Origin of the sequence: Sulfurovum sp. (assembly GCA_026990595.1) — a bacterium.
Taxonomy (GTDB): domain Bacteria; phylum Campylobacterota; class Campylobacteria; order Campylobacterales; family Sulfurovaceae; genus Sulfurovum.
Genome location: JALXCZ010000011.1, coordinates 56,690 through 170,908 on the forward strand (window position 1 = coordinate 56,690; position 114,219 = coordinate 170,908).

125 protein-coding genes and 2 riboswitches (1 of these 127 running past the window's edge) are annotated in these 114,219 nt (G+C 40.0%); of the genes, 81 read left to right on the forward strand and 44 right to left on the reverse strand.

The annotated features are described in order from the left end of the window. The 35 genes from MVE01_RS03460 to MVE01_RS03630 form a co-directional block, all read left to right on the forward strand. Nucleotides 1-856 carry the final stretch of a biotin/lipoyl-containing protein gene (locus tag MVE01_RS03460; RefSeq protein WP_472560773.1) on the forward strand. 929 nt of this gene lie to the left of the window's left edge, so 856 of the gene's 1,785 nt are visible here — the last part of the coding sequence; the start codon falls outside the window, past its left edge; its stop codon occupies nucleotides 854-856. A 2-nt stretch (nucleotides 857-858) separates the two neighbouring features. Beyond that, nucleotides 859-2,190 (forward strand): sodium ion-translocating decarboxylase subunit beta, encoded by a 1,332-nt coding sequence (locus MVE01_RS03465; protein ID WP_472560774.1) that lies wholly within the window; start codon nucleotides 859-861, stop codon nucleotides 2,188-2,190. 97 nt (nucleotides 2,191-2,287) lie between these two features. Continuing rightward, nucleotides 2,288-3,877, forward strand: a complete 1,590-nt coding sequence (gene pckA, locus MVE01_RS03470) for a phosphoenolpyruvate carboxykinase (ATP) (RefSeq protein WP_472560775.1) — start codon at nucleotides 2,288-2,290, stop codon at nucleotides 3,875-3,877. Nucleotides 3,878-4,066: 189 nt separating this feature from the next. After that, nucleotides 4,067-4,708 carry a TetR/AcrR family transcriptional regulator gene (locus MVE01_RS03475; RefSeq protein WP_472560776.1) on the forward strand — a complete coding sequence of 214 codons (642 nt, stop codon included), beginning with the start codon at nucleotides 4,067-4,069 and terminating at the stop codon, nucleotides 4,706-4,708. Beyond that, entirely contained in the window at nucleotides 4,705-5,970 is a 1,266-nt protein-coding gene (locus MVE01_RS03480) for a TolC family protein (RefSeq protein WP_472560777.1), read from the forward strand. Before MVE01_RS03475 ends, MVE01_RS03480 begins: the two co-directional genes overlap by 4 nt. Further along, entirely contained in the window at nucleotides 5,967-6,980 is a 1,014-nt protein-coding gene (locus tag MVE01_RS03485) for an efflux RND transporter periplasmic adaptor subunit (protein ID WP_472560778.1), read from the forward strand. Before MVE01_RS03480 ends, MVE01_RS03485 begins: the two co-directional genes overlap by 4 nt. A 3-nt stretch (nucleotides 6,981-6,983) precedes the next feature. Then, a complete protein-coding gene (locus MVE01_RS03490) occupies nucleotides 6,984-10,091 on the forward strand; it encodes an efflux RND transporter permease subunit (protein WP_472560779.1) in 3,108 nt (1,035 codons plus the stop codon). A 9-nt stretch (nucleotides 10,092-10,100) separates the two neighbouring features. Further along, a complete protein-coding gene (locus tag MVE01_RS03495; RefSeq protein WP_472560780.1) occupies nucleotides 10,101-10,724 on the forward strand; it encodes a hypothetical protein in 624 nt (207 codons plus the stop codon). After that, nucleotides 10,724-11,473, forward strand: a complete 750-nt coding sequence (locus MVE01_RS03500) for a DUF4395 domain-containing protein (RefSeq protein WP_472560781.1) — start codon at nucleotides 10,724-10,726, stop codon at nucleotides 11,471-11,473. The genes MVE01_RS03495 and MVE01_RS03500 overlap by 1 nt, the downstream gene beginning before the upstream one ends. A 115-nt stretch (nucleotides 11,474-11,588) precedes the next feature. Continuing rightward, complete coding sequence (locus MVE01_RS03505) at nucleotides 11,589-12,536, forward strand: permease (RefSeq protein WP_472560782.1); 948 nt, start codon at nucleotides 11,589-11,591, stop codon at nucleotides 12,534-12,536. Between the two features lie 13 nt (nucleotides 12,537-12,549). After that, nucleotides 12,550-12,678: a hypothetical protein gene (locus MVE01_RS03510; protein ID WP_472560783.1), complete on the forward strand. Its 129-nt coding sequence runs from the start codon at nucleotides 12,550-12,552 to the stop codon at nucleotides 12,676-12,678. A gap of 76 nt (nucleotides 12,679-12,754) precedes the next feature. After that, nucleotides 12,755-13,003, forward strand: a complete 249-nt coding sequence (locus tag MVE01_RS03515; protein ID WP_472560896.1) for a thioredoxin family protein — start codon at nucleotides 12,755-12,757, stop codon at nucleotides 13,001-13,003. A 19-nt stretch (nucleotides 13,004-13,022) separates the two neighbouring features. Further along, nucleotides 13,023-13,712 (forward strand): formylmethanofuran dehydrogenase subunit E family protein, encoded by a 690-nt coding sequence (locus tag MVE01_RS03520; protein ID WP_472560784.1) that lies wholly within the window; start codon nucleotides 13,023-13,025, stop codon nucleotides 13,710-13,712. Continuing rightward, a complete protein-coding gene (locus tag MVE01_RS03525) occupies nucleotides 13,642-14,421 on the forward strand; it encodes a cytochrome c biogenesis CcdA family protein (protein WP_472560785.1) in 780 nt (259 codons plus the stop codon). The genes MVE01_RS03520 and MVE01_RS03525 overlap by 71 nt, the downstream gene beginning before the upstream one ends. A 161-nt stretch (nucleotides 14,422-14,582) precedes the next feature. Then, nucleotides 14,583-15,470 carry a cation diffusion facilitator family transporter gene (locus MVE01_RS03530; protein ID WP_472560786.1) on the forward strand — a complete coding sequence of 296 codons (888 nt, stop codon included), beginning with the start codon at nucleotides 14,583-14,585 and terminating at the stop codon, nucleotides 15,468-15,470. Nucleotides 15,471-15,479: 9 nt separating this feature from the next. Continuing rightward, on the forward strand, nucleotides 15,480-16,304 hold the full coding sequence (locus tag MVE01_RS03535; protein WP_472560787.1) for a c-type cytochrome: 825 nt from the start codon (nucleotides 15,480-15,482) through the stop codon (nucleotides 16,302-16,304). Nucleotides 16,305-16,315: 11 nt separating this feature from the next. Continuing rightward, nucleotides 16,316-16,705 (forward strand): rhodanese-like domain-containing protein, encoded by a 390-nt coding sequence (locus MVE01_RS03540; RefSeq protein WP_472560788.1) that lies wholly within the window; start codon nucleotides 16,316-16,318, stop codon nucleotides 16,703-16,705. A 3-nt stretch (nucleotides 16,706-16,708) separates the two neighbouring features. Then, a complete protein-coding gene (locus tag MVE01_RS03545) occupies nucleotides 16,709-17,671 on the forward strand; it encodes a twin-arginine translocation signal domain-containing protein (protein ID WP_472560789.1) in 963 nt (320 codons plus the stop codon). An 80-nt stretch (nucleotides 17,672-17,751) separates the two neighbouring features. Continuing rightward, nucleotides 17,752-18,114, forward strand: a complete 363-nt coding sequence (locus MVE01_RS03550) for a rhodanese-like domain-containing protein (protein ID WP_472560790.1) — start codon at nucleotides 17,752-17,754, stop codon at nucleotides 18,112-18,114. 2 nt (nucleotides 18,115-18,116) lie between these two features. After that, entirely contained in the window at nucleotides 18,117-18,869 is a 753-nt protein-coding gene (locus MVE01_RS03555) for a sulfite exporter TauE/SafE family protein (RefSeq protein WP_472560791.1), read from the forward strand. 13 nt (nucleotides 18,870-18,882) lie between these two features. Beyond that, nucleotides 18,883-19,116: a hypothetical protein gene (locus tag MVE01_RS03560; RefSeq protein WP_472560792.1), complete on the forward strand. Its 234-nt coding sequence runs from the start codon at nucleotides 18,883-18,885 to the stop codon at nucleotides 19,114-19,116. 68 nt (nucleotides 19,117-19,184) lie between these two features. Then, the gene (locus tag MVE01_RS03565) at nucleotides 19,185-20,432 is read left to right on the forward strand and encodes an alginate export family protein (RefSeq protein ID WP_472560793.1); all 1,248 of its coding nucleotides are present in this window, start codon (nucleotides 19,185-19,187) and stop codon (nucleotides 20,430-20,432) included. Nucleotides 20,433-20,465: 33 nt separating this feature from the next. After that, a complete protein-coding gene (locus tag MVE01_RS03570; protein WP_472560794.1) occupies nucleotides 20,466-20,789 on the forward strand; it encodes a DUF4282 domain-containing protein in 324 nt (107 codons plus the stop codon). Nucleotides 20,790-20,803: 14 nt separating this feature from the next. Continuing rightward, nucleotides 20,804-21,187 carry a thioredoxin family protein gene (locus tag MVE01_RS03575; RefSeq protein ID WP_472560795.1) on the forward strand — a complete coding sequence of 128 codons (384 nt, stop codon included), beginning with the start codon at nucleotides 20,804-20,806 and terminating at the stop codon, nucleotides 21,185-21,187. Further along, the gene (locus MVE01_RS03580; RefSeq protein WP_472560796.1) at nucleotides 21,184-21,501 is read left to right on the forward strand and encodes a thioredoxin domain-containing protein; all 318 of its coding nucleotides are present in this window, start codon (nucleotides 21,184-21,186) and stop codon (nucleotides 21,499-21,501) included. The genes MVE01_RS03575 and MVE01_RS03580 overlap by 4 nt, the downstream gene beginning before the upstream one ends. 1 nt (nucleotide 21,502) lies before the next feature. Next, nucleotides 21,503-22,081, forward strand: a complete 579-nt coding sequence (locus MVE01_RS03585) for an ion channel (protein ID WP_472560797.1) — start codon at nucleotides 21,503-21,505, stop codon at nucleotides 22,079-22,081. A gap of 83 nt (nucleotides 22,082-22,164) precedes the next feature. Next, nucleotides 22,165-23,430 carry a TolC family protein gene (locus tag MVE01_RS03590; RefSeq protein WP_472560897.1) on the forward strand — a complete coding sequence of 422 codons (1,266 nt, stop codon included), beginning with the start codon at nucleotides 22,165-22,167 and terminating at the stop codon, nucleotides 23,428-23,430. Next, nucleotides 23,430-24,569 (forward strand): efflux RND transporter periplasmic adaptor subunit, encoded by a 1,140-nt coding sequence (locus MVE01_RS03595; protein ID WP_472560798.1) that lies wholly within the window; start codon nucleotides 23,430-23,432, stop codon nucleotides 24,567-24,569. Before MVE01_RS03590 ends, MVE01_RS03595 begins: the two co-directional genes overlap by 1 nt. After that, nucleotides 24,569-25,714, forward strand: coding sequence for an ABC transporter permease (locus MVE01_RS03600; protein ID WP_472560799.1), 1,146 nt, complete (start codon nucleotides 24,569-24,571; stop codon nucleotides 25,712-25,714). Before MVE01_RS03595 ends, MVE01_RS03600 begins: the two co-directional genes overlap by 1 nt. Nucleotide 25,715: 1 nt before the next feature. Next, nucleotides 25,716-26,420: an ABC transporter ATP-binding protein gene (locus tag MVE01_RS03605; protein ID WP_472560800.1), complete on the forward strand. Its 705-nt coding sequence runs from the start codon at nucleotides 25,716-25,718 to the stop codon at nucleotides 26,418-26,420. 88 nt (nucleotides 26,421-26,508) lie between these two features. Next, nucleotides 26,509-26,688, forward strand: a complete 180-nt coding sequence (locus MVE01_RS03610) for a YgaP family membrane protein (RefSeq protein ID WP_472560801.1) — start codon at nucleotides 26,509-26,511, stop codon at nucleotides 26,686-26,688. 110 nt (nucleotides 26,689-26,798) lie between these two features. Further along, nucleotides 26,799-28,127: a magnesium transporter gene (gene mgtE / locus MVE01_RS03615; protein ID WP_472560802.1), complete on the forward strand. Its 1,329-nt coding sequence runs from the start codon at nucleotides 26,799-26,801 to the stop codon at nucleotides 28,125-28,127. Nucleotides 28,128-28,145: 18 nt separating this feature from the next. Then, a complete protein-coding gene (locus MVE01_RS03620) occupies nucleotides 28,146-29,198 on the forward strand; it encodes a CNNM domain-containing protein (protein ID WP_472560803.1) in 1,053 nt (350 codons plus the stop codon). A 418-nt stretch (nucleotides 29,199-29,616) separates the two neighbouring features. Further along, nucleotides 29,617-30,981 carry a DEAD/DEAH box helicase gene (locus MVE01_RS03625; protein WP_472560804.1) on the forward strand — a complete coding sequence of 455 codons (1,365 nt, stop codon included), beginning with the start codon at nucleotides 29,617-29,619 and terminating at the stop codon, nucleotides 30,979-30,981. 58 nt (nucleotides 30,982-31,039) lie between these two features. After that, complete coding sequence (locus MVE01_RS03630) at nucleotides 31,040-31,213, forward strand: hypothetical protein (protein WP_472560805.1); 174 nt, start codon at nucleotides 31,040-31,042, stop codon at nucleotides 31,211-31,213. Here MVE01_RS03630 and truD read toward each other — a convergent pair whose 3' ends face one another. The 7 genes from truD to MVE01_RS03665 all read right to left on the reverse strand — a co-directional run bounded on the left by truD (nucleotide 31,214) and on the right by MVE01_RS03665 (nucleotide 41,799). Next, nucleotides 31,214-32,308: a tRNA pseudouridine(13) synthase TruD gene (gene truD, locus MVE01_RS03635; protein ID WP_472560806.1), complete on the reverse strand. Its 1,095-nt coding sequence runs from the start codon at nucleotides 32,306-32,308 to the stop codon at nucleotides 31,214-31,216. Between the two features lie 48 nt (nucleotides 32,309-32,356). Beyond that, nucleotides 32,357-32,560 carry a dodecin family protein gene (locus tag MVE01_RS03640; RefSeq protein WP_472560807.1) on the reverse strand — a complete coding sequence of 68 codons (204 nt, stop codon included), beginning with the start codon at nucleotides 32,558-32,560 and terminating at the stop codon, nucleotides 32,357-32,359. Nucleotides 32,561-32,673: 113 nt separating this feature from the next. Continuing rightward, entirely contained in the window at nucleotides 32,674-34,407 is a 1,734-nt protein-coding gene (locus MVE01_RS03645) for a DUF2334 domain-containing protein (RefSeq protein WP_472560808.1), read from the reverse strand. Between the two features lie 79 nt (nucleotides 34,408-34,486). Next, a riboswitch (cyclic di-GMP riboswitch) is annotated at nucleotides 34,487-34,563 on the reverse strand. Between the two features lie 120 nt (nucleotides 34,564-34,683). After that, on the reverse strand, nucleotides 34,684-35,556 hold the full coding sequence (locus tag MVE01_RS03650; RefSeq protein WP_472560809.1) for a DUF4434 domain-containing protein: 873 nt from the start codon (nucleotides 35,554-35,556) through the stop codon (nucleotides 34,684-34,686). Between the two features lie 12 nt (nucleotides 35,557-35,568). Then, nucleotides 35,569-38,691, reverse strand: coding sequence for a tetratricopeptide repeat protein (locus tag MVE01_RS03655; RefSeq protein ID WP_472560810.1), 3,123 nt, complete (start codon nucleotides 38,689-38,691; stop codon nucleotides 35,569-35,571). Next, nucleotides 38,688-40,739 (reverse strand): glycosyl transferase family protein, encoded by a 2,052-nt coding sequence (locus tag MVE01_RS03660; RefSeq protein WP_472560811.1) that lies wholly within the window; start codon nucleotides 40,737-40,739, stop codon nucleotides 38,688-38,690. Before MVE01_RS03660 ends, MVE01_RS03655 begins: the two co-directional genes overlap by 4 nt. A gap of 48 nt (nucleotides 40,740-40,787) precedes the next feature. Continuing rightward, a riboswitch (cyclic di-GMP riboswitch) is annotated at nucleotides 40,788-40,864 on the reverse strand. A 149-nt stretch (nucleotides 40,865-41,013) separates the two neighbouring features. Then, nucleotides 41,014-41,799 carry a sulfite exporter TauE/SafE family protein gene (locus MVE01_RS03665; RefSeq protein WP_472560812.1) on the reverse strand — a complete coding sequence of 262 codons (786 nt, stop codon included), beginning with the start codon at nucleotides 41,797-41,799 and terminating at the stop codon, nucleotides 41,014-41,016. An 89-nt stretch (nucleotides 41,800-41,888) separates the two neighbouring features. Between MVE01_RS03665 and MVE01_RS03670 the strand changes: the two genes are divergently transcribed. The 3 genes from MVE01_RS03670 to MVE01_RS03680 are packed head-to-tail and all read left to right on the forward strand — an operon-like array spanning nucleotide 41,889 to nucleotide 42,810. Beyond that, the gene (locus tag MVE01_RS03670) at nucleotides 41,889-42,329 is read left to right on the forward strand and encodes a hypothetical protein (RefSeq protein ID WP_472560813.1); all 441 of its coding nucleotides are present in this window, start codon (nucleotides 41,889-41,891) and stop codon (nucleotides 42,327-42,329) included. A gap of 2 nt (nucleotides 42,330-42,331) precedes the next feature. After that, on the forward strand, nucleotides 42,332-42,610 hold the full coding sequence (locus MVE01_RS03675) for an acylphosphatase (protein ID WP_472560814.1): 279 nt from the start codon (nucleotides 42,332-42,334) through the stop codon (nucleotides 42,608-42,610). After that, entirely contained in the window at nucleotides 42,610-42,810 is a 201-nt protein-coding gene (locus MVE01_RS03680) for a hypothetical protein (protein WP_472560815.1), read from the forward strand. The genes MVE01_RS03675 and MVE01_RS03680 overlap by 1 nt, the downstream gene beginning before the upstream one ends. A 4-nt stretch (nucleotides 42,811-42,814) precedes the next feature. Here MVE01_RS03680 and msrA read toward each other — a convergent pair whose 3' ends face one another. Further along, the gene (gene msrA, locus MVE01_RS03685; RefSeq protein ID WP_472560816.1) at nucleotides 42,815-43,342 is read right to left on the reverse strand and encodes a peptide-methionine (S)-S-oxide reductase MsrA; all 528 of its coding nucleotides are present in this window, start codon (nucleotides 43,340-43,342) and stop codon (nucleotides 42,815-42,817) included. A 166-nt stretch (nucleotides 43,343-43,508) separates the two neighbouring features. On the opposite strand from msrA, the gene trxC reads away from it, so the two are divergent. The 7 genes from trxC (at nucleotide 43,509) to MVE01_RS03720 (ending at nucleotide 47,342) form a co-directional block, all read left to right on the forward strand. Continuing rightward, nucleotides 43,509-43,937 carry a thioredoxin TrxC gene (trxC, locus tag MVE01_RS03690; RefSeq protein WP_472560817.1) on the forward strand — a complete coding sequence of 143 codons (429 nt, stop codon included), beginning with the start codon at nucleotides 43,509-43,511 and terminating at the stop codon, nucleotides 43,935-43,937. A 13-nt stretch (nucleotides 43,938-43,950) separates the two neighbouring features. Continuing rightward, nucleotides 43,951-44,622 (forward strand): response regulator transcription factor, encoded by a 672-nt coding sequence (locus MVE01_RS03695; RefSeq protein WP_472560818.1) that lies wholly within the window; start codon nucleotides 43,951-43,953, stop codon nucleotides 44,620-44,622. After that, the gene (locus MVE01_RS03700; RefSeq protein ID WP_472560819.1) at nucleotides 44,576-45,784 is read left to right on the forward strand and encodes a sensor histidine kinase; all 1,209 of its coding nucleotides are present in this window, start codon (nucleotides 44,576-44,578) and stop codon (nucleotides 45,782-45,784) included. The genes MVE01_RS03695 and MVE01_RS03700 overlap by 47 nt, the downstream gene beginning before the upstream one ends. After that, the gene (locus MVE01_RS03705; protein ID WP_472560820.1) at nucleotides 45,781-46,116 is read left to right on the forward strand and encodes a hypothetical protein; all 336 of its coding nucleotides are present in this window, start codon (nucleotides 45,781-45,783) and stop codon (nucleotides 46,114-46,116) included. Before MVE01_RS03700 ends, MVE01_RS03705 begins: the two co-directional genes overlap by 4 nt. A gap of 65 nt (nucleotides 46,117-46,181) precedes the next feature. Then, a complete protein-coding gene (locus MVE01_RS03710; RefSeq protein WP_472560821.1) occupies nucleotides 46,182-46,502 on the forward strand; it encodes a hypothetical protein in 321 nt (106 codons plus the stop codon). Nucleotides 46,503-46,638: 136 nt separating this feature from the next. Continuing rightward, nucleotides 46,639-46,953, forward strand: coding sequence for a cytochrome C (locus tag MVE01_RS03715; RefSeq protein ID WP_472560822.1), 315 nt, complete (start codon nucleotides 46,639-46,641; stop codon nucleotides 46,951-46,953). Nucleotides 46,954-47,033: 80 nt separating this feature from the next. Further along, on the forward strand, nucleotides 47,034-47,342 hold the full coding sequence (locus tag MVE01_RS03720; RefSeq protein WP_472560823.1) for a c-type cytochrome: 309 nt from the start codon (nucleotides 47,034-47,036) through the stop codon (nucleotides 47,340-47,342). A gap of 79 nt (nucleotides 47,343-47,421) precedes the next feature. On the opposite strand, the gene MVE01_RS03725 is transcribed toward MVE01_RS03720, so the two are convergent. The 4 genes from MVE01_RS03725 to MVE01_RS03740 all read right to left on the reverse strand — a co-directional run bounded on the left by MVE01_RS03725 (nucleotide 47,422) and on the right by MVE01_RS03740 (nucleotide 53,241). Beyond that, on the reverse strand, nucleotides 47,422-47,745 hold the full coding sequence (locus MVE01_RS03725) for a hypothetical protein (RefSeq protein WP_472560824.1): 324 nt from the start codon (nucleotides 47,743-47,745) through the stop codon (nucleotides 47,422-47,424). 68 nt (nucleotides 47,746-47,813) lie between these two features. Then, nucleotides 47,814-50,930 carry an efflux RND transporter permease subunit gene (locus MVE01_RS03730; RefSeq protein ID WP_472560825.1) on the reverse strand — a complete coding sequence of 1,039 codons (3,117 nt, stop codon included), beginning with the start codon at nucleotides 50,928-50,930 and terminating at the stop codon, nucleotides 47,814-47,816. After that, nucleotides 50,930-52,048: an efflux RND transporter periplasmic adaptor subunit gene (locus MVE01_RS03735; RefSeq protein WP_472560826.1), complete on the reverse strand. Its 1,119-nt coding sequence runs from the start codon at nucleotides 52,046-52,048 to the stop codon at nucleotides 50,930-50,932. The genes MVE01_RS03730 and MVE01_RS03735 overlap by 1 nt, the downstream gene beginning before the upstream one ends. Further along, nucleotides 52,048-53,241 carry a TolC family protein gene (locus MVE01_RS03740; RefSeq protein ID WP_472560827.1) on the reverse strand — a complete coding sequence of 398 codons (1,194 nt, stop codon included), beginning with the start codon at nucleotides 53,239-53,241 and terminating at the stop codon, nucleotides 52,048-52,050. The genes MVE01_RS03735 and MVE01_RS03740 overlap by 1 nt, the downstream gene beginning before the upstream one ends. 123 nt (nucleotides 53,242-53,364) lie before the next feature. Between MVE01_RS03740 and MVE01_RS03745 the strand changes: the two genes are divergently transcribed. Further along, entirely contained in the window at nucleotides 53,365-54,735 is a 1,371-nt protein-coding gene (locus MVE01_RS03745) for a protein-disulfide reductase DsbD family protein (RefSeq protein WP_472560828.1), read from the forward strand. An 81-nt stretch (nucleotides 54,736-54,816) separates the two neighbouring features. Here MVE01_RS03745 and MVE01_RS03750 read toward each other — a convergent pair whose 3' ends face one another. The 3 genes from MVE01_RS03750 to MVE01_RS03760 are packed head-to-tail and all read right to left on the reverse strand — an operon-like array spanning nucleotide 54,817 to nucleotide 57,466. Further along, nucleotides 54,817-55,500, reverse strand: a complete 684-nt coding sequence (locus tag MVE01_RS03750) for a copper resistance protein B (RefSeq protein ID WP_472560829.1) — start codon at nucleotides 55,498-55,500, stop codon at nucleotides 54,817-54,819. A gap of 10 nt (nucleotides 55,501-55,510) precedes the next feature. After that, entirely contained in the window at nucleotides 55,511-57,250 is a 1,740-nt protein-coding gene (locus tag MVE01_RS03755; protein ID WP_472560830.1) for a copper resistance system multicopper oxidase, read from the reverse strand. Nucleotides 57,251-57,259: 9 nt separating this feature from the next. Continuing rightward, nucleotides 57,260-57,466 carry an SHOCT domain-containing protein gene (locus MVE01_RS03760; RefSeq protein ID WP_472560831.1) on the reverse strand — a complete coding sequence of 69 codons (207 nt, stop codon included), beginning with the start codon at nucleotides 57,464-57,466 and terminating at the stop codon, nucleotides 57,260-57,262. A gap of 146 nt (nucleotides 57,467-57,612) precedes the next feature. Between MVE01_RS03760 and MVE01_RS03765 the strand changes: the two genes are divergently transcribed. The 8 genes from MVE01_RS03765 (at nucleotide 57,613) to MVE01_RS03800 (ending at nucleotide 65,852) form a co-directional block, all read left to right on the forward strand. Continuing rightward, nucleotides 57,613-57,951, forward strand: coding sequence for a hypothetical protein (locus tag MVE01_RS03765; RefSeq protein WP_472560832.1), 339 nt, complete (start codon nucleotides 57,613-57,615; stop codon nucleotides 57,949-57,951). Between the two features lie 137 nt (nucleotides 57,952-58,088). Further along, nucleotides 58,089-60,440 carry a heavy metal translocating P-type ATPase gene (locus MVE01_RS03770; protein WP_472560833.1) on the forward strand — a complete coding sequence of 784 codons (2,352 nt, stop codon included), beginning with the start codon at nucleotides 58,089-58,091 and terminating at the stop codon, nucleotides 60,438-60,440. A 13-nt stretch (nucleotides 60,441-60,453) separates the two neighbouring features. Then, complete coding sequence (locus MVE01_RS03775) at nucleotides 60,454-61,107, forward strand: response regulator transcription factor (RefSeq protein ID WP_472560834.1); 654 nt, start codon at nucleotides 60,454-60,456, stop codon at nucleotides 61,105-61,107. Then, nucleotides 61,061-62,278 carry a sensor histidine kinase gene (locus MVE01_RS03780; protein WP_472560835.1) on the forward strand — a complete coding sequence of 406 codons (1,218 nt, stop codon included), beginning with the start codon at nucleotides 61,061-61,063 and terminating at the stop codon, nucleotides 62,276-62,278. The genes MVE01_RS03775 and MVE01_RS03780 overlap by 47 nt, the downstream gene beginning before the upstream one ends. Before the next feature lie 258 nt (nucleotides 62,279-62,536). Next, on the forward strand, nucleotides 62,537-62,995 hold the full coding sequence (locus MVE01_RS03785) for a DUF4395 domain-containing protein (RefSeq protein ID WP_472560836.1): 459 nt from the start codon (nucleotides 62,537-62,539) through the stop codon (nucleotides 62,993-62,995). Further along, nucleotides 62,976-63,389 (forward strand): RrF2 family transcriptional regulator, encoded by a 414-nt coding sequence (locus tag MVE01_RS03790; RefSeq protein WP_472560837.1) that lies wholly within the window; start codon nucleotides 62,976-62,978, stop codon nucleotides 63,387-63,389. The genes MVE01_RS03785 and MVE01_RS03790 overlap by 20 nt, the downstream gene beginning before the upstream one ends. An 8-nt stretch (nucleotides 63,390-63,397) precedes the next feature. Next, nucleotides 63,398-64,648 carry a trans-sulfuration enzyme family protein gene (locus MVE01_RS03795; protein WP_472560838.1) on the forward strand — a complete coding sequence of 417 codons (1,251 nt, stop codon included), beginning with the start codon at nucleotides 63,398-63,400 and terminating at the stop codon, nucleotides 64,646-64,648. Continuing rightward, nucleotides 64,638-65,852 carry a CAP domain-containing protein gene (locus MVE01_RS03800; protein ID WP_472560839.1) on the forward strand — a complete coding sequence of 405 codons (1,215 nt, stop codon included), beginning with the start codon at nucleotides 64,638-64,640 and terminating at the stop codon, nucleotides 65,850-65,852. The genes MVE01_RS03795 and MVE01_RS03800 overlap by 11 nt, the downstream gene beginning before the upstream one ends. Here the strand turns inward: MVE01_RS03800 and sppA are convergent. The 8 genes from sppA to MVE01_RS03840 all read right to left on the reverse strand — a co-directional run bounded on the left by sppA (nucleotide 65,844) and on the right by MVE01_RS03840 (nucleotide 72,072). Next, nucleotides 65,844-66,698: a signal peptide peptidase SppA gene (gene sppA, locus MVE01_RS03805; RefSeq protein WP_472560840.1), complete on the reverse strand. Its 855-nt coding sequence runs from the start codon at nucleotides 66,696-66,698 to the stop codon at nucleotides 65,844-65,846. The two genes, MVE01_RS03800 and sppA, sit on opposite strands and share 9 nt — an antisense overlap. Then, nucleotides 66,691-67,914 (reverse strand): aminofutalosine deaminase family hydrolase, encoded by a 1,224-nt coding sequence (gene mqnF, locus MVE01_RS03810; RefSeq protein WP_472560841.1) that lies wholly within the window; start codon nucleotides 67,912-67,914, stop codon nucleotides 66,691-66,693. The genes sppA and mqnF overlap by 8 nt, the downstream gene beginning before the upstream one ends. 53 nt (nucleotides 67,915-67,967) lie before the next feature. Next, on the reverse strand, nucleotides 67,968-68,453 hold the full coding sequence (locus MVE01_RS03815) for a pentapeptide repeat-containing protein (protein ID WP_472560842.1): 486 nt from the start codon (nucleotides 68,451-68,453) through the stop codon (nucleotides 67,968-67,970). Then, complete coding sequence (locus MVE01_RS03820) at nucleotides 68,450-68,830, reverse strand: thioredoxin family protein (protein ID WP_472560843.1); 381 nt, start codon at nucleotides 68,828-68,830, stop codon at nucleotides 68,450-68,452. The genes MVE01_RS03815 and MVE01_RS03820 overlap by 4 nt, the downstream gene beginning before the upstream one ends. A gap of 154 nt (nucleotides 68,831-68,984) precedes the next feature. Beyond that, complete coding sequence (locus MVE01_RS03825; RefSeq protein ID WP_472560844.1) at nucleotides 68,985-69,539, reverse strand: NAD(P)H-dependent oxidoreductase; 555 nt, start codon at nucleotides 69,537-69,539, stop codon at nucleotides 68,985-68,987. Nucleotides 69,540-69,627: 88 nt separating this feature from the next. Further along, the gene (locus MVE01_RS03830; RefSeq protein WP_472560845.1) at nucleotides 69,628-69,945 is read right to left on the reverse strand and encodes a hypothetical protein; all 318 of its coding nucleotides are present in this window, start codon (nucleotides 69,943-69,945) and stop codon (nucleotides 69,628-69,630) included. 35 nt (nucleotides 69,946-69,980) lie between these two features. Then, complete coding sequence (locus MVE01_RS03835) at nucleotides 69,981-71,729, reverse strand: GmrSD restriction endonuclease domain-containing protein (protein WP_472560846.1); 1,749 nt, start codon at nucleotides 71,727-71,729, stop codon at nucleotides 69,981-69,983. Nucleotides 71,730-71,847: 118 nt separating this feature from the next. Then, nucleotides 71,848-72,072 (reverse strand): hypothetical protein, encoded by a 225-nt coding sequence (locus tag MVE01_RS03840; protein ID WP_472560847.1) that lies wholly within the window; start codon nucleotides 72,070-72,072, stop codon nucleotides 71,848-71,850. Between the two features lie 250 nt (nucleotides 72,073-72,322). Here MVE01_RS03840 and aroQ point away from each other — a divergent pair, with 250 nt between their 5' ends. The 7 genes from aroQ to MVE01_RS03875 all read left to right on the forward strand — a co-directional run bounded on the left by aroQ (nucleotide 72,323) and on the right by MVE01_RS03875 (nucleotide 77,546). Then, entirely contained in the window at nucleotides 72,323-72,802 is a 480-nt protein-coding gene (gene aroQ / locus MVE01_RS03845; protein WP_472560848.1) for a type II 3-dehydroquinate dehydratase, read from the forward strand. Between the two features lie 122 nt (nucleotides 72,803-72,924). After that, complete coding sequence (locus tag MVE01_RS03850; protein WP_472560849.1) at nucleotides 72,925-73,944, forward strand: M24 family metallopeptidase; 1,020 nt, start codon at nucleotides 72,925-72,927, stop codon at nucleotides 73,942-73,944. A 34-nt stretch (nucleotides 73,945-73,978) separates the two neighbouring features. Beyond that, nucleotides 73,979-74,467, forward strand: coding sequence for a 2-amino-4-hydroxy-6-hydroxymethyldihydropteridine diphosphokinase (gene folK / locus MVE01_RS03855; RefSeq protein WP_472560850.1), 489 nt, complete (start codon nucleotides 73,979-73,981; stop codon nucleotides 74,465-74,467). Then, complete coding sequence (locus MVE01_RS03860) at nucleotides 74,467-75,546, forward strand: flagellar biosynthesis protein FlhF (protein WP_472560851.1); 1,080 nt, start codon at nucleotides 74,467-74,469, stop codon at nucleotides 75,544-75,546. Before folK ends, MVE01_RS03860 begins: the two co-directional genes overlap by 1 nt. After that, a complete protein-coding gene (locus MVE01_RS03865) occupies nucleotides 75,536-76,024 on the forward strand; it encodes a hypothetical protein (RefSeq protein WP_472560852.1) in 489 nt (162 codons plus the stop codon). The genes MVE01_RS03860 and MVE01_RS03865 overlap by 11 nt, the downstream gene beginning before the upstream one ends. Further along, complete coding sequence (gene mnmA / locus MVE01_RS03870; protein ID WP_472560853.1) at nucleotides 76,008-77,033, forward strand: tRNA 2-thiouridine(34) synthase MnmA; 1,026 nt, start codon at nucleotides 76,008-76,010, stop codon at nucleotides 77,031-77,033. Before MVE01_RS03865 ends, mnmA begins: the two co-directional genes overlap by 17 nt. Before the next feature lie 99 nt (nucleotides 77,034-77,132). Next, entirely contained in the window at nucleotides 77,133-77,546 is a 414-nt protein-coding gene (locus MVE01_RS03875) for a DUF255 domain-containing protein (protein WP_472560854.1), read from the forward strand. Nucleotides 77,547-77,565: 19 nt separating this feature from the next. On the opposite strand, the gene MVE01_RS03880 is transcribed toward MVE01_RS03875, so the two are convergent. Then, nucleotides 77,566-78,084 carry a DUF2062 domain-containing protein gene (locus MVE01_RS03880; protein WP_472560855.1) on the reverse strand — a complete coding sequence of 173 codons (519 nt, stop codon included), beginning with the start codon at nucleotides 78,082-78,084 and terminating at the stop codon, nucleotides 77,566-77,568. A 118-nt stretch (nucleotides 78,085-78,202) separates the two neighbouring features. Here MVE01_RS03880 and MVE01_RS03885 point away from each other — a divergent pair, with 118 nt between their 5' ends. The 8 genes from MVE01_RS03885 to MVE01_RS03920 all read left to right on the forward strand — a co-directional run bounded on the left by MVE01_RS03885 (nucleotide 78,203) and on the right by MVE01_RS03920 (nucleotide 85,984). Next, complete coding sequence (locus MVE01_RS03885; protein ID WP_472560856.1) at nucleotides 78,203-79,141, forward strand: ribose-phosphate pyrophosphokinase; 939 nt, start codon at nucleotides 78,203-78,205, stop codon at nucleotides 79,139-79,141. A 78-nt stretch (nucleotides 79,142-79,219) separates the two neighbouring features. After that, complete coding sequence (gene lepA / locus MVE01_RS03890) at nucleotides 79,220-81,031, forward strand: translation elongation factor 4 (protein ID WP_472560857.1); 1,812 nt, start codon at nucleotides 79,220-79,222, stop codon at nucleotides 81,029-81,031. A 1-nt stretch (nucleotide 81,032) separates the two neighbouring features. Further along, the gene (locus MVE01_RS03895) at nucleotides 81,033-81,494 is read left to right on the forward strand and encodes a hypothetical protein (RefSeq protein ID WP_472560858.1); all 462 of its coding nucleotides are present in this window, start codon (nucleotides 81,033-81,035) and stop codon (nucleotides 81,492-81,494) included. A gap of 79 nt (nucleotides 81,495-81,573) precedes the next feature. Then, on the forward strand, nucleotides 81,574-81,954 hold the full coding sequence (locus MVE01_RS03900) for a group III truncated hemoglobin (protein ID WP_472560859.1): 381 nt from the start codon (nucleotides 81,574-81,576) through the stop codon (nucleotides 81,952-81,954). Nucleotides 81,955-81,983: 29 nt separating this feature from the next. Next, on the forward strand, nucleotides 81,984-83,234 hold the full coding sequence (locus tag MVE01_RS03905; protein ID WP_472560860.1) for a vWA domain-containing protein: 1,251 nt from the start codon (nucleotides 81,984-81,986) through the stop codon (nucleotides 83,232-83,234). 315 nt (nucleotides 83,235-83,549) lie between these two features. Continuing rightward, the gene (locus tag MVE01_RS03910) at nucleotides 83,550-84,656 is read left to right on the forward strand and encodes a MotA/TolQ/ExbB proton channel family protein (protein WP_472560861.1); all 1,107 of its coding nucleotides are present in this window, start codon (nucleotides 83,550-83,552) and stop codon (nucleotides 84,654-84,656) included. A 4-nt stretch (nucleotides 84,657-84,660) separates the two neighbouring features. Continuing rightward, nucleotides 84,661-85,815, forward strand: a complete 1,155-nt coding sequence (locus MVE01_RS03915) for an OmpA family protein (protein WP_472560862.1) — start codon at nucleotides 84,661-84,663, stop codon at nucleotides 85,813-85,815. Further along, the gene (locus tag MVE01_RS03920) at nucleotides 85,805-85,984 is read left to right on the forward strand and encodes a hypothetical protein (protein WP_472560863.1); all 180 of its coding nucleotides are present in this window, start codon (nucleotides 85,805-85,807) and stop codon (nucleotides 85,982-85,984) included. Before MVE01_RS03915 ends, MVE01_RS03920 begins: the two co-directional genes overlap by 11 nt. 10 nt (nucleotides 85,985-85,994) lie before the next feature. Here the strand turns inward: MVE01_RS03920 and mltG are convergent, their stop codons facing one another. The 4 genes from mltG to MVE01_RS03940 all read right to left on the reverse strand — a co-directional run bounded on the left by mltG (nucleotide 85,995) and on the right by MVE01_RS03940 (nucleotide 88,278). Further along, entirely contained in the window at nucleotides 85,995-87,077 is a 1,083-nt protein-coding gene (gene mltG / locus MVE01_RS03925) for an endolytic transglycosylase MltG (RefSeq protein WP_472560864.1), read from the reverse strand. Between the two features lie 67 nt (nucleotides 87,078-87,144). Then, entirely contained in the window at nucleotides 87,145-87,588 is a 444-nt protein-coding gene (locus MVE01_RS03930; protein WP_472560865.1) for a YaiI/YqxD family protein, read from the reverse strand. Next, the gene (locus MVE01_RS03935; RefSeq protein WP_472560866.1) at nucleotides 87,585-87,779 is read right to left on the reverse strand and encodes a YwbE family protein; all 195 of its coding nucleotides are present in this window, start codon (nucleotides 87,777-87,779) and stop codon (nucleotides 87,585-87,587) included. Before MVE01_RS03935 ends, MVE01_RS03930 begins: the two co-directional genes overlap by 4 nt. 1 nt (nucleotide 87,780) lies before the next feature. Beyond that, a complete protein-coding gene (locus tag MVE01_RS03940) occupies nucleotides 87,781-88,278 on the reverse strand; it encodes a hypothetical protein (RefSeq protein WP_472560867.1) in 498 nt (165 codons plus the stop codon). A gap of 110 nt (nucleotides 88,279-88,388) precedes the next feature. On the opposite strand from MVE01_RS03940, the gene MVE01_RS03945 reads away from it, so the two are divergent. Together MVE01_RS03945 and MVE01_RS03950 are read left to right on the forward strand one after the other, a co-directional pair. Continuing rightward, on the forward strand, nucleotides 88,389-89,600 hold the full coding sequence (locus MVE01_RS03945) for a fatty acid desaturase family protein (protein WP_472560868.1): 1,212 nt from the start codon (nucleotides 88,389-88,391) through the stop codon (nucleotides 89,598-89,600). A 165-nt stretch (nucleotides 89,601-89,765) separates the two neighbouring features. Further along, complete coding sequence (locus MVE01_RS03950; protein WP_472560869.1) at nucleotides 89,766-90,227, forward strand: TrmH family RNA methyltransferase; 462 nt, start codon at nucleotides 89,766-89,768, stop codon at nucleotides 90,225-90,227. Between the two features lie 35 nt (nucleotides 90,228-90,262). Here MVE01_RS03950 and MVE01_RS03955 read toward each other — a convergent pair whose 3' ends face one another. From MVE01_RS03955 to MVE01_RS04025, 15 genes are all read right to left on the reverse strand, one after another. Then, nucleotides 90,263-90,502 carry a hypothetical protein gene (locus MVE01_RS03955; RefSeq protein WP_472560870.1) on the reverse strand — a complete coding sequence of 80 codons (240 nt, stop codon included), beginning with the start codon at nucleotides 90,500-90,502 and terminating at the stop codon, nucleotides 90,263-90,265. A 134-nt stretch (nucleotides 90,503-90,636) separates the two neighbouring features. Next, nucleotides 90,637-91,008 carry an HIT family protein gene (locus MVE01_RS03960; protein WP_472560871.1) on the reverse strand — a complete coding sequence of 124 codons (372 nt, stop codon included), beginning with the start codon at nucleotides 91,006-91,008 and terminating at the stop codon, nucleotides 90,637-90,639. Beyond that, nucleotides 91,008-91,463, reverse strand: coding sequence for a Sua5/YciO/YrdC/YwlC family protein (locus MVE01_RS03965; protein WP_472560872.1), 456 nt, complete (start codon nucleotides 91,461-91,463; stop codon nucleotides 91,008-91,010). Before MVE01_RS03965 ends, MVE01_RS03960 begins: the two co-directional genes overlap by 1 nt. Nucleotides 91,464-91,470: 7 nt before the next feature. Beyond that, entirely contained in the window at nucleotides 91,471-94,743 is a 3,273-nt protein-coding gene (carB, locus tag MVE01_RS03970; protein WP_472560873.1) for a carbamoyl-phosphate synthase large subunit, read from the reverse strand. A gap of 87 nt (nucleotides 94,744-94,830) precedes the next feature. Further along, on the reverse strand, nucleotides 94,831-95,943 hold the full coding sequence (gene mreC / locus MVE01_RS03975; protein WP_472560874.1) for a rod shape-determining protein MreC: 1,113 nt from the start codon (nucleotides 95,941-95,943) through the stop codon (nucleotides 94,831-94,833). Beyond that, a complete protein-coding gene (locus MVE01_RS03980) occupies nucleotides 95,933-96,967 on the reverse strand; it encodes a rod shape-determining protein (protein WP_472560875.1) in 1,035 nt (344 codons plus the stop codon). Before MVE01_RS03980 ends, mreC begins: the two co-directional genes overlap by 11 nt. A 27-nt stretch (nucleotides 96,968-96,994) precedes the next feature. Continuing rightward, on the reverse strand, nucleotides 96,995-98,218 hold the full coding sequence (clpX, locus tag MVE01_RS03985; protein ID WP_472560876.1) for an ATP-dependent Clp protease ATP-binding subunit ClpX: 1,224 nt from the start codon (nucleotides 98,216-98,218) through the stop codon (nucleotides 96,995-96,997). 19 nt (nucleotides 98,219-98,237) lie between these two features. Next, a complete protein-coding gene (gene lpxA / locus MVE01_RS03990) occupies nucleotides 98,238-99,017 on the reverse strand; it encodes an acyl-ACP--UDP-N-acetylglucosamine O-acyltransferase (RefSeq protein ID WP_472560877.1) in 780 nt (259 codons plus the stop codon). 13 nt (nucleotides 99,018-99,030) lie between these two features. After that, on the reverse strand, nucleotides 99,031-99,480 hold the full coding sequence (gene fabZ, locus MVE01_RS03995; RefSeq protein WP_472560878.1) for a 3-hydroxyacyl-ACP dehydratase FabZ: 450 nt from the start codon (nucleotides 99,478-99,480) through the stop codon (nucleotides 99,031-99,033). Between the two features lie 78 nt (nucleotides 99,481-99,558). Further along, nucleotides 99,559-100,638 carry an epoxyqueuosine reductase QueH gene (locus MVE01_RS04000; protein WP_472560879.1) on the reverse strand — a complete coding sequence of 360 codons (1,080 nt, stop codon included), beginning with the start codon at nucleotides 100,636-100,638 and terminating at the stop codon, nucleotides 99,559-99,561. Between the two features lie 101 nt (nucleotides 100,639-100,739). Beyond that, nucleotides 100,740-101,774, reverse strand: a complete 1,035-nt coding sequence (lpxB, locus tag MVE01_RS04005; RefSeq protein ID WP_472560880.1) for a lipid-A-disaccharide synthase — start codon at nucleotides 101,772-101,774, stop codon at nucleotides 100,740-100,742. A 45-nt stretch (nucleotides 101,775-101,819) separates the two neighbouring features. Continuing rightward, entirely contained in the window at nucleotides 101,820-102,302 is a 483-nt protein-coding gene (locus MVE01_RS04010) for a SixA phosphatase family protein (protein ID WP_472560881.1), read from the reverse strand. Then, nucleotides 102,295-102,837 carry a hypothetical protein gene (locus MVE01_RS04015; protein WP_472560882.1) on the reverse strand — a complete coding sequence of 181 codons (543 nt, stop codon included), beginning with the start codon at nucleotides 102,835-102,837 and terminating at the stop codon, nucleotides 102,295-102,297. Before MVE01_RS04015 ends, MVE01_RS04010 begins: the two co-directional genes overlap by 8 nt. Nucleotides 102,838-103,179: 342 nt before the next feature. Beyond that, the gene (locus tag MVE01_RS04020; RefSeq protein ID WP_472560883.1) at nucleotides 103,180-103,527 is read right to left on the reverse strand and encodes a hypothetical protein; all 348 of its coding nucleotides are present in this window, start codon (nucleotides 103,525-103,527) and stop codon (nucleotides 103,180-103,182) included. After that, nucleotides 103,524-104,903 carry a Na+/H+ antiporter NhaC family protein gene (locus MVE01_RS04025; protein ID WP_472560884.1) on the reverse strand — a complete coding sequence of 460 codons (1,380 nt, stop codon included), beginning with the start codon at nucleotides 104,901-104,903 and terminating at the stop codon, nucleotides 103,524-103,526. Before MVE01_RS04025 ends, MVE01_RS04020 begins: the two co-directional genes overlap by 4 nt. A gap of 18 nt (nucleotides 104,904-104,921) precedes the next feature. On the opposite strand from MVE01_RS04025, the gene MVE01_RS04030 reads away from it, so the two are divergent. After that, complete coding sequence (locus MVE01_RS04030; protein WP_472560885.1) at nucleotides 104,922-105,641, forward strand: L,D-transpeptidase family protein; 720 nt, start codon at nucleotides 104,922-104,924, stop codon at nucleotides 105,639-105,641. Here MVE01_RS04030 and MVE01_RS04035 read toward each other — a convergent pair. Then, a complete protein-coding gene (locus MVE01_RS04035; protein ID WP_472560886.1) occupies nucleotides 105,610-106,494 on the reverse strand; it encodes an energy transducer TonB in 885 nt (294 codons plus the stop codon). The two genes, MVE01_RS04030 and MVE01_RS04035, sit on opposite strands and share 32 nt — an antisense overlap. Before the next feature lie 96 nt (nucleotides 106,495-106,590). On the opposite strand from MVE01_RS04035, the gene hemL reads away from it, so the two are divergent. The 9 genes from hemL to MVE01_RS04080 form a co-directional block, all read left to right on the forward strand. Beyond that, a complete protein-coding gene (hemL, locus tag MVE01_RS04040) occupies nucleotides 106,591-107,883 on the forward strand; it encodes a glutamate-1-semialdehyde 2,1-aminomutase (RefSeq protein WP_472560887.1) in 1,293 nt (430 codons plus the stop codon). Nucleotides 107,884-107,893: 10 nt separating this feature from the next. Further along, nucleotides 107,894-108,283, forward strand: coding sequence for a VanZ family protein (locus MVE01_RS04045; RefSeq protein ID WP_472560888.1), 390 nt, complete (start codon nucleotides 107,894-107,896; stop codon nucleotides 108,281-108,283). 9 nt (nucleotides 108,284-108,292) lie between these two features. Continuing rightward, on the forward strand, nucleotides 108,293-108,598 hold the full coding sequence (locus MVE01_RS04050) for an AtpZ/AtpI family protein (RefSeq protein WP_472560889.1): 306 nt from the start codon (nucleotides 108,293-108,295) through the stop codon (nucleotides 108,596-108,598). Then, entirely contained in the window at nucleotides 108,585-109,127 is a 543-nt protein-coding gene (locus MVE01_RS04055; RefSeq protein ID WP_472560890.1) for a hypothetical protein, read from the forward strand. Before MVE01_RS04050 ends, MVE01_RS04055 begins: the two co-directional genes overlap by 14 nt. 27 nt (nucleotides 109,128-109,154) lie before the next feature. Continuing rightward, complete coding sequence (locus MVE01_RS04060; RefSeq protein ID WP_472560891.1) at nucleotides 109,155-109,868, forward strand: peptidoglycan recognition protein family protein; 714 nt, start codon at nucleotides 109,155-109,157, stop codon at nucleotides 109,866-109,868. Next, nucleotides 109,868-111,397: a sodium:solute symporter gene (locus MVE01_RS04065; protein ID WP_472560892.1), complete on the forward strand. Its 1,530-nt coding sequence runs from the start codon at nucleotides 109,868-109,870 to the stop codon at nucleotides 111,395-111,397. The genes MVE01_RS04060 and MVE01_RS04065 overlap by 1 nt, the downstream gene beginning before the upstream one ends. Next, nucleotides 111,397-112,557: an anhydro-N-acetylmuramic acid kinase gene (locus tag MVE01_RS04070; RefSeq protein ID WP_472560893.1), complete on the forward strand. Its 1,161-nt coding sequence runs from the start codon at nucleotides 111,397-111,399 to the stop codon at nucleotides 112,555-112,557. The genes MVE01_RS04065 and MVE01_RS04070 overlap by 1 nt, the downstream gene beginning before the upstream one ends. After that, entirely contained in the window at nucleotides 112,550-113,485 is a 936-nt protein-coding gene (locus tag MVE01_RS04075) for an aminoglycoside phosphotransferase family protein (protein WP_472560894.1), read from the forward strand. The genes MVE01_RS04070 and MVE01_RS04075 overlap by 8 nt, the downstream gene beginning before the upstream one ends. Before the next feature lie 304 nt (nucleotides 113,486-113,789). Next, a partial coding sequence (locus tag MVE01_RS04080) for a nucleotidyltransferase family protein (RefSeq protein ID WP_472560895.1) occupies nucleotides 113,790-114,219 on the forward strand: 430 nt, incomplete at its 3' end.

The following is a 114,219-nucleotide window of genomic DNA, read 5'->3' on the forward strand; positions in this document are numbered from 1 at the left end:
TGGAGCATTGACTGCGAATACTCAGATGATGAGAGATTCCGGAGACCTTGATAAATTTGATGAAGTGATCGCTGCGATGAAAGAAGTGGTTGAACGCGGTGGTTACGGAACTTCTGTAACACCTGTGAGCCAATTCTACTGGCAGCAGGCGTACGCGAATGTGATGTTTGGTCCGTGGAAACAGATCGCTCCTGGATATGGACGTATGGTACTTGGTTACTTCGGTAAAACACCGGTTGAAGCAGATAAAGAGATTATGGAGCTTGCGAGTCAAAAACTAAAACTTGATCCGACAAATGAAAATCCTTTGGATATCGCAGACAGAGATGAGACAAAATCTATTGCACATTGGACAAAAATACTGGAAGATGAAGGTCTTGAAACAACAGATGAAAATATCTTTATTGCAGGTGCATGTGACCAGAAAGGTATTGCGTTCTTGAAGGGTGAAGGTCCTCTTATGGTAAGAAAAGGTAAAAATAATAACAGTGGAGAAGCAGAAATGGCAGGAAATTATACAGTAGTAGTAGATGGTAAACAATACAGCGTACAGGTAGCAGAAGGTGAGGGTGATATTCAGATCGCACCTGCAGCAACAGCAGCAGCTCCTGTAGAAGCAGCGGCAGCACCAAGCGGTGCAGGCAGCATAGAGATCCATTCTCAAACACCGGGAAATGTTTGGAAGATCATAAAAAACCCGGGTGATTCAGTAGCAGAAGGAGAGGTGATCATGATCCTTGAAGCAATGAAGATGGAGATCGATATTGCAGCACCACAGGCAGGAAAGATAGCTTCTATTAACGTTAATGTCAATGATGCTGTTGCTGATGCACAACTGTTAGCCACAATGGAGTAAGTATGAAATTCAAACATCTTTTACTCTCAGTGTTGTTTGCCTTTACGGCACTCACATCAGCCGTGCAGGCAGGCGGGCATGAAGAACCTGCTGCTCAGGCACAGCATGAACAAAAAGTGTATGTTGAAAAATCAGTTTCGCAACTTTTAGGCAGTTTTTTTGAAACAACAGGATTGAATGCCATCATTAACCCTTCTCATGAAAAAATTGATGTTGCGGGAGAAAAAATAGATGGAGCATGGTACAAAAGCTATGGTACAGTGATCATGTTCATCATTATTTTCCTTCTTTTCTATCTTGCTGTAGCGAAAGGATTTGAACCGCTTCTGCTTTTACCTATTGCTTTTGGTGGTCTTCTTGCCAATATACCCATAGCACATATGACGGGTCCTCATGGTATGCTAGGTATTATTTATAATATGGGTATTGCCAATGAGTTCTTTCCTTTGCTTATCTTTATGGGTGTAGGAGCAATGACAGATTTCGGTCCGCTGCTTTCCAATCCTAAAACAGCACTGCTCGGTGGTGCTGCGCAGTTCGGTATCTTTGGGTCTTTGGTCGGAGCGGCCATGCTTTCCCAATATACAGGTATGGTGGACTTTACACTTAAACAATGTTCTGCGATCTCTATTATTGGTGGTGCAGATGGACCTACGTCTATTTTTATTGCAACGGCATTGGCTCCTGAGCTTTTGGGAACGATCGCGGTTGCAGCATATTCCTATATGGCATTGGTTCCGGTAATACAACCACCGATAATGAGAGCACTTACAACAAAAGAAGAGCGTCAGATCGTTATGAAAACAACCAGAAAGGTTAATCCTATTGAAAAATTGGTTTTTCCTTTGGTGATTATTATGATGATCGCATTGGTTCTTCCTGATGCTGCACCGCTTATGGGAGCCTTTGCCTTTGGTAACTTTGCCAAAGAGTCAGGAGTAGTTGATAGACTTTCCAATGAGATGCAAAACTCATTGATCAATATTGTAACCATTTTCCTCGGCTTGGGTGTTGGTTCCAAGTTACAGGCAGATTCATTCTTGGTTGCTGAGACTTTGGGGATTATGATCATTGGTCTTTTAGCATTTGCTGCAGGTACTGCTGCAGGTGTGCTGATGGCAAAAGTGATGAATAAGTTTTCCAAAGAGCCTATTAATCCGCTGATCGGAGCGGCAGGTGTTTCTGCGGTTCCGATGGCAGCAAGGGTTGCAAGTAAAGTTGGTTCAGAAGAAAAGCCTGGTAACATCTTACTTATGCATGCAATGGGACCTAATGTTGCCGGTGTTATCGGTTCAGCTGTTGCAGCAGGTATTCTGTTGTCGATCTTTAAATAGACTGTGCTCCCTTTTGGGAGTATAAATTAGAAAATACTAAACGGTTTTCTAATTTATGCTTTGGCATGAATAAAATTAAAGTACAAAAGAGGATACAATGAGTACCAAAACGCCCAACGGACTTGCTAAATTAGGATTAAAAGATATCGGTAATATCTATTATAATTTAAGTTATGACGAGTTGCAAGCGCATGAAGTAAACAGTGGGGAATGTAAGATCTCTACATCAGGCACAGCAATGTGTGATACAGGTATCTTCACAGGACGTAGTCCAAAAGATAAATATTTTGTCGATCAGGAGCCGTCCAACAAGCATATTGCCTGGGGTGATGTGAACAAGCCGATCAAAAAAGAGATATATGATGACCTTTTGGATATTACGCTGTCACAGCTTTCAGGGAAAAATCTTTATATTAATGATGTATATACTGGAGCATCTGAAGCAAGTAAACGTTCTATACGTTTTATTTCTGAAGTAGCATGGCAGGCACATTTTGTGAAAAATATGTTTATTCGTCCTACGGAGGAAGAATTAGAAACCTTTGAACCGGATTTTACTGTTTATAATGCATGTAAGACAGTGGATGAAAAATATAAAGAGCATGGACTCAACTCTGATGTATATGTAGTTTTTAATATTGAAGATAATATTTCTATTATCGGAGGTACCTGGTATGGTGGAGAGTTAAAAAAAGGTATCTTTTCCATGATGAACTATTGGTTGCCGCTTGAGGGAAAACTCTCTATGCACTGTTCTGCGAATGTAGGAAAAGAAGACGATGTTTGTCTTTTCTTTGGACTTTCCGGCACAGGGAAGACCACACTTTCGACTGACCCTAACAGAGCACTTATCGGAGATGATGAACATGGTTGGGATGACCATGGTGTCTTTAATTTTGAAGGTGGATGCTATGCCAAGGTAATCAATCTTGACCCTAAGTCAGAACCGGAGATCTATGGTGCTATCAGCAAAGGTGCCCTCTTGGAGAATGTTGTTGCAGATGAGACAGGAAAGGTAGACTATTCTGACAGTTCAAAAACAGAAAATACCCGTGTTTCCTACCCAATTGAACATATTAAAAATCATAAAGCTGATCTTCAGGCTGGACATCCTAAGAATATCATTTTCCTTTCTGCAGATGCTTTTGGTGTACTGCCTCCGGTAAGCAAACTGACCAAAGAACAGGCAATGTATTATTTCCTAAGCGGATATACAGCAAAAGTAGCAGGAACAGAGAGAGGGATCACCGAGCCGGTTGCAACTTTCTCGGCATGTTTTGGAGAAGCTTTTCTTCCACTTCACCCAACTGTCTATGCAGAGCTTCTTGGTAAAAAAATCGATGAACACGGGGTCAATGTTTATCTTGTTAACACGGGATGGACAGGTGGAGCTTACGGTGTAGGAAAACGTATGAGTATTAAAAATACCAGAGCATGTATTGACGGTATTCTGAGTGGAGCCATTTTAAACTCTGAATTTGATACATTAGATACTTTTAACCTTCAAATCCCTAAAACACTTGAAGGGGTAGACACTGAAGTACTCAATCCTAGAAATACATGGGAAAACAAAGTAGAATATGATGCCAATTTGGCAAAATTGGCTAAAATGTTCCAAGAGAATTTTCACCGTTATGATGACAAAGGCGGAGAGTTTGATTTTGCTTCGGCAGGACCACAACTCTAACTGATCTGCTGTGCCATGATTGTATGGTACAGTAGATTTTATTCTTATAGAACCCTCTGAATAACCTAGACATTCAAAGGGTTCTATTTTATCATTTTATTCTCCAAGCAATTCAAAATCTAATTTTTTATATTTTTTTAAGCCTAAGAAGCCTATAATTAACTAACCAGTTAATTAATTAGGAGTACTATGCCAAAAAAGATACACAAAAGAGATGCCCAAGTCTCAAAAGCATTGATCATTACCAATGCAATACAACTATTTTCCCAAAAGGGCTATGCCTCTGCCTCTATGGATGATTTGGCTAAGATGTGTGGGCTCAACAAAGCGATGGTCTTTTACTATTTCAAAAATAAAAAAGGACTTTATGAAGCGGTTATGACGCAAGTACTCGAAGAGATACAGCAGAAGATATTGAAGGAAAATGAAAAATATACCAAGCCAATTGAGGAGTTGGAGAGTTTTATCCGTACCTATGCTAAATTTGCCTGTTCTCATCCTTATCTTCCGGCATTGTTGCTTAAAGAACTCAGTGACAGTGGGGCAGTATTTCCCGAAATGCTTTTTACATCAATGCGTCAGCTTTTTGCACTTTTTAGTGATATTTTGAAACGTGGAGAAGAAAAAGGGTGTTTTCACGATACGATGCCTATGATACTCTACTTCATGGTGCTTGGCACACTCAATCTTATCGTAACGACCAAACCGTTAAGGGAAGAAGCAGCCCAAAAAGAGGATATCCTGCTTGATACCTGTGCAGAGTGTGATATAGACCAGATCGCAGATTATCTTATAGAGAAGATGAAACAGATGTTAAAGGAGAAGAAGTGAAATTGAAATGGAGTATAGTGTTACTGTGTATAGGGCAATTTACCTACGCTACAACAGTAACCACCTTGTTAAAAGGGGTAGATAAGAGACCACAGAGTATGATCGATGAGCTTGATGTACAACAGGCATCTTTAGGAATAAAAAAGATTACAGACAAATTGATGCCAACATTGGACGGATTTGCCGGATATGAGGTCTATAATCGTCCTTCTTCACTTCGCCCGGTACTTCCAAGTGAGATGAAAGATTCGAAAGCTGCACTTCCTTTTAGTAAGGATATTTCACGTGCAGGGCTTAAGTTCTCCTGGCCGATCTTTGTCAAATCACTTTATACTCTTAAAGAAAAAGCTACTTTAATGCAACTTGCCAGTAAAGATAAAAGAAGACTGAGCCGTATTCAAAGAGAAGCTCAGGTAGTTGGTGCTGTTGCCTATTTGCATTATATGGAAGCATTGCATCAGGCACTCAAAGTTAAAGAGCACTCCATAAGGGCAACCAGAAGAAAGGTAGCACTGATGGTTAAAGAGGGTAGAGTGGCACAGAGCCAATTACTTACACTTGATGCGAAGATCAATGATTTGAAAATGAATATTATTGGTATAGAGCAGCAAAAGAATATACTTAAGGCAACGATTGAAACACTGACAGGTATTTCATTAAGGCATAGTGTGATGCTGCATCAAAAAAGAACGGTTAAAAAAGGTGCTATTTTTGCTTTGGCACCACTTAAAAAAAGACTCAAAGCAGCACAAATGGGTGTCAAAGCTGCCAAAGAACGTTATTATCCAAGTATTGCAATGAAAGGTTCCTATACTCTCTCCAGAGCGGATGCCTACAATAATGATGAGTCGGTAAATACAAGGTATGGTTCTGTAGGAATGTATGTCAATGTACCACTCTATGACAGTAGCCGCTCTACAGGGGTGGAAGAGGCCAAACTCAATTATCTCAAAAGCAAATCGACAATTGATGATACAAAAGAGCGTTTAGCGGTTAAAGCCAAAGAACTCAGACGTGAAATTGTACTGCTAAAACGTACACACATGCTGGCAAAAAAGAATGTAGCACACCAAAGATCTATTTTAAAGATCGCTAAAGTTTCTTTAGAGAATGAAGTGATCACGCAGGAGGAGTATTTACGTTATGAAGATGCCCTTGCAAATGCAAAGGCAACCCTCTATCAAAGTGAAGCCAAAAAGTGGCAGGATATTGCCCAACTTGCCGTCATCTACGGAAATGATTTGAAAAGGATTGTAAAATGATAAAAAAAATAGTTAAAGTACTACTGATACTCTTGGTGATCGCTGCTATGGTCATAGGAGGTATAAAGGTTATCAAAGCCAAAAGAGCCAAGGAGGCATCGACCCCTAAGGTAAAAATTTATCCTATTGTGGCAAAAACAATGATACCAAAAGTCTCTGAAGTCACATTGACACTGCCCTATCTTGCACAGGCACGGAATGAGCAGGATGTAGCCCTTTCTTCACGTATTGCGTCACGTGTTGAGAAGATCGTCAAAAGTGGAAGCAGGGTTAAAAAAGGGGATATTGTTGCAACACTCGATATTACAGATCTGACAGCGAATATTCAGGCTCTGAAAATATCGCTGGCTAACTTGCTTAAAAGCCATAAACGTACAAATGCACTATATAGAGTAAAAGGGGCCTCAATTGAACAGCTGCAGAAAGAGCAGTCGCAGATTGCTTCTATTAGAGCCAAACTTAAATCAGCACAAAACCAACTTAGCTATGCGACCATTACTACACCTATTGATGGAGTCATCGCCAAAACAATGGCGGCGAAAGGTGATGTGACCATGCCGGGTAAACCATTGCTGCAGATCAGTGCGGAGAGCGGGTTTAGTCTTCTGATACGTACACCGCAGGATACTACACCAAAATCAGTGCAGTATCAAGGTAAATCCTATTCGTTGCATCCGCTTGGCAGTACTCTGCGAGGACTAAAAGAATATAAAGCTTATATTGATAAAAGTAAGAATATTAGTGCAGGAGAACGTGTGGAAGTGGATGTCGTTATCTTTGAAGGACGTGCAACAAAACTTCCATTTGATGCCATTCTTAACCGCGAAGATAAAAGCTATGTACTGCTTGCAGACAACAACCGTACGGTTGCCAAAGAGATACACATTGTTCAAAGTGCGGAGCAGGGTGTAGTTATTTCAGATGATCTCTCAGGCAAAAGTATTGTGGTAGCAAAACCTGATATACTGCTGAAATTGACCAGTGGATATCCTTTCAAAGCAAAGGAGTAATAGATGTTTGATTTTTTCTATAAAAGGTCTTACTTACTTTATTCACTTATCGCTGCCTTTTTTGTGATGGGGATCATTGCTCTGGCGACACTGCCAAAGAACCTTTTCCCTGATGCTAATCCACCACAGGTCATTGTTATTACAAATGTCCCTGGTGCAACGGCACAGGTAGCAGCCTCAACAGTTTCCAAGCCGATTGAACAAGAAATCTCTCGTCTAGGACTGGTGACTGATGTCAGCTCTGTTAATGTTGCTAACTACTCCATTGTCAAAGCGGACTTTGGTTACAAAAAAGGTTTAAATGCTGCTGCAGTTGATGTTGCCAATGCCCTGAGTATCGTCAGAGCAAAATTGCCAAAAGGAACAAACCCTGCTATCTATACAGCCGGAGATTTCACCCTTCCGGTTGATGTCATTGCCATGAGTCCGAAGAACAATTCGATTACATTGGCAGATATTCGAAAGATTGCTGACAGTTTCATTAAACCTGAATTACTGAGCAATAAAAGTATTGGAAATGTAGAAGTCTTTGGTGGGTATGAGAGTGCTATCAATATTGAAGTCGACCCTTTCAAAGCCAAAAAATATAATGTTAATTTTGAGGCTATTGCCAAAGCTATCGGGATACTTGATCGTGATATGCCTATTGGTTTCATTAAAGGAAAAAATGATTTCTATACGGTCACTTTTTACGGGGAAAAAGATAATATTTTGAGTCTAAAACAACTTCAAATTATGCCAAATGTTCGTCTAAGTGATATAGCTGATGTAAAATGGAGCTATAAAAAAAGAACAAGCGGATATATTGGAAATGGTGCGGATGCTGTCGCTCTGGCGGTACAACGTGCGCCCGGAGGCAGTGTACTTGATGTTTCAAAAGCTGCACGTGCACAGATGAAGCTACTTGAAGCAAAATATCCAAATATTCGTTTTGAGATATCCGATACACAGCGTGACCTTATCGAGCAGGCAAATGACAATATGCTTGAAGCCTTACGTGATGCTATTATCTATACACTGTTGGTTATTATGCTCTTTTTAGGGAACTTCCGTGCTATTGTTGCTGCGGGTCTTTCCATCCCCATGGTTTTCTTCTCTACTATGGCGATTATTTGGCTAACCGGAGGTGAGCTTAATATTGTTATTTACACCGCTATTATACTTGCACTGGGAATGTTGACAGATGATGCGGTAGTGGTACTTGAAAATATTGAAAGGCATTTGAGTGAGGGGCATGAAAAGCTTGAAGATGCCATCGTTAAAGGGACCAAAGAAGTACTCAACCCTGTCTTTGCGGGTACCATAGCAACGATTGCTATTCTTTTCCCATTGATGTTTGTTGGCGGTTTTCCTCAAAAAATATTCAAACCTCTTATTGAAACACTTATCATTGCATTGTTGGTGAGTTATTTCCTTTCCATTACTTTCATTCCGTCTCTCTCCAAGTGGCTTTATAAAAATGGGGTAGGCAAAACAAAAGTTGAAGAGGGGTTTGAGTGGTTATACCAAAAGACTATTGGTCGTCTGGTTGGACCATATGTTGGGATTATCAGATTCTCTAATGGAAAGTTCTGGTTTTTAAGAAGAATGATGTTGACAATAGGTGTGATTATGGTATTGGCATTGAGCATGAAAAATATTATGCCAACTATTGGTAAAGATGCTATGCCTCCGATGGATACAGGGATCATTAAAGCACAGATTGCTTTCAGTGCCAATGAAACCGTAGAGAGTGCCGAGCGTAAACTTCAACCGTTCCTTGCATGGTTAGACAAGCAAAAATGGATCAAAATGAGTTCGGTTGCATTCGGAACGGAACCGGGAGTACTCAGTCTGGGGTCAGGTAATCTACCTGCTGAAGCGACTATTACTATTAATGCAGTCAATCGTTTTAAAAGGAAGCAGACTATGTGGCAGCTTGAAGATGTCATACGGGACAAACTTTCTAAGACGGAGGGACTTAAACGTAATGATGTCTTCGATTTTGGGGCAACCGCACTCTCTTCCATCAAAGCAACGGTTGACGCGAGACTCAGTTCACCATACGTGGATGGTCTTCCTGCTGCATCACACAAAGTTGCCAAAGCCATTGAAAAAGTCAAAGGGCTGACTTCAGTCTCTACCAGCTGGGATAAAGACTTTATGGAAGTAGAACTTGACATTGATGAGAACAAAGCACTCAGCTATGGTCTTACACCATACCAGATTGCGATGCAGATGCCGATCAAAGGGCAGGTGGTCGGACTTAATGCCAACTTCCAGTCAATGAATACGCAGGTTGTGAGACTCTATCTTAAAGGTAAGTTTTCGCAGAATATTGAGACATTGAGGCTACTGCCTATTACCACACCAAATGGAGAAATACCACTTGGACAGATAGCTACACTCAAACGTCACCTGACCTTTGCAAAGATTGAGCGAGACAAAATGCTCTACAGTGTCGATGTCAATGGATACCGCGCAAAACGACCTGTCACGCATTTGACCGATGATGCTGTAGCTGCACTCAAAGATGCCAATATCACGGATATCCAGATCGATCAGACAGGAGATATTGCACAGATAAATGACAGTTTTAAACGTATGCTGAAAGCCATTGGACTGGGTGTGATCATCCTTATTATGACACTGATAGCGATTTATAAATCTGTACGTATGGCATTCATTATGATTTTGGTACTGCCACTATCGCTTATCGGCGCGGCATGGGGTATGCTTCTCTTTGACAAGCCAAGTTGTATGCCAAGTCTTTTGGGAATACTATTACTCTTTGGGATCATTATTAAAAATGCGGTACTGCTCATTGACTTCTATCAGGCATACCGGAAAGAGGGTGAGAGTCCGTTTGAGAGTGCACAGGAAGCAGTACGTGTACGTTTCCGTCCGGTGATGATGACGGCATTTGGTACCATTGCAGGTATGATACCTATTGCGTTGGAACAGGCAGTCGGACTTGAACGTCTCTCACCGTTGGCAGATGTTGCTATTGGTGGGCTGCTTGTCGGTACGCTGCTGACATTGGTGTATGTACCAATGTACGCGTATATTTTTGACAAAGGAAACAAGAAAAGCAACCCGCTTGAGAAAGTGGAAGAAGCTATCATTTCATAAGGAAAATAATTGAAATTACAGTATGCAGGTCCAAAACCGATTATATCGCAACATGGTATTTTTTTCAAAAATGGAAAAGAAGATAAATACATCTATCTTAAAATGGCAGTAAATGTATTGCTTGCCATTGACAAAGATTACAACAGGCAAGATAAATATGAAACATACATAGAAGATCATACTAATTTGACAGATGAAAGACTTTTGGAAATATCAGCAATATATGAGCCAAATCTTGAGGAACATGTTGAGAATGAAGAAAAACAGTATGAGAAACATATTGATACAATGATCGAAGAAGTTAAGCATACATTATTTACAGAAGAAGAAAAATCTATCTGGATAAATAATATCAATATTATGAGACCCTATATGATACAAAGAGAGATAAACAAATTGTATTATATTCATTGTATTAAAGCTATCAAAGAGATAATACATAAAGAAGGGATCAACGAGATTGATATTGACTTCAGTTTGCAACATTTGCATATTCTGGAATCCATTGCAGGTAATTTGGAATACGGAACAAAATCAATTCCCACTATGATAAAAATAAATCCTAACAAAGATGGAAGAATGATGGCACGTTTATACATCAATCGACGTGAAGAAAATAGGAAAGAATATTAATGAATAGTTTACAGATGAAAATAAAAGAGTTCTTTACATACGGTGAAAAAGTACCTGGCTATGAGGTACCTGTACTTAATGAAAGAGAAGCGCGTGCTGCAGCAGCCATTTTGTTCGTGGGTGCTTTTCTGGGGCTGGCGAACGGTGTAATGCTTGGAACAGCTGTCTTTTCCGAATATTTCGTAACCTTCTTTGCGATCGATTTCACCATGCGTATCATTCAGCCACGATATGCTCCCAGTCTGATGTTGGGGCGTTTTTTCGTACAGAACCAGAAGCCTGAGTATGTTGGAGCGGCACAGAAACGTTTTGCCTGGACATTAGGTTTTATATTGGCATGGCCGATGTTCTACTATCTGGTTATCGATTTTCAGCCCAATCCGCTGAAAGTCCTCGTCTGTCTCATTTGTATGGCACTGCTCTTTTTTGAAGCGGCCTTTTCCATCTGTCTGGGGTGTAAGATCTTTGGTCTGATCAAAAAACAGGATCCAAAGTATTGTCCCGGCGGAATATGTGAAATGAATATCAAGGAGCCTATTCAGAGATTTTCTCCGGTTCAGAAAGTGATTCTTGTAATGACTTTTCTTATTATGGGGTATGGTACATATGCCTACTTTACCAAACTACCTGATAGAACCATCTTTGTCAAAAAAATGAAAATGCTTATGATGAATCAAGCAGAACTTGATGCCATGACAAAAGCAAAAGAGAAGGCGGAAGAGGATGCATTTTTTAATGATGATGAGTAATTTAAAAGTTGTTTTTATATATTAAATTATAACCTGAATAATATATAATATCAAGATATATTGATATGTTAAATTTTTTATGTTATACTCTTGTAATCTTATTAAAAGGGTATGGATGTGGAAAGAAGCAATAGATTACTTAACCTTTGATATGCTTGGGCTGACCGGAAGGGTTAACGAGACGGTCAACTTTTTCATTTACGATACGGTCAAGATCCTCTTTTTGCTGATTGTCATCATCTTTGTCGTCTCCTATTTGAGAACACACTTCAACACGGAGTACGTCAGGGCACATTTGCAGGGCAAGTCTGAGCTTTACGGCAATGTGCTGGCCGCACTCTTCGGCATCATTACGCCGTTTTGTTCCTGCTCTGCCATTCCGCTGTTCCTGGGCTTTCTGCAGGCGCGCATCCCGCTGGGGGTGACTTTTTCCTACCTCATCTCTGCGCCAATGAACAACGAAGTCGCCATCGCGCTGCTCTTTACGCTTTTTGGCTGGAAGATCACGGCGATTTACATCGCTTTCGGGCTCTTTGTGGCGATCGTCGGAGGATTTGTCATCGGCAGGTTCAACCTTGAAAAGTATGTGCTCATCCCTGTTAAGCCCATCGATACCAAACTCGAAGCTGGAGAAGTGAAGATGAGCGCCAAAGCACGTGCCAAAGAAGCATGGAACTATACTTGGGATATCTTCAAACAGATTTGGCTCTATGTACTTGTGGGAGTTGGCATCGGTGCATTCATTCACGGCTATGTGCTTGCGGACTTCATCGCCAAATATGCCGGCGGTGACAACTGGTACGGGGTGCCGCTGGCGGTCATCCTCGGTGTTCCGATGTACTCCAACGCTGCAGGTGTGATGCCGCTGGTGGAAGTACTGACCCAGAAAGGGATGCTGCTTGGAACAGCGTTGAGTTTCATGATGGCCATCACGGCTCTGAGCCTTCCCGAAGCGATGATACTGAAAAAAATACTGCATACCAGACTCATAGCGCTCTTTTTCGGTATTGTCAGTGCAGGTATTATTTGTATCGGGTATCTGTTCAACTATATTTTAATGTAAAAAAGGAAAAGAAATGGACAGTGAAAAAGAACCGATGTTGAAGACAACCCCTTCTTTACTGCAATTGACCTGGGCTTTTTTTATCATCGGATTGACGGCATACAGTGTGGCTATGCTGCAACAGCTAAAACACTTGTTGTAGGCCGAAAATGGCTCTCGCAAAATTCGATTTTATGATTTGAAACGGTGGCATACAGAAAATGAATGAGGAGAAAAAAATGAAAATAGAAATTTTGGGAACGGGATGCACAAAGTGTGTGGCTCTTGAAAAAGTCGTAGAACAGGCAGTCGCCAAAGTAGGCGGTTTTCACCAGATCGAAAAAGTCGATGACATTATGGAGATCATGAAGTACAATGTGGTTAGTACACCGGGGCTTGTCCTGGACGGAAAAGTCGTTTCGACCGGCAAGCTGCTTTCTGTCGAGGAAGTGGTCAAGCTCATAGAGGAAGCACAGAAGCATGCTTAGGAAAATAGGGCTTGCAGCAATGGCGGGTACAGTACTTCTGGCGGCACAGCAGCATCTCAATATTGACGATGCCTTTTATGAAAATGTTGTCAGGAACGCCCCCAACGCACGTCCGGTATGGGTGAAAGATACCGACAGTGCGATGGGGCGCTACAACCGCTACCCCAAGCAGCTCGACATCAGGACGCTTGCACGTGCGCACGGGCATCTCTGCGACGGGCTGGTGCTGGCCTATGTGGAGCTTTCCAACACACTGCCGAAACTCTTTTCTGATGGTGTGATCGACCGGACTGATCTTCGGGTGGTCGCCAAGAACAGCCCCTGTCTGGTCGACACTTCCGCACTGATGAGCGGTGCGAGAATCAATCACCGGACACTCTCTCTGGACAACAGTCTCGGCGGTGCTTTCATCGTTCAGCGTATCTCCACAGGGGAAACTTACAGAGTAGAACTGGCTGATAAAAGTTTCATCAGGTCCCTCAAGGCAAAAGAGGCAGAGATCAAAAAGAAGCAGAAAATGCACCTGACGGTCACGCCGCAGGATATTGACGAACTGGAAGCACTGGCATTCGAAGCCATGAAACATATGCTCAACACCGATCCGAAAAAATTCCTGAAAATCACGAAGCTGAAAAACTATGACTACCGTTTTAACCTGGACGATATCGGATCCCGAAGCGATGTCATCAACAAAAACGTCGGCAGGTAGAGAGCACATGCAGCCGTTCATTACCCATTTGCTTGAGTCCAATTCCTGGCTGGTCTTTGCAGGAGCGTTCTTCTCCGGCAGCATTACGGCTGCGGCTCCCTGTTCACTGGTAGCGGTACCGTTGCTTGTAGGAAGTGCGGTTGCCCTGAACAAAGACCTTGAAGGCAGAAAAAAAGTGCTCTATACCTACGCGTTCACAGCACTTTTTGCTTTAGGTGTAGCGGTAAGCTTTTCCATTTTGGGGCTGGTCGTGGCAAAGTTCGGAGGCTTTTTCTCCATTGCACCGCTGTGGGCCTACCTTACCGCCGGTACGCTGAGCATTCTCATCGCTCTGTATGCCTTCGGCTATTTGGGAGAGGTCGATAAATCGGCTATCATCCACAGGCTAATACGCTACAGACTTTTCGGCGGTTTACTCATCGGTCTGATCTTCGGACTGGTCAGTACACCCTGTGCCTCGGCACCGCTTTTTGCCATTGTCTCTCTGGCGGGAAGCAGCGGGTATTTGTATGCTTATGGGCTTATTCTACTTTTTGCATTGGGTCATTCTCTATTACTTCTTGCTGCAGGTGTTTCGGTTGGATTTGCGCAAAGCATCACTTCAAGTAGCACTATGGTAAAAATTTCGGACTGGCTTAACAAGGGGTTTGCCCTTTTGTTAATCGGGTTTGGAATTTACTTTTTCTATGAAGCTTATGTACAGCTTTAGAAGACTTAAAATAACAGAATTGGTTGTAAATTATATAAATCAATGCTTAATTTAAAAATGGATAGAAATTGACATTTTTTAAGAAATAATTAAAAAATATACAGATATAATTAACTAACCAGTTGGTTAATTATAAATAATTTAAAGTAAAGGATTGTGATATGAGTGGTCATCACCATAAAGTAAGCGGTAAGAACCTTTTCTGGACAATCGTTCTTAATATAATTATCACCCTCTCGCAGATCGTAGGAGGGATCATCTCTGGGTCGTTGGCACTGCTGAGTGATGCGATGCACAACTTCAGTGATGTGCTTGCGCTCGTCATTGCGTATGCTGCCAACCGTATGGCGGCACGCCCCAATGATGTGCAGCGGACATTTGGCTACAAACGTGCCGAGATTCTCGCCGCACTCTTTAACGCTTCGGTGCTCATCGGTATTGCTGTGTTTCTTATTGTCGAAGCATTCCACAAGTTCTACCATCCCGAACCCATCAACTCGGTATGGGTCATAGTACTTGGTGCACTTAGTATCGTGCTCAATACAGCAAGTGTCCTACTTATCAAAGAGGATTCACATGAGAGTATGAACGTCAAAGCCGCCTATCTGCACCTACTGACCGATGTGATGACCTCCATTGCCGTTGTGCTTGGTGGTGTACTGATGTACTACTTCGGTATTTTCTGGATTGATCCGCTCATCTCTGCGCTTATAGCGCTATATCTCATATGGGCATCGTTCGGGCTGGTGAAAGAGAGTAGTGCAATTTTGATGCAGTTCACACCGGAGGGCATTGATATAAATCATATTGTTGATAGTATTGAAGCAGAGCCGGAGATTGAAAATGTCCATCATATCCACATTTGGAAACTGGATGACCACCAGATAAACCTTGAAGCACATTTGGATTTTTGTGAAGATGTCACACTCTCTGTATCAAATGCTGTGATTGATAGAATTGAGAAAAAATTACATGATACCTTTGAAATTGAACATATCACATTTCAATGTGAGTACAACAGAGATGATAAAAAAGAAATCATAATTTAAAGGAATCATATGAAAAAAAAGATTGTATTAACATTCATAATAACAGTGTTCAGTATGGCTGGGGAATATCCTCAGGGAAAATTGGGAGAGGTGGTAAAACTTGGAGAAGATATAGTCAATCATACCGATACCAATACTCTCTCTAAGCCATATGTACGTAGCCAACTGCAATGTTCAAATTGTCATAGAAAAAAAGGTGCAGACAGCAGAGCTGGAACAGCAAAGACCATTGGTACATTTGTAGGAACATCTACCTCTTTTCCTGCCTACTCGAAACGACATAAAGATATTATCAGCCTGCAAAACAGGATTGATGGTTGTTTTTTACGATGTATGAATGGTACAAAATCGGTGGTTAATACAAAGGTGGGGATTGCTGTAGAGAGTTATATTACCTGGCTTTCAACGGGTATGCCGGTAAAAATGAGTTCAAAAGCTCCACGAACACCTTTAAAAATAGAGATGTGGAGCAAAAGCAGAAAGAAGTTTATTGCTTTGTTTAAAAAAACAACCCATCAAAATTATCTGAGTGGCAAGGCACTTTATGTCAAAGAGTGTGCTTCTTGTCATGGGGATGATGGTCAGGGAAAAGGCACTTTCCCTCCACTATGGGGGAGTACAAGTTACACGGCTGATGGAAGTATGGCAAAACTTCCTAATGCTGCTACATGGATTGAGGATAATATGCCACTGAACAATACACATCTTACAGACCAACAGACTGCTGATATTACCCTGTATATCAATGCACAGCCTAGACCGGAGTATAGAGGCTTTAAGGTAGAGGACAATTTTAAAAAATTGGGTCTTGACTTGGAAAAAATAAAAAATTAATAAGGAACACAATGAAAGAAGTAGATTTTGATACATATTTAAAAAGTTTTGATTACGATGAACGTCAAAAAATGAAGATACAGATGCCTGAACTCTTTGAGCTCTATGCCAAAGGTGAAGCACAGGTGATAGATATCCGTTTTGATGAAGAGTATGAAGCGTGGCATATCGGATTTGGAGATCACATTCCTCTCAATGAACTTCCGAACAGACTGGATGAAATAGACAAAAACAAGACTATTGTTACCATGTGCCCGCACTATGACAGGGCAGAGATCGCACGGCTGTTTTTGAAACTCAAAGGTTACAATGCCCGCTATCTTACAGACGGAATGTTAAAAGTTGTGGATTATCTCCGAGGAGATAAAGCCAGAGATTATATGAATAAAATTAAAGGATAAAAAATGCAAAGACGTAATTTTCTTAAAGGTGCTGCATTGGCAGCAGGTTCCATGGCTATTTTGCCTACGATAGTTAATGCGAGTATAGTTAAACCAGCAAAAGGTGAAAAAATTCCTTCAGGAGCAGTAACGCTTTATATAGAATGTCGTATTTTACCTAAATTTAAAAATGATTTATTGCAAAAAATAAATGAATATACAAAAGTGCTCAATAAGAAAAAAGGATTTTTATCGCTTTCTCTTAAAAATATGGTGGGTGATTCAACAATGGTACACAATTACCCTACAGCCTTAAAAGGTGTCTTAAGTTCTGCCTATTTTGATGCAAGTAAAGAGGGGAGTATGCCATTATTTTATTCTCTTTTTATTCGTTTTGAGAATTATCAAGATTTGATGGCATCGAAAACAACACAATGGTTTGCAAAAGTTATTGCAAAATATGGAACACTCAGCAAAAATTACCATGAGGGTGTTTATAAAACTGTTGCAGCGGGTGATAGAGAACATATATATACAACACAAGCAGAGATACAAAAGTTCTTAAAAAATCAAAAAGATAAACCTACAAACAGATACCTGACAGTAAATAATCATGTTGGTATTTTTACAAAGGATGCCAAGATATTTAATCAAAAAAGTACATCACTTTTAAAAGTTGCCCAAAATACTTTTCGTCCTGCAAAAGGAGATTATGATTATAATCCAAAATTTCCGGTAGGAATCCCAGGCTCTTATCAAAACTTGCATTATAGAAAAGCCATTGCAACAGAAATTTTACAAAGTGCTTTTTCCGATGGAGATAAAACACATTACTTGTTCCATGGTGTTTGGGAGAGTCTTTATGACCATGAAAACTCCCATATTGATCCTCGTTTTAGAGCAGATGTGATGAAAATTTTTCCATATATTATTGATGGACCAGTTGAACCATTTTATGAAACTATTATTTTAAATAATCATATTTAGTAGATATATAATTGATACAAAAGATTATTAGTAGTGATAAATAGAGACCATATAAAAATTCGAAATTAAAGGATAAGCTAATGCAAAATTTTATAAAAAATGTAATCCCAAGTGAAATGAGTACTATGCGTATTGAGCTTGATGAGTTTATTGAACTCTATAATGAGGGGAAATGTGAACTTGTCGATGTACGCGTAGCGATGGAGATAAAGGTATGGCAGGTGAATTTTGGTTTGAAAATCCCTGCACCAGAGCTTCCTGATCGTCTGGATGAACTACCCAAAGATAAGCTCCTTGTTGTAGCTTGTCCTAAAAATGACAGATCCAATATGGCAAGGACATGGCTTGCTGCACAGGGATATAATGTAAAATATCTCAGTGGTGGTCTTTTGGGGCTTATGGATTATCTTAAAGGTGGTAAAGCAAAAGCTTTAAAGGTATAGGCATGAGCCCTGAACTCATACATTATACCATCTACTTTTTTCTCACACTTGGGCTCTCGACACTCTTTTCAATGGGTGGAGTTGGTTCGGCTATTGGGCTTGTACCTATCTTTTCTATGATGGGAATGCCTATCAATTTGGCAAAAGCCATTGGGCTTTTTATTAACTCTGCTTCTACGATCACTGCTTCATTTATGAACTTCTTTCGTGGGGTTTTAGATATAAAATTCGCCATCCCGCTTATCATTTCGATTATGATCGCCACGCCTATAGGGGCATGGATGAGCCAGTATGTACAAAAAGAGGTGGTCGAGTGGATACTGGTGGTATTTTTGCTTGTCAGTGCCGTGCTGCTGCTCTTTAGCAACCGCGAAACGAAAGTAGTGTATGACAAAGCATGGGTGCTGTATGTCATTGGTTCTGTAGTAGGGCTTATCTCTGGAACAATCGGTGTAGGCGGAGGATCGCTAATTATGCCGCTGCTTATTCTGCTCGGTTTCGATGCGAAAAAAGCAGCCTATGCCATCAGCTTCGTGATTCCGTTCTCAACACTGGGTGCCTTTGCAACATATCTTTCGTTTGTAGATATGGACTGGGTACTGCTTGGTGTGGTCACGATTGCTGCCATTATCGGCGGGTATGTGGGTGATTTTATCATGCATTACCGTCTGACACCGCAGCAGGTGAAAAAACTCATTGCAGTTGTACTGTTGTTGCTGAGCGTAAAAATGATATACAAACTTTTAGGAGTATAAAATGGTACATATTATGAAAAAAATAGCAGACTGGATTGTGGAAAATGAAAAGAAAGAGGCGACAGACTGCTCCATTCCTGATGAAGTTATTGATGAGTGGCTAGAGACTATAAAAGAGCATAAAACGCATATTCATACAAAAGATGCATCTCATCCTCAGCAGCTTGAAATGTTAGAAGATCTTGAAAAAAAAGTTAAAGAAATTGAAGATATTCGTAAGAAAAAGTGTCACACAAACATCAAATGAAAAAAAGAGTAAGTATTTTTTTTCTGCTATCTATATCATCACATAGTCTCTTCGCTAAAGATTTTTCTTTGATAGGAGATATAAGAGAGCGTTTTGAAACACTTGATGGTATGAATAAAAAAGCCTATGGAAATACAGCATTACTTATAGGCAATCCAAATGACAGGCTTCTTGTCAGTCGTATGCAGCTTGGATTTGGTTATCAGGTATCTTCTACAGTCAAACTTAATGTGCTGGGATATTATGCAAGTGTTTATGGATGGTCACTCAGATATAACGATTTTAGAAAGATAAGTGGGTATAAAAATTACATGATAGATCCGCAGGAGGATCTTGATTTTGCTAAATTGAATATAGAAGTTCAAACACTTTTTGGTATTCACGGGCTTTCAACCAAGATCGGGCGACAGTCAAATCGTTATGGAGATAAACGTATTTTGGGCCCTGGAAACTGGGGGAACTCGTATGGATGGCTGTGGGATCTTGCCAAAGTATCTTACAAATTTGATGACAATTTCATTGATGTGTTCTACGGTCAGACAAAAGACAAAGACAAGCACCGTCTCTCTTTGTTCAGAAAGCATGTTTATGCGGGAGCAGGTATATATTCACACTTTAAAACAGAGGCAAACGGAGCCATAGAACCGTTTGTCATTTATAAAGATGGTTTATATACAGGAGTGGGTAACGGACAAAATACGGAAAAGAGCTATACTTATGGTGTAAGAGCCTACGATACCGACCTTTTTTGTTTTAATTACGATCTTACGTATGCAAAAGCAGACGGGACCATCAAAACAAAGGATTATGATGCCTACGGCTATGCGGCGAAGATCGGATATCGGTTCAAGTCTGTTGCCTGGAAGCCGAATTTCGTTGTTGGGCAGATCTATGCCAGTGGGGATGATGATCCTAATGATAACATTGTCAAAACCTTCCGAACACCGTTCGGCGGTACGGACGGTTCTCTGTACGGACGTATGGATATCATGAGATGGAGCAACCTTGTCGAAAATGTGCTTGAGCTGCATCTTTATCCGAAGGAAAATATGCACCTGAAACTTTCTTACCATGATTTTTCACTGTCAGATGCTAACGATGCATGGACGTATTATAAAAAATACAATATCAACGGAAACCATGATGATGAATTGGGACAAGAGTATGATGTCGAATTCAAGTGGAAATATGCAAAAGATTTGGAGTTTCAAGCTATTTATGCCTACTTTGATGCCGGTGCTTTTGTGACAAAGAATGTCTTGGACAATAATGCCCAAAGAGTATTTTTACAGGTTAAATATACTTTAAAAAATTAAAAAAATACTATAATATCAGAGGAAAGGAATTTTATGCAGGATATACTCACTTTCAATACATTTATCACACAGGATGTATTGATATTTTTTTATTATATCGGCGCGGTGCTTATGCCTGTTGTCTTGTATGTGTTCAAAGATTACCTAATAGCACATCTCTCTTTTGTAAAAAAGATCAATGATAAACTGCATACGTTTTACGCTTCTTTCTCTTCCAATGGAAAAATCATCTTTTGGATGATGTTCTCCACCATGTTTTTGTGTATGGAACTGTGTTGGCGTATGATGTTTGAAGCGATGATAGGATATTTTGATATACATGAATACCTTTATCAGATTACTAAGCAGATAAAATAGACAGGAAAAAAATAATGAAAAAAATAGTTGTATTAGTTATTGTTTTACTTACCTACAATCTTTATGCCGCCGATAGACCGATGTTGCAAGAGACAGCTTTTGCGGAAGTCTCAAAACAGATAGGTACAGGCAAAGCCATATTTCTTGAAGTGGGTTCCGACAGCTGTCGAAGCTGTCGGGTCATGGGGAAACTGCTCTACACGGTCAGACAGGAACATCCGGCATACCCCATCTACTTTGTCAATGTTAAAAAGGAGCGAGAAGCCGCTTTCAAACTGAAAATACAGATGATCCCGACACAGATCGTACTTGACGGTAAAGGCAGAGAAGTTTTCCGACATGTCGGTATCTTGAGCCCGGATGAATTGAATGCCCTTCTGGAGAAATATATACAATGATGAATGAAGCCTGTCACAGCATGCAGCACGGCGAAGTACTCAATGCAGAAAAAACGGAATATCCGTTTTTTCATGCTGTACTCTACGGAGACAAAGTTTCAACGGCAAAGTTTTCCAAACGGCTGAGCTGTGCTATCAAACACTTGCCTTTGCGTGTAGAATTCAGATATGAATATGACACATTGAAAGCAGTTGAAAAAGGTGTGATGAAAGACCCGACACTGGTACTAGATGGAGAGATATTTCTCGAAGGACTTGTACAGGCTGAAAGCATAACAGAAGCATTTGAAAAAGTGCTTCTAGAGAAGGAGTAGTATGTTAACAAAATTTATGCAAAGAGAAAACCGTTTTATACACAGTGAAAAAATGGCTTTTCTTATTTTGCCTATGGTGTTGATACCATTACTTCTGGAACTGGCATTACATAGTATAAAACCTGAATGGTTTGCCTTGCACCGTGAGCAGATACTCATTGCAAATATTCTTTATATTGTCATCGCCCGTTTTGCTATGCTTGATACGGCAGTCTATATTTTCAGTCGTACAAAGAATCATGTACACCTTGCGTTGGTACAAATTGTACTTCTTTATTTGGAAGTTACTGTGATAACTATTGTGTACTATGCCGCTGTATTTAACATATTTGATGTTTTTTCCCTTTTTCACTTGAGTGCACAGTTTAGCCCCCAAAATCTTACTGCCATTCATGAACATAGTTTTGTTACTTCTATGTATATCTCAACTGTGACCTTTACTACATTAGGTTCAGGAGACTGGATACCCCAGACGCTTCCGGCCATGATTGCAGTTATCTCTGAAGTTATCTTGGGTGTGGTACAGGGTGGTGTTTTTGTTGCTATTGTTATTTATGCACATCAAAATAAAGGTAAGTAATGGTAGATAATAAATTCATATTAAGTTCATATTGCAGCAGTATGATTTCACTAGAAATTCTATAAAGGGATGATTTGAAATATATGGTAAAACAATATTTAAAAAAATCGGTACTTCTTTTATCTCTGTTGGGTATGCAAGAGCTATATGCCCATACACTGACACTGCGAACAGCCATAGACAGTACGTTGGCACATCATCCGGATGTAAAAACATTTATACTACGCATACAGCAGGCAGAGCAGGGTTATAATGCAGCCTATGCCGACTATCTTCCTCAAGTTGATCTTTCGGCTACGTATGCTCCAACGCAAACATTTGCGCTTCCTGTTAACGGTAGTTTTCATACAGTGAATGAAAGAAGCTTGCATGCCGGAGTTACTCTGCATCAGAAAGTATGGGATTTTTCCAAGACTTCTTCCCTTGTTGATGCGAGCAAGATAGATACAGATATTGCCAAACTTTCACTGGATGAGGTAAAAGCACTGTTAGGCTATAAAGTGAAATCACTTTATGCACTTCTGGTTGTGCAGCGTGAAGCGATTGTTGTCAGAAGCCAAGACCTTAAAGCAAAAAAAGCATTCTATGCACAGGCAAAGGCGTTAGTCAAACAGGGGCTTAAGACCCATGCTGATGCCAACCGCTTTCTCTCTGCTGTGTATGCAGCAAAAGACAGTCTTGCTATCGCCAGAGCCGCTTTTGAAAAAGCAAAGATCTCTCTTTCTCTCTATATGGGCAGAGAGATCCATACTTCTGTTAAACTCCAAAGCAAAGCCTTGAAGCAGAAATACACAGTACATAAAAATACGGAACGCAAAGTGCTTGCACATAATTACAAAGTGAAAAAAGATCGACTGAATATCCATAAGAACCGTTTGCTACACAAGTCTGCGAAATCTGCACATTTCGGGAGTATTGACCTTGTCGCATCTTATGACCGTTTTGATACTCTGAACCAATATAACTCCGATTATGTAGGGGTGAATTACAATGTCTCTCTTTATAGCGGAGGAAGATTGGGTGCACTGGAGCAGAAAGCACATATAGCTACAATGATCGCACAGGAGCAGGAAGCTTCAGATACCTTGGCACTGAAAGAAGAGTTGCGTGCCTTGTTGACAGATATTAAACGTTACAGTCAAACGATCAGGGCAAAAAAAGTACAGGTAACTTCAGCAAAAAGTGCACAAAGAGAGTTGAGGGCACGATATAAAGAGGGATTGGCTACATATATAGAAGTACTGGATAGTACTTCAGCTGTATTAAATGCACAATTGGGTGTATTGGAAGCCTATTATTCCCGTAGTTTGGCTATAGATAGAATTGAATATTTAAAAGGAAAGATCTAATGCAAAAATTATTGAAGTATATGCTTGTTGCTGTGTTGCTTTTATTGGGGGGAATACTTTTTTATAAAAAAATATACATTCCCAAAAGCACTTATGAGACAGCTATTTCCAAAAAAGGTGATCTCTCTGTTGAAGTGTTTGGCATTGGGAATGTGGGAGCAAAGTACATATACAGTATTACCGCACAGACCGGAGGAAAAATACTTTCTATTTTGACTGATGAAGGGAAATGGGTTAAAAAAGGAGATCTGCTGATCACCATAGACAGTGTAGATATTCCTCAGCTTATTGATGAAGCAAACCTATCTATGCGAAAATCCAATTTGGAATGGGTTGCAAGCAAGAAAGAGTTGAAGAGCCTCTTTGCACAGAAACACTTGGCACAGATCACCTATGACCGCTATGTAAAGCTTAAAAAACAGTCGTTTGTATCCAAAGCAGAGTATGACAAAGCCAAAGCTGATCTTGATGTGATCGAAGCACAAATATCAGTAACAAATGCACATATTAGATCAGCCAAAATGGAAGTAGAAAGAACACAAAAAGCAGTAGAAGCCCTCAAGCAAAAACTTGCACGCTATAAGATATATGCACCAGTTGACGGAGTTGTTATCGCACGTAGTGCCCAGGTAGCACAGACCGTACTGCCTTCACAGCCTATTTTAAAAATTGTGGATCCCAAAGATGTATGGGTCAATGCATACATAGATGAAAAGATAAGTGGCAGTGTCAAAGTAGGAGAAAAAGCGAATATTACCTTGCGTTCTCAATATGAAAAATATTTCAAAGGTACTGTAAAAAGGATCGTTGCACAGAGTGATGCTGTAACCCAGGAGAGAGAAGTAAATGTAGCTTTTGACACCTTACCCATGCCATTTTACATCAATGAACAGGCAGAAGTGCGTATTGCTTCGAAGACCTATAAAGATGTGGTTAAAGTACCACTGAAGGCTTTGGCTTACTATAAAGAAAAAACAGGTGTCTGGACAGAGGACTCTGGGAAAGCACATTTTGTACCGGTAAAAGTACTGGGCAGAGGACATAGTGAGGCTGCAATAACAGGATTAGCTAACCATACTAAAATATTGATTGGTTCAGAAAAGAAAAAACCCCTTAAAGAGGGTGTGGACGTACACTGATGATCAATCTTGCCAAAAAAGATATTGCCCATACACTAGGAAAGTTTATTGTGACTTCCATGGGGGTTGGAATGCTTTTGGGTATTGTGCTCATTATGATCGGTGTTTACAGGGGAATGATCATTGATGCCAAGGTTCTTTTGGATGATCTCAAAATTGACCTCTGGGTAGTACAGGAAAATACACTCGGACCCTTTGCCGAGCCTTCACGGCTGCATGAAGATCTTAAAAATACTATTAAAGCTACAGATGGAGTTGCAAAATCAGAAGGACTGACCTTTCAAAATCTGCAATTGCCTCTAAACGGGAGTGAAGTGAGGGTTTTTGCTGTCGGGTTTGATCCTTTTGGTGAGATCGACCCTGTCAACAAGGAAAGACTTGTTGAGGGCAGAGGATTGCAGCGTAGTCACTATGAAATGGTTGTTACAGATAAAACAGGTTTCAAGCTTGGTGAAAAAGTACTGTTGGGAAGAGATCTTTATAGGGTTGTAGGTATCACACACGGTACGGTTTCATCGGGAGGTGATCCTTTAGTGTATCTAAGTCTAAAAGATGCACAGGAGTTGCAGTTTCTTTATTCAAATTCACGGACAAGAAATGACAGGGAAAGAGGTATAAAAGCATTGAATTCACATATGATCAATGCTGTTGTTGCAACAGTCAAAAAAGGTTACAACGTGGATCATGTAGCCAATGAAATACGGCAATGGAAACATAAAAGTGTCTATACTGCAAAGGAAGAGAAAACACTTCTGACAAAAAATCTCATCAAGATGGCTTCCAAACAGATTGGGATGTTTACCGTGATACTGGTGGTGGTATCGACGATTATTATTGCACTTATTATTTATACAATGACGTTGGAAAAGATCAAAGAAATTGCTATTATGAAGCTGATTGGCTTACCCAACAGTATGATCATTAAAATGATCGTACAGGAGACACTGCTTATGGGAGTATTGGCATTCATGTTTGCTAATATCTTTGCCCATCTCATCTACAGCAAATTTCCAAAGCGGGTAGTGTTGGAGATGCCCGATGCATGGATGCTCTTTGTTGTTGTGATCGCCGCTTCTATTCTTGCTTCGCTGGCAGGTATTCGTAAAGTGATCAAAGCTGATCCCGCATCGGCAATAGGAGGCTGATATGGCAGAAAATGCAATACGCGTAGAAGGGCTGTATAAACATTTTGGAGAGGGTGATACCTTGGTACGTGTTATTGAGGGTGCGGATTTTCAAGTCGACAAGGGTGAGCTGGTTGCTCTTATTGCACCAAGCGGTGCAGGTAAAACAACGTTATTAATGATGATAGGTTGTGTTGAAGAGCCGACAAGTGGTGCAATCTGGCTGGGAGAGGAAAAAGTTTATGACAATAAATGGCTGACCAAAGAGACCCGTAGAATACGTCGTGAAAAGATAGGATTTATTTTTCAGGCACACTATCTTATTCCTTTTTTGAATGTTATTGAGAATGTCACACTTGTGCCACAAACTAACGGTGTATCAGAAGAAGAAGCTCATAAAGAGGCGATGGCACTTCTGGATTATTTCGATATTGCAGATAAGGCAAAGAGTATGCCCAGTTCTCTTTCAGGAGGGCAGAACCAACGTGTCGCAATTGCCAGAGCATTGGCAAACAAGCCGGAGATCATTCTGGCAGATGAACCTACCGCAGCACTGGATATTAAGCGGTCAGTCGATGTGGTGAAAATGCTCAAGAAGATAGCACTAGACCAAAAAGTAGCTGTCATTATGGTTACACATGATGAAGCAATGCTCCCTTTGTGTGATCGTATCTTGAAAATAGAGAATAAAAAAGTAGTTTCTGTTAAAGATACAAAGATCATGTAAAGTGAATACATACTGAGATAAAATATCTATTAATTATTATATAAGCTATCTATAGTATAGTGTCAAAAATATTTTAAAGGAAACAACTATGGATGTCAATAAGATCAGAAAAGTATGTAGACCATTTAGAATCGTATTGGGTTCGGCACTTATCGGTTATGGTGTATATAGCGGTAACCAATGGTTTTACCTTGGAGCTATCCCACTTATTGCGGGACTTACTAACTTCTGTCCACTCTGTATCATTACTAAAAAGTGTGATGTATAATATTTAAAATAAGGGGATCTCAACCCTTTATTGTCTTGAAATATTTCTCTTATTCCTATATTCAATAAATTCAAGTATAATGCTACAAAATAACTATTAGGGGGAACAGTATGGATAAACTTACACAATATTTAAATGCACATTCGCATGATGAACTGCACCCCTCGGAGATAGCAAATCTTCTTAAAGATCTTAATGAAAAGAATTTTGATGAAGCGGTTCAAGCTATTCCAAAAGAGCTTATTGCAGATGTAGCACTTGAACTGCCTGACAGATATTTTGAAGATGTTGTTGAATCTTTTACCCCTGAAGAGATCGCTGAATCTGTATCTGAATTGGAGTCTGATGACCAGACAGACTTTATTCAGGAACTTGAAGAGGTTGATACGAATATTGCCAAAGAGGTTTTTGATCAGCTGGATAAAGAAGACCAGAAAGATATTCTTCAACTGAAGCAGTATGACGAAAATGAAGCCGGTGCCTATATGCAGGTGGAAGTCTACACGGCAAAGCTGGATCAGACCGTCAATGATGTCATTAAAGAGTTTGCCGAGTTAAGAAGAAAAGATGAGCTTGAAAATGTCAATTATCTTTTTGTGACAGATAAGAAAAATATACTGAGGTATGGTGTCGGACTGGATAATCTGCTTGTCTTTGATTTTGACAAAACACTGCAGGAGAACATAGAAAAGAATCCTGAAAAATATAAGCCGGTTGTTGGTCATGATCATGATGATATTAAAGAGGTTGTTAAAAAGTTCCATGAATATGATCTGAATTCTATGCCGATAGTAGATGACTATGATGTTTTGCTTGGGCGTATTACTTCAGATGATATTTATGATGTTATCAGCGAACATGCAACCGATCAGATGTATAACCTCGCCGGAGTTAGTGATGATGCAGAAGAAGATGATGATCTGTTCAAAGCTGGTAAAGCACGGGCAATATGGCTTGGTATCAACCTGATTACTGCGATCGCTGCTTCTTTGGTCATAGGCATCTTTGAAGGTACGATACAGTCCTATGTAGCACTTGCTGTTCTTATGCCTATTGTAGCTTCTATGGGAGGAAATGCCGGTACACAAAGTTTGACGGTTGTTGTGCGTCAGCTTGCTTTGGGAGAGATTGCCAAAAACGATGCGTATCGTACCATTAAAAAAGAGGTGATACTCTCCCTTGTAAATGGATTTATTTTTGCTATAATCATAGGTATTATTGCTGCTTTGTGGTTTGATAAGGGGATGCTTGGTGTTGTGATTGCACTTTCGATGGTCATTAACCTCTTCAGTGCAGGTTTTTTTGGTTCAATGATCCCGTTGTTGCTTAAAAAATTCAATATTGATCCGGCTATCGGAAGTACAGTTATTTTGACTACGATCACGGATGTTGTGGGATTTTTCAGTTTTCTCGGTCTGGCAACCCTCATTTTACTTTAAAAGGATAGTTTTACTTTAATGGACTTGTTAATTTTATATTTTTTAGCCGCAGTGGTTATTTCGTTTATCTGCTCTGTTTTGGAGTCAGTATTGCTTTCTGTCAATATGCCTTATATCTCTGTATTGGAAAAAGAGAAACCAAAAGCAGGGGAGTTACTTAAAGCGCATAAAACCAATATCAATAAATCTATCGCCTCCATACTCATTTTGAATACTATCGCCAATACTTTGGGTGCTGCAGCAGTAGGTGCTCAGGCAGAGCATGTCTTTGGCTCAAGTGCTGTATTTTGGGTTTCGGTAGTATTGACTTTTGCTATTTTATTTTTTGCAGAAATTATTCCTAAAACCATAGGAGCGACATACTGGAAACAGTTGGCACCTATAGCAGCCTACGTGATTCGTTTTTTTATATGGATTACCTATCCGATCATTCTTATGACTCTTTTTGTAACCAATCGTATCAAAAAAGATGATGAAGGTATGAGCCTTACACGTGAAGAGCTCATCGAGTCTACTCTCATGAGTGAAGATGAGGGTGTACTTGATGAACAGGAGTCAGATGTTATCGAAAATATTTTGATGCTAGACAGTATTAAGATAGAAGAAATACTCACACCTAGAACAGTCGTTTTTGCCCTTGATGGCAACAGAAGTATTAAAGATATTGTAGAGAATGAACCTGCTATTTTTAAATTCTCACGTGTACCTGTATTTGCTGAAAGCATTGAAAACATTACTGGTATTGTGATGGCAAAGAAAATCTTTAAACAAGCGCTACAAGACGATACAGTAACTCTCAATAGCATACAAAAAGACATCTATAAAATCAATGAAAATATCCCTGTTTCTATGGCATTAGACCTATTCATCAAGAAGAAAGAGCATATGTTTCTTGTACAGGACTCTTACGACCAAACAGAGGGCATCGTGACACTTGAAGACTGTGTTGAGACCATCTTGGGTGTAGAGATAATGGATGAGAGCGACTCTCATGCAGATATGCGTGAAGTAGCCAAACAGAAGATGAAGCTCAATCGTCGTCTTGAAAAATCGGATTTGAATTTAGATTGATATTGGATATGTTCTGATGGTTCAAAATTCGTAGGGTGTTGTACCCTTACAACACCATAAATATGAATGATGAAAAAATTAGATTTTATATAGACGTTTGAAGTGTTGGTGTTGTCATGGGACAACACCCTACGAAAGTTTAAATTTGTGTTAGTATTTGGTATTTTTTCTGGTATGTATTTAAGTATGTGTTACCACCAAGGACGGATGGGAACAAGATAAACTTTTTCTAGTTTCCATCCGTCCTCAGTGGGAATGCATACGAAAATTCAAAAAACATGACAATATGCCATATTTTTATACTCTCTAGTTTTTCTAAACTATAATACAGAAAAAAAGATAAAACTATGGGAATGAGCTAAATTATACATACTACGAAAATTCGCTACAATACAAAAAACATTCATCAAGGCTACCTATGGCAGATAAAACCCACGAAAATACAACATCTTTAGCCACACTAGGACTAGACGAAAAGATACTCAAAGCCCTTAAAGACAAAGGCTATGAGTCTGCTACACCCATACAAAAAGCACTCATCCCTGCGATGTTTACGCGTGCTGACATTATTGCGGGGGCGCAGACGGGTACGGGGAAGACGGCGGGGTTTACTTTGCCTATACTTCAGGAACTCTCTCGTAACTTTGTGGAGGGGCAACACTACCCCAAAGCAGTCATCATCGTACCTACACGTGAACTCGCAAAGCAGGTGGAGGCTTCAGTCGAAGCGTATGGGAAGTATTTGCCACTCAAAAGCATCGTATTGTATGGTGGAGCCAATCTTACTTCTCAGGTGAACAGACTTAAGGCAGGGGTGGATATCATCGTTTCTACTTCTGGGCGTTTGTTGGAGCATATTAATCAGAAAAATGTCAATTTGGAGTCTGTGGACTACCTGGTACTTGATGAGGCTGATACCATCTTGGACATGGGTTTTGTACATGAAGTGAGTAAGATACTTCAGCATCTTCCACAGCGTCGCCAAAATGTACTCATCTCTGCGACACTCTCTGGCTCAGTGAAGCGTCTGGCAGAGCAGATACTCACTAAGCCTAAACTCATAGAAGTTGACAGTATGGGGACTTCGGCAGATACGGTGGAGCAGATAGTCTACCCTGTAGAGAAAGAGAAAAAGACAGAGCTTCTTTCTTACCTCATAGGCTCGCGTAACTATCAGCATGTTTTGGTCTTTGTACGTAAAAAAGAGGTGGCAGACGAGGTAACAAAAGAGCTTAACCTCTCTGGACTTAAAACAGCAGTCATACATGGGGGCAAAAGCTCAGGAGAGCGTACCAGAGCCTTAGAGGGTTTTAAAGAAGGAAAGATACGTGTACTTGTAGCCACAGACATTGCAGCGCGTGGCTTGGATATACCCAACCTAGCAGTGGTCATGAACTACGACATCCCACACGTCACAGGCGACTACATACACCGCATAGGGCGCACAGGAAGAGCAGGGGCTAAAGGTTTGGCTATGACGCTCATCTCACCTACTGAGATGGTAGCACTCAAAGATGTAGAAAAGCTCATGGGCAAAGCTATACCCCAAGAGAAGTTAGAGGGCTATGCGCCTAAAGTAGACGTTAAACAAAAGGGTGCACGTAAAAACCCCAAAGAGCATAAAAAAGCCGATGGGGCTTTTGGTAAAAAGAAGAAAAAGTCTACGACATTTTCAAGCACCAAGAAGCGTAAGACTACCAAACGTGATGGCTTTAAAGTGTATGATGCAGCCAAACCAAAATCAGAAAAAAAAGATAAAAAGTCCAAACGAGGGCGAAAATAAATTTCTATTAAGCCTTTTTTGTTATTATGCAGACAAATTTAAACAAGAAGGATAATCCATGGCAGTACCTGAAGATGTAGGTTGTAGCAATGAAGTGTGTGTTGATGCACCAAAGTGTCAAAGAACAGTCATTTATGAAGATGGCACAGCAAGAGAAGTAAAAAGTTTTGGTGGTACCCCGGACAAAGGATGTGGTAAATTTATACCTAGAAAAGATAAAGAAGAGAAATAGTTACTTCTCCTCTTTTAAAGAAAATTTTCCGATCTCCTCCAAAAATGTTGTAGCATATGATCCTTTGGGCAAGTAAAATTCAACGATGAGTTTTTTACTCTTGGCATCATACTCGGTCTCCACTTTTTGTGGCCAGATCCAGGCAAAGCGTCTGTCTCCTTTGAGTGCAGTGAGTTCACTGTCATCATAGGGTTCTTCCAAATGATAGGCATCTGATTTGGCACGTTCTGCCCGATCTCCACATAATAAACCAGTTGGGCTTAATTTCTTTTGGAAAAAGGCTTGTGAGGCTTGGTACATATCTTTGACATAATTGAGCTTACCATAAGGGTAGGGCATCACTACATCCCCCAAAAAGAGTTTGAAAATCTGGGGTTGTTTAGCCAATACTTTTACCAATTCTTTAGGATATTTGAGTTTTTTAGCAGCATCCTCTACACTGTTTGAGCTGATAATAGTTGAGAGTTTGACTCTTTGTCCAAGCCACTTGTTAAAAAGATGGCTTTGGTAGGCAGAAACAAGGAGCTTTTCTTTGCTCCCTTTAAGCTTTTTACCGCTGATGGCTATCTCTTTTCCCTGAAGGTAGGAACGGCTGTCTTCTCCAAAGCGTTGGTATCCGTAGTAGTTTGGTATCCCTTTGCTTTGCATCATTTTGGCTGTGGTATTGAAAAACTTTGCATCTTTCTCATTGATTTTGTGCAGAATAATAGAAAATTGATTTCCTTTTAAATGTCCTATTTTAATGGGAGCCTTGTTGTAGGTACGTTCCAGTATCTCTATTTTCTCTGTGGTAAGATTTTTATTGAGCTCTTTTTCTCTATTTTTCGGAAGAGAGATATACTGTATGGTAGTGGCATTTTTGTCTTTAAGTCCTGCATAGCCAATGTCACGTTCTTGCAAGCCCGTAGCTTTTGCCAGTACAGTAATAAGCTTCCAGGTACTCATATCTGTTTTTTTGATCTTGAGTATGAGAAAGTTTCCCGTGCCTGTAAAACTGTAAAGAGGGATCTCTTCCACGAAAAAACGTTCTATGGTATGTTTAAAGTCGAATTGTAAAGGGGTGTGGGTATAAGCATAATTTTTAATGTGATTCATAAAAGGGATTATAGCAGATTGTACAGGCAAAAGCCTATACTGGAAGTTTTATTTGATCAGGAATGAGATCTTTGCATTAATTCTGTATTGGACGATCTTGTCTCCATCTACTTTGGCACTCATATCTACAATATAGATAGACTTGATTCCTTTAATACTTTTACTTGCAGCTTTGACAGCTTTAGCAGTTGCATCTTCCCATGATTTGTTTGATTGAGATAATACTTCAATAACTTTTACTACTTTTGACATTTTCTATCCTTTTTTTAAATCTTAGTTTACCTAGTATATCACTTTTTTGCTTAACACAATTTAGATATAACTTTATCAAATTTTCAATAACCCTTGCATGTTTTATAAAAAGGTTACCTCTTATTATTTCTTTTCTTTAACAGTGATGGTGCAGAGACAAAATCATATCCTGCATTACGAAGCCCATCTATAATCATCTCAAGGTCATCTGTTCCTAAATATGGATGATAATAGAAACTTGCTATACCATCTCTTACTACTTTTAATTTCTTGGCAAAACGAATGGTATCTGCAGGTGTAAGCTTTCGATATCCTGCATTTGGGGCATCTTCGATATTATGGATATTTTCCGGGATGATAGTGGAGCCATACATATCATGTTTAATAATATAGGGGAAAAATTGTCCAACAAATTTATATTTTTTTGTCATATCGTTACTGTTTTCATTTGGATAGTAAAGCACTCTTGCATATTGCACGGGGAACAGTTCTCTTATCGCTCTGTATTGATTTGGACCTGCCATATAGTGTGGAGCTTCCCATGCAAATGCTTTAATACCAAGTTGCTTTAAAATGGACTTTGCTTTGTACATTCTCATATAAGCGTAGAAACCTGAATCATTCATTGTAGGAGAAAGATAACTATAAGAGAGATTACTGTTTTCAACCACTCTCATAAATTCAAAATCATCTCCCGATAATCCATTATATGGATTTTGTATATTTCCGTATTGATGGGTAAATCCATGTGCGACCACATCGATCAATCCTTCTGAATATAGATCAGATAATATCTCCCCTACAATAGAATCAGAAATTTTAATTGTTGTAGGTATTCCGTCATTCTCTATACCGAATGGATCTTCATACTGTGAAATTGCAGCAACAGAGAACCTCACTTTTTTCTCACGTGCTAAATTGGCAATATGAAGAAGATCATAGATATCTGTCCTTGCATCAACATCTTCCAAACGCATGATTGCTTTATGAGACTCTTTATGGTAAATACCCAGCATATCATGTAAAAGATCCGAAAAGGCAAGATATCTGTCTTCTTCTGACATGTATGTAAAAGGAATGTCTCCTACAAACCAGAAATGGTTTCCTTTGATAATATAAGGGTCTGGAGCTCTGTTTGGAAGAAGGGTAGAATATGCTTCTGCATATACTTTTGTTTTATTATTGTCTAAAATATTAACTCTGTTTAGTTCCAATGCACAGGCATATCTATTGTCTCCTTCATCTAAACACAATGAGACATCGGCACCAGGTGTTGCAAAAGGAATCACACCTTTATATAGTTCCGTATCTTTGTATTTAACTCTGTTATATTTGATAGCAGGATTTGTATATTGGAAGGTGAAACCGAATTTTTCACCCATAGTTGTATTTCCCCATTGGTTAGCATCCCAGGCACTTTTTAAAAGGTTCAGGTTATAGTTGATCCAAATAATATTTTTATTACGGGTTGCTACATCTTTGAAAAATCTTAAATAAGCATTTTTCTCTGTACTTCCTTCTGCATAGTAATTTAAGGGATTAAAAGTAGTACCAAGATAGAAGACAGCTTTTTGATTTTTCATATGCTTTGATCTGTATTTTGTGACAGGTTCAATGCGGATCTTGACATTAAAATGCCCTAAAAGGTTTTTTAATAAAATGGCATGGGTTTTCCCAGTATCTCCATAGGGACCGGCATTGTCATAGAGAACTAAGACCTTTTGCTTTTTAGTATGTTTGGCTAGTTTGATATGATGATGACCCTTGTGTGGGTGAGAGGATGCTGTAAGCGTCGATAAAAAGACTATCCCCAGTATCACATATAGTTTAGCAATATATTTTAGCATACGTTACTCCTTGTGAGTTAAAGATGGTAAGCAATGAAAGAGATTAATTAAGAAAAATAGATAACCCGGCATTGCTTTCATTCGCAACCCGGCTATCTTGCAGGAAGACCCGTAGCTTTCTGTCCTTACCTTACGATAAGTTTAGCATTGCTTATTATAGCAAAATAAATTTTGTACATACCTAAATATTACTATTCATTTTAACGGTAAAGCGCTATTCGTAGAAACCAATACTCTTTTATTTTAGATTTAATTTTTAATGTAGCTGACTATATTTTATTTAATATAATGTTGAAGAAAATCTTTATTAAAAAAATATCTCCATGAAAAAAGTACATTATTCTTATTGCTACACTTATGCTGTTTTAGATAAATGTCATAATTGGCTTTAGGTATTTTCCCTCTAAAAGAAAAAAGTTCGATAATGGGAAACCACTGATGATCATATACTTTTGAAAAGACCTTGAAATATGTTTGACATTTTTGCGGTGTGACCAATCCTGCACCTACGCCGCTTTGCAGCAAAAGTATCCATTTTTCAGGAAGTGCGGTATTGAGCAACTTTGCATATGCATCCGGTGCTGTTTTGTTTGAGAAATATGCTGAGATCATAATTTTTTTGTTAGGTGTCAAGGCGTCCAAAGCATGATCAAGTTGATGCAGATAATCTGTTAGGATTTTATGACGTATATTGTCTTGCCATGCTTCATCATTGATCTCATCGTAAATGTACCAACCTTTAAAAGCTTCATCCTTATCAAGTTGAAGAGATAATGTTCGTGCTGTTTCTATATTGATACGATATAACTTTTTTAGATAGATTTTAATATCTGTTCTATTTTTCTCGATCTTTTTAAAATATTCAGGATCGGCATAGAGACCAAAGATGAGCCCGATTTTGTATTGTTTTGCATATTTCAGAATGTTTCCGATCCAGTAAGGATGTTTTTCATAAAAACGGTGTGCACCATAACTTGTCCACTGAATAATCACTGTTTTAAAACCTTGTTGGGAAAGAAGTTTAAATCTTGATTCCCAGTTTGGATAGATAAAATCTTTTTCCTGGGGTTGATACATTATCGATTTTCCCGGTTGTTGCGCATTGGCGAAGAAAAACAGAGAAAACAAAAAGGTTAAAAAGAATTTCATATTTCCATACCGTTAAAATAAAAGCTCAAGCATCATTTGTATTTGGTCATCATTTTTGTAATTGGTTTTATAGGCTTTTCGTGCTTCTACACTGGCTCTTCCTGTATAGGCATGAGATCTGTATTTCTCTTCATCCAGCCAGAACAGGTAGGAAAGCCCCAGACCAATGTCATAATTATACATACTTTTCTTAGTACCATTATCATTGTCATAAGCGATACTTGCACTGATATATGGCATCCAGGCATTTTGATAATTTATTTTTTGCATATATCCCTGTTCATATTTTGAATAGAAACGGTAAGAATTATGGTCAAAGAAATATGCTATATCAATATAAAGACTTTTAAACCATTTGTTTTTGAGTGCCGGATCAAAACTATAGTCATCAAAGAATTTTCCACTTACACGTGCCAATACATCATCTCTGCTCTTTGAAGCGCCTTTAATCAGTTTTTCTACTGAGACTATGATCATCGTGTTATTTGTTACCTGATAAGATACCCCTATACTGGGTTGTGTTGTTCCCTCAGCCATAGTGATGTTTTTATTTTTTATACCTACTGCTGTATTGAGATAGAATTGTAGTCTATTTGTATAGGAACGAGGTGTATAACTTAATCTAAGCGCTGAATAGCCTCCTATAGTATCATCAGTGATGATCGGTGAAACATTACCCACTGCTCTGTTGCTGCTTACATAAGCAAAATAACCTGTAAAAGAGTCCTCCATATATTTGATACTTCTTTTTAAGTTATATTTCTCTGATGCTGTACCTGTACCTTCTTTCTCCAAAAGATCCAGGGATCGTTTGAAGCTATTCAGAGCATGTTCATGATGTTTCAGCTTAACTTCACTGTACCCGAGTGCTTTATAATATTGGGGATCTTTCTGATATTTTAAAGACTTTTTAAATGCTAAGGCAGCTTCTTTATCTTTACCGTACTTTTGATACCAATATCCGATCTGGGCATAATACTTTGCTTTATCTCTGGTATGCGGGATGATCTTTTTAACGTAGGTGATTGCATCTTTATATCTTTTTTCTTTGGCAAGCAAATTGGCATAGCGATAAAGAGTATCTGTATTGTTCTTCCCATATTTCAAAGCTTTCTGGTAATAGGCAAGTGCCTGGCTGTTATCATTTTTCAGTTCAGCCAATTTTGCTTTAAGCGTATAGTATTCACTTTCATGACGTACAACCGGTCCAGACAGTCCGGAGAGGTATCCTCTGGCTCTCTTTGCATCATCCATTAGTAACGCCAGCTTGGCTGCTTTTAAGATGATTTGTTTTGAATGCTTATGTTGTAAATATTGATCCCAGTAGTATAGTGCCTGTTTATATGCCTTATCTCTACTATACAGTTCTCCCAATACGTTGGCCAACTCATACGCGTTTGGATGTAGTTTATAGGCTTTCTGAAAATAGTGACGTGCCTGGCTGTAGTGCCTTGTTGCATAATAATTTTCTGCAATAATTTTATGTGCTTCAAAATTTCTGGGATCTTTTTTCAGCACTCTGCTCAGCATTTTATTTGATACACCATACTCCTTGTATCTACCGAATTCATAAGCAAGTGTCAAAAGCTCTTTTTTTGAAAGTTTTTTCATCTGGCTCATATCTGTAAGTATTTTTTTGACTTTATGAATATTTCCTCTCTTTTGGGCATTTCTTAAAAGTGTCATCATAGCATTGAGCTTCTCTTTGCCTGCTAAACAGTTAAAAGGATAATCCAACTCAAGACGTTTTAACACACGCCTGGATTTTTGTTTTATGTCCAAAAGCGGAAGAATAAGATTTCTGTCACATATGCTGCTTGCATTTGCTAGCAAAAGTAATTCCTTCTGCTTTGTATATCCTTTGGTCTCATCATATAAAAAAAGTAATCTCTTTCTGTATTCTTTTGTTGGATTCACTGCATACAATGCTTCCAAGATGCGTATGGCTTTGGCATTACTGTTTTCTCTATGGTACTGATAGCTGATAAATGCTTTTTGCTTTGGATTTAGATCTTTCAATGCAGACAGATCATCGAGGATAGTCAGGATTTTATTTCGTTTATTTCCCATTTGTGCATATTTTTCAATAAGTCTTGAGGAGAAATTGAATTTTTCGTCTTTGCTAAGTCCCGGATACGGATAATACTGTTTTAAGATCTTAAATGATTCAGCACGCTCTTTATTCATATAGAGCAGTTTTTTCAGCTCACCGGCGTCTTTGCTAGCCTGATACTCTTTCGTATAAAGTGCTTTTATCCTATCTTTCATGCCGGCTTTTTCATAAAGGTATACTAAGCGTTTCCTGTTGGAAAGATTTGGGTTAGAGTGGTAAATTTTTCCCATTGTTTCTGCCGCATTTTTGAACTTTTCATTCTTTATGAAAATTAACATCTGCTGTTCGTATTTTTGGATGGAGTCATCCATAGTATTGATGATCCTAAGTGCCTCTTTCATACGACCATTGTCTCTAAGTATATCAGCCCAGATGATACGTTTTTTATTCAAATGAACATCTTTTTTGCATTTTTTCAAATAAGAGGAGATCTCCTGTGTCGCTTCATCCAACATCTTTTTCTCCAACAACAATGCTATGATATTTGAAGTTTCCGGATGGCATGTTGTATTTTTTGAAGTATGGAGTATTAAAGGTAAATATTTTTCTACAGCTTGTTTATTATTCGATAATATAGCTGACTTGAGCAGTATCATATCTTTTTGAAATTTTTCCTCTTTCTTTAAAGCTGAATCATCCGAAATCGATGAAGCAAGCTTATATGCTTCTGCATATTTCTTTTGACCATAGAGTAAATTAATTTCATAATATTTGGCATATAGCACAGGTTTAACAGTATGAACATAACGTTTTGCACAGCTGAAATCCTTTTTTTGCAGACATAAAGTAACCAACATTTTTGAAGCTTCAGGATTGGAACTGTCAATTTCCAAAACCTTTTCCAGTAATTTTTTTGCCTTGTTCAGCTCACCTTTTGCAATAAAGTTTTTTGCTTTTTCCATACGGGGATAAGTTCTGTATTCTTTAAGGTTATTTCCCATATTGTCTATTGTTTCAGTTACAAAGTTGGCATGTAAAACTGTAGTACAACATAATAAAGCTGCTACTTTAAGAAGTTTCATATATAGATCCTTTGCAACTGACCTGCAGGCAGAAAACCAAAATACTGGCAACTGGCTATAAGGTCATCACCTGTTTGCTCACGATGAGACAAAATTTGAGGCATGATATTTTTTGGAAGCATTTTATGTTTCAGGATCATCTTCAACTGCCTGAACTCATCCATACTTAAATCTTTAAAGAGTGTTTGATGCTGCAAGGACTCAATGGTACTTGATTTTGTAATGAAAAGTTCAATGTTGTTTTTCAATACGCTTTCACATTTGTCCACAACAACATTAACGACTTGTCCTGATGAAACAAAAGGTTGTATGCCGTTGTGTTTTTTTAAGATCAGTATGTCATGTTCCAACAAGATATACGGATCTGCTTTGTTGATCGCACTGTGGTCAAGCTCATCTGCTCGGACATCGATATATTCGAGATCATTTTGAATGGAAAGAAGTTTTGTCAGGTCTTCTTCATTAAGTATGCCCTTTTCCATCAATAGCATTCCCAATGGCTTATGTGTCACTTTTTGTTCCTCAAGTACTTTATCCAGTTCGGTATGATCCAGCAGATTATGTTCTAAACACAATTCACCCAATCGCATACTTAAAGTAGTATTGACAGGAAAGTCATGAGTTGTTTTATCCCAAGAGAGATTGTTTACACCGGATTTGATATTTAAAACTTGAACTGTTGCCCGCCACATGGCAAAAATATTAATAATATTTCCCCAAATGATCCTCGGTACACTCAGTAATGCACCCCTCACACCAAAATTCAAATAGGTAAAATACATTCTTTGTACAATACGGTTTAAAAGAAAAAATGCGTTAAGAATAAGCAGTATCCAAAGGAAACTGCCAGGTGGTACAAGCTCAGGATACCACCATGTATCGGTGGTCATTTTTGCATAGAACATCATGATCAACACATTCAAAACTAAAAAATATGCCAGTAAATTTGCCAAATTTGTGAAAATAGCTTTTCTGTCACGAAAAAGTATATATTTTGTTGCCAAACCGGGATAATTCCACCCTATGCTTTTCCAGCCTTGAAAAACGATCCCTATGATCCATCTTGATTTTTGTCTCACGGCAGTAGAAAAAGTGGATGGGAAAAACTCTCTTACGGCAACAAGTACTTCTTTCTTGCGAGTCACAGGCTTGCCAAAAGCATTTTTGGCAGTATATTCAATTGTAACCGGTACTCTGGCAAAGATAAGCTTCATATTTTCTCTGAAAAGTTCAAATCCAAGATTGTAGTCTTCCGTGAGTGTCCCTAAAATAAATACTTCTCCATCATGCAATTCTATGAGTTTTTTGATTGCTTTACGACTCAATGCTGTACCCACACCGGCACTGGGAACAAACCCCAAGATACTTTCTCGTACCAGCATATCTTTTCCATGCGTCTCAGCAAATTCGTCTTCATAGTGACCCGCTGTAAATTCATACCATTTTCGCTCAAACGGAACAACAGGTACCTGTATGAGGTCATTTCCTTTTCCCAACAAATGGTTAAAAAGCTTCAATTCCAAGGGATGGATCACATCTTCTGCATCATGCAAAACAAAAGCTTCAAATTCAATGTTATGTGTCTTCTCGAATGCAAAGATCTGCTCAATCACATTATTCAGGCAGTCAGATTTACTGGTAGGACCCGGGTCACGCGTCACGACTTTATGTACGTTATGATAGTGATTGACCACCTGATCGACTTCTGCTTGCGTATCAGGATCATTAGGGTAGGTACCGATAAAAATATGATAGTTATAATATTCGAATGTTGATGCTGCCAAAGCGGCCATCTCTGCAACAACACCGGTCTCTTGCCACGCCGGTACCATAATGGCAATGGGTTTTTCTTCATTTTTGTAAAGTTCGTTCACATTAAAGGGTGGATGTTTTTTATAAACAGTTATTTTACGCCATACACGACGGATCCAATAATAACAATCAATAAAAAAGTCATCTAAACTGCTGAGTAAAATAATAATAGCTGCAAAATAGATTAAATATTTGATTATAAGCCAGTATATTCCAAAAAAGTCTATAAATTCCATCTTTTGATCAGCTTCCTTGCATAACAGATAAATATCATTATTTTAGTCATCTGCAACTCGGCTATCTCATAAGAAGACCCGTGGCTTTCTGTCCCTATCTCACGATAAGTTTAGCTTAACGCAATTATATACACATATGAATTAAATGTATAATAGATTTTTGAAACTATTTTTTGATAAATTGTAAACATAGCTATCTGGTAACACTAGGTTAATATATTGGTAATGCCTGGGCAAGTATATTTATTGGATATTTTATGGCTAGGAGATATTGCTAACCACATTTCCCTGGAGCACATTTCATACCCCCGCATTTTCCTTCCAGTTTACTTTTGATACTGCCTGAACGCATACTGTTGATCATCTCCTGGGTCTCTTTAGGATGAGCTACGAACTGGTATCCTTTATATAGTGTGTAAACCCCATAGAAGACTACCAGCATGGCTGCCAGTTTCATCATGGTACCGCGCAAATTTCCTTTTTGAAGAAATTTGGTCACAGTACCCAGGAAGAAGAGTGCAGGGATGGTCGCCAGTCCAAAAGTAGCCATGACAATAGCACCCCACAGAGGACTTGCTGTACTTGCAGCAAAGATGGCAAAAGAGTAGACCAGTCCGCAAGGGATGATGCCATTAAGCATCCCCAAAAGATAGAAACTTTGTAAAGATTTGCTTCCTATGAGTTTTCTAAAACTGTTTTGGAACCACCCTTGTTTGGAAACAGACCATTCTGCAGAGTTGAGGAATTTGAGGTTTCCCAGTAAAGAGAGTCCTGCAAGCACCATAAGCATCCCTGTAAGAAGAAAAAGCACTCCTTTGGTGGTAGGTGTGAACGCGATGGCACGTCCAAGGAGTCCGAACATGGCTCCTAAAACGGTATAAGTAGTGACACGTCCAAAATTGTAGGCAAGGTGTGAAATGGTCTGTCGTCCCCATGAACTGCTGTGATCTATTTTTGTTGAACTATAGGCAACGACAATACCTCCACACATCCCGATACAGTGTCCTACACTGCCTAAAAAAGCAGTACTAAGGATAATGACAAGGTCAATATTATTCATTTATATGTCTCTTTGATGGAAAAATTATATAACTATAGTGTTTTTTTGTTAAAATGGTGTTAATTCGTATCATACCAAGGAAAATATTTATGTATAAAGCTTTCAAGCGTCGTTTTATCAAAATGTTCAGAGAGTTTTTGATCTACCATAACAGTTCGCTGGAGTTTCGAGCAAAACTGTTGACACTGATGGTCTCTGCAAATGGTGAGATAGATGAGTGTGAAAAGCAGAAACTCAAAGAGATAGCCCACTCCATCTATAGTGATGATCAGGAACGTGCTGAACTTTTGATAGATACGGTAAATGAATACCATAACAAGATCATTAACCGTAACGGGCTTGATTTTGAACATCTTATTCAGATCGTTGCAAAAGAGACAAAAGAGGTAAAGCGTTTCTGTACGAAGATCGATATGGAAGTACTCAGGCAACTTCAAGAGTGTACAGATGAAGAGGATGAGGAAGAGTGGCTGTTTCAACAGCGTATCCTTGAATTCCTTCAGAATTTGAAAGATGAGTGCAGGGTATAAATATGGAGTGGTATCGGTTTATAATTTCAGGAAGAGTTCAGCATGTCTATTATAGAAAGTTTACTGCGCAGGCATTAATGAAAAAGCAGTTCAAAGGATATATCCAAAATCTTTCTGACGGTACGGTGGAAGTGGTAGCAGAAGTGTTTGATGACGAGTTCGATACTTTTATGCAGATACTCAAAGAGGGTTCACCTCTAAGCAGTGTTGAAGATATAAAGTATGAGATCCTTGATGATGCGCAGTTTAATACAGATGGATTTGAGATAAGGTATGAGTAATGGCTAGTGGATGGGGTTGCCAGTTTATGGGGCAAAACGGCGAGATCAAAGAGTGGTGTATGAAGCTGCATCATGTGTGTGAACCCGGATGCAAAGGATGTATTATTGCAGGAAAAGTAGAGTTTTCACAGCCCAATGTTTCTGAAGAACAGGAGCGAAGGGTAAAAAAGAGAAGTGATAACCCGTTGGCAGAGAAATAGTCTACTATATCATCTCCTTCCCAAACTTCGCTTTCAACTTTGTTAACTTCGGTGGTATGACTGCCATACAATACCCTTGCATTTGGTTTTGTCTGTAGTAGTCTTGGTGATAGGCTTCTGCTTTGTAGTAGCATTTTAAGGGTTCTATGGTGGTGACTATAGGGTCAGAGTAGTCGGCTTGTGCGGCTTCTAGTGCGGCTTCGGCTGCTTCCTTGGTCTCTTCATCTGTGTAGAGGATGGTAGAGCGGTACTGCGTACCTCTGTCTGCACCTTGTTGGTTGAGTGTCGTAGGGTTGTGTACCATAAAGAATATGTCCAAGAGTGTGTCTACTGTAATGACACTGTCATCATAAGTGATTTTTATAACTTCAGCATGTCCTGTCTCGCCTGTACATATGTCTCTGTATGTTGGGTTATCAGTATGCCCGTTGGCATAGCCGCTTTCCACATCGCTCACCCCTTTAAGCAGTTCAAAGACCGCTTCTGTACACCAAAAACATCCGCCGCCGACTATGAGTTCTCTTTTTGCCATTTTAGTCCTTTTGTTTGGAAGTGGAGATTTTAGTTCCACCTCTGTCTTTTATTTACCTTTGAGTGGGACTAAAGTTCCCACTTCAGGAGTGATTTAATTATTATTAACTTTTTCATCTGTATCTTTGCTATAATACCTAAGAAAAATAAATAGCTGGAGGTTTTTCATGAATGTAAATGTTGTATGTCCACATTGTCTCAAAGTGAATCGTATTCCTAAAAAAGAGTCTTATACCAAAGCAAACTGCGGTGCCTGTAAAAAATCACTGCTTGACAGCAAGCCTGTTTCGGTTGATGGTGCTAAACTCGGTACGTTTTTGGCTAATTCTGAGATCCCTGTGGTGGTAGACTTTTGGGCACCATGGTGCGGTCCCTGCCTACAGATGGCTCCGTCATTTGAAGAGGCTGCTTTAAGCATGCCTCTTCAGGCACAGTTTTTGAAAGTCAACACTGAAGAGCAGCAGGCTTTGGGTGCGCAGTACGGAATACAGAGTATCCCCACACTCATTATGTTCAAAAATGGTAAAGAAATTGATCGTATAAGTGGTGCACTTAGTGTCGGTCGCTTGCAAAACTGGGTGAAACAATATATATAAATAAAGTGATGGAATGAGTAAAATATTATTACTGGAAGATGATTCGAATCTTAATGAAACGGTTACCGAGTTTCTTGAAGAACAGGGCTATGATGTTGTTTCGGTCTATGATGGATATGAGGCACAGGAAAAACTTTATGAAAGTAAATATGATCTGTTGCTTTTAGATATCAATGTTCCGGGAATTGACGGGCTTGATCTACTTAAAGAGAGTCGCCAAGAGGGTGTAGTGGCTCCTGCCATTTATATTACTTCCATGGACTCTGTAGATGATCTTGAACGTGGATTTGAGAGTGGATGTGATGATTATATTCGTAAACCGTTTGCACTCAAAGAGTTGTTGATACGTGTAGAAACACTGCTTAAGCGTGGTTTTTTTCATGAACAGAAAGAGTTGATACAGATCTCCAAAAATATTGCTTATGATATTAAGAACAATACACTCATAATCGATGGAGAAACTGTTTCCCTTGGAAATAAGGAATCAAGACTTTTAAAACTCTTTATGAAAACAGAGGGAGAGATCATCGCACATGAACGTATCTACAAACATTTGTGGGATTATGATGAAGAGCCTAGTGATACAGCACTTCGTACCTACATTAAGAATCTTCGAAAGATCATAGGGAAAGAAAGAATTGTCAGTATCAAAAAACAAGGCTACAAATTCCGTACTGAAAAGTGAGAAGAAATCCCTTCTAAGATTTCTGGCACTTTATGTGACCATCATTATTTTTGTGATCACACTGATCGCTTTGTTTTATTATCAGTCACAGGAAAAGCTGATGCTGGCAGAGAGACGTGCTGAACTCTCCAAATATGCTTACATCCAGACTAAAAGACTTAAAGTACTGCACCACTATTTTGACGAAAGAACAAAGTATCCCAGAGATCCTCGTTTTAAAAGTGCTATTTATGATATAGAGTATATGCAGATTTTTTCACTGTTGGAAAATGAACCTGAACACTTTGATAAAGAGATATATATTACGCAAAATAAAAAATATATTCATTTTGTAAAAAGCTTGGATGAGTACTATCTTGGAACCAAATATCTGATTATTGAAGTGAAAGATGATGGTAATTGGAGAAATGAAATATGGAAAAATATCATAGGATACGGACTGTTCGCCTTTTTATTTTTTATGTTGTTTGGTCTTTTTCTGGCAAAACTCTTTTTAAAACCGATGCGTGATTCCATTATGTTGCTTGACCGGTTCATTAAAGATACAACCCATGAACTAAACACACCGCTCTCTGCGATACTGGCAAATATTGAGATGATGGATACCGCAGTGATGATCGACAAGAATAAGAAAAAACTTGAACGTATCAATATTGCAGCAAAAACAGTCTCAGTTCTCTATAAAGATCTGACCTATATGACTCTGGAGCAGGAGAAGAAGAGCGTAGAGGAAGATATAGCTCTTAAGCCTGTTTTAGAGAACAGAGTGGAGTATTTTGATATTTTGGCAAGATCCAAACATATTACATTTGATCTGCATCTTCAGCATGCTACTCTTTTTATGGAGAGACAAAAATTTGTAAGGATCATAGATAATTTGATCTCAAATGCTATAAAATATAATAAACGCGGTGGAAAAATAACGATCATCCTTCAAGAGAATATGTTAAGTATATCAGATACCGGTGTTGGTATTGCGGAAGATAAAATTCCTTTTATGTTCGACCGCTATATGCGTTTTAATCAAAGTGAAGGTGGCTTTGGTGTAGGTTTGAGTATTGTAAAACAGATCATAGATGAATCCGGTTTAAAAATAGAAGTACATTCAAAAGTAGGGGAAGGCACAACGATGATATTGAGATGGAAAGGGGTAAGGGTATGATCAAAAAAATAATCGTTTTGAGTTTGATCTCTTGCAGTCTGCTATGGGCTGAGAATGCCTATGAACGAAACTGTGTTGCCTGTCATCAGGAGCTACCTACTTCTTTGCAGCAAATGTTCAAACGTTATTTGCTGATGTACAGCGGAGAGAAGAATGTCAAGGCATCCATCAAGCATTATCTTACCTATCCTTCCAAAAGTATCTCTGTGATGTCAGATCTTTTTATAGACACCTACGGCATAAAGAAGCCAACCTATTTGAATAAAGAGGAACTGGATGAAGCGATAGACATCTATTGGGATACATTTAAGGTTTTTGGTAAATTAAAATAGATACAATACATCGGGATTATTATACTTTAAAATAATAATATATTATATTACTGCAGGGAGTTTGAATGGGAAAGATATTGACGATAGTAGCTTTATCACTTTTTGTTACAGCAACAATACCTACATCAGCAGTTGCGGGACCAAAGAAAGGTCAAAAGTTATTTAAGAAGAAGTTTCGTAAAAAGTGTGGTTTCTCCGGAGTCCGTTTTGCTAGAAACCATACACAGGCAGAATGGGAAGAGATCTATGACAACGGAAAGTTTCCAGAGGAAGCGAAAAAGATCTGTCCCAGATTAAAACTCAAGAAGATAAAATCTTCCTGGTGGGAAGATGTCTATGAGTTCTCAGAAAAATATGCCAAAGATGGCATGGTTCCAAAGTGTTAATTTAAGTTTATATTGATTATAAATGTAACTTCCTGAAGCAGTTATTTAATTTCTGCTTCTTCTTTCACACTTTTCCTCACAATCTTTTCACAATTCCATGCTATCATTCAACATCTTAAAATTAAAAGGATGAAAAATGACAAAATTTACTAAATTAGCACTTGCTGCTTTACTTGGACTTGCTGTGTTCTCAACGACTGCTTCTGCAGATGTAAAAAAAGGACAAAAACTTTATATGAAAAAAATGAAAGCTGCTTGTGGTTTTACAGGTGCAAAATTTGCAGCTAAGCATACACAAGATGAGTGGGAAGCGATCAAAGGTGCCGGTAAATTTGCGGAAGAAGCTGCAAAGATCTGCCCAGGTGTGAAAATTAAACCTAAATATATCAATGACATTTATGACTTTTCATATGAGTATGCATCTGATTCAGGTAATGTCCCTTCTTGTTAAGAAGTCAGGCAGCCTAAGATACGCTTAAACTCGGAATGTTATAATTTCGGGTTTTAAAAATTAATTTAAAAGGAATTAAAATGAAAAAAATCGCAATCGCAATGTTATTCGCTGGATCAACTCTTCTTATGGCAGACGGTGCTGCAGACTTCGCTAAATGTGCAGGATGCCACGGACAAAATGGTGAAAAAGCTGCTCTTGGTAAATCTGCAATTATCGCTGGTGAAGATGCTGCATCAACTGTTGAAAAGCTTAACGGCTATAAAGCAGGTACACTAAATGCACACGGAATGGGTGCATTGATGAAAGGTCAAGTAGCTTCTTTGGATGATGCTAAGATCAAAGAACTTGCAGACTATATTGCTACACTTAAAAAACCTGCTAAATAATTTTTAGCTTTACAGTATTTCAAAAGTCTTTTGGCTTTTGAAATACCTGTTTTTATATCTTTCCCCACATTTTTCTGTTTTATCTATTTCTTGGTGTATTATCACTTGAGCATTTTTTGCTAAGTCTTCCGGTTTTTTCTATACGTATGCAGTTATAAAGTGTTTTAGTTGTTGTTGCTTTTAGCACGCAGTCACGTCGGTTATCATTTTTTCTTAGTTGTCCAAGGATATTCATTTTCTTTTTTACCAGTATGACTGAACCGTCTACCATACTTGCACCGCATTTTCCAGGACCACATTTCATACCGCTTTCAGTGATGGATTTTGTTTTCTCTTTGTCACTGCAACCAGTAAGTAGTAGAGTGACAGTGATCAATAATAAGAGTTTTATTTTGATGTTCATATTATTTCCTTTCATAGGTAGGAGTGTCCCACTCTGACCTACAGTTTTTTATCTATAAGACACATGCTTTATCTTTTTTTATTCAACAGTTTTTTTTCATAGATCTCATAAAAGATCGGGATGAGTAAAAGACTCAATACTGCTGAACTTACAACCCCACCTATCATTGGTGCGGCAATACGCTGCATGACTTCAGAACCAACCCCTGTGGTGTACATGATGGGAAGCAATCCTGCCAAGATGGCAAATACCGTCATCAGTTTGGGTCTGACTCTCTGCACAGCTCCTTCATATATGGCAGCAGAAAGATCTGCCTTGGTGAATTGTTCTGCTTTTTGCTTACGCATCTCTTCCACGCTCTCCTGTAGATAGACTATCATGACTATGGCTGTTTCAGCTGCCACACCAAGCAGAGCCAAAAAACCAACAATTACGGCAATACTCATATTGAAGTGTAACAGGTCTATGTAGATAAGTCCTCCCAGCAAAGCAAACGGCAGGGTAAAGAAAACGATAAGAGTAGGAATCAACTCTCCCAATGCAAAATAGATGAGTACCAAGATAACCAAAAGGACAGTAGGGATGATCCATTTGATCTTTTTCATGGCAGATTCCAAATACTCTGTCTGTCCTGCCCATTCGATGTAATATCCGTCAGGAAGCACAATATCTTTCAATGCTTCTATAGCTTCTTTCTTATATGCTGTAGCACTGATATTCGGCTGTGGTGTAATGTAGACAAAGGTGACTGGGGTAGCCATTTCACTCTTTATGACAGAAGCACTTTCTCTGTATTCCACCTTTGCAAAAGTAGACAGAGGCACAAAACCAAGAGGGGTTTTAACCTGTATATTACGTATGTCATCCAAGTTGCGCCGTTCTTCTTCTTCAAAACGCAGGGCAATGGGGTAGCGCTCCAAGCCTTTGTACATCGTAGTGATCTTTTTACCGCCTATGGCCGTAGAGGTGTATTCCTCTATGAGACTTTTGCTGATACCATAACGTTTAAGAGCTTGGGTGTCTATGTCAATATCAATGAAAAAACCGGCACTTGCCTGATCGGAAAAGACAGATTGTGTACTTTTTAAGTTACGAAGTCGGCTCTCTATCTTTTGTGCTGTCTTTTGCAAACCTTTGGCATCTTTCCCGTAAAGTTTGATCCCGATAGGGGTACGAATGCCTGAGAGCAACATATCGATGCGCCCTCGTATAGGGTAGGTCCATGAATTGACAAGACCTGGTACCTGCAATGCTTTTTCCATCTGAACCATAAGCTTTTCATGTGTCATACCTTTTCGCCACTCACTTTTTGGTTTAAAGGTAATGATGGTTTCCAGCATCCCAAGCGGCGCAGGGTCAGTTGCAGAATTTGCTCGTCCTCCCTTACCAAAGACGGTAGCCACTTCAGGAAAACTCTTAATGATCTTATCGGTTTTTTGTGTCAATGCCTTACTTTGGGCTACTGAGATACCATAGGGGGTCACAGGCATATACATTACACTCTGTTCATTAAGCATAGGCATGAATTCCCAGTCCAGTTTTTGATAGATTGGCACCATAAAAGCCAGTACAGCAATAGCAAGTGCAATAACCAAATATTTTAGTTTCAATCCATAGACTAAAATAGGATGGTAGAGCCAGATAAAAAAGCGGTTTAGCGGGTTTTTTGATTCAGGAAGAATTTTTCCTTTGACAAAATAGATCATGAGTACGGGTACCAATGTTACAGCAAGAAGTGCACCCGCTGCCATAGCAAAGGTTTTAGTGAATGCCAAAGGGGTAAAGAGCAGTCCCTCCTGACCTGAGAGTGCAAAGATAGGTAGAAAGGAGACGACTACCAGAGCCAGCGCAAAAAAGATAGGACGTCCAACTACTTGTGATGCTTTGACAATGGCAGAGATACGTTCTTCGTCTGTCAAATTCCTGTCTAAATTGTGCTCTTTTTTGTGTATGGCTTTGTGGGCATTTTCTATCATGACAATGGAAGCATCGACCATGGCACCGATGGCAATGGCAATGCCTCCCAGACTCATGATATTGGAGCCTATACCAAAGAGTTTCATGAATAAAAAAGTCAACCCTATGGTCAGAGGAAGGATAATGAGCACAATGAGGGAAGAGCGCAAATGAAGCAGGAAAAGTCCAATAATAATGACAACAATGATACTCTCTTCTACCAAAGTATGTTTAAGTGTATCTATAGCTTTGCCAATGAGGTTGGAGCGATCATAGGTTGTGACAACATCTACACCTTCTACTTTGAGTTCTTTCATCTTCGCTTTGATGCGTTTAAGTGCCCCATAGACATCTTCTCCGTACCGAACCATGATAATACCGCCGACCACTTCTCCCTCACCGTTCAAGTCTGCCATACCTCTTCTTGCAGCAGGTACTTTCTCTACACGTCCTACATCTCCAAGCGTAAGCGGTACACCATCCTTGGTAGTGATGACAAGATCACGTATTTCATTCAAATTCTTGATGTAGCCTTTTGCCTGTACCATCCACTCATATCCGTTTTGAATGACGATCCGACCACCGGTATCGTTGTTGTTTTCTTTGAGTGTTCGGCTTATGTCCTTGATGGAAAGATTGTACTGCACCAGTGCATCGTTGTTCACCGTGATCTGATATGTAGGTACAAAACCGCCGATACTTGCGACCTCACTGACTCCGTCCACACCCATTAGCGCATATTTGTAGTAGTAGTCCTGAATCGTACGCAGTTCATCCAGTGTCTTGGTCTTGGATGTCAATGCATATTCGTAAACCCAACCTACACCCGAAGCATCATGACCAAGAGACACTTCCATGCTTGAAGGGAGTTGGCTTTGTATGGAAGAGAGTTGTTCAAGTACACGGGAACGTGCCCAGTACAGGTCTGTACCTTCTTTAAAGATGATGTAGATCAGTGCATTCTCATAAGTAGAAAAACCGCGAACCGTCTCGATGTTGGAAATGGCAAGAAATTGTGATACTAGAGGATAGGTTCCCTGGTCTTCAATGATCTCGGGACTCTGCCCCTTCCATGTTACCTGTACGATGACCTGGGGAGGGGAAAGGTCAGGCAGAGCATCCAGAGGTGTGTTCCTCATAGACCAGACAGACCCTAAAATGATGAAAAGAGTAGCCATAAGGACAAGAAAACGGTTTTTAACGCTAAAAGCAATCAATTTTTCAATCATCAGTAGATCCCGTTGATCTGTGCATCTGAATCCATCATAAAGAGTGCATTGTTCACAACAGTGTCACCCTCGTTAAGTCCTGATAAGAGTTCGAAATAACTGTTGTCAAGCGGTTTGAGTTTAATTTTTACAGGTTCATATTCTCCTTTAAACTCTGTAGAAAGAAAGGCATACCAATTGCCGTTCTTACGTATGGCAGCTGTGCGTGGAATGACAAGGTGTGCGTTATCGTCTGTTGAAGCAGAGACTTTTACATACATCCCCGGTTTAAGAAGTTTATCACTGTTATCTATGGTTAAACGTAAAGTAGCCGTAGCTTCTTTGGGATCAAGCATTGGGTAGAGAAGGGACTTTTTTGCTTTGTATATTTTGTTGATACCTTTGACCTTGACACTGAAATCATCAAGTGTTTGGATCTTTTCCAACTCATTTTGATAAAGTTTTACCTCAACCCACAGTTTTTTAAGACTGACAATTTCAAACAGTTTCTTTCCTGTTTTAAAAGCAGAACCTTGGTTGATATCTTTCTCAAATATCCATCCCGATGCAGGAGCAAAAATGGTAGTAAACCTCTTAACTTTGTTGGTTTGTCTGATATGTTCTATCTCTTTACGGCTTACCCCTAAAAGTTCAAGTTTAATTTTAGCACTCTTCAGCATGGCAGAAGAGGGGTATTTAAAATTGAATTTAATGGAGTTCAGGTAGTCTTGTTTTGCTTTATAAACTTCAGGAGAATAGACTTTTACAAGAGCATCGCCTTTATGTACGATGGTGTATAGTCTGTCAATATAAAGTTTCTCAACAAATCCGGAATACCAAGCTGTTACATCTGTTTTAAGTGATTCATCTTCTACAATGTAACCGTAATTTGTCTGTTTATGTGAACTCACAGTTTTTTTAACAGTGACTGTTCTTACATTAAAAAGCTGTTCAATCGTCAGTTTGTGTTCTCTTTTTTGTTTTTCTGCTGTTGTGGTAACGGATTCATCTTTAGCAGGCACTTTTACACTCATCTCTTTGCCTGTACTGCATTTTCCAGCTTCACATTTCATTTGCGCATGAAGTGTTGAAACAGAAATTAAACATAAAATAATGATCTGCCTGCGAAGATGTAACATTATAGTCCCCCTATCAGTGCTTTGAGTTTGGCTTTGGTACGTAGGTACTCGGCTTTCATGGAGATACTCTCCTCTTCAAGTGCCAGTTTCTGTTCGAGTATGTTGGTATAGGTAAAAAGATCAGCCCCTTCCTCTATGGAAGAAGCACTGAGTTCAAGCATATGCCTCAGCTGGGGAAGGCTTTTCCTCTGTATGATGTTGTAGATCCGCCAGGCTTCTTTGAGTTTGGCATAGTTTGTGCGTATCTCACTTTTTAGGAATGCTTTATAGTCCAAAGAGGCACTGACACTTGAGAGAGCCTCTTTTCTGGCTATTTCAGAATTGAGTTTCTCTGTACCGTAGAGCGGCAGGGACATTCCTATGGTAACAGAAGCATAATCCGGGAAATCAGGACGGTTGAAATAGCCTACTTTGACATAAGGATCAGGATGGGTTTCCATATCTACAAGTACTTTGTTGGCGTTTGCTGCCGCATTTTGTGCCAGTTTTATATGGTAGGTAGGGTTATGTGTGAGTCTGTTAAGGTAATACTGCAGAGATCTTGGTCGCTTTATGTGCAGTGCATTGTTGATCCTGGTTACGGGACTTTGTATCAGATAGGCAAGTTTCTCTTTTTGTGCTTGCAGTAATGATCTGTAACGTTCCTGACGTATCTCTATTCTTGAGAATGAGAGCTCTGCTGATATACTGTCGGCATGGCTCATGTTGTCTGTTGAAATCATATCGGTATAGAGTTTGATATTCTGCTTTGCCAGTCGTCTGTAGCGGCTCAGTACCCCAATGCGTGCTTGAAGTTCTTTGATGCTATAGGCAGTGGTTCTTACCTGTAGTGCAAGTGCAGTACGGGCAGCTTTATAGCTATGCAGTACCACATGCTTTTGTTCCCTGGCATAGGTTTTTCTTGCATCCAGTTTCCCAAACCACGGGAATATCTGTTTAAAGTTCAGCGCATGGTACTGCATTCTCTCCTGGGAGCGTCCCAAAGGCTTTCTGAACTGTATATCGTTGATCGTAAGAGAAAGATCGGGATTTGCCCATTTTTGGGATTTGGCTATACGTTCATCCATCGCAGAGAGACGATGCTGTATGGTTTTAAGTGAAGGGTGTTTTTTAAGTGCCACTTTGACCAGTTTATCAATACTTTGTGCATGAAGCAAACCTAAAGTCAATAAAATCGTGAAGATGATGCGCATATTCTTGTCCTACGGTGATAAATTACTTTTAGTTTATCTTAAGTTTGTGCACGGAGTGTGCACAAACCTTGCACATGCTTTTATTATACTGATACAACTTATATCCATATAGAGGTAATATAAATGAAAAATAATACATTGATGATCAGCTTTATACTGCTGATTGGATGGAGTACGTTACTCTTTTCGGCAACAAACGGTGAGAATATTTTAGCAAATGAGGGAATAGCAAGCCTGGTATTTGGTTCTTTTGTAGCAGGTCTGCTGCTTACATTTACTCCTTGTGTGCTTCCTATGGTTCCTATATTGTCCAGTATCATTGTAGGACAGGGAAAAGATATTTCAAAAGCAAAAGCTTTCTACCTTTCTCTTTCCTATGTATTGGGAACCATGCTCGTATATACTATTATGGGTGCACTGGCAGGTGCGACAGGTGAACAACTGCAAGCTTATTTCCAAAATGTATGGGCTATAGGGATCGCTTCTTTTATCTTTGTTGCAATGGCGCTTTCAATGTTCGGATTTTATGAGATACAGCTTCCTTCCTTTATCCAGTCCAGACTGAATGCAAGTTCCCAAAATATTAAAGGTGGCAGTGGACCTATGGTTTTTTTGCTGGGTGCGATCTCAGCGTTGATCCTTGGAGCCTGCGTCTCTCCTATACTTATCTCGTTCCTTGGTGTTGCTATTGCAAAAGCAGATCCGATGCTCGGTGCGGTGACCATGTTCTTTATGGCATTGGGTATGGGTATCCCTCTGTTACTTTTGGGACTTGGTGCGGGGCATCTGCTGCCAAAAGCAGGAGAATGGATGAACAAGGTTAAATATACCTTTGGTGTATTGCTACTGGCAACAGCTATTTACCTCTTTAATGAACTTGATATTTTCCCGCCGCTTTTATTGTGGGGTATGTTATTTATTATCGTGAGTATCTACCTTGGTGCATTACAGCCTTTATCTGAAACTGTAAATGGTTGGTATAAATTTCTTAAAGGCATTGGTATTATACTGCTTCTATGGGGAATGTTGCTGCTTGTAGGTGCTGCGTATGGTGAGAGAAATATCATGCATCCTCTACCGAAGATATCTATGAAAACAGCTTCGTTGGTGAGTGAAGAGAACTACATTCCTTTTACATTGATTCAGAATATGGATGAACTTGAAGCAAAGAAAAAAGAGGCTGTAAAAGCAGACAAACTTCTTATTATCTATTTTTACAAAGATACCTGTCCAGTCTGTAAGAAGCTGAATGCAACCACTTTTCAGGATTTGAAAGTAAGGGCTGAACTGAAACAGGACTATATCGCTGTTAAAGTGAATATCACTGATACTTCCGATAAAAAAAGTCAAGCATTGCGTAAAAATTTTAAAGTTTTTGGATCTCCTTCTTTTGTTTTCTTTGATAGTGACGGAGAAGAGCTTACAGAAGAGTTGTTTTACGGTTATCAAGGTCCGGAAGATTTTTATGATACACTCGATCTGATTGCAAGTTGATTAAAGCAGTCAAGAAATAAAACCATTATTTGACATGTTTCAAATGCTCCCTATGGGGGGGGGAATAGGGGGTGATATCCCCTAAAACCAAAAACGCACACCTACTAGAAAATTTGTTTCATCTATAGGGTTAAAGTCTCGTGTATTACCAAATGTTTTTTCCCATGTGATACCAATGTAGGGAGCAAACTCTCTTCGTATTTCATAGCGTAGCCGTAAACCTGCTTCTATGTTGGAGAGCCCTGAACCAAGACTCATCTTTGGATCATCTTTGGTATAAAAGTCTGCTTCAAGTGAGGGGGTAAGAATGAGTTTTTGCGTAAAGAGTATCTCATACTCCGCATCCAGACGCAATCCGATATTCCCTTCAGCATTGAAAAGCAATGCAACTCTTGTCTCAAAATAGTAGGGTGCCAATCCGGAAATGGCAACTTCTCCCCATGTTCTGGAAGCATCGGCATTTTTATCATAAACAAGACCTATCTGTGCATCCCAAAATGGAGCTATGGCACGAGAATAGACGAGTTCATTTTGACTCGTTTCCAAGCCATCAGCAGTAGCTTCACCATCACTGTAGAGATAGAGTTTGTTTAGGTCATAGCCTATCCAGAAGCTTCCTTCCCAGACTCTGGTATTTTCACTGTTATCGAGTACTTCAAATCTATCCATTACAAACATTGTCAAAAGAGGATCATCTTCCATGTCTGCATGTACTGTCTGTGTTAGACCCATTCCTAGTAATATACTTAATAATAATTTTTGCATCATATCCTCCTTAGGCTACTACGACTTTTCTAAACATACCGGCCATGTGGTAGAGCAGATGACAGTGGTACGCCCATGCCCCTTTGGCATCAACAGTTACTCTGTAACTTATTTTTGAACCTGGTTGTACGATAATAGTATGCTTACGTACCAGATGGTTATCATCACCAGTCTCAAGGTCACTCCACATACCGTGCAGGTGCATGGGGTGGTTCATCATCGTATCATTGATAAAAGTAATACGCAGACGTTCGCCATAGTGGAACTGTAACGGTTTGGCATCAGCATATTTAATACCGTTAATAGACCACATATAACGTTCCATATTGCCTGTAAGATGTAAAACTATCTCTCTGTCGGGTTTTCTGTGTCTACGTGTAGAGTATCTGTTTTTTAAGTCTGCATAGGTAAGTATTTTTCTGGAACTATTGCGCAGACCAACACCTGGGTCATCCAGTCTATACTTTGGAGACATAGCCATCATGGTTGTCTGTACACCTCTTGCCATAGGAAGTTTGGTAATAGGGTACTTCTGGTTTTCCATGGCTTGGAATTTGTATTTTTTCATTGTTTTTTTGTTAGGCATTTTCATGCCACTTGAACATTTCATAGCTGAGTCACCTTTTTTACTCATAGCTCCCATATCCATACCCATATCCACCATAGTGAGTTTCGGTATCGGATCCATACGAGGTGCTTTGGCTAACGCATGTCCATCAGGAGTAAGTGAACCCAGAGCATAGCCTGAACGGTCTATACTTTGTGCAAAGATGGCATAGGCTCTGTTGCTTCTTGGTTGGACGATAACATCATAGGTTTCCGCCACACCTATGCGAAATTCTTCGATACTTACTGGTTTGACATGGTTTCCATCGGCTGCGACCACTGTCATTTTAAGTCCAGGGATACGTACATCAAAAAAGGTCATTGCAGCAGCATTGACAAAACGCAAACGGATTTTCTCACCTTTTTTGAAGAGGGCTTTAAATTGTGCAGCAGGGGCCTGACCATTCATTAAAAAGGTGTAGGTGTATCCTGTAATATCAGAGATATCACCATCATTCATACGCATTTGGTTCCACATTTTCCTGTCATTAAAAGCTTTACCCAAACCTTTTTTCTTTACTTCATCTATAAAGGTACCTATGGTACGTTGTGAGAAGTTATAGTAGTCGCTCATCTGTTTGAGTTTTTTGTAAATAGCAGTAGGCTTTTCATCTGACCAGTCTGAGAGGAGCACCACATAGTCTTTGTCAAATCTAAAAGGCTCGCTTTTTTTGGGTTTGATGACTATGGCACCATAGACCCCTGTCTGCTCTTGAAAGCCGGAGTGACTGTGGTACCAGTATGTTCCATGCTGATGCACTTTAAATCTATAGGTAAATGTCTCTCCCGGAGCAATACCATCAAAGCTTATTCCCGGTACCCCATCCATAGCAGGGGGTAAAATAATCCCATGCCAGTGAATAGAAGATGATTTTTTTAATCTATTGGTGACATGCAGTGTGACTGTTTCACCTTCTTGCCATACCAGTGTAGGACCTGCAATTTGACCATTGACTGTGGTAGCCACAGCATTTGACCCTGTAAGGTTTACTGGTGTATATCCTATCTCAAGAAAAAACTCATTCCCTGTTAAGATATTACTGTTATTGATGTTTCTGCGTGTTGATCTGGCTTCACTGTCTGTACCGGCAAGTGCAAATAGTGATGTAGCAGCCAAACCTTTGACAAATGTTCTTCTTTTCATTGTGTATCCTTATGATTCTTGTGCTTTGAGTGCGCTTGATTTTTCTTCATACTCTTCTTTTGAAATACCGCCATTTGCGTAACGTTTATCTAAAATATCCTGAGCAGAGGATTTCTCTTTTTTCTTATCTTGGAGTATATAAAAGAGTATAGCTGCCAGAAGTAGTGGGATAAGCCATCCAAAACCCATTCCCCAACCATGATTAAAAGTGTTCATAATGCATCCTTTCTAGTTGTTTATTATAAATTATTAGTGTGTATGTAATGTGCACATAAGGGACACATGCTTTACACACTATCTAAGTATCATTCAATTGTACCAAGGGCAAAGACCCTTAAAATTCAGTACGAAAAGGAAACATTATGAAAAAGTTAGTTTTAGCAAGTATTCTTGCACTAGGTCTAGGATTGGGATTTGCATACGCAGATGGAGAAAAGGCTGCACAAATTCTTGAACATGAGAACAAAACAGCAACCGGTGTTGATGGATATGCAGGTGATATGTCAGCAATGAAAGCTGCTGGTAAATGTAACGCTGATCAAACAGGAAAAGTAAAAACAAAAGCCAAAAAACCGGTAAGAAAACCAACAAAAGCAGAGTTGGAACTTGAACATGCCAATAAACTTTCTACCGGTGATGAGAGCGTAGATGGTGATATGGGTAATATGAAAGCACAGGGTAAATGTAATACTGGCAAATAGACTTCCTTGATTAATTATTCACTTCTTCCCAGGTAGTCTATGTCTCTATAGGCTACCTTTCTTTTATATCATACATATGCACACTCTATGCACACTTTCTCCCTATAATAAGTTTCAGATCAATAAAAGGATCCATCATGAGTAAAACAGTTAAAGATGTCATCTGTGGCATGGATGTCACTTCTGACAGTAACTTTCATACAGAATATGAAAATAAAGAATATTACTTTTGTTCAATAGATTGTCAAGGAAAATTTATAGATAATCCTGAGGCATATATAGAGCATGGAGATGATGAGAATTGTTCTTCCTGTTCAGCACTTGACTATGCTACTGTCTCCCCAGTTGGGATGAAAAGTGAGCAAGAGGGTGATACAATGTATACCTGTCCTATGCATCCGGAAATTCAGCAAAAGGGTCCTGGAAGTTGTCCTAAATGTGGAATGGCATTAGAGCCTATGGTGGTACAGGCAGGTGAAGAAGACAGCTCAGAACTTGATGACATGACACGTCGCTTTAAAGTGAGTATGGTACTTGCCATTCCAGTTTTTATATTGGCGATGATCGCAGACCTTGCCCCACAGTGGCTACCCGAATTTCTTTCTATGAAAATGGTACAGTGGATAGAATTTTTCTTGGCGACACCTGTTGTGTTGTGGGGAGGATGGCCATTTTTTGTAAGAGGATACAACTCTTTTAAAACATGGAATCTCAATATGTTCACTCTTATATCCCTTGGTGTGGGGGCAGCATATCTTTATAGTCTTGTAGCACTTTTTATGCCTCAACTATTTCCTCCTAAAATGCAGTTTGAGGGTGGACTGGTACATGTGTACTTTGAAGCAGCAGCAGTTATTGTGGCACTGGTACTTTTGGGACAGGTGCTGGAACTGCGTGCACGCTCTCAAACCAACACCGCTATACAAACACTTTTAGGGCTTGCACCCAATACTGCCCGTATCGTAAGAGTGGATGGCAGGGAAGAGGATATTGCTTTAGAGGATGTACAAGTAGGTGACATTTTACGCATACGTCCCGGAGATAAAATACCTGTAGATGGTGTGGTCACAGATGGAGAGAGTAATATTGATGAGTCCATGGTTACAGGTGAACCTGTAGCCATTGCCAAGAAAGAGGGTGACAAAGTCATAGGAGCAACCGTCAATGCCACAGGGTCACTTCTTATAAAAGCCCAAAAAGTGGGGGCAGATACTTTGCTTTCACAAATCGTAGAGATGGTAGCCCATGCGCAACGCTCACGTGCACCCATACAAAAACTTGCTGATGTTGTTTCCGGGTATTTTGTACCTATGGTAGTAATTGTTGCATTATTTGCTTTTGTTGCGTGGTATATATGGGGACCTGAGCCTCGATTAGCCTATGCGATAGTGAGTGCTGTGGCAGTACTTATCATTGCTTGTCCTTGTGCACTGGGGTTAGCAACACCTGTGTCTATTATGGTTGGTACGGGAAAAGGTGCTTCTACAGGGGTACTTATTAAAGATGCTGAGGCATTGGAGAGACTTGAAAAAATAGATACTTTAGTGGTTGATAAAACAGGAACTCTCACAGAAGGTAAACCTAGGCTTGTAACGGTAGATGTCGAAGAAGGTGTGGATGAAGATCTACTTTTAAAAGCAGTGGCAACTCTGGAGCAGTCAAGTGAACACCCTTTGGCAGAAGCCATTGTAGAAGGTGTCAAAGAAAAAGGTATCAGCCTAAGTAAAACAGAGAATTTCAAGTCTGTTACGGGGCAAGGTGTGACTGGAAATGTGGATGGAGTGAAAGTAGCCATAGGAAATGCTAAACTTTTAGAAAGTTTAGATATAGAAGCAGGTACCTTACCAAATAAGTCTGAAGCTTATAGAAAAGAAGGACAAACAGTGATGCTCATAGCTTTTGATGGTAAAGCTGCTGGTATTATAGGCGTGATGGATCCCATCAAAGAGAGTACTCCCGAAGCTATCGCCGCTCTCCATGCACAAGGGTTAGAAGTCGTGATGCTCACTGGTGACAACAGAACCACAGCTGAAGCTGTAGCAAGCAAATTAAATATAGACAGAGTAGAAGCAGAAGTTTCTCCCCAGGAGAAATCCAATATTGTTACAGAACTTCAAAATGAAGGTAAAATAGTCGCCATGGCAGGAGACGGGGTCAATGATGCACCTGCATTGGCAAAGTCACATGTGGGTATAGCCATGGGAACGGGAACAGATGTAGCCATGGAAAGTGCCGGTGTTACCTTGGTAAAAGGTGATCTGAGAGGAATAGTTAGAGCCATTAAATTGAGCAAAGGTACGATGTCCAACATTCGTCAAAACCTCTTTTTTGCTTTTATTTATAATTCTTTAGGTGTGCCAGTGGCTGCGGGAGTATTATATCCGGTCTTTGGTATACTGCTTTCACCGGTGATTGCAGCAGCAGCTATGAGCTTTTCATCTGTTTCAGTCATAGCTAATGCATTGAGATTAAGAAATTTAAAGTTATAAAGGACATAGAACAATGAAAATATTATTGATGGAAGATGACCCTGTTCTTGGAGATATTATTACCGATTATCTACAGCAGTTCTATATCACAGACAGGGCATTTGATTCTGCCCAGGCACAGGAATACATAGATGAAGCATCTTATGATCTTTTTATTTTCGATATCAATGTACCAGGGAAAAGTGGGATTGAGCTGCTTGAAGAATTACGCAGTTTTAATGATACGACACCGGCTCTCATTATTACAGCCTATGATGATACAAGACATCTCAAGCAGAGCTTTGATGCCGGTGCGCATGATTACATCAAAAAACCGTTTGAACTGGAGGAGTTAAAACTTCGTATAGAAAAGAGTAAAATTCTTTTCCATATTGAACAGGATGAACCTGTCAAACTGAGTAATACACTGACTTACTATCCACGAAAATCTATCGTGAGTGATGGTACAGATAAAATAACCCTTCGTCCTAAAGAAACAGAGATCCTTGATTATTTCATTGCGCATCCGCAAAGGCTCATTTCCCAAGAAGAGCTGGTTCAAAATATTTGGGAGTATGATGCATTGCCCAGTGATGCCACACTGCGCTCTTACATCAGAAAACTCAGAGAAGTGATCGGTAGTGAGAAGATCATTACCCAAAGAGGTATGGGATACCGCTATGAATGATCTGGAAAAAAAATCGTTTTACTCTTTTTTGGGTCTCTATATTGTCTCTTCTCTGATATTTATAGCTTTTGTATCATTCTGGTACTATACAGCACAGAAACATGCACTGGAGAGTGAAACTTACTATAAACTGGAACACATAGCAGACAGGAAAGCAAGTGATATAGTCATGTCACATATGAACAATACGCCAATGAGAAGTATGACTATTCCCAAGGATGTTGAACTTGCACTTATAAATACCAAAGGTATGGTACAGGAAGGTAGGCTTGTAGATCCTCATATAGATATCAAGCCGGGGTATTTTACTGTGGGTGACTACACAATGCTGATTTCCAATGCACCGCATGAACACTTAAATATATCCTATGTGGTTGTACAATCCAAAAGTTTAAAAGAAAAATTTAATAGCTTAAAAAAAATGATATGGACAGTCATGGGAGTATCATTTTTGGCTATGGTGATCATTGCCTGGGTACTTTCCAAACTTTTTATGAAACCTGTGCATGAACGTATTCTTCAGATAGAACGTTTCGTCAATGATATCACCCATGAACTCAATACGCCTATTACCTCACTCAGTATGTCTACTGATCAGGCATTGGAAGCAGGGAACTGTACAGAAAAAACATTGAAGAATATCTCCATCAGTACGAAACAGCTTTACGATATTTACAGCTCTTTGACTTATTTGAATTTTAATCATAAAGAGGAAATATCTGAACCGCTTGATCTTAAAGATGTATTGGAAAAGAGTATTGCCTATTACAAACCTTTGGCAGAGATCAAACGAATAGAGTTTGAAGTAACGTTAGAAAACAGTAACTGTGTGATACCAAAATCCAGTTTAATCCTGCTTTTTGGTAATCTTATAGGCAATGCGATCAAATACTCTTCTCCTGGATCGACCATTACTATTTCACTGAAAAACAGAATTCTGAAGATCATAGATGAAGGCATTGGTATTGATCAGAAAAATAAAAAAATAATCTTTGAAAAATTTAAGCGGGGTACAGAATATTCCGGAGGTTTTGGCGTAGGTTTAAGTATTGTCAAGAGTATTTGTGATGAATACGGAATAGATATTGAAATTGACTCTGTTGTTAATAAGGGCACAGAATTCAGATTAAACTTTACAACACATGATAAAAAATTTAGAGGTTCCCTATAGTATAGAATATTTAATTATAATAAAATCTATTGATTTACTTGACTTTAAAATATTTTTTAGCTAAACTTCACTTATAAATAATAAAAGGCATCTCTGAAAACCCTAGATTTCACAGCGGACAAGGGCATATTTGTTTTTCGGGAAAGTTGTTCTTCTCCCCTTTACATTGTTGAAATTGACTTGGAAAACAGAAATGTTGTAAAATCTAGGGTTTTCAGAGGTGCTGGAATTATATTTAGAATCTAACTAAGGAAACCAATGTCACCTTCATGTCCTATCTCAATGCATAGAATCGATACAAATATAGTCAGAGCCATCTCTTTTCAGATAGTATTGTTTACACTGACACTGATTATTACACAAGAGAAATTTTTTGCATTGCTGATCTTGTTTGATTTCTCGGTGAGGGCAGTACGCATAATGATACTTAGCCCTTTTTATATGATAGGTAAATTTATGTTGGAGGGATGGGGAGCAGAGCCTAAGATGTGTGATGAATCACCTAAGCGTTTTGCACTCTATTTAGGCTTGTTTGTTTCATTGGGTATAACATTATTTCTACTTGGTGGGGAAGTACAGGCTGCTATATTCACAGCATCTATCTTATTGGCTTGTGCACTATTGGAAACACTATTCGACTTTTGTATCGGATGTAAGATATACTATGTAATTCAATTGATAAAAGGTACATACAAAAATGACAGGAATCTCAACTAAGACCATCTATGCTGTTGCAGCACTTCATGAACTTGCTTCCATACAAGGAGATGAGGTATTGAAGATCAAAGAGATCGCAGCACGTGCATCTGTCCCTCAGAACTTTTTGGAGCAGATACTTTTAGAGCTTAGAAAACAGGGGATTCTGACAAGTATTAAAGGGGCACGAGGCGGCTACAAACTTGCCAAGAATCTGAAAGATGTTATGTTGAAAGACATCATTATGATTCTTGAGACTGATGCACTCTCTGATATTTGCAAGACAGACAATCCTGCCTTGAAACTCTTTTGGGAAGATATAAAAGAGGGAGTATCCCATGTCTTTGATGTTCCCCTTTCCGAACTTAGGAATTATCAGCAAAAAGCCAATCATACACTGAATTATTCAATTTAGGAAAACCCATGAAAGATTTTAATTACTACAATACCCTTTTAGTGCAAAACATAGGCTCCAAAGTAGGACCTGTTGCACCAAACATCGTTCCCTCTGCTGCATTCGGATATGAAGATGCCCAGCAGGCAGAAGGTATTTTTGCAGGAGAGGTGAACAGTCCTCTCTATGCCAGAGTAGGGAACCCGACCAATGCCAAGCTTGAATCTGTCGTTGCCAACATGGAAGGGGGCTTTGGTGCCATTGCCACCTCTTCAGGCATGGGAGCTATTTCCATGGTGACCACAGCCTTTTTGGAAGCCGGGGATGAGGTACTCTGTATCGGTGGTTTTTTCGGCGGTACCTATACTCTTATTACGGAGACCATGAAACGTTTTGGGGTGTCGAACAGTTTTTGTGAAGTCGATGATTTCTCACATATCGAAGCTAAGCTTAAATCAGGCGTGAAGATGGTACTTATGGAGAGTGTAGGGAATCCGAGTCTTAGACTTCCGGATATTAAGACCATAGCAGAGATGTGTCATGTCTATGAAACACTTTTGCTCATGGATAATACGGCTACGCCGCTGATTGTCAGACCGTTGGAGTTGGGTGTAGATATTGTTGTGCATTCGAGTACCAAAAATATGAGCGGACACTCTGCTGCACTTGGCGGTGTGGCAGTTTTTAGAGCCGTAAAAGAAGAGGGTGACAAACTTCTGAATGAGAAGTATGCCGACCTGCATAAGATCGTTAGGAAAATGGGTAAAAAAGCGTTTATCCCTATTTGCAAGAAACGAGCCATAAGAGATATGGGTATGACCGCCAATGCATTTGGTTCATTCCTGACCATGCTTGGTCTGGAAACACTTGCACTCAGAGTAGAACGGGTCAATGCCAGTGTAGAAGAGGTAGCAAAACTGCTTTATGAAAAGTTACCCGATGGTGTACGGGTCAATCATCCTTCTCTTCCTTCCAGCCCAGACCATGCACGATACAAGTTAGATTTCAAACAGGGGTGCGGACCGCTTTTGAGTTTGAACTGTGGAACCAAAGAGAGGGCTTTTACATTGCTTAACAAGCTTAAGCTTGTCACTCAGACAGCGAACATAGGTGACAACAGAACACTTGCCCTGCATATGACCAGTACGATCTACAGTGATTTTGATGTGCAGACACGCCATTTTCTGGGTGTAGATGAAGGCTTTATCCGTGTCTCCATAGGCTTGGAAGACCCTGAAATGATAGCAAATGACTTTTTACAAGCAGCCAATGAACTCTAAATTGTTATTTCGTTTTTCTCTTCTTTTTTTCTTTGCATCCCTCTCTCTTGTAGCCAATGAGAGACAGAGTGCTTTGGTGTACCTCAATGTGTTACGTCAAAAGAGCGGGCTTATTGCACTTAGGTCCAATGCACAACTCTCCAAAGCAGCCAAAGCACATGCCAGATATCTTGTTAGACATCAAAAGAACGGACATTATGAACAAAGAGGGAAGGTTGGGTATACCGGAAGGGTACCAAGTGACAGAGTCCTAAGAGCAGGGTATGCTTCCAGGGCGGTCATGGAAAATCTTTCAGTCAATGCACAAACTCCCAAACACTCGATAGATACACTGTTTGCAGCTATTTATCACCGTTTTGTTTTTTTGGATTTTTCCAATGATGAAATAGGTGTAGGTAGCACTGTTGCCAAAAAGTATCGAAAGATACGTTCTTCATTTGTGTATGAATTGGGTTCATCAACGATCAACCGATTATGTAAAAGAACTTTTCCCAAAGAGAACGGGTTTTTTTATATGCAAAATCTGTGTAGAAACAGTACCCACGTTATCCCTCGTACACTTTTTCTGCAAAAGCAGGATGAAATACGGAAGAAGAACCGTCCGATCGTATTCTATCCTTACCCTGATGCAGTAAATGTCCCTCCGGTCTTTTACACCGAACATCCACAGCCCTTACCCGGTTCAAAAGTAAGCGGTTATCCTGTCTCAGTACAGTTTAATCCTGCTTTTTACAAAAAAGTAAAGTTGAACAAATTCCACCTTTTTGACGGTAGTGGTAAAGAGATAAAACAGAAGAAGATCCTCACTTATGCAAATGACAGGAACCACCGTTTCTCAAAGCTTGAATTTGCATTTATGCCTTTAAGACGGCTGAAATACGGGATGACCTACAGTGTATCATTTGAGGCAGTAGCTGATGGAAACAAGGTAAAGAAAAGTTGGGAATTCACAACAAAAAAGCCTAAAGCCAGACTTTATAAGATCACTAAAAAACGAACAAAGCTGCATATAGAGAAAAATGAGAAGATAGTACTCTATTTTGTACCACGGAACAGAAAAGATGTGCTTGGAAGGGTCACACTTTCAAAACCTCTGCATGTACGTTATTTGGATCAAAATACACTCGAAGTAATTTTGCCTCATAAACGCTCAATAAGAGGATATAGTTTAAAAGTAGCAGGAAGAGAAGTCATCTTAAAGTGATGCCTTCAATCCGTAAAAATAGCTTTGTATTTTTAAAATACTCTGTGTTTCAAGTCTCTCAAGGAATGCTTCGAGTTTATCTTTCTCTTTCCAGATAGGCTTTACAACGTTTGCTGCCTTGGCAAGTTGGCTTTTAGCTTGACTCTTAATACCTATCTCATCAATGAGCCCTGCTTTTTTGGCTCTTTGTGAAGAGAAGATATGGGCATCGGCATAGCTTTTTGAAGCATTGATATCGAGTCCTCTTGCAGCGGCTACATCATGTACGAAAAGTTTATAGGTGTCTTTTGTGAGAGTTTCAAGTTCTGTTCTCTCCTGCGGTGTCCACTCTCTCATTGGTGTCCCTGCTTCCTTGTAGGTACCCTGCTTCACCACTTGTGGTTTAACTCCTATCTTATCAAGCAGCTCTTTAATATTGGCACTCTCCATGATCACCCCGATGGAACCTACGATTGCTCCGGGATTGGCGATGATCTTCTGTGCATAGATGGAACTGTAGTAGCTTCCGCTTGCCATGATACCGCTGGCATAGGCTATGACCGGTTTATGTTTTTGAAGTGCTTTGATAGCATAAGAGATCTCAATGGAGGGAGGTACTGCCCCACCGGGAGAGTTTACATTTAGAAGCACACCTTTGATGGCGTTGTTTGTCTGTGCCTCTTCTATCTCTTTTACAATTTTGTCTGCATCCATAATGGGACCAAAAAGTTGGATCTCCTGTAGATTGGGTTGCTTAAGCGGTGCAGCGGATTTTGGTATGAGCACGACCAGAACTATGAGTAGAAAAAGCATTCCCATAAAGTGTTGACCGATCCATTTGATGATCTTAGATATTGTATCAAGCAATCTGTTCTCCTTCTATATAAATATGTGCAACCTCTTTGGTGTGAATGATGCTCCAAAGGGCTATCTCTTCTTTGCTTTGCGGCAGGTCGGGCAGTGTAACTACTACAAGATCTGCCAGTCTTCCGGCTTCAATTCTACCACAATTCAAGCCAAGTATCTCTGCGGCATCTTGAGTAGAGGCTTTAATGAGTTGTGGGGCAAGTGTGTTGAGGGGTGCCTGATGGTGCAGCATGAGTGCTGCTCTGAACTCATCAAAAATGCTGAGAGAGTCGTTGGAACTCAGCCCGTCTGTGGCTACAGAGTAGGGAAGATCCAGCTCTTTGAGTGTTTCTATAGCTAACCTTCCACAGCCCAGATAACGGTTACTTCGAGGACAGTGGGCAATGGAGTGCCCTTTGCTTTGCAAATAGGCTAACTCTTCCCGGGTTGCCTGTACGGCATGGGTAAAGTGTGCAGGGTAGGTGTCAAAGGCATGCATGAACTCTTCTATGTTTGTGACAGGGGTAGAGGCATTGAAATATTTTTCAAAGAAGGCTTTGAACTCTCCTTCTCCTTTTTCTAGCCATTCATGCTCTGCCTGTGACTCCAGAAAATGGCTGCTCAGCGGCATACTGTGTTGTTTTGCAAGTGCCACTGCTTTTTGCAAAATGACAGGATGTACCGAGTAGGGCGAGTGTATGGCAACTGCCGCAGTGACTTTGCTCTTTTTGGGGCAACTTTGTGATGCTTTTACACGCTCCAAAAAGTCACCGTAAAGCATATCGGCATATTGGGCATTGGAGCCTATGAGCTCATTGAAAAAGACTACCCTTTGGGGAGTTTGTTCACAGACTTCAAGTTCTGTACCGAAACTGGAGATGGCACCAAATGTGGTAATGCCTGAGCGTAACATGTTGTCACACTCCTGTTGCATCATTGTGTTGTCACAAGATTGCATCAGTTCATCTCTGTTGGCAATGACCGAGTCCAGCCATGGCATAAAAGAGCCGTATTCCAAAGAGGTTCTGTTGGCTGAGAATTCCAGATGCACATGGGTGTTGATGAACCCGGGGTAGATAACAGAATGGGGAGCTGTTCTCACTACCTCTGCTTCAGGGTAGGTTTGAAGCAGGTTTTCCAGAGAGTCCACCGTTTTGATCGTCTCATCAAATGCTACTGCCTGGTATTCTACAAAGCCTTCAGGAGTATAGATATAGTCGGCTACAAGTATTTTCATAGAGTTTTCCTTTGATTGCCCAGATTGAGTGTTGTGGTTACAGTTTGATACATTTATTTAGGGATTCCTATAACATTTTCTTTAAAAATTGTTTTATATAAAATCGCACCGCCAAATGTTGAATTTGTTAAATTATTGTCATCAAATATTGCTGAGCCTAATGCTGATTCACTAAAATTACAGTTATCGATTATTGCATGGGAAAAATTGCCTTTCCAAATTCTTGCTTCAGTAAAATTCACATCCCGCAAGATGGCATTAACAAATGTAGCCCCCTTTATATTTGAGTTAACAAATAAGGCATGACTTAAATCCGAATTGGAAAAATTTGCTTTATGTGCAATGGTGTTGGTAAAATTGACATGTGTCAAGTTTGCATCATTTAAATTCGACATGCTTAAGTCGAGACCTTTTAAATCTGCATAACTCAAATCACACATAGGACAGTCTCCGTCCTCCTTGAGTTTCTTTAGATCATTAATATCAAAGGCAAAAAGCAGATTTGAGCAGATCAGTACTGATAATATTATGTTTTTCATTTTAAAGCCTTCAGGTTTTGAAGAAAGATATCTGCTTTGCTTCCGCCAATAATTTTATTTTTTTCTTTTGCATTTTTATCGATAAAGAAAAAGGTAGGAATACCAATATAGTTAAATCCTTCCGGCAGCGTATCTTTTTGAATATCAAGGGTTAAAACAATAAAATGTTTTTTTATATAGCTGACAACCTCTTTATTTTTAAAAACAACTTCTTTCATATAATTGCATTCAGGACACCATGTTGCAGAATACATCATCATCACTTCTTTATTTTGCGTTTTTGCTTTTTGTAATGCTTTGTTAAAATTGTGTTCAAATTGTAATTCACCAGCAAATAATGCTAATGTGCATGCAATGATCAATAGGAGTGATTTCATATTTTACCCTTATGCTTTTTTGTTTTAAACGCTTGATTTTTTATATACCTATTTTATTCAAGGTACATTATAGGCACTATATACTTATAAATGGAACTTCTAAAGTGAAAAGAGAAAGTCTTATAAAGTGATGAGCAGATATGCGTTTTGTTATCTACCTTATCTTGCTCAATATCTTAGCTGTATTCTTTGCACTTGTATCAACGCCGCCAAATATATTACATTCGGTAAGTTTCATTCCACAAAATTCTATAATTTGTTCTTTAAACATATTTTTTAACCGTCTATTTGCTCCTGTGAGCATATAAATAAAATGTGGAGCTCCGGTTGTTGTGAATATTTTTACAGTTTTACCTTGTAATAAACCTTTTGGTCTTGAATTAACATATTTAAAGGCAAAGCCTTTAGATAAGTTCCAATCAAAAAAGTTTTTTAATATTGCCGGCATACTACCCCACCAATAGGGGAATACAAAAACTATCTCATCGGCATTTGAGATGCTGTTTTGATAATATTTCATCTCTTTTGTGACGACTAATTCATTGGCATTTTCATATGTAAAGAAAGGCTGTTGATTTTCATCTCTATATAAATCCAGTATCTCAATCTTGAAGTTTTTTTTCTCTGAAATTTCTTTATATTTATTTGCCATTGCAAAAGAAAAACTGTTTTGTTTGGGATGTGCAACGATGATTAAAATATTTTTCATTTTTATGTGTCCTTGTATGTTGTTAGAAAACGGCTGTCTTGAGAAATAGTTTTCCCGCTAGGGTAAACTATTGGTCTCCTCGTATTTGTTATACTTTAGTGACACTTTCATAGTAGTTTTGAACGGTAATCAATGGCTTTTCTTCTGATTTTATAGAGTCAATATATTCAAGCATCAATCGTGCAACATTTTGCACTCTATTTGGATGATAAATTTTCAAGTACTCAATCAAAGCAATGGCTCCATTTGTTCCTGTCATTCCGTAAGGAAATTCATTATTTAAAATTTTTTCAATATTCTTCTTAGTCCAATTTGCATTACTTGTATCCCCATCAATTTTAGGTTTATGTCCCATTGCAAATTCGTAATGAGATAACCAAAATTCACTTGTATAACCTCTTGGCATAATTTAAATCCTTCTGTGTAGTATTTGTTAACATTTTATTGCAGTTTAGCCTTGAAGACATTTTGAATAAGTTCTTCTCTCTTTTCAAAGAATTCTTTAAAATTATTAAACTTTAAATCTATATCTTGAGGGATGTAATGTTTGTCACAATAGTCTTTCTGTTCTAATTTAGTTGCATAGGTATCTTTAAACCATATTTCAAATTCTGTATCTTGTTTTTCAATATTAGGAATAGCTTCTAAAAGCTGTAAATTACCAATATAATTTGTATAGTCTTGAAAGACTTTTATTTCCTCATCAGTTAGACCTTTTTTCTTAAGAACTGATTTTTTAAATAAGCTTTTTGGAAAAATATGATCAATATGAAACTTATTTCTAAAATCTAAAGTAGGATAAAGTAGAGATAATACGGAAAATGTAAATCCTTGTCCATATTTATAAAATGTAAGATTTTCTATATCTTCATCAGAAAATATTAATGTTTTATTTGTACCTTTAAATTTATCAATAATTTTAGCTAATGGAAACTCATCATTGATATCTTTTTGAATTAAGTCTCTAATTGGTCTTAATACATTATCAGGTTGCCCACTAAAAGCTCTTTTTATCAGTGATAAAACAAGCCATTGTCTAATTTTTTTCTTATCTTCTAAATTTGAATTTGATGTAATAAAACTATCTTTTACTTGCTTCTTATACAGATAATAAGCAATTGGTATTAAAGCATTATTTGAACTTAATGTTTCCCTATCATAGCCAAAACTACTCACTAGTTGGACTGCTAACTTTAATGCCTTAGTGATGCTTTCCCAATTATTTTCTATTGCTAACATATTGCTTTTATTGAAATTATCTACTTTGAAAGCAAAATCTTTAAAATCACTTAGAATAAGAGATGATTTTAGTATAAAGTCTTTATCAACATCAAAACCATTCCCAATGTTGTTTATTTCATCTACTATAGTTATAATTTCTTCTCTTGCATCTTTAGTTTCCCATTGTGCTGTTGCAATCGATAATAATAAATCTGAATAACTTAACTTTGTTCCTCCACTATTAATTCTAATAAAGATATTTAAAACTTTATCTAATGACTGGCTTGCCTCTTTGTAGTAGCTCAAAATACCTTTTTCAATAATTACATTTCTTAGCTTAAATAATGTATTATTTGCAAACTTTGCTTGTTCAGTATTATATTCAGTGAAAATTTCATTTGTTAACAGATAACTATTTACATCGCCTGGTTCTTCAAGTTTTAAAATATCTCCTACATAAAACCAAAAATGTGTTTCATCTTTTTCAGTAGATTCATTTTCTGTTAAAAAAGAAAAATCATACTCTAAATCATCAGATGATGATTTAGAAATTAAATTTATATATAATTTCCTAGATGGGTAAGCATCTGGATTGTCGTATCTTTTTCGAGGTAATTTATATGCAAAACTACCTTTTAATGCTATGTATAATGAGGTTAATCTTTGTTGACCATCCAAAATAGCAGTTATTTTATCATCCCCATTGATAGAAGCTTTAGGGTTATGTCTATTATTTCTTTCATTATAATTTCTGATAAACTCATAAAATTCATAATTATTAACATTTTCTTTATCCACTTCCCAAAATAAAAATGAACTAATTGGGTAATCCCTCATCAAGCTGTCAAATAGTCTTTCTATTTGATAAGTATCCCATACAAATTCCCTTTGAATCGTTGGAAGTAGATACTCTTTCTTATGAATTTTTTCAATAACATTTTTTATAGTTAAAGCTGTTTCGTATGACATTTAGTTCCTTTGTATGTTAACGACTGTCGTGAGCAATAATTTTCCCGCTAGGGTAAATTATTGGTCTCCTCGTTTTTGTTAGTGTTTTTGAACAATTCTAAGTTGTTTTTTCATTGAACTAACTTATTTTATATAAATTATGATTATCAGTTCTAATAGTTAAATGAGTAATATTAGAAAAAAAGCCTTTTTCATAATTTTCTTTAAATTGTTTTCCAAAAGTTGTTGGCGTAATTGATTCCCAGATTGAATTAAATAAAATATTTAATTCATATTCCCCAGCGTTTGTATTGTCTATAATACTTTGATATTGTTGAATTTGCTCATTAGTAAAATCTTCCATTTATTTTGTCCTTATTTATTTGTACACTAACTATATTATTTAGAAGAACACAATGCCCTGCTATTATGATATTTCAGTATTAAGAGTATATCAAATATGTCTTGATATTGGTGAAACTTGCTCGAATTTGCATGATTTCACATTCTTATAGCTGTTTGATATAAGTCTGTAATGGTGGGTTATTGTATTTAGGGTCAGATTAAACCTATTTCGCTAAAATAATAGCCAAATATAACACACAAGGCAGAAAATGAAAATAGTAGTAATCCAAGGTCCAAATTTGAATATGCTCGGAATTAGAGAGCAGAACATTTACGGACCAATGAAATTAGAAGATATTCACGCACAGATGAAAGGTTTTGCAGAGCAAAACAAACTTGATATCGAGTTTTTTCAGAGTAACTTAGAAGGTGAGATTGTAGATCGTATTCAGGAATGTATCGGTGATGCGGACGGTATCATCATCAACCCTGCGGCATATACACACACTTCTATTGCCATTAGAGATGCTATCGCAGCAGTACAGATACCTACGCTTGAAGTACACCTAAGCAACATCCACCAAAGAGAAGAGTTCAGACACAAGTCACTGACTGCTCCTGTATGTGCAGGTCAGATCTTGGGTATGGGACCATTTGGTTACCACTTGGCAATGGTTGGTATGACACAGATCCTTTCTGAGATTTCGATGATGAAAGAACAACAGGCTAAAGCACAGCAAAAAGCGTAATAGCTTCGGCAGGCTCAGCTACCGAGTTTCCTCGTTCCCATCCGTCCTCGGTGGGAATACATAAATTAAATCCCATATTTTGGTGTTGTAGGGGTACAACACCCTACAAAAAAAGGTTTCTTATGAACTATATGCTTCTAAATGAAAATGCTATCTATTATGAATGCGGTTACAGTTGTGACAATGCACTCTACCTGCGTTTGGGTTCAGAAGCATATTTCATTACTGACGGTCGCTACACTATAGATGCCAAACAACATGTCAAAGGTGCCAAAGTAGTCATAAACGGTGACCTGTACGGTGAAGCGGTCAAACTGCTTAAAAAGGCTAAGGTTAAAAAGGTTGTGTTCGATCCTAAAGAGTGGAGTGTAGCGGGATTTGAGAAAATAAGCTCTCAGACAAAAGTGACTTTTAAAGCTAAGCCGGACTTTTCTCATAAAAAGCGCATTATCAAGTCAGATGCAGAGTTGAAGATCATTGCCAAGGCAGCCAAACTTGGTGCAAAAGCCTTTAAAACATTGGCAAAAGAGTTCAGCAGGAACGGCTTTGGTGAAGATGAGTTTACTTTAACACACAGAGCCAGAACGGTTCTGGGTGATTTTGGAAAATTCGATCTGAGTTTTGAGCCTATTGTAGCTGTGAATGCCAATGCGGCGAAACCGCATGCAACACCGACAAAAACAAAACTGAAAAAAGGTGACCTTTTGCTTGTTGATGCAGGGCTGAAGTACAAACGCTACTGCTCAGACAGAACACGTACGGTGTTTGCACAAGAGGGCTTTAAGTTCAAGACCAGACAACACTTCTCGCAAAAGAAGATACAAAAAGCCTACGATACCGTACTCAAAGCCCATGACAACGCCATAGCCAAAGCACGTTCGGGCATGAAAGCCAAAAAGGTAGATGCGCTCACACGTGACATCATAGAAAAAGCGGGGTTTGGAGAGTATTATGTACACTCCACAGGACATGGGGTAGGGCTTGATATTCACGAGATGCCTTACATCTCTAAAAAGTCAGACACCATCATAGAAGACGGGATGGTCTATACCATAGAGCCAGGCATCTACATACCCAATGAATTTGGTATACGCATAGAAGATATGGTAGCTATGGTAGACGGAAAGGTAAAGGTATTGTAGGGTTGCTGTACCCTTACAACACCAAAAGATGGACATGGTAAAAAGAAAAAAACTCAATAAAAACCATACATTGATTTCTACCCCGCATTTTCCCTATAATACCAAAAGCAAAGGCGGCAACCGTGCACTTCTTGGCATAGGTGGAAACATAGGCGATGTCATACGCCGTTTTGAACACCTTTTTTGGTATTTGAAACGTTCACCGTTTGTGCATGTCGTGGAGACAGCACCACTGTTAAAGAACCCGCCGTTTGGCTATACCCGGCAGGATGATTTTTTCAACTCACTGTTGTTGGTTGAAACCAGGTTGACACCGCAGGCATTATTGCGTTATGTGTTACGTGTCGAGAGACTGTTTGGACGTAAGCGTTCCTTTCAGGATGCACCGCGTACGCTAGATATAGATATAATATTTTATGAGAATGTGAAGATGGATACCAAAACCCTGACACTTCCGCATCCGGGATGGATGAAGAGAAGTTCAGTGCTTATCCCGCTCTCACATATGAAAGGTCGTTTATAATGATAAATGAAACATTTGTAGCTTCAGACCCTAAAAGTGCCTATGAACAGGCAGTGGAAAAATATGGTACGTCCGATCTTTCCATTGTCTCTGCAAAACAGGTGAAGTATGATGACGGAGCACTGCGTTGTGAAGTGATCATAGCCGTACCTCAAGCACTTTTTATGCAAAGATCATTTGGTGATGAGCCGATCGTGGGAGAGGAAGAAGTCCTGCTTTCAGAAGTAAGTGAACTCAAAGCCCAGCTTGAAGTGATGAAAGAGGGAATGTATGAGGAGATACAAAAAGAAGACAGCGTGATCTCTGAAGTCAAAGCACTCTTCATGAAAAAAGGTATTTCCGCCCGGTGGCTTGATGAAATGTTCCATACACTTATAGGTACGGAAGTTGTAGAAGAAAAATCACTTCTGGTCTCTTACCTGCTTGAAGAGATAGACGAGGCACTCAAAGTCAAAACTGAAGACCTCTCTACACCCAAAGTAATGATGCTTGTAGGTCCTACAGGGGTAGGGAAAACGACAACTATTGCCAAACTTGCAGCACGTTATGCCTACTTGCTGGACAGACCTTACAAAGTAGCTCTGCTTAACCTTGACAGTTACAAAGTAGGTGCCATAGAACAGCTTGAACACTATGCAGACATTATGCAGATAGAGCATCTCTCCATCTCTTCGGTAGAAGGATTCAAAGAGAAGCTTGAAGTGTTGGCAGAGTATGATGTGGTACTTATAGATACTGCAGGAATGTCTCCGTATGATACACAGAAGTTCATCCGTACCGTAGAATTCGTCAATACCGAGTCAGAAAGAAAAATAGAGGTTGACCTGGTGCTCTCCGCTACGGTTAAGTATGAAGATATGGAAGATATTTACAAGAATTTCTCATTTCTTAATTTGGATTCTGTCATCATCAGCAAGTTTGATGAGACAAAACATTTTGGTACACTGCTGAATTTTATGTTACTCTATAAACTTCCTATGAGCTACTTCTCTGTAGGGCAGGAGGTACCTGACGATCTGGTTCCTGCGAGTAAAGAGTACCTTTTGGAGCGTTTTATAGGAGATGTCAATGAAGGGTGAAACACAGGCAGTTCACTTAGCCAAAGTCATGCAAAAGCATAAGCTCTACCCTGAATATGAGCTGGCACTTCCTTTGGTCAAAGTAAAGAAGAGCAGTTTTAAAAAACTTACACAGGGTGATATACTTCTTTTAGGACTTGACGGACTGGAGTTGATACTTTTACTAGAAGAGTGTGTCTGTGCAAATGCAGAGATAAACGAGGCACAGAACAGTTTTAAAATAAAAATAACAAATATAGTAGAAAAGACGGATATATCGAATCATAGTAAAAAATATGAAATTTTAAAATGTTCTTTCGGAATGCTTCAAAGCAGAAAGCTTGAAGTAGGGCATAAAATAGATATTGCCCAACTGAATTTGGAAGATGTTACGCTTTTTACAGAGGGTAGAAAACAAGCAGAGGGAAAGCTTGTAAAAGTGGATGATGAGATCGCTATACAAATTATAAAAGTGAATAAAAATGAAAAACAGAGGTAAAGTCTTAGTAGGAATGAGTGGTGGTGTTGACTCTACGGTAACAGCTATCCTGCTTCAGAAAGAGGGATATGAGGTTGAAGGTGTCTATATGAAACTCCATCATAAGCCCGGCTATCATGAAGAAAATTTTACAAAAGCACAAAGGGTAGGAGACTACTTGGGTATAAAAGTACATTTTCATGATCTTTCCAAATCATTTGACGAACAGGTCTACCGATATTTTGTAGAGAGTTACAAAGAGGGGCTTACCCCTAACCCCTGTGTCATCTGTAACCGTACCATCAAGTTTGGGAAGATGATAGAATTTGCAGATTCTTTAGGGATTGAAAAAGTGGCTACAGGGCACTACCTTAACTGCGACGGTGAGTATATCTATGCAGCAGAGGATCCAAGCAAGGATCAAAGTTATTTCCTGTGTGAAGTGCGTAAAGAGGTACTGCCCAGATTACTGTTCCCTTTGGGAAGCTGGATCAAAGAAGATGTCAAAGCATATGCTGCGAATATTGAAGTGCTTCAAGACTTTGCCACACAAAAAGAAAGCTCAGAGATCTGTTTTGTAGAGAACAGTTATGATGAAGTACTGGCACGTCATATGGATATAGATATTCCGGGAGAAACAATAGATATAGATGGCAATGTAGTAGGTACACATAAAGGCTATATGCACTACACCATAGGAAAACGCAGGGGATTCTTTGTCAACGGTGCGCATGATCCGCATTTTGTACTTGCCATTAAACCTGAGCAGAACCAGATTGTAGTCGGTACGAAAGAAAAACTCGAAGAGAATGCCTTTGAAGTCAAAGAGATCAACCTTTTTGATGACTTGCATGTGTTTAGATGTGATGTTAAAGTCCGTTACCGAACCCACGCGGTACCGTGTCATGTAGTCATAGAGGGTGAGAGAGCCAAAGTGACACTGGATGAACCTGTATTTGGACTGGCACATGGTCAGATCGCTGCTTTCTACGACAAAGACAGACTGCTTGGCGGTGGAGTGATCTGTTAAATCATACTATCTCGTTTTGCCATGTGAATACTTATATATAACCTGTAAAAATAAAACATGATATAATATACTTATAAATTCTTTGAAAGGAGAATAAGTATGAAAACAATACTCATGTTTATCTTGATAGTCGGTAATCTGTTGGCGATCACAGCAGAAGATGCAGCATGGCTGCTTGATGCACAGACTGATCTGAGCAAAGCATATGAAAAAGCAAAAGCCCAAAAGAAAAAATTAGTACTTTTGGTGGTAGTAAAAGATGGCTGTCACTGGTGTGAAATGATGGTGCATGAGACACTGCGAGATCCACAGATACAAAAAAACCTTAAAGAGATGGTCACCGTGGTTGTTGATGTGAATGGCAAATTACCAAAGGCATTTCAAACCAAATTGACACCCGGGATATTCTTTATTGATGTGAAGCGTAAAAAAAGTGTGTTGGAGAATTTCGGCTACATTAAAAAAGGCGGTTTCCTTATTGATATCGTTTCTGCAAGTGAGATGGTAGAATAAAAGAAGAAAGTTTTATTTGTCAGTTTTCTTTTTCTCTTCTCTCCCGTCGCTCTTTTTCACGCTGGTGTTTTTCACTTTTGACTGATTTTATCCATAGCCAGTTGAGTACAAAATAGATCAGTGTTGAGACGACGATAGAGTAAAAAGCTGTACCTACATACAAGGGAACAAAGATGTCACCCATGTGTGAGGTGAACCAGTCAAGTGTAAGTTCTATGTTGCTTATCCCTTCGCGACCTAAAATGAAATTGCCTGTAAGGTACTCCATGTAATACATAGGCGGCATAGTAACGGGGTTGCTTAACCAGACCATTGAGATGGCAATGGGTACATTAAAGCGTATAAAAGGGGTGGTTGCCATGACAGCAAGCATCTGCATAGGCATAGGGATAAAGCCCCAAAAAAGTCCTATAAGTACCCCTCTGGTTATCATACGTCTGTTCACACTCAGATAGCCTTTTGGCAGATGATATTTTTCTAAAAAAGTATCTATTTTGCTTTTTTGGGATGATTTTTTTTTAAAAGCTTTGCGTATCATTTAAATCCATAGTATCATAAAATATTTGTCTTAGTGTAATACCACGGAGCTTTAAATCCCCTTTTTATCAACATTTGTGTAGAATATGCGTAACAAAATATACGTAAAGGTACAACCAATGAGCGGATATATGCTTTTTTCCGGAACTTCCAACCCTGAACTTGCGCAAGAGATAGCGACTTACCTTGAAATGCCACTCTCTCAAGCTACGATCAACCGTTTTTCAGATGGTGAGATCTCTGTACAGATCGCTGAGTCTGTACGTGGTAAAGATGTTTTTATCATCCAGCCTACCTCTGCACCTGCAAATGCGAACCTGATGGAACTGCTCATCATGACAGATGCTTTGAAACGTTCTTCTGCCAAGTCAATTACGGCAGTCGTGCCTTACTACGGCTATGCCAGACAGGACAGAAAAGCAGCACCGAGAGTGCCTATTACTGCCAAACTCGTTGCCAATCTTATGGAAACATCAGGGATCACACGTATGGTTACGGTTGACCTTCATGCTTCACAGATCCAGGGTTTCTTCGACATCCCTGTCGATAACCTTTATGGTGCTATTTTATTCATGGACTATATTAAAGCCAAGAATTTTAAAAACCCTGTGATCGCTTCTCCTGACATTGGCGGAGTGGCAAGAGCCAGATATTTTGCAAACAAACTGGGGCTTGATATGGTCATTGTCGATAAACGTCGTGAAAAGGCAAATGTAGCGGAAGTAATGAATGTTATTGGCGATGTGGAAGGGAAAGATATTATTCTTATTGATGATATGGTCGATACGGCAGGTACCATGGTCAAAGGTGCTGCAGCACTGAAAAAACTTGGAGCAAATTCGGTCATGGCATGTTGTACACACCCGGTTCTTTCAGGTCCAGCCTATGAACGCATTGAAGAGGGTGAATTGGATGAATTAGTCGTAGCAAACACTATCCCTATGAAGAAGCAGTCCAAAAAGATCAAAATGCTCTCTACCGCCTCTATGCTTGGAGAAGTGATCCGAAGAGTCCATAACAATGAGAGTGTCAACTCACTCTTTGAAATGGGCAATTGATCCTGACAGATCAGAATTAAAATGACAGTAACACAGCAGTCTATTATGCTTATACAGTTGTCAAAAAGAGGATAAATCTTGGTTAAAACAGTACCACAGAAAAATATACGTAACTTCTCCATCATCGCACACATTGACCATGGAAAGTCTACGCTCGCAGATCGTATCATACAGGAGTGTGGGGCGGTGAGTGACCGACAGATGTCTGCCCAGGTGATGGACACGATGGACATTGAGAGGGAACGTGGTATTACCATTAAAGCCCAGTCTGTACGTTTGGACTATGTTAAAGACGGTGAACATTACATCCTTAACCTTATAGACACTCCGGGTCACGTGGATTTCTCTTATGAAGTGAGCCGCTCACTGGCTTCGTGCGAAGGTGCACTGCTCATTGTTGATGCGGCACAGGGCGTAGAAGCTCAGACCATTGCCAATGTCTATATTGCCATTGAGAATGATCTTGAATTGCTTCCTGTCGTGAACAAAATAGACTTGCCTGCTGCCGATCCTGACCGTGTTCTAACCGAGCTTGAAGAAGCCATCGGCATCGATGCAACAGAGCACAATCTTGTCTCTGCCAAAACTGGTGTTGGGGTAGCAGAACTTATTGATGCCATCATTGAGCGTGTGCCTGCACCGCAAGGGGATGAAAATGCTCCGGCTAAAGCCCTTATTTATGATAGTTGGTTTGACAACTATTTAGGTGCTTTGGCTCTGGTACGTGTCTTTGAAGGAAGCATCAAAAAGCGACAGACCATCAAGATCATGGGAACCAAAGAGGAGCATCAGGTATTGGATCTAATGTACCCAAATCCCATTGCACCCATCAAAACCGATGAGATACGTACAGGTGAAGTGGGCATTGTCGTCACCGGACTAAAAACGGTTGAGGGCTTGCAGGTGGGGGACACGATCACCGATGCCAAAAACCCTACAGCAGAGATCATCGGCGGATTTGAGCCTGCCAAACCGTTTGTCTTTGCGGGTATCTACCCCATAGAGACAGACCGTTTTGAAGATTTGCGTGATGCACTGAACAGACTCAAACTCAATGACTCCTCACTCAGCTTTGAACCGGAGAGTTCTATGGCGCTGGGTTCGGGGTTCAGGACAGGTTTCCTTGGGATGCTGCATATGGAGGTCATCAAAGAGCGTTTGGAACGTGAGTTTAACTTGGAGCTCATCGCTACTGCACCTACGGTTGTCTACAGGGTAGAGCAGACCAATGGGGAAGAGATAGAGATACAAAACCCTTCTGAACTGCCTGAACCGCAAAAGATCGCCAAGATCTTTGAACCTTATGTGAAAGCGACTATTTTAACACCTCAAGAGTACTTGGGGAACCTCATTAAACTGCTCAATGACCGCCGTGGTATTCAGATCAAGATGGATTACCTGAACGAAACACGTGTCCTTTTGGAATATGATATTCCCATGAATGAGATAGTCATGGACTTTTACGACAAATTGAAGTCTACCACCAAAGGATATGCAAGTTTTGACTATGAGCCTATAGGGTTTAGAGAGGGTGATCTGGTCAAACTTGACATTCGTGTGGCGGGTGATATCGTCGATTCACTCTCTATTATCGTACCACGTGACAAAGCACGTTCACGCGGGCTTGCTTTTGTAGCACAGCTTAAAGAGCTCATCCCAAGACAGCTGTTTGAAGTTGCCATTCAGGCGAGTATCGGCAATGATATCATTGCCCGTACCAACGTGAAGTCCATGGGCAAGAACGTAACTGCAAAGTGTTACGGTGGAGACATTACCCGGAAAAGAAAGCTTTTAGAGAAGCAAAAAGCGGGTAAAAAACGTATGAAGTCCATCGGTAAGGTGCAAGTACCGCAAGAGGCATTCATGGCTGTCTTGAAGTTGGACAGTTAGTATGTTTGATGTAGTTACAGAGTGGGCATTCCATATTCACCTCATTATGGCGATCTCCTGGATAGGCGGGTCGGTCTTTATGTTTATTCTCGGTGTCTCTTTGAGAGACAAAAAGGCACAACAGGAGGTTTACCCTCATGTTGGACCGATCTTTGGCTGGTTTGAAGTAGTTGCCCTTATTTCACTGCTTTCCAGCGGAGCTGTTCTTGGTATGAAGTACAGTCTTTTCCCTCTGCTTTTCAACGACAACGGAACCCCTATCTCCCATGCGCTTAATATGAAGCTGACGCTTGTCATCATCTTGACCATTGCTACAGTTGTACATTTTATCATTGCCTACCGAACCAATGGCAAACAGCGTACACGTACAGAACAAATCCTCTCCAGAGGTTCCTCTATGCTGATATTGCTCTTAAATCTTTTTGTAATGCATTATGCAATCGTTCTGAGGAATATACTTTAGAAGTGCCCTTTAACGACTGCCCACTAAACCTTTAAGATACTTCTGCTATAACCTACCAAAACCAATAAGGAATTAAAATATGTCTGCAAACACGATCACCAGAGAGAACATAGAAACCATGGTTATGAACTTTTATACAAGGGTCATGAAAGATGACATTGTAGGACCTTTTTTCGTCGCCAAGTTGGGTGATGATATGAACAACGAGCACTGGAGACCGCACTTGAAGCTGCTCATAGACTTTTGGGCTTCTATCGCTCTGGGAGACACCTCCTACAGGGGGAATCCTTTTGCTCCGCATATGTATTTGGGGGAGTTGAAGCGTGAGACCTTTGCACAGTGGCTCACACTCTTTTATGCCACACTTGATGAAGTCTATGCACCACAGATAGCTGAGCAGTTCAAAGAACGAAGCAGTATCATTGCCGGGAACTTCATGCGTAACCTGGGGATAGCATAAACCCGAATAAACTTTGATATAATCAACCCATGACACACCTGGAAAAGATAGAAAAAGCCAAAGCCAGACTGATGTTGGAACATCCCTATTTTGGAACGGTCGCGGCTGCGTTGAAGTTGCATCCGAGTGACAATATAGAGTCATTTCTCTCTGACGGTGTGCACCTGCAGTACAACGATGCCTACTTTGACAATGCTTCTGTGGAAGAGGTGGAGTTTGCCCTTGCAAACGGAGCGATGCATACGGTTTTGAAACATCAGAGACGTATAGGAGAGCGGTACGAGTGGCTTTGGCAGTTGGCAACGGATTACACCATCAATGCCATGCTGCTAAAGAACGGATTTGGGCTGCCTGACCGTGCCAACTTTCAGCAGCGTTTTGAAGGGATGTATGCCGAAGAGGTGTATGAGATATTACGTTCTGACATTATAAATGAAGAGCTAAGCAGTGATGAATCACTCCAAGAGCAGGCGCATGATGAACAGGGAAAGTCAAATAATGACAGAGTCTCACAAGAAGGAGTGGAAGCACCCAGAGACTGGAATGAAAAAGGTGACAGACCAAGACAGGGTGCCAAAAGTGATGGTTCAAACTCTGAAAATGCCAACAGAAATGAACTGCAGCATGCCAAAGAGGAAGAACCTTTGGAAGAGATACATGCATTACAGGAAGAGCTTAAAGAGCATTTTGAACAGATATTCCAAAAGCTTAACCGGCAAGGTACATTGCCTAAAGACCTGAATTTCGTTGTACCTGAATATTTTTCCCACAAAGTAGACTGGCGTGAGCTTTTGTACGGGTATATCGCTTCGTATGCCAAAAGTACCTACTCCTTCATACCTCCGAATATGAAGTACCTCTATCGCGGTATATACCTGCCGTCACTGAACTCCGATCTTTTGCGTATCGTCATTGCGGTAGATACTTCAGGTTCGGTGGATGAAACACTTTTGGGTACTTTCTTGGGAGAGGTAGGCTCCATTATGCAGCGTTATCCCAATTATGAAATAGACCTTATTATGGCTGATGCCAAGGTACAGTCGCATAAAGTTTTTTTACCCGGCGAGTCATTGGAGTATGATGTAAGCGGAAGAGGAGGAACGGACTTTAGCGCTGTTTTTGCCTACATAGACCAACAGATAAACTATCCGACACTTCTGCTTTACTTTACCGACGGCATGGGTACCTTCCCTGAATTTGAGCCAAGCTATGATGTGATGTGGGTCATACCTGAAGCTAAAGAAGTACCGTTTGGTGAAGTGATGGTCTTAAATGAATAATGCGATCAATCGCATGAGCACTCTGCTGAAGAGAACTCAGTGTTAGCGTAGTATGCAGGGCTTTGCTCCGTATGCGTCCTAAACAAATGGTACCATTTGGGGACATGTTGGTCTTAAATGAATAATGCGATCAGTCGCATGAGCACTCTGCTGAAGAGAACTCAGTGTTAGCGTAGTATGCAGGGCTTTGCTCTGCATGCGTCCTAAACAAATAGTACCTTTGGGGACGTTTTGGTTTTAGGAAATTAATTGTTGGTTTATACACTTTTGCTATAATCTATACAATCGCAAAAATATACCTATGAGGATGCTTCTATGTTACAACTCGATAACCAAAGCTCAAAATCATGTTTTTCACACTCCTTTGTCATTGTACTGCTTCCTTTACTTTTTCTCGTAGGACTTGTGCTTGGATATTTGGGGCTGCTCCCTCTGAAAGTTGAGTTGCATACACTGCTGATCATTGCATTCATCTTTGTTGTATTTCTTTTCTTTGTAAGACACAATGCCAACTACGCAGCCTGTCATATGAGAGGTTCCTTTGCAGCTATGGAAGCAAGTCTGCAGAGTGAACTCAGAGACAATGCACTGACTATCATGGGCAGGACAAAGTCTACACTGCATGTCAAAGATTTTATGGCTGAGTATTACAAAGATATACGCAATGATAATTTTGCCCGTGTAGCACCTTCTGTATTCCCTATGCTCGGTATTTTGGGAACATTCATTGCTATTGCCATTTCTATGCCTGACTTTACAGCCAAGGACCTTGGTGCACTCGATCAGGAGATATCGGTACTGCTTGCAGGTGTAGGAACGGCATTCTATGCTTCGATCTACGGGATCATGCTCTCTCTGATCTGGACCTATTTTGAAAAAAGAGGAAGCACAAAGGTAGACAAGAATCTCTACGATCTGGAGAAACTTTATGAATCACGTGTATGGAAGAAGTCCGAACTCATCAAACATGAGCATATGCAGAGTGAACTTAAAGATCAGGAGATCGTCCAGACACTAAAAGAGACGTTCAATATGGATTTTATACGTGAACTCAATGAGCAGTACCTCAAAAACTTTACAGCGATCATGAATGAGACAAGTAAAAGCTTTACAGTACTCACAAAGCAGATGCAGGATGCTTCCCATGAGTTAAGGGTAACCTTGGACAAGATACATGACAGACAGGAGAGTATCAATGCTGTCTCTACCATAAAAGAGAACATAGAAGGGTTCAATGCCAATGCCAAAAGCTTACAGAGATCCATGGAACGCTTTGATGGAACAGTCGATCATACCTTTGACAAGATAGACTCTGAAGTAGGACAGATCGTAGAGAAGCTGGGTTCTTTTTCACGTATCATTGCCGAGCAGAACCAGATGATACTCAGCAATCTGGCAACACTCAAAGAGGATAAGAAGTAACCCTATGTTCAGAAAAAAAAGTACCGATGAGGGCAGTAACTTCTGGATATCGTATGCAGACTTGATGGCAGGGCTGCTTTTTGTTTTTATTCTGCTCATAGGAGCGATCGTCTCCAAGTCTATCATCCTTAAAAGTCATTTGCATGAAAAAGAAGACCGGCTGGCGTTGATCTCCCAGACACTTAAAACCAAAGAATCCAAATTGGATGACCTGAATGCTTCTTTGGTTAAGAGTAAAAAAGTGATCCATACCAATAAAAAACTCATAGCAAAAAAAGACAAGCATATTAAAGAGGATTTGCATACGCTTAAACTAAGAGAAGATGAGATCAAAAAACTTAACCAAATGCTTCTTAAGACAAATACCCAAAAAGACCTCCTCAGCAAAAAGATAGTGATTGTACAGAATCTTCTGAATGATACAAACCAAACACTGAAGAAAACAGAGCTCTCTTTGGCAGAGCGTAATAAAATGCTTAAAGCATACAAAGGAAAAGTGATCGTACTTTCAGATCAGCTGACTGAAGCGAACAGAACAGTAGAGAACAAAGACAAGAAACTTCTTGAACTGCTGAATGCTCTTGATGAGAAGGCGACAAAGTATGACAAGCTGGTAGAGAACCTTCAAAAACAAAAGGCCAAGATCAAGTCACTTACAGGTATCAAACTCAAGGTCATTGCTGCGCTCAAGGATGCGTTGGGAAACAAGATCAATATAGACAAGAACAGTGGTTCGCTCAGGCTTGCATCGAATATACTGTTTGATAAGGGAAGTGCAACACTCAAAGAGGGAGCGAAAAAAGAGCTTAAGAAAGCATTTGAAGAGTATGTAGGTACACTGGTCAGCAACCCCAAGATAAAACCGCATCTGGACAAGATCATTATAGAAGGACATACAGACAGTGATGGTGGCTACCTGTATAATCTGGATCTTTCGCAAAAACGTGCATTTGCCGTGATGAACTACCTGCTTACGCTGGATTTTGCAAAAGAGTATAATCTGAAACCCCTACTGGTTGCTTCAGGTCGTGCCTATCTGGATGCTATCAAAGTAAATGGCATAGAAGACAAGGATGCTTCAAGACGTATTGAGATCAAATTCAGACTAAAGAATGAAGATGCAATGCATGAGATAGAGAAGGTGCTGGATGCCGAATAAATTTAAAACAGAGCATTTTGAACCGGTAAATATTAAAAGTGCCAAAGATGTTTTGCAGAAGCATCTTGAGGCATTGGAGATACAGAAGGAGGGTAGCAGTATGGCAAAAAAAGAACCACAAAAGTACTCACTTTTGCAGAGGTTTCTGCATTTTATAAAGCTGGGTTAGCACTTCCCTCTTAATATTTTGCCGGTATGTAAGAGACAGAAGTAAGATTTGTTTCTTTCGCATGTTTCCCTTTTGATTTGGAAGTGTTGACTTTTACAGTCTCTTTTTTCTTTGATTTGCTTTTCTTCTTTCGTGATGTTTTAAATGCTTTGATATTTTTGAGATGTTCTTCATAACTTGCTGTAAAATCATGTTCTCCGTTTTGGTTCAGCATGAAAAAGAGATAGTTACTTTTTTTCGGGTGTATTGCAGCATAAAGTGCATCTTCTGTGACGGTTCCCAAAGGGTAGGGAGGCAGTCCTTTGTGTTTGTAAGTATTGTAGTAGCTTGTATCACTTTTGATACGTTCGGGAGTGATAACCGTATGAGAATGCTCCCCATAGTTCAGAGTACTGTCCATTTGCAGTTTCATCCCTTTGTTGAGACGATTGTAGATTACTGAAGCAATAGAGGGCATCTCTTTTTTGGAGTTGCTCTCTTTTTGGATGATAGAAGCAATGGTGAGCAATACTTTTAATTCCGAAGTATCGGGTTTTTTATGAAAATATTTTTTCTCGAAGCCATTGATTACTTTAGTGGAAAGATCAAAAAGATAAGAGATCGTCGTATTCTCATCTGCTTTTCTGGCTATTTCATAGCGTTTGGCAAAGATATCTGCTTCCTCGAAGCGTGTATGCTTCTGGTAAAACCGGTAAAGCTTTTCTCTGTTGAGTTTCATATCTTTTGCTAGACGTGTGGTAAGTTCCTTTGACGTCTCACCGGCATAGATGACAATATCCATGGTCTGAGCTCTTTTTCTATGAAGATACTCAAAAAAGAAAAGTCTGCCGGACTCCTTGGGATCAACCGTGTACCACCCCTCTTTGGGTGTGCGTATAAGCTGCAGCATCATTTTGTCTATCCAGGTAACGGTATAGCCGTTCTTCTCCAGGGTCTGAGTCACTTCCTCCACATCGGATGAGGGGATATAGAAGGTAGTGACCCCTTGATTGACAGGAACAAAATTGTAGAGTACCGGAAGCAGCAGGATCACCATAAAGATCTCTACATAGAGTACAAAACGTCTGTATTTAGCTGAGATTATCTGTTTCATTGGGAGTGATTATAGCATAGTTGTGTTACCGGCAGTAAAAAATATGAAAAAAATATATAATCTCCGTTCAATATTTGGCTAAAAACGCATTGAACTGATTGGCAAAGGCATGGGCATCTTTCTGTCCGAACGGCTTTGGCCCTCCGGTTATTTCTCCGCTTTCTCTAATACTCTCCATTAAGTTACGCATAGCAAGATACTGTTTAATGTTCTCTATGCTGTAGAGTTCACCTCTGTGGTCTATGGCATGGGCATTTTTGGAGATGATCCTGTCTGCCAAAGGTATGTCTGCAGTGATGACCAGATCATTTTCTTTACAGAGTTCAACAATATGATGATCTGCCTCATCTGCACCTTGTGCAACAACAATATACTCAATATGTTTTGAGTTACCGATATTTATCTTTTTATTGGCGATGACTTTCGTAGGTATGCCCAGACGCTCTATGCTTCTGAGTACAATAGGTTTAAGAAGATTGGGAAAAGCATCACCGTCTATATAGAGGATCACAGTATCTCTTTGACACGACCTACTTCACCGGTATTTAGACGCACTTTTATACCGTGAGGGTGGGTAGGGGAGTTGGTGAGGATCTTTTGTACTTTACCGTAAGTCAGTCTGCCTGTAGCCTGATCCTCTTTGAGTACGACAGCAACATCCCGTCCATATCTGATATCTGCTCTTTTCTGTCCGCTTGCCATATTATGTCTTTGGTGCGTAGTTCAAGACTTTTTTAACGGTGGCTACCGAACAGAAGAAAAGTGCATCAAATACAGGGTTGAGTTTTGTTGTATTTTCATCTATTACGTCAAAGGGCTGAAAGAAGAATCCCGGTCCATCCTCTTTAACAGTGGGTTTGACATGAAATACAACGGGTTTGAGTGTACGCACAACATTGAGAATTTTTTTATAGTTCTTTGCCTCTTTTTCAGGAAGAAGGTTATCCTGCTTGCTTTCGTTGACACGGGCTTTAAGCAAAAGCTGGAGTTTATCGTTGAAAATTACTTTGTTCCATTTGACCGTACCGAGTTCTATATTGAATTCTCGGTTTGCAGAGACAAGAGGATGAGGTTTTGTCTCTCTAATGGCTTCAAGAAGCTGCAAAAAGAAGTTTATTCCGCCAAAATTATTGGCACACTGAAGGAGTTTTTCATGATGAAGTTTTTTCTCTTCTTCCGTGAGGGTATTGAAGTCGCACATTTGACTTCCTTTATCATAGATTTTTGCAATTATACCCGAATTTAGACCAAGAAACTCAAATTAATTAACTTAGTATATAATTATAACCATTATAAGTAAAAGGGTAGACTATGGGGAAGCAGCCACAAGAGGTTGAAGCACTGCCAATAGCAGACAAAGAACATCAATATGCACGCTATGAGGATGTAGACAAAGCACAGCTGGAAAAAGATATTAACGCCATAAAAGAGACGATGGGTGCTGTTTGTGAAAAGGATTTTCAGCACCTTTTGAAACTTGAAAAATGGGGAAGGATGTTTACTTTCTCCGGATACGGGCTTATTTTATTTTTAAGCATTATGGGATTGGGTGGAGGATTAACTGCATTGGTGTTTTGGCCATTGGCGATCATTGCGGCATTGTTGATAAGTACAGGAAATGTTGCCAGATGGGCAGATGTGACACATCCCATTTTACATGGTGCCTACGACAAAGTACCCAATATCCCGGAGCGTTATACCAAAAAGTATTTTGCCAAAGGTGCAAGACGTTATGTTGACTGGCTGGACTGGATCAAACCGCAGGCCTGGGAGTATGAACACAATATTATGCACCATTATCATTTGGGAGAGACAGAAGATCCGGACAATGTAGAGAAAAATCTTCAATGGCTTATTCAGTCCAAAGTACCGATGTGGCTTCGCTATATTATCATTTATGGATTTGCAGGGATGTGGAAATTCCTCTATTATGCACCCAATACACTGAGGATTCTTGAAAATAAAAAAAATAGGGATCAGCAAAAGCTGGAAGTGACTGACTATCAACTTGATCCCCGTACCAAAAATGGGTTGGAGCTATGGATGGAGTACTACCTTCCCTATATTGTAATTAAATTTATTGTATTCCCAATGCTCTTTTTACCATTTGGTGCACAAGCTTCAATCAATGCATTGATTATCATTTTGATGGCGGAGTTCTTTGCTAATCTGCACTCATTTTTAGTCATTGTACCAAACCACTCAGCAGAAGATATTTATATGTTCAATGAACCGCATAAAAGTACCGGAGAATTTTACCTTAGACAGATCATGGGGTCGGTGAACTATAATACGGGTACGGATTTTCTGGATTTTATTCATGGTTTCCTCAACTACCAGATAGAACATCACCTTTTTCCCAATATGCCGCACAGCTATTACCAGAAAATGCAGCCTGTGGTGAAAGATATTTGTAAAAAACATAATCTTGAGTACAGACAGGAGTCTGTATGGAAACGTATAAAGATGAGTATTGACCTGATGGTCGGGAAAACAAAACTGCTTAGAGTAGATGGGATCTGATCATAGAGACACGAAGAGAACGTATAGAAGAGATACTGCTGCGTAAACAACCGACACTGCAAGTGATGCTTGATAGTGTTCACAGTTCCCAAAATCTTTCAGCTATTCTAAGAAGCTGTGACGGGGTGGGAATTTTGCACCTTTACTACAATACCAAAGAGAATCATGACCTTCGCATACAATAAGACCATTACTCAGGGGGCACACCGTTGGGTTGAACGTATTCGCATAGAGAATGAAGAGAAAATCAATTTTTTAAAGCAGAAACAGAAAGAAGGTTTTCAGGTAGTTGTGACCCATTTGGCACAAAGTGCCGTCTCTTTCAGAAAGGTTGACTATACCAAACCGACTTTGCTTGTCATGGGAAATGAGAAAGATGGTGTGAGTAAAGAGGTTATTGCTCTAGCGGATAAGGTGATCATCATCCCTATGCAGGGTATGGTGCAGAGTTTGAATGTCTCAGTGGCAACCGCACTCATACTCTATGAAGCAGAATATCAGCTTGAAAATGCCCGAAGGTATGCTCTGCCGCAACTCACAGAAGAGCAAAGAGGAAAGATACGGGATGAATGGCTCTATAGAGATGTGATCGCCCGCAGAAGCAAGGGGAAGATACCTTTAACATAAAATAATCTTTATTGCTACTGGTTTAGTAATTTTTATTATGTTTCTTGCGATATAGATGTCCAGTCAGAAAGACTTTTTGGGACATTTTCTGCTTTGTTTTCTAATGTGTCCCACTCTACATAATCAGTATTGAATTGAGCAACATCCTGTGCAGCTTTTTGGGCACTTTCATATTCACCAAGCATCTCATCATTTATCCAAAGTTGGTACAGGTAACGACCTAACTGTCTAATAGTAAAGGTTCCAATATCAGCATTATAAATATACTTCTTCATCTATTTTCTCCATTATATCTAGTCTAAAGTACAGTTTCTGTGATCCAGAAATGTCTTATGATTATTGTAACATAAATTCATATGTTATGCTAAAGGGAACCTCTAATAAGAATAGATACAGGGTTGTAAGTTCTCTATGCGCTTTTAACTGCTTTGACAACATTCTGATAAAAAGTGCCAAAATCAGGCAGATTGAGTTTTGCTTCTCTTTGTTTTTTACCCCACATAGGTTCAGGAAAAAAACTGTCTTCTTCAAAACGTGCCATAATATGCCAGTGTACGTGCGGCAGGTAATTACCAAAAGAGGCAATGTTGATCTTTTTTGGTCTGTAATACGCCAACATCTCTTTTTCAATGACATCAAGCAGATAGTAAATATCAAATTTGATATCGGCAGGTACCTCACTCATCTCTCTGTAAGGGTGCTGTGTAAAGATCTTCAGCCAGGGGATCTCACTCTCTTCACTCTCTATCTTAATTGCTTCATTTTCATAGATCACTGACATTAACGTATCCTTTTTATGGTGTAATTTCCAAGTTTGTAAATGCTGGAAGCTTGATTGCTCTGTTTTAGTGGTGTAACGATGACATCTGCTGCCTCTTTGGCAAAGTGCTCGTTGTAAGGTTGATTACTGAGGTTTGCAGAGGTCGTATATGCCCATTTAAGACGGTTTAAGAGCAGAAGATGATGTTTGTCCTTCACAACACGGTAAGAGTAACTGTTTGGCATGATAAAGGTTGTTTTAGCAGAACGTCTGACTCTGTTCTTATGAAAAGAAGGTACACGGGTAAAGGTTTTCAGCGTTTGAAGGCTGTCGAGAGCTTTAATGTAATGCTTATGAGGAGGACGCTGTTTAATAGCTGTAAGTCTGTCTGAATTTTGTGAAACAAAACCGATAGTTGTATCGGTTTGAGTCAGAAAAACCAAATTTTTAAACTCTTTGCTGCTCACTGCTTTCACGGCTCACCTAACTAAGATAGTCCTGCAATGCTTTAGGTGCTAAACATCCGTTTGCAGCTTTAAGTTCTTTAATTGCCATAGCAGTTGCTTTTGCAGCCGCTAAGGTGGTGAAATAGGCTACATGGTTTGCAAGTACTGATTGTCTGATGGTCTTTGCATCACTTTTACTTGATGAATTGTCTGAAGTATTGATGGCGATGGCTATTTCTTCATTTCTTATCATATCGTCAATATTCGGACGACCCTCGCTGATCTTGAGTACTTTTGTAGATACCACACCTGCATCTTGAAGTGCAGTATGTGTCCCTGAAGTTGCGACGATCTCAAAACCGAGATCCGTGAACATTTTACCGACTTCACCTGCATTCGGTTTGTCTGTCTGCGTAAGTGAAAGGAATACTTTTCCTTCAAGCGGAATATTGTTCTTGGAGGCGAACTGTGACTTGGCAAAACTCATACCGAAGTTCTCAGAAATACCCATGACTTCACCTGTAGATTTCATTTCAGGTCCCAAGATAAGGTCAGAACCCGGTAACTTGTTGAATGGGAAGACTGCTTCTTTGACAGCTACATGGTTTTTGAGTGTCGGCTCCATGATCTTTTTGTCGAAGTTTACGACATGAAAGGTGTCGTAGAATTTCAATGCCTCTTTAAGATCACCCTGTATCATAACCCTCGTTGCCACTTTGGCAAGCGGTACACCGGTTGCTTTGGAGACGAACGGGACAGTGCGCGATGCTCTTGGGTTGACTTCAATGAGGTAGATCTCACCTTTATGGATGGCATACTGAATATTCATAAGGCCCACAACACCGAGATTAAGAGCAATCTTCGCAGTCTGCTCTTTGACTTCTTCCTGAAGTTCAGCAGAGATGCTTACCGGAGGTAGTGAACATGCAGAGTCACCGGAGTGGATACCTGCTTCTTCGATGTGCTGCATGACTGAACCGATGTAGACATCTTTACCGTCACAGATGGCATCAACATCCAGTTCTATGGCATTGTCAAGGAATTTGTCGATAAGTACCGGTGCATCATGAGAGACAGAGACTGCTTCATCCATATACTGCTTGAGTTCCTCATCTGAATAAACGGTTTTCATACCACGTCCGCCAAGCACGAATGAAGGACGTACCAGTACAGGGTAGCTAATACGGTTTGCTACAATGATGGCTTCTTCTTTGGCAAATACTGTACCGTTATCCGGTTGTTTAAGACCAAGATCATTGATAAATGTAGAGAAGAGTTCTCTGTCTTCAGCAAGATCGATGACCTTTGCAGTAGTTCCTGAGATCTTAGCCCCGATAGCGGTAAGATTTTTAGCCAGCTTCAATGGTGTCTGCCCACCAAAGTGTACGATAACCCCGTCCGGGTTTTCAAGTTCAATGACACTTCTCACATGCTCAAAGTCAATTGGTTCAAAGTAGAGAATATCAGATGTATCGTAGTCTGTAGAGACTGTTTCAGGGTTACAGTTGTACATGATAGACTTAATTCCCATATCTTCAAGAGCAAATGCTGCATGGACACAACAATAGTCAAACTCTATCCCTTGCCCGATACGGTTAGGTCCACCACCGATAACAAGTACTTTTTTACCTTCGGTAGGCTTAGGTACCATTTGCTCACTGAGCTTGTCGAAGTGGGTGATATTGGTTGTAGAATAGAGGTAAGGGGTGAGTGCTTTGAACTCTGCTGCACAGGTATCTACTTCGTTGTATTCCAGTGTAATGCCAAGTTTTTCTCTTGCAGTATAGATATCATTCTCTGTAAGGTTTAGACCCTCTTTGGCATTGATAACTTCAGCGATCATAGGATCAGAGAAACCTTCAGATTTGACTTGACGCAATCTTGTAGCATCTGAAAGCAGGGCAATGTCCATCTCTTTTTCTCTATAAGCCAACTCTTCGAGTTGATAGAGGAACCATCTGTCGATCTTGCAGAGATCAAAGATCGCATCGACACTCATACCGCGTCTTAATCCTTCAAATACATAAAGCATACGACTCTCATTTGGACGACGGATCTCTCTTACAAGCTCTTCACCGTCACATTGGATAGGGTTAAACCCTGTAAGTCCGGTCTCCAGTGAACAAAGTGCTTTTTGGAAAGACTCTTTGAATGTACGACCGATACTCATAGCTTCACCTACGGACTTCATAGCAGTAGTCAGTGTAGAGTTTGCAAGAGGGAACTTTTCAAAGGTGAATCTAGGGAGCTTTGTCACAATGTAGTCAATGACCGGCTCAAACGATGCAGGTGTACCTGTAATGTCGTTAGTGATCTCATCAAGGGTGAATCCAACAGCCAGAAGAGTAGCTACTTTTGCAATGGGGTAACCTGTTGCTTTGGACGCCAATGCAGAAGAACGGCTGACTCTCGGGTTCATTTCGATGACGATCATACGACCGGTATCGGGGTTAATAGAGAATTGAACGTTTGATCCACCTGTATCGACACCTACTTCACGCAGGATCTTGAAGGAAGCATCTCTCATGTTCTGGTACTCTTTGTCAGTAAGTGTCAAAGCAGGAGCGATGGTAATGGAGTCCCCTGTATGTACACCCATAGGGTCAAAGTTTTCGATGGAACAGACAATGATACAGTTGTCTGCTCTGTCACGGATGACTTCCATCTCATACTCTTTCCAGCCAAGCAAAGACTCTTCAATGAGAATCTCGGAGATAGGAGAAGCTTCAAGTCCGCCTCTAACGATCTCTTTGTACTCATCCATATTGTATGCAACACCTGAACCGCCGCCTGCCATGGTAAATGAAGCACGGATGATAAGCGGAAAACCGATCTTTTTGGCAGCATCAAGTGCTTCGTCCATATTGTAGGCATATTGGGAGATGGGAAGATCCATGCCGATCTTGATCATTGCTTCTTTGAATTCTTGTCTGTCTTCACCTTTTTTAATGGCTGCCGGGTTGGCTCCAAGGAACTTTACTTCTTTAAGCATACCTGCATCATGCATATCCATTGCAACATTCAGTGCAGTCTGACCACCCATTGTGGGTAAGATAGCATCTACATTCTCTTTTTCAATGATCTTGGAGATCACTTCCGGAGTGATAGGTTCAACATAGGTTCTGTCTGCAAACTCAGGGTCTGTCATGATCGTTGCAGGATTGGAGTTTATCAGTATGACTTTATAGCCTAGCTCTTTAAGTGTTTTAGCCGCCTGTGTTCCGGAGTAGTCAAATTCACAAGCTTGACCGATAACGATCGGGCCTGAACCGATAAGTAAAATAGTGTTGATGTCTTCGCGTTTTGGCATGGAGATATACCCTTGATTTTTAGTTCGATATTATACGTTAAAGAGGCTCAAAAAGCCCTTAAGAGAGTCCTTTCCTAAGGGCTTTTTTTAGAAGAGATCCAAACTACTTGGTTTAGACTTGGTTTTAGGCTTGGATTTGTGTTTTTTACGTATTCTTCTCTTTTTTACTTTCTTGACCGGTGCAGGTGGTGTGATTTGCTCTACAGGTGCTTCAGGTTCTATGGTATCTTCTTGCGTCTGATCGATTCGGCTTGGGATACTGGAGATGATAGGCAGTGTCTGATTGTGCTCGGGTACTATGATGCCACTTTGATTCATATCATTACCTGAAATAACGGAACGATTCATATCTGTAATGGATCCAGAAATACATTGTGCAACAGCAGGTTTTGGCAGATGCGTGGTGTTGCTGTCAAAGTTCTCTGCAAGGGTGGCTTTTGCATTATTGATGAGGAAAAAAGTTTTAGGATGGAAAATATCACTATAGGTTTTAATATGGGCCACTTTATAGGAGCTTTGTACCTCTACTTTTTTCACTACTCCTACAGGAATACCGGCAAAGAAAATATCATCCAGACCTGAAGTGACCACCCTGTCTCCTACAGCAATTTTATGCCATTTGGGAATGAATTTGATGATCATTTCATTTTTCTCTACTCCCATTGCGATACCGGGTGCCTGTTCTTTTCCGATAAAGACAGAAAAACGGCATTTATCATCAGAAGTGAGATATCCGTAGAGTTGATTGTTATGTACTTTTGCAGTACCAGCTACCACAGTACCCTGGATAAGTCCGTAAAGTTTATCTTCCATGAGTGCTTTGGGTTTAGTGAGAATAATTTGTGAAAAACTGTTAAGTTTTACATAAGATATCGTCTCTGCAATAGAAATATTATGTACAGGAAGTTTAGAGAGTTTTGGAAGTATCTCGTAAATATTTTTGATCTGTTTGATGTAGTGTGTCTGCTCAAGCAGGAGTTTACGTAAAATACGATTCTCTTTGCTCAGTTTTTCTATAGACTCTTTTTGGAAGATATAGGAGTGGCTTTTATCTTCTATATTTTGTGTAAAATTCTTATAGTTTTGCTTGATAGGGTTGATAATACCCAGCAGCGTATCGGCAATACGCTCATCATTTCTTGTCAGGAGTACTGTTAATACCAATAACAGTATAACAATAATAACCAGTCTAGTCTTCATATGCCATTTGCTGGAGAATATCTATTTCATCAAGTGCTTTACCTGTACCTTTAGCTACTGCAAGAAGAGGATCTTCAGCAATATAGACCGGAAGCTTTACTGCATCCGAGAGGTATTTATCCAAACCTCTGATAAGGGCTCCACCTCCTGTAAGAACGATACCGTTCTCTACAATGTCGCCTGCAAGTTCCGGTGGTGTCTGCTCCAGTACATCTTTGAGCGCATCAGCGATCTCTTCAAGAGAATCTTTCATTGCAGCTCGAAGGTGTTCAGAAGTAATATCGATAGAAGCAAGACTACCTTCTACCTGGTCTCTACCCCGAACAGCAGTACTAAGTTCTTCTTCCAAAGGTACTGCTGTACCGATCTTGATCTTGAGTTCTTCTGCCACACGATCACCGATAAGAAGGTTGAAGTTCTTTTTGATGTAGTCAACGATCGCCTGGTCAATATGGTCTCCTGCGATACGGATGGATTTACTGATCACAAGTCCACCAAGAGAAGTCACACCTATCTCAGTAGTTCCCCCGCCAATATCCACAACAAGGTTACCGTTTGGATCTTTTACCGGGATACCGGCACCAATAGCAGCTGCCATAGGTTCTTCAATGAGATAGACATATCTTGCTCCTGCATTTTCAGCAGAATCTTTTACAGCACGTCTCTCAACCTGTGTCAATCCGTAGGGTACGCAGATAATGATACGGGGAGAGAAGAACCCTTTTCTTTTATGTGCTTTTTCAATAAAATAACGGATCATCATCTCTGTGACTTCAAAGTCAGCGATAACACCATCTTTCATAGGACGGATCGCTTTAATGTTCCCTGGTGTTTTCCCTACCATATCTTTTGCTTCCTGACCTACTGCCAAAATACGCTGCTGACCATGCTTGTCATATTGTATAGCAACTACTGAGGGTTCATTAATACTGATTCCCTGACCTTTAACAAGTACAAGTGTATTTGCTGTCCCCAGATCAATAGCAAGATCGTTGGAAAACATTCCCAATAATTTTTTAAACATCTATTTTATCCTTTTATAATGGCGTCTTTACGCAGTTTTTTTATTTTTTATATACAGAGGTTTGGAGCCTGTTTCTACTACATCTTCAGTAATGATGACTTCATAGCCTTCAAGTTCGGGAAGTTCATACATGATGTCAAGCAGTACATCTTCAAGAATGGAACGCAGTCCTCTTGCTCCAGTTTTTCTGTCTATAGCTTTTTGTGCAATAAGATTCAATGCCTCTTCTTCAAAACTGAGTTTGACATTGTCGATTTCAAAAAGTTTCTGATACTGTTTGACCAAAGCATTTTTAGGCTCTACCAAAATACGTACCATATCTTCTTTACTGATCTCACCCAGGGTTGCCAGTACGTGAAGACGTCCGATCAGTTCCGGTATAAGACCGAAAGAGACAAGATCTTCCGACTCCACAAGATGAAGGAGATTTTCTTCTTCTTTTTTGGAGCGTTTAGTCTGACCAAATCCTAAAGTATTTGAACCTAGTCTTCTTTTGAGTATGTCATTCAGTCCGTCAAATGCACCACCGCAGATAAAAAGAATATTGGAAGTGTCTATCTGAATGAAATCCTGATTAGGATGCTTACGTCCGCCTTTTGGCGGAATATTTACAACAGAGCCCTCAATAAGTTTGAGAAGTGCCTGCTGTACCCCCTCGCCAGATACATCACGGGTAATGGAACGGTTTTCCCCCATTCTTGCTATTTTGTCTACTTCATCGATAAATACGATCCCCTGTTCTGCCAGTTTAGGATCACCATCCGCTGCCATCAGCAATTTTGTAAGGATGTTTTCTACATCTTCACCGACATATCCTGCTTCTGTAAGGTTCGTTGCATCTGCAATAGCAATAGGGACATTTAAAAATCTGGCAATGGTCTGAGCCAGAAGTGTTTTCCCTGAACCTGTAGGACCTATGAGAAGTACGTTTGATTTTGCAATCTGTGTATCATTGTCTTCAACAGTATCTCTAAAAATACGTTTATAGTGGTTATAGACAGCTACAGAGAGTGTCTTTTTCGCATTCTCCTGACCGATAATATAGTCATCTAAGAGGGCATTGATCTCTTTAGGTGTATAGAGCGTATGTACCCCCATATCTGTCTCTTTCTCTTCGGGTTCTTCTTCTCCAAAAAGGATCTTGTAGGCAGAGATCACACAGTTTGAACAGATATAGGCACTCTCTCCGGCAATGAGCGGATTCTCTTCACTCTCATTGGCAGAACAGAAACTACATTCTTTAATTGGCATATTTTATCCTCATATCTTTTTATTTTCTTGTAAAAGGGATACCTCTTTTAGAGGTTTTGATAAATTTACAAAGTGTTTTTACTTTCTCGGAGTCACTTGTCTCAAAGAGTCTTTGGGCTGCTTCCTGTAAAGGGTTACCTTGTTCAAAAAGTTCTCTATAAGCGACTTTGAGTGCATTGATCTCTTCTCTTTCCATCTCTCTTCTCAGTCCGGTAAGATTCAGACCGCGCAGACTTGCACGGTTACCTTCTGCCAGGCAGTAGGGTGGAATATCCTGTGCCAAAGCACTTGCCCCGCCTATCATGGCATAGTCACCGATGTGTACAAATTGATGTATGGGTGTGAGACCGCCAATGACGACATGGTTACCCAGTTCTACATGTCCTGCAAGTGTTGCACCGTTTGCTAAGATACAGTGATCACCCAGAATTACATCATGACCTAAATGCACATATCCCATTAAAAGGTTTCCGTTACCTATTTTGGTCACAGAACCACCGCCTTTTGTCCCGGGGTTGAGAAGAGTAAACTCTCTGATGGTATTATTGTCGCCAATAATGAGCTGTACGGGCTCTCCGTCATATTTAAGATCCTGAGGGATCGTCCCCACTGCAGCATGAGAGAAGATACAGTTATTCTTACCGATTGTTGTATCTCCTTCTATTACAGCATGGGATGCTACGGTCGTGTTGTCCCCGATCCTTACTTTTGGACCGATGTATACAAAAGGACCGACAGAAACATTGTTACCTAGGACGGCACCTTCTTCTATGACGGCGCTGGGATGGATTAAAGACATAGTGAACCTACTTTTATTTATCTACGATCATAGCTTTAAGCTCGGCCTGAGCTACGATTTTATCATCGACATAGGCTTTTGCATCAAGCTGCCATACCGCACCTTTGTTTTTGATCACATTGATCTTGTATACAAGCTGATCCCCCGGAGTTACAGGAGCACGGAATTTCGCTTTATCAATACTCATGAAATAAACTACCTTGTTCTCTATCTCTTCCTGTGAAGTATCATCCATACTTTTGAATGCAAGTACGCCACCGGCCTGTGCCATACCTTCAATGATCATAACACCGGGGTAGATAGGATGATCCGGGAAATGTCCCTGAAAGACCGGTTCGGAGATAGAGACATTTTTAAAACCTTCAATATATTCACCCTGTTTGAGATCAGTAATTCTGTCTACAAGCAGAAATGGATATCTGTGAGGTAATATTTTTTGAATTTCAATAACATTATAAAGCACTGGAAAACCTTTAGGTAAAAATTTGGTATATTTTACCTAAGTGTTGGTAAAAAAGTGATAAAAATCATCAGGCAATGATCAGAGCTCTATCAGTGTCTCTTTTACATCGCTGTAAGTCCTGCTTTGCAGCAGTATCTCTATTTTATTTGAGGGTATCTCTTCTACGACAAGAATGGCTGAGAGATCGTAAGCTGACATGCACAATTTGCTGCGTAGTGCTATTTCTGTTTCAAATGCCGGTGGGTTGAAAATGAGTGTGGTCACTGTTGGGTATTGAGTTTGACAGAGGATGTTGTATGTTTCAAGTGTCATGAATTTTACTTCATCACGGTTCATATAGTGCAGATCATTTACAGCGCACTCAATTTTTCCTCTGGTATACTCTCCTTTGAGTGTAGAGTAAGGCAGAAAGTGTGCAGGTGTGATTTCTTTTCTAACCTTCAACAGACCCATCTGCAAACGCCAGTTCAAGAAACGCTGTTTAACGATTTTGTAGGGTTTGTTTTCTTCTTCCAAAGACCATCGCTTCTCATACATCTCTACACGTGCTTCTATGGATTCGGGCTGTATCTGTTGTGAGATGGGGACAAAGAGTTCATCTGCAAGTTTTTTCTGTTGGTCGCGCTGTATGTTCAGTCCGAACATACAGCCGCAGTAGTCCTGACGGTAGAGGGCATCCTCTTTTGCCAAAATGTTCTGTTCCTGTGTACCGGAAGCTTTACGGTAATCGGGGGCTACAAAAGCTATACCGTATTTCTGGGCCAATGCATCACCTGCTGTCTGCAGCTGTTTGAGGGATTTTTTGGGAGAGGTGAGCAGGGTGGAGGTAAATATTTTCTCTCCAAGTTCGGCTGCTTTTTTTGCACTCACTTCAAAGCGTCTGTCAAAGCAGACAGAACAGCGTGCTCCCTTTTCAGGTTCATGCTCAAGTCCACGTACCGCTTCAAGCCAGTTCTCTACGTCATATTCACCCTCTATAAGGTCAATTCCCAGTATCTTGCAGCTTCGTTTGACATCGAGTAAACGCAAATAGTACTCAGAGTAGGGGTGTATATTTGGATCGTAGAAAAACCCTGTGAGTTTTTCCTGGGGGTATTCTGCTTGGAGTTTTTGGAGGAAATAGTGACTGTCAACACTGCAACATATATGTACTAACATATTACCATGCACTCTCGTTCCCACGTTGTACGTGGGAATGTAAATTTTGTAAGATGCATTCCCACGCAAAGCATGGGAACGAGAATTTTATATATCATTATTTATTTGTCCATTATTAGTTTTGCAACATTTTCAGAACTTCCATGTCCCAGGTATGCGCGTAACTCTTCTGCCTTTTTGGCAAAGATCTCTCGGTCGGTATTGTAGTACTCTTTTAGCAAGTTGTCAACGGTTACCTGCTCTTGAAGTATTTCGTTATGCAAGGTAGTGTTGTTGTAATGTGTCAATATAATATTGGCAAGTCCTACTTGTTTGATGCCCAGTAGTTTCGTACCTATAAAGAAGTCTATTTTTTTTGCGATGTAGCTGAGGGTAAAAGGTGTACCTATAAGGGCAGCTTCGAGGGTGGCTGTACCCGAACAGATGAAAGCAAATTCTGACTGAGCCAGAGCACTGTGGGTATTTCTGCTTATTTCAAACATGGAGATATCACCATACCATGAAGTGATCTTTTCGTTTGAAAAGCCAGCAGGGATGATGAGCAGGGCTTTTTTTTCAGAGAACTTCTTGCGTACTTCTTTAAAGATGGGCAGAAGTCTGCTGATCTCACTCTTTCTGCTTCCGGGCATAAAAGCAATGGTGTCGGCATCAACCTCATGCGTGACCTCTATCTCGTCAAGCAGAGGATGCCCGATATACTCTGCTTTTCTTTGCGGATAGTATGCCACCTCAAAAGGAAGTATGCCAAGCAGTCTGTCACAGTACTGCTCCAGCTTCTTTGCACGTTTGGGACGGCTTGCCCAGATCTGTGGCAGAATGTAGTAGATGATCTCTTTTTGAGGATATTTTGCTTTGAGTTTTTTGGCTAAAGGCAAATTAAAACCTGAACTGTCCATAAGCAGTACTTTGTCGGCATCTTTTGCCAGCTCTACCATTTCATCTGCTACTTTAAAGAACCAGCGCAGTTTCTTTATGGCATCTACCACACCCATAATAGCCATCTCTGAGATGTCATAAAGCGGTTCACCCAGTGACTTGTCAAATATACCCATGAGTTCAACATCATGTGTATGTCTGAGTACCTCTTTTAGGTGGAGGTTGGAGGAGGGCTCTAAAGCTGAGATGAGGAGTTTCATAAGTGTATAGTTCCAATAGTGTATTTTGTTAGTATTTTAGCATAATTACTGTTGGTATTTTTTAGGATACTCAAAAAAGAGCTGTTTGCCTTTGTGCGGTGCTGCTTCTTCTTTAAAAATGATGCCGACCACTCCCGCAGTAGGGATGTTGTAGATGGATTTGTTGGAGAGCGTATCATTGAGTGCCGTTAATCCCGGGTTGTGTCCGACAAGCATAAGTGTATCAACCTTTTCAAATGTCTCTTGTATAAGATACAAAAGGCTCATGGCTGAAGCTTCATAGATACGTTCATCAAAACGCAGTTCTCCGCCTAATGCTTCATGGTAATATTTTGCTGTTGTTTTAGCCCGTCTGGCAGGGCTTGAGAGGATGAGGTCTGGTTTGATGCCTTTGTCTTTAAGCAGTGCTGCCATAAAAGGAGCGTCTCTTTTGCCGCGTTTGTTGAGAGGTCGTTCAAAGTCAGAAAGACTCATATCATCCCAGCTTGACTTGGCATGTCTGGCGATGTAGAGGGTTTTTTCAGGCATCTTTCTTCTCCAGCTTTTTGGGCTTGTTTTCAATCGCTTTGACCTCAATGGCCGGAAGTTCCCGGTATCTGTCACGTTTGCTTCGCAGGTAGTAGCCGCCCATGGCACCGGCACTTGCCGAGATCACAAGTAGACCTGCCGTGACCATCTGTGCCATTACAAAGAGTGCACCCACACCGATGAGTCCTGCAAATGACGCACCCACTTTAAAGTTGGCTTTGGCATGGGCACGGGAGGTCTCTTTAATGATCTTTTTTTCTGCTTCTTTGTGTACACGCATTTTGGCACGTTCTGCATTGATCTTGATCTTCTCCCGCTCAGAGGCGAACTCCTCTTTTACGGCAGAGACAACATCTTTGCTGTGATGTTTGGCAATAGAGTTGAACCAAAAGGCAATCACAAGGGCAATGAACAGAGCAGGGACTCCAATGCGTAACAGACTCTCTGTAGTGAGTGTACCTGCGTTAAGCAGTACCAGACTGAACAGAGCCAGCTGAGCGATGACAATACCGAAGAAGTATTGAAGGAGTTTCACGTGTTTGCCTTTAATTGTTTTTGATTATTTTAGCATAATATTGCCGTAGGGTGTTGTACCCTTACAACACCACTCTCGTTCCCATGCTTCGCGTGGGAATGCATATATGAATTATTTTTAGAATATTTAATTGATGATGAAGAAATCAAAGTATTTGTTCCCACGAGAATCGTGGGAACAAGATAAATTGATAGTAACGAATTTAATTCATTCTCTTTTTAATTTAGATGAAATTTTAAAAAAGAGTAAACCCATCAAAAAGAAAATTAAAAAGTCACCTATGACATATCCTGTTAAATAATATACTGATTCATCAGATGGAATGGTACTTTTTTTATTTTTCTATGAATAATAATATTCATTCCATTCTCCTCTCCATAAAGACAGAAGATATTCATTTTTAGGTATTTTCGTAGTAGATGAAAAATTATCATTACTAATTTCATATTGAAGATAATTAAAAGCAATACTAGTATCATTTTGATCATTAATCCAATTTTGCAATTCTTGATGTGTTGGTAATTTTTCTAAAGAATTGATATATTTAGCAGTCTTATCAAAAATTTTTTGAATTTTTTGATTGTGTTTTAGTGTACTTCGTAGAGCTATTTTTTGTGAAAGTGCTAATAGGGAAATTAAAATAAATATTACACCTATAAAAAATGATATATATCTTACAATTTTTTTCACACCATCACCCACCCAGCCACTAAAAACGCAACCCCAGCCAATACTCCACCGATCAAAGCATAAGGCAACTGTGTCCTTACATGCTCCACATGGTCACAGCCTGCTGCCATGGAGGAGATGATGGTAGTGTCGGAGATAGGGGAGGCATGGTCTCCGAAGATGCCTCCGCTGATAACCGCACCGATGACCAGAGGAATATCCAAGCCCATGCTTGCTCCCAATGCAAGCCCTATAGGCATCATGATGGAGAAAGTTCCCCAACTGGTACCTGTAGAAAATGCAGTGATACCGGCCACCAAAAAGATGAGCATAGGCATGAGGACAGGGGAGATGTTCCCGCTAAGCAGGTGGGAGAGGTATTTGGCTGTACCAAGGTCACCGATGACCTTACCGATGAAGATGGCGAACATCAAAATGAGCATAATGGGGATCATCTCCCCAAGACCCTCATAAAAACTTTTGAAGTATGCTTTGTGAGAGAGCATTTTGGTACTTACATAGTACACATACATAAAGAGCAGGGTGATAATGATGGCATAGTAGACAGAGGTAGAACCTGAACCTTTGAAGATGTCACCTTTGCCTGTGAGATAAAGCCCAAAAGGGACGGCAACCACCATCACAATGAGAGGCAGCAGCATAGGGAACGGTGTACTCTTTCCTTCATGATGCAGATGCTCTGCTCGGTAAGGCTGAGAGGACGCATACTTCATGGAACCAATATTAATATTTAAAAATATAACTCCTAGGACTATCACCAAAGTAAAGAGTGAATAGAAGTTGTAGGGAATGGAAGCAATCAGTAGAGAAACGCCGTCTCCCTGAATAACATTTCCATCTATGGCAGTGACAATGAGCCCAAGCAGTAATGCGCCCCATGCATTTAAAGGAATCAGTGAGCAGATTGGGGCAGAAGTGGAGTCACAGATGTAGGCGAGTTTTGCTCTGCTTACACCGTTTTTGTCACACAGAGGCTTCGCTACCGTTCCTGCTACCAGTGAAGTGATGCTTGACTCTATGAAGATGACCACTCCAATGACATAGGCCAAAAGCATGGCACCCTTGGGAGAGTCTATTTTTTCTGCCCTGTTACTGAGCCAGGTAACAAAACGGTTCACTGAGCCAGAGTCGTTTAAAAGGCGTATGACTGCACCGATCATAAGAGAAAAGAGCAGCGTCTTGGCTATCCATCCTTCACCAAGAAGGTTGATGATGCCGTCAAAAAGAGCCGTGAAAGCAAGGAAAGGGTTGTAGCCGTTCGTAACCAAAAGACCGGCAAATATACCGCCTATGAGAGAGACAATGACATCTTTTGTTATAATAGCCAAAAAGATCGTGAGTAGCGGTATCGCTATTGAGATGATTCCATATTCCATGAGGAGATTATACCAAAGATGAGAAAGATTTTACTTGTATTGCTGTTTACTTTTATTCAGGCTCAAAACATTTCCGATACCAAACAGCTGTTGGTTGTAACTACTAAAAACTGGTCTGCACCAGGCGGTACGATGCAACGCTATGAAAAAGAGGGTAAAGCATGGCATAAAGTGGGAGAACCCATCAACATTAAACTCGGACGTAACGGTCTGGGCTGGGGGAGAGGACTGCATACTATTCCTAAAGATGCCAGCTTCATTAAAAAAGAGGGTGACGGTAAAGCACCTGCAGGTATCTTTACCCTTAAACAGGCTTTTGGGTATCAGCCGTTTGTGGTGGACTACCCCTATGAGGTCTACAGAGCAACTGACCACTGTGTAGATGATAGCAAGTCGAAGTTTTACAACAAGATCGTAGACAGCACCAAAGTCAAAGCCGACTACAAAAGTTTTGAACATATGAAATTCCCTAAAAACTACTACAAATACGGGATCGTGGTGAACCATAACCACATAGACGAAGCAGGAGCGATCCCTGGTGCCGGCTCATGCATTTTCATTCATATCAAGAAGATCCCTACTGCCGGATGTACTGTCGTCTCAGATGAAACACAGATGCAAAAACTCATTGGGTGGCTGGATGCAGACAAAGAGCCTTTACTGGTGCAGGGAACAGAGGAAGTAGTCCAAAAATTAATGAAAGAGATCAATAGAGCCTATATCTCACATAAAAAGTGATCTTCGTTTTGCTCTTAGGTCGTGGATAATCTTTGTAGGCTATACGTATTACATCCAAGGTATTTTGGTCTAAAGCAGTATAACCCATGCGCCTTTTAAGTCTGAGTCCTGTAATGTCACCGTTTGGGTGCAGATAAAAGGTTACAACATTGGTTCCCTGCTGTTGTGTACGCAGGGCAATATCCGGGTAGCCGTTTCTTGTGAGTGTACGTTGGGTAATACGGTGAATGGAGCCTAAGTTCTCTTTAATGAACTGCTTTTGGGCAGGACTGAAGGTATTGAACTCCCTGCCGTAAAGTTGTTTGATCATCCGGTTGACATAGCTCCCTGAAGTGCTTGTTTGTCTTGTCGGATACATAGAAGTACCTGAACCCATAAGTGCATTGGCAAGCGGATCTTTTGATCTTTTTTGTTTTTTTCTGCTCTTTGTATGTTTGACGATCCTTTTTTGAATTTTTTTCTTTCTGCTCTTTTTCTTCACTCTCTTTTTCACTGTTCTTTGGAATTGCTTTTTTACAATTTTTTTTCTGGGAGTTACTTTTGTAACATTATTTTCTTCTCTCTCTTTTTTTTCTACAAAAAGACGTTTTTTGTCATTGAGCAGTTTTTTCTTGACTGTCTGTACCGGGGTAATGATTTTCTTAACAGGCTTTTTTACGATGGGTTGAGGTACAGGGGGTTTCGAAGGGAGAGGGCTTGGTAAGGGAGGTGTAACCACAGGCTTGGCTGCAGGCATGGGCGGTACGAACCGGGAAAGGTTGAGTGTGATCTTCTGTTCTTTACTTGAGGGTGGGGCAAATACTACTTTCTTAAAGGTGAGTATAAAAAGCAGGATTATGAGAAGATGTAACAATAAAGAGAGAAGGGCAGCTTTAAATATTCTGATAATCCTCTCCTTAGTACCTATGGTGTATAATCCATACAATTATACATAACAAGGATTAACCACATGGCATATGACAAAAGTATAGCAGCATTCGAAGAAGCATACAAAGTAATTCCGGGAGGGGTGGACTCACCTGTACGTGCATTTTCGGGAGTAGAAGGAACGCCGCCGTTCATTGAAAAGGGAGAGGGTGGTTATCTTTTTGATATTGACGGGAACAGGTATATTGACTTTGTTCAAAGCTGGGGACCGCTGATCTTTGGTCACTGTGATGCAGATATAGAGTCTTCAGTCATGGAAGCAGTCAAACGTGGGCTCAGTTTTGGAGCACCAACTACGGTAGAGACAGCGTTGGCAGAAGAGATCGTAAGTATGTTTGAGAGCATTGACAAGGTACGTTTTGTAAGTTCGGGAACGGAAGCTGTGATGTCGGCTATCCGTCTTGCACGCGGTGTAACCGGCAGAGACAACATTTTGAAATTTACAGGGTGTTACCATGGTCACTCTGACTCACTGCTTGTTCAGGCAGGTTCAGGTTTGGCAACCTTTGGTAGTCCGAGCAGTCCCGGAGTACCGGCTGACCTTACGAAACATACACTGCTTGCTACCTATAACGATATGGCTTCAGTGGAGAAGTGTTTTGAAGATGCAAATGGGGATATAGCCTGTGTGATCATTGAGCCGATCGCGGGGAATATGGGACTTGTTCCAGCAGATGAGTCTTTTCTTGAAGGGCTGAGAGTTCTGTGTGATAGACATGGTGCACTACTTATTTTTGATGAGGTAATGAGTGGATTTAGAGCTTCACTCAAGGGTGCTCAGGGGATCTCAACTGTAAAACCGGACATGGTAACGCTTGGTAAAGTAATCGGTGCGGGGATGCCTGTAGGTGCCTTTGGTGCAAGTGCTGAAATCATGGCACATCTCTCTCCGGAAGGTCCGGTCTATCAGGCAGGAACACTTTCAGGAAACCCGGTAGCTATGGCAGCAGGGCTTACCAGTCTTCGGAAACTCAAAACCAATCCAAGTATCTATGTAGAGTTTGGAAATAAAGCCAAAAGGCTGACAGAGGGCTTCAGAAAAGCGGCAGATGCCGTGGGTGTACCGATGGTGACAGAAGTAAGAGGTTCAATGTTTGGTTTTTTCTTCTCAGACAAACCGGTAAAGAACTTTGCAGATGCCTGTGAAAATGACACGGAAATGTTCGCCAAATTCCATAAAGGAATGCTTGATCGCGGTGTGTATCTTGCCTGTTCATCGTACGAGACAGGGTTCATTTGTACTGCTACGACCGATGAAATGATAGATACAGCGATCAAAGCTGCCTATGAGACACTTAAAGAGATAAAAAGCTAGAAGAAAAGATTTGAAATTTTTAAACAAAAGCATATATAAGGTTATATTTTTTATTATTGCTACGGCATTAATGCTGTATCCTGTGATGCCCAATGACTATATCTCTTCTTTATATCCGGTAAATCTTAATGATAAAGTTGAACATGCAGGAGTTTTTTTTATATTGTCATTGCTTTTGAACAGAGCATCAGCTACGAGAGGGCATCGTCTGCGCAATGTGGTTGTCCTCTCTCTTTTTGGTGTCGTCATAGAGCTTATACAACATTTTATTCCACATCGCAGTACAAGTTTAAATGATGCTTTGGCGAATATTGCCGGAATATTGATCTTTCAGCTTTTATTTAGTATCTATTTATTTAGTATAAAAAGCAAACAGATAAGATCAAAGAAAATAGAATAGGAGAATAGAATGCATAAGAAACAAGAAGAACCTAAATTAAAAAAAATAGTTGATGCAGCCGATGGGTTAAGCCTTGGTATCTCTATCGTAGTGGCAGTACTCATTGGAGTAGCTATCGGGATAGGGCTGCAAAAGTTGACAGGTAGCGTATGGACACTTTGGATCGGTGTATTCATCGGTGTAGGAGCAGCCATTTTGAATGTCTATAAAGCCTATGCAAAGCAGAAAAAGTCTTTGGATGAACTGGCAAATGACCCACGTTACAACTACAAGAACAGACATCAGGACGATGAGGATGAGGATGACAAGTATTAACAGTAAAATACTTAGAACTCTTGTTATAGTCGACGTGATCATTATTCTGCTCTCTATAATATTTTTTGATATTAAAGTACTTTGGAATACACAAATAGGCTTCATCTCAGCCTCTTTGGTCATGTTGGCTTCTATGAAAAGTTACCGTCGAATGGTTAATGCCAGAGTAGAGCATGGCATTATTACGACTGATGACAGTAAAGATGTCATAGACAAACTTGAAGATCCGCATGATCTTTACAGTGAAGAGATCGTAGAAGACGAAACAGTGGATCTGCGTGATGCCATTAAAGAAGAGAAGGCTCGGATGAAGGAAAACCGACGTTCTCTCGGGCAGACACTTAAAGATACCAAAGCGGCTCTTTCTGTGTACCGTTTGGGTGCTTACGCAGTGTTGATTCTGGGGTTTATGTATCTTAATCGTCACGGACTGCTTCATATCCCAAGTTATATATTGTCACTGAGTGTGCCTATGCTGGTGGTTGTTTATATCCTTTTGGGAAACAAAGAAAACCAAATCCAAGATTAGATAGAATAAGTCCTATAAGGATTTAGAATGACAAAAACGTTACTGCTTTCACTTACTCTCCTAACGCTTACTGCCTGTGCCAAGGAGCCTCAGGCTCTCAAGTGCAGTACAAACCCTATACAACCGCTGCTTCATATCGTAGATAAACCTATAGATTTTGGAAAAGAGCGCATAGCCATGACCAAAGCTTATATTAAACAGCACTACGGCAAAAAGGTCAATACTGTTACCATTACCCCTAGGATCATTGTGCTTCACTGGACAGCCGAGATGGGTTTTGATGCTTCATTTAACCGTTTGAAGCCGCAAAGACTGCTCGGTGACAGAAAAGACATTGCCAATGCTTCGCTGCTCAATGTCTCGGCACAGTTTCTGGTGGCACGTGACGGGACGATCTACCGACTCATGCCTGAGAATTGGATGGCACGGCATGTGATTGGGCTGAATTACTCCAGTATCGGGGTGGAAAATGTGGGAGGTAAAGGGAATAAGGCCGAAGATCTTACCCCTGCACAACTTAAATCCAATATCGCCTTGGTACGCTATCTTAAAGCAAAATACCCAACTATCAAGTATCTCATAGGGCATTATGAATATACACAAATGGAATCAACTTCTTTGTGGCTCGAACGTGACAAAGGGTACAGAACCGTCAAGGCTGACCCTGGTCCAAAATTCATGTCTAATGTGCGTAAAGCAGTAGCTGATCTAAAATTAAAAATGCCTCCAAAAGGGAAGTAATGCATTCTGCCTTTACAATTTTGGATTGGAGTGTATTTTCTGCATATTTTTTAGTATTAACCCTTACCAGCGTCATATTGAGCCGGACAAAGATCAAAAGCACACGCGACTATTTCGTAGGCGGTAACACTGTTCCTATGTTTGCCGTTGCTATTTCTGTCTTGGCTACGTCACAGTCAGCTGCAACTTTCTTGGGAGGACCGGAGTACTCGTACGGAAAAGACCTGACTTTCCTTGGATTTTATTTCTCAGCTTTTTTAGCTGTTGTTTTTGTGGCCAAGGTACTTATTCCAAGATTTTATGCTATCAACGCTGTGACTGTTTATGAGCTTTTAGAAAAACGCTATGGAACCAAAGCTAAAAAACAAGCTGGAGTGATGTTCCTCATCGGTCGTCTATTTGCTTCGGGTGCACGGCTCTACATAGGGGCATTGGCGATCTCGATGATCCTTTTCTTGGATATCAGCCCGCTGCATGTAGCCATTTCCATAGCTATTTTGATGTTGGGTGCTTTGGCATATGCCTACTATGGCGGGGTGAAGTCGGTCATATTTTCTGACATTATTCAGGCAGTGACCTACATAGGTGCAGGTATAGCTGTACTTATTTACCTCTACATGAGCATCGGCGCAGATTTTGAAACCATCTCTGCTACGCTTCAAACAGATAATAAGCTCAAACTGTTGGACTTCTCTATGACAGGTGGATTCAGTGTATGGGCATTGCTTGGGGGATGGTTACTGCTAAACATTGCAGCGTATGGACTGGATCAGGACATGACACAACGTGCTTTAACCTGTAAAAACGCCAAAGAGGCACAAAGCTCCTTGATGATGAGTATTTACCTTACCATCCCTGTGGCTATATTGTTTTTGTGCATTGGTCTTCTGCTTTACCTCTTTTACCAACACCCGGAACTCTCACATCTTAACACGGAGGTGGTACAGAAGTTTGATGGAGAAAAAATCACTATTTTCATGTACTACATCCTCCATGAAATGCCGGAGGGTATGCGAGGCTTGGTTACAGTGGGTGCTGTAGCAGCAGCTCTGAGCAGTTCCAATTCAGTTCTTGGAGCGATGAGCTCAGTAGCCATAGAAGACCTTTATAAACCATGGAAGATGCAGCAGGGTATAACCGATGAGATGTATTTTGTCAAAGCAGGACGTAATGCAGTGCTTCTTTTTGCCGTAGCACTCTCAGCCATGGCAATGCTGAGCTACTACTGGCAACACTACACAGAACTTCCTCTGCTTAGTTTTGCATTAGGCGTGATGGCATTTGCCTATACAGGATTGCTTGGTGTATTTGGGGCAGCTATATTTACCAAGCGTGGAAATGCTACGACTGTACCGTTGGCACTTTTGGGTGGGTTTATGACAGTGTTGTTACTACAACCTTATGTATTGGGTGAACTCATAGATGTAAAACTTGGGTTTGCTTGGCAGATATTAGCAGGGACTGTTGTGGCGTTTGGGGTGATGATGATGGGAAAGAGTGAGCAAGTAGCAGTGAGCAGTGAACAGTAATGGGAAGAAAAGAAAAATACATCGGCATTATGTCAGGTACATCATTAGATGGTGTAGATGTGGTACTCTGTGAAATAGACTCTCAGAGTTGTACGCTTTTACACTCCCTCGAATACCCCATGCCACAAGAGCTAAAAAATGATATTTTAACAATAATAGAGGGTAAAAGTACCCTAGAACAGGTAGGAAAGATAGATCATCGTCTGGGACTACTTTTTACTCAGGCAGTGGGTGCACTGCTTATACGGGAAAATATCGATGCATCAAGCATAATTGCCATAGGATTGCATGGACAGACTTTATGGCATGAGCCCGATGGAGAACACCCTTTCTCTATGCAGTTGGGTGATTCCAACATTATGACTGCTAAAACAGGCATTCCTGTGGTTGCAGACTTCAGACGTAAAGATATGGCTTTGGGTGGGCAGGGTGCACCTTTTGCTCCTGCTTTTCATGAATTTATATTTAAAAATATAAATTCTTCTGTATCTATCGTAAATATTGGTGGCATGGCGAATATTACGGTACTAGGTCAGAAGTTGATAGGGTATGACACTGGCTGTGGTAATGTACTACTGGATATGTGGATAAACAAGCATCAAAATGTAACGTATGACAAAGATGGTACATGGGCAAAGTCTGGTGAGGTAGATTACACACTTTTAGATGCTATGATGGCAGATGAATATTTTTCACAACCTTACCCTAAGAGTACAGGACGTGAGAAGTTCAATGAGGCTTGGTTGGAAAATATGCTATGTAGGGGCGAACCCATGTGTTCGCCAAATATGGATGAGAAAAAAAATATTACCTCTGTGGTTGAAGCAAAGGGCAACCACATGGGGTTGCCCCTACGACGAAATGAAGATGTACAACGTACCTTGGTCGAACTCACAGCACTCAGCATAAGCAATGAAGTGTTAAAGTTCAACACAGACGTTGCTTTACTTTGCGGTGGTGGAGCTAAAAACAGCTTTTTGGTAGAACGTATCAAAGCACTTATGCCTAACGTAGAAGTAGCCATAGCCCAAAATGCAGATGAGATAGAAGCGATGACCTTTGCTTGGCTGGCATATAAACGTATACATAAAGAAAAAGTAAATTTAAAAGATGTCACTGGAGCGAAGGATAATACTATTTTAGGGGCTATTTATGAATAGTATTAAACAATGGTTAGAGAGCATAGGTTGGGGTGACTGGAGTATGGCAGTTGCCTCAGCTGATGCAAGTTTTAGAAGCTACTACCGACTTACTAAAGAGAGTGAAACCTATGTACTGATGGATAGCTCATTAATGATAGAAAGTCTCCCTCCATTTGTAGAGATGAATGAACGCTTAAGTAGTGTAGACGTACGTGTACCACATATAATAGTAAAAAATATGAAACTAGGGTATCTGATTCTTGAAGACTTTGGAAATACCCATTATTTAGATGTTTTAAATACAGAAAACTATCAGGCACTATATAAAAAAGCTATAGATGAAATTATAAAAATGCAACGCTCAGATACAAAAGGGCTTCCTCTTTATAATAAAGATTTTTTACGTTTTGAGATGGATTTAATGCAGGAGTGGTATTTGGAAAAGTATTTAAATATTACGCTTACCGCTGAAGAGAAAAATACCATTGATACAATACTGGAAAGTATAGCCAATGTTGCACTGGAACAACCTCAGGGAGTTTTTGTGCATCGTGATTACCACTCTCGCAATATTATGTTGACTCCTAAAGGGGAGATTGGTATCATAGACTTTCAGGATGCCAGAGTAGGGGCTGTTACCTATGATCTGGTTTCACTTCTGAAAGATTGCTATATAGAGTGGGATAAAGATGAAATAGTGAAACTTGCTTTGTACTACCGTGATGCTGTAGGATTGGATGTGGATAATGCAACATTCATCAAATGGTTTGATTTTATGGGATTACAGCGACACATCAAGGTACTTGGGATCTTTGCCAGATTGCATCTTCGTGATGGGAAGAGTGGGTATTTGAAGGATATTCCTTTGACTTTGAAGTATGTGCTTGATGTGGCATCGAAGTATCCAGAGTTGTCTGGATTGGTGTCTTTATTAAAATCTGTGTAGGGTGTTGTACCCTTACAACACCTTTTATATTTGATTTGTTTTAGTTTATTTGGATTGCCCTTTATTTTAACTGTGGCGTTGTTTCTCTCTTCATTTTTTTAGAAAAAACGAAGCAAAAAAGCGTCGTGACTCTCGAATCGCTTCGCTTTTCTGCCACTAAATGGCGATACCCTCCGTCGCTAAAGCGTAAGTGGGGTGCAAGGGCATTCGCCACGACAGGGGGCACGCTTTGCGTGATTTAATGATATGTGCTATCGCACAGATTACTGTAGAGTGGGCATTCTTGCCCACCGAAAGGATAAAAATGAAAGCTATGATACTTGCTGCGGGGCTTGGTTCTCGTATGCGTCCACTTACGGATGTGACTCCTAAACCTTTATTAAAAGTGGGAGGCATACCGCTTATTGTGTGGCACATAGAGAAGTTGGCACATCAGGGGTTTACTGACATTGTTATAAACATCGCACATTTGGGGTATAAAATACCTGAGGCTTTAGGTGATGGGTCTGACTGGGGTGTGAAGATAGCATACTCTGACGAACAAGAAGAAGGTGGTTTGGAGAGTGCCGGGGGGATAGTGAAGGCTTTGCCTCTACTTGGTGATGAGACTTTTCTTGTGGTCAATGGGGATGTCTTTACCGACTACGACTTCCAAGACAACAGGCACTTAGCAGACGGTATTTTAGCACATCTTATCCTCGTACCCAATCCAGAGCATAACCCTGAGGGTGATT

Bases quoted from the DNA above. Each gene is read 5' to 3' on its own strand.
- MVE01_RS03465 (WP_472560774.1), top strand. From the start codon at position 859: ATGAAATTCAAACATCTTTTACTCTCAGTGTTGTTTGCCTTTACGGCA.
- pckA (WP_472560775.1), top strand. From the start codon at position 2,288: ATGAGTACCAAAACGCCCAACGGACTTGCTAAATTAGGATTAAAAGAT.
- MVE01_RS03475 (WP_472560776.1), top strand. From the start codon at position 4,067: ATGCCAAAAAAGATACACAAAAGAGATGCCCAAGTCTCAAAAGCATTG.
- MVE01_RS03485 (WP_472560778.1), top strand. From the start codon at position 5,967: ATGATAAAAAAAATAGTTAAAGTACTACTGATACTCTTGGTGATCGCT.
- MVE01_RS03490 (WP_472560779.1), top strand. From the start codon at position 6,984: ATGTTTGATTTTTTCTATAAAAGGTCTTACTTACTTTATTCACTTATC.
- MVE01_RS03500 (WP_472560781.1), top strand. From the start codon at position 10,724: ATGAATAGTTTACAGATGAAAATAAAAGAGTTCTTTACATACGGTGAA.
- MVE01_RS03505 (WP_472560782.1), top strand. From the start codon at position 11,589: ATGTGGAAAGAAGCAATAGATTACTTAACCTTTGATATGCTTGGGCTG.
- MVE01_RS03510 (WP_472560783.1), top strand. From the start codon at position 12,550: ATGGACAGTGAAAAAGAACCGATGTTGAAGACAACCCCTTCTTTACTG.
- MVE01_RS03515 (WP_472560896.1), top strand. From the start codon at position 12,755: ATGAAAATAGAAATTTTGGGAACGGGATGCACAAAGTGTGTGGCTCTT.
- MVE01_RS03520 (WP_472560784.1), top strand. From the start codon at position 13,023: ATGGCGGGTACAGTACTTCTGGCGGCACAGCAGCATCTCAATATTGAC.
- MVE01_RS03525 (WP_472560785.1), top strand. From the start codon at position 13,642: ATGACTACCGTTTTAACCTGGACGATATCGGATCCCGAAGCGATGTCA.
- MVE01_RS03530 (WP_472560786.1), top strand. From the start codon at position 14,583: ATGAGTGGTCATCACCATAAAGTAAGCGGTAAGAACCTTTTCTGGACA.
- MVE01_RS03535 (WP_472560787.1), top strand. From the start codon at position 15,480: ATGAAAAAAAAGATTGTATTAACATTCATAATAACAGTGTTCAGTATG.
- MVE01_RS03540 (WP_472560788.1), top strand. From the start codon at position 16,316: ATGAAAGAAGTAGATTTTGATACATATTTAAAAAGTTTTGATTACGAT.
- MVE01_RS03545 (WP_472560789.1), top strand. From the start codon at position 16,709: ATGCAAAGACGTAATTTTCTTAAAGGTGCTGCATTGGCAGCAGGTTCC.
- MVE01_RS03550 (WP_472560790.1), top strand. From the start codon at position 17,752: ATGCAAAATTTTATAAAAAATGTAATCCCAAGTGAAATGAGTACTATG.
- MVE01_RS03555 (WP_472560791.1), top strand. From the start codon at position 18,117: ATGAGCCCTGAACTCATACATTATACCATCTACTTTTTTCTCACACTT.
- MVE01_RS03560 (WP_472560792.1), top strand. From the start codon at position 18,883: ATGAAAAAAATAGCAGACTGGATTGTGGAAAATGAAAAGAAAGAGGCG.
- MVE01_RS03570 (WP_472560794.1), top strand. From the start codon at position 20,466: ATGCAGGATATACTCACTTTCAATACATTTATCACACAGGATGTATTG.
- MVE01_RS03575 (WP_472560795.1), top strand. From the start codon at position 20,804: ATGAAAAAAATAGTTGTATTAGTTATTGTTTTACTTACCTACAATCTT.
- MVE01_RS03580 (WP_472560796.1), top strand. From the start codon at position 21,184: ATGATGAATGAAGCCTGTCACAGCATGCAGCACGGCGAAGTACTCAAT.
- MVE01_RS03585 (WP_472560797.1), top strand. From the start codon at position 21,503: ATGTTAACAAAATTTATGCAAAGAGAAAACCGTTTTATACACAGTGAA.
- MVE01_RS03590 (WP_472560897.1), top strand. From the start codon at position 22,165: ATGGTAAAACAATATTTAAAAAAATCGGTACTTCTTTTATCTCTGTTG.
- MVE01_RS03595 (WP_472560798.1), top strand. From the start codon at position 23,430: ATGCAAAAATTATTGAAGTATATGCTTGTTGCTGTGTTGCTTTTATTG.
- MVE01_RS03600 (WP_472560799.1), top strand. From the start codon at position 24,569: ATGATCAATCTTGCCAAAAAAGATATTGCCCATACACTAGGAAAGTTT.
- MVE01_RS03605 (WP_472560800.1), top strand. From the start codon at position 25,716: ATGGCAGAAAATGCAATACGCGTAGAAGGGCTGTATAAACATTTTGGA.
- MVE01_RS03610 (WP_472560801.1), top strand. From the start codon at position 26,509: ATGGATGTCAATAAGATCAGAAAAGTATGTAGACCATTTAGAATCGTA.
- mgtE (WP_472560802.1), top strand. From the start codon at position 26,799: ATGGATAAACTTACACAATATTTAAATGCACATTCGCATGATGAACTG.
- MVE01_RS03620 (WP_472560803.1), top strand. From the start codon at position 28,146: ATGGACTTGTTAATTTTATATTTTTTAGCCGCAGTGGTTATTTCGTTT.
- MVE01_RS03625 (WP_472560804.1), top strand. From the start codon at position 29,617: ATGGCAGATAAAACCCACGAAAATACAACATCTTTAGCCACACTAGGA.
- MVE01_RS03630 (WP_472560805.1), top strand. From the start codon at position 31,040: ATGGCAGTACCTGAAGATGTAGGTTGTAGCAATGAAGTGTGTGTTGAT.
- truD (WP_472560806.1), bottom strand. From the start codon at position 32,308: ATGAATCACATTAAAAATTATGCTTATACCCACACCCCTTTACAATTC.
- MVE01_RS03640 (WP_472560807.1), bottom strand. From the start codon at position 32,560: ATGTCAAAAGTAGTAAAAGTTATTGAAGTATTATCTCAATCAAACAAA.
- MVE01_RS03645 (WP_472560808.1), bottom strand. From the start codon at position 34,407: ATGCTAAAATATATTGCTAAACTATATGTGATACTGGGGATAGTCTTT.
- MVE01_RS03650 (WP_472560809.1), bottom strand. From the start codon at position 35,556: ATGAAATTCTTTTTAACCTTTTTGTTTTCTCTGTTTTTCTTCGCCAAT.
- MVE01_RS03655 (WP_472560810.1), bottom strand. From the start codon at position 38,691: ATGAAACTTCTTAAAGTAGCAGCTTTATTATGTTGTACTACAGTTTTA.
- MVE01_RS03660 (WP_472560811.1), bottom strand. From the start codon at position 40,739: ATGGAATTTATAGACTTTTTTGGAATATACTGGCTTATAATCAAATAT.
- MVE01_RS03665 (WP_472560812.1), bottom strand. From the start codon at position 41,799: ATGAATAATATTGACCTTGTCATTATCCTTAGTACTGCTTTTTTAGGC.
- MVE01_RS03670 (WP_472560813.1), top strand. From the start codon at position 41,889: ATGTATAAAGCTTTCAAGCGTCGTTTTATCAAAATGTTCAGAGAGTTT.
- MVE01_RS03675 (WP_472560814.1), top strand. From the start codon at position 42,332: ATGGAGTGGTATCGGTTTATAATTTCAGGAAGAGTTCAGCATGTCTAT.
- MVE01_RS03680 (WP_472560815.1), top strand. From the start codon at position 42,610: ATGGCTAGTGGATGGGGTTGCCAGTTTATGGGGCAAAACGGCGAGATC.
- msrA (WP_472560816.1), bottom strand. From the start codon at position 43,342: ATGGCAAAAAGAGAACTCATAGTCGGCGGCGGATGTTTTTGGTGTACA.
- trxC (WP_472560817.1), top strand. From the start codon at position 43,509: ATGAATGTAAATGTTGTATGTCCACATTGTCTCAAAGTGAATCGTATT.
- MVE01_RS03695 (WP_472560818.1), top strand. From the start codon at position 43,951: ATGAGTAAAATATTATTACTGGAAGATGATTCGAATCTTAATGAAACG.
- MVE01_RS03705 (WP_472560820.1), top strand. From the start codon at position 45,781: ATGATCAAAAAAATAATCGTTTTGAGTTTGATCTCTTGCAGTCTGCTA.
- MVE01_RS03710 (WP_472560821.1), top strand. From the start codon at position 46,182: ATGGGAAAGATATTGACGATAGTAGCTTTATCACTTTTTGTTACAGCA.
- MVE01_RS03715 (WP_472560822.1), top strand. From the start codon at position 46,639: ATGACAAAATTTACTAAATTAGCACTTGCTGCTTTACTTGGACTTGCT.
- MVE01_RS03720 (WP_472560823.1), top strand. From the start codon at position 47,034: ATGAAAAAAATCGCAATCGCAATGTTATTCGCTGGATCAACTCTTCTT.
- MVE01_RS03725 (WP_472560824.1), bottom strand. From the start codon at position 47,745: ATGAACATCAAAATAAAACTCTTATTATTGATCACTGTCACTCTACTA.
- MVE01_RS03730 (WP_472560825.1), bottom strand. From the start codon at position 50,930: ATGATTGAAAAATTGATTGCTTTTAGCGTTAAAAACCGTTTTCTTGTC.
- MVE01_RS03735 (WP_472560826.1), bottom strand. From the start codon at position 52,048: ATGTTACATCTTCGCAGGCAGATCATTATTTTATGTTTAATTTCTGTT.
- MVE01_RS03740 (WP_472560827.1), bottom strand. From the start codon at position 53,241: ATGCGCATCATCTTCACGATTTTATTGACTTTAGGTTTGCTTCATGCA.
- MVE01_RS03745 (WP_472560828.1), top strand. From the start codon at position 53,365: ATGAAAAATAATACATTGATGATCAGCTTTATACTGCTGATTGGATGG.
- MVE01_RS03750 (WP_472560829.1), bottom strand. From the start codon at position 55,500: ATGCAAAAATTATTATTAAGTATATTACTAGGAATGGGTCTAACACAG.
- MVE01_RS03755 (WP_472560830.1), bottom strand. From the start codon at position 57,250: ATGAAAAGAAGAACATTTGTCAAAGGTTTGGCTGCTACATCACTATTT.
- MVE01_RS03760 (WP_472560831.1), bottom strand. From the start codon at position 57,466: ATGAACACTTTTAATCATGGTTGGGGAATGGGTTTTGGATGGCTTATC.
- MVE01_RS03765 (WP_472560832.1), top strand. From the start codon at position 57,613: ATGAAAAAGTTAGTTTTAGCAAGTATTCTTGCACTAGGTCTAGGATTG.
- MVE01_RS03770 (WP_472560833.1), top strand. From the start codon at position 58,089: ATGAGTAAAACAGTTAAAGATGTCATCTGTGGCATGGATGTCACTTCT.
- MVE01_RS03775 (WP_472560834.1), top strand. From the start codon at position 60,454: ATGAAAATATTATTGATGGAAGATGACCCTGTTCTTGGAGATATTATT.
- MVE01_RS03785 (WP_472560836.1), top strand. From the start codon at position 62,537: ATGTCACCTTCATGTCCTATCTCAATGCATAGAATCGATACAAATATA.
- MVE01_RS03790 (WP_472560837.1), top strand. From the start codon at position 62,976: ATGACAGGAATCTCAACTAAGACCATCTATGCTGTTGCAGCACTTCAT.
- MVE01_RS03795 (WP_472560838.1), top strand. From the start codon at position 63,398: ATGAAAGATTTTAATTACTACAATACCCTTTTAGTGCAAAACATAGGC.
- MVE01_RS03800 (WP_472560839.1), top strand. From the start codon at position 64,638: ATGAACTCTAAATTGTTATTTCGTTTTTCTCTTCTTTTTTTCTTTGCA.
- mqnF (WP_472560841.1), bottom strand. From the start codon at position 67,914: ATGAAAATACTTGTAGCCGACTATATCTATACTCCTGAAGGCTTTGTA.
- MVE01_RS03815 (WP_472560842.1), bottom strand. From the start codon at position 68,453: ATGAAAAACATAATATTATCAGTACTGATCTGCTCAAATCTGCTTTTT.
- MVE01_RS03820 (WP_472560843.1), bottom strand. From the start codon at position 68,830: ATGAAATCACTCCTATTGATCATTGCATGCACATTAGCATTATTTGCT.
- MVE01_RS03825 (WP_472560844.1), bottom strand. From the start codon at position 69,539: ATGAAAAATATTTTAATCATCGTTGCACATCCCAAACAAAACAGTTTT.
- MVE01_RS03830 (WP_472560845.1), bottom strand. From the start codon at position 69,945: ATGCCAAGAGGTTATACAAGTGAATTTTGGTTATCTCATTACGAATTT.
- MVE01_RS03835 (WP_472560846.1), bottom strand. From the start codon at position 71,729: ATGTCATACGAAACAGCTTTAACTATAAAAAATGTTATTGAAAAAATT.
- MVE01_RS03840 (WP_472560847.1), bottom strand. From the start codon at position 72,072: ATGGAAGATTTTACTAATGAGCAAATTCAACAATATCAAAGTATTATA.
- aroQ (WP_472560848.1), top strand. From the start codon at position 72,323: ATGAAAATAGTAGTAATCCAAGGTCCAAATTTGAATATGCTCGGAATT.
- MVE01_RS03850 (WP_472560849.1), top strand. From the start codon at position 72,925: ATGAACTATATGCTTCTAAATGAAAATGCTATCTATTATGAATGCGGT.
- folK (WP_472560850.1), top strand. From the start codon at position 73,979: ATGGTAAAAAGAAAAAAACTCAATAAAAACCATACATTGATTTCTACC.
- MVE01_RS03860 (WP_472560851.1), top strand. From the start codon at position 74,467: ATGATAAATGAAACATTTGTAGCTTCAGACCCTAAAAGTGCCTATGAA.
- MVE01_RS03865 (WP_472560852.1), top strand. From the start codon at position 75,536: ATGAAGGGTGAAACACAGGCAGTTCACTTAGCCAAAGTCATGCAAAAG.
- mnmA (WP_472560853.1), top strand. From the start codon at position 76,008: ATGAAAAACAGAGGTAAAGTCTTAGTAGGAATGAGTGGTGGTGTTGAC.
- MVE01_RS03875 (WP_472560854.1), top strand. From the start codon at position 77,133: ATGAAAACAATACTCATGTTTATCTTGATAGTCGGTAATCTGTTGGCG.
- MVE01_RS03880 (WP_472560855.1), bottom strand. From the start codon at position 78,084: ATGATACGCAAAGCTTTTAAAAAAAAATCATCCCAAAAAAGCAAAATA.
- MVE01_RS03885 (WP_472560856.1), top strand. From the start codon at position 78,203: ATGAGCGGATATATGCTTTTTTCCGGAACTTCCAACCCTGAACTTGCG.
- MVE01_RS03895 (WP_472560858.1), top strand. From the start codon at position 81,033: ATGTTTGATGTAGTTACAGAGTGGGCATTCCATATTCACCTCATTATG.
- MVE01_RS03900 (WP_472560859.1), top strand. From the start codon at position 81,574: ATGTCTGCAAACACGATCACCAGAGAGAACATAGAAACCATGGTTATG.
- MVE01_RS03905 (WP_472560860.1), top strand. From the start codon at position 81,984: ATGACACACCTGGAAAAGATAGAAAAAGCCAAAGCCAGACTGATGTTG.
- MVE01_RS03910 (WP_472560861.1), top strand. From the start codon at position 83,550: ATGTTACAACTCGATAACCAAAGCTCAAAATCATGTTTTTCACACTCC.
- MVE01_RS03915 (WP_472560862.1), top strand. From the start codon at position 84,661: ATGTTCAGAAAAAAAAGTACCGATGAGGGCAGTAACTTCTGGATATCG.
- MVE01_RS03920 (WP_472560863.1), top strand. From the start codon at position 85,805: ATGCCGAATAAATTTAAAACAGAGCATTTTGAACCGGTAAATATTAAA.
- mltG (WP_472560864.1), bottom strand. From the start codon at position 87,077: ATGAAACAGATAATCTCAGCTAAATACAGACGTTTTGTACTCTATGTA.
- MVE01_RS03935 (WP_472560866.1), bottom strand. From the start codon at position 87,779: ATGGCAAGCGGACAGAAAAGAGCAGATATCAGATATGGACGGGATGTT.
- MVE01_RS03940 (WP_472560867.1), bottom strand. From the start codon at position 88,278: ATGTGCGACTTCAATACCCTCACGGAAGAAGAGAAAAAACTTCATCAT.
- MVE01_RS03945 (WP_472560868.1), top strand. From the start codon at position 88,389: ATGGGGAAGCAGCCACAAGAGGTTGAAGCACTGCCAATAGCAGACAAA.
- MVE01_RS03950 (WP_472560869.1), top strand. From the start codon at position 89,766: ATGACCTTCGCATACAATAAGACCATTACTCAGGGGGCACACCGTTGG.
- MVE01_RS03955 (WP_472560870.1), bottom strand. From the start codon at position 90,502: ATGAAGAAGTATATTTATAATGCTGATATTGGAACCTTTACTATTAGA.
- MVE01_RS03960 (WP_472560871.1), bottom strand. From the start codon at position 91,008: ATGTCAGTGATCTATGAAAATGAAGCAATTAAGATAGAGAGTGAAGAG.
- carB (WP_472560873.1), bottom strand. From the start codon at position 94,743: ATGCCAAAACGCGAAGACATCAACACTATTTTACTTATCGGTTCAGGC.
- mreC (WP_472560874.1), bottom strand. From the start codon at position 95,943: ATGAAGACTAGACTGGTTATTATTGTTATACTGTTATTGGTATTAACA.
- MVE01_RS03980 (WP_472560875.1), bottom strand. From the start codon at position 96,967: ATGTTTAAAAAATTATTGGGAATGTTTTCCAACGATCTTGCTATTGAT.
- clpX (WP_472560876.1), bottom strand. From the start codon at position 98,218: ATGCCAATTAAAGAATGTAGTTTCTGTTCTGCCAATGAGAGTGAAGAG.
- lpxA (WP_472560877.1), bottom strand. From the start codon at position 99,017: ATGTCTTTAATCCATCCCAGCGCCGTCATAGAAGAAGGTGCCGTCCTA.
- MVE01_RS04000 (WP_472560879.1), bottom strand. From the start codon at position 100,638: ATGTTAGTACATATATGTTGCAGTGTTGACAGTCACTATTTCCTCCAA.
- lpxB (WP_472560880.1), bottom strand. From the start codon at position 101,774: ATGAAACTCCTCATCTCAGCTTTAGAGCCCTCCTCCAACCTCCACCTA.
- MVE01_RS04010 (WP_472560881.1), bottom strand. From the start codon at position 102,302: ATGCCTGAAAAAACCCTCTACATCGCCAGACATGCCAAGTCAAGCTGG.
- MVE01_RS04025 (WP_472560884.1), bottom strand. From the start codon at position 104,903: ATGGAATATGGAATCATCTCAATAGCGATACCGCTACTCACGATCTTT.
- MVE01_RS04030 (WP_472560885.1), top strand. From the start codon at position 104,922: ATGAGAAAGATTTTACTTGTATTGCTGTTTACTTTTATTCAGGCTCAA.
- hemL (WP_472560887.1), top strand. From the start codon at position 106,591: ATGGCATATGACAAAAGTATAGCAGCATTCGAAGAAGCATACAAAGTA.
- MVE01_RS04050 (WP_472560889.1), top strand. From the start codon at position 108,293: ATGCATAAGAAACAAGAAGAACCTAAATTAAAAAAAATAGTTGATGCA.
- MVE01_RS04055 (WP_472560890.1), top strand. From the start codon at position 108,585: ATGACAAGTATTAACAGTAAAATACTTAGAACTCTTGTTATAGTCGAC.
- MVE01_RS04060 (WP_472560891.1), top strand. From the start codon at position 109,155: ATGACAAAAACGTTACTGCTTTCACTTACTCTCCTAACGCTTACTGCC.
- MVE01_RS04065 (WP_472560892.1), top strand. From the start codon at position 109,868: ATGCATTCTGCCTTTACAATTTTGGATTGGAGTGTATTTTCTGCATAT.
- MVE01_RS04070 (WP_472560893.1), top strand. From the start codon at position 111,397: ATGGGAAGAAAAGAAAAATACATCGGCATTATGTCAGGTACATCATTA.
- MVE01_RS04075 (WP_472560894.1), top strand. From the start codon at position 112,550: ATGAATAGTATTAAACAATGGTTAGAGAGCATAGGTTGGGGTGACTGG.